The following is a 115,343-nucleotide window of genomic DNA, read 5'->3' on the forward strand; positions in this document are numbered from 1 at the left end:
CCCATACCGCTGCAAGCACCAGGCTAACTGCCGATACGCGTTTCAACAACCGCCTGCGCCTTTGTTTGGGGGATATATAAACAGGCTCGTCTTCCATTTCTTCAGATTGCTTTTTTTTTGCTATCTGAAGAATGCGGGCTACATGCAGGCGGTCTTCCTCGCTTACTTCTTCTTCCGCATGCGGCTGGGTATCCGGCGCCCATAACCGGCTTATAATATCATATTGTTGCTGTAACTGTGGATTTTTACTGAGGTGTTGTACTAATTCAGCATGCTCGTCAGGGGTTATTTCCCTGCTAAGACCCCTGGCCATCAATACCCATAAACTGTTAGAAGGTTCCATTAGCGGCAAGCTGTTCTATTGGCTAAGGACAGGCATTTGTGAAAGTTCTACTAAAGCTTTGTGAAGATTTTTTAAAAATTTTAATGTTAATGCATTCCTGGCAGCTCGTTTCTCTTTTAATTCCATCACCGCCCCGTTCTCTTAACTCATTATCATGTTATCGAACTATTAAGTTTTATGGTTAGCTTTAAAGCTAACTTTTTTGCAAACATGCCCTTTTTCAGGAAAAACCCCATAACCAGCCTGGCAGCTATTGCTGGCTGTATAACGCTCCTGGTTTTGCCCGGACTTTTTGCCCTTAATAAAAGAGAGTCTCACCAGCCTTTTTTTTATAATGCCGCCCAGCTAATCACTTCCTTTTTATTCATGCTGCTGCCGGCTGCCCTGTTTTACCGTAACATTAAGCTTTACCTGTACCTGTTGCTTATACTCATAATACCCTCCACACTATTTATTTTTTCTATCTATTATTTTGATGTGTGGCCCGGGTTTGAAATGGTGGTACTCTCGCTGCAAACCAACCTTACAGAAGTTCGGGAAATTGGCGCAGGTTACGTTAAATGGTACCTGCCGTTAACCATAGTGTATGTGGTGCTGTACCTGTTGTGTGTAAAAGCGCTGCCTTTTAAAAGAATTTCTTTGTTTGCGGCCATCAGCATTTCTGTTTTAAGCTGCCTGGTTATTGGCTGGAAGCTGCGTTTTGAGAAGCATTTATACAAATTCAATAACTACGACCTGCTTAACCGCTATTACCCGGCCAGCGTAGCCAGCGGCATTGCGCAGGCATACAGCATACTTAAGAAAAATAACCTGTCTGCCGCCGGCAACTTTTCTTTTGGCGCTTACAAAAAAGACAGCCTTCCACACAGGCAGATATACCTGTTTATTATTGGGGAAGCTTCCCGCTACGACAGGTGGCAGGTAAACGGTTATGATTCTGTTACATCTCCCAGGCTGGCGGTAAGGGAGGGCCTGCTTTCTTTTCCCGATGTTATCTCGGGCTCTAACCTTACCTGGATGTCGGTTCCGCAAATGATTACCCGTGCCACACCCGATAATATTGACCTGCAGTTTAAAGAAAAAAGCATCATCACCGCTTTTAAAGAAGCCGGATTCAGAACGGCCTGGCTAAGCAACCAATCTGATAAAGAAATATTCTGGGGCGGCACCATTAACCTGCATGCCAAAACCGCTGATGCTGCTGTTTTCTCTCCAACCCAGTCTCCTAACTTTGAACTGGAAGATTACTACGACGAACGGCTGCTGCCCCTGCTGGACAGCATCATCAATATAGACAACCGCGACCTTTTTATTGTACTGCACACCATGGGCAACCATTGGGATTATGCCCGCCGCTACCCGGAAGATTTTGATTATTACCAACCTTCCGGCTACACTACTTCCATTAACCCGCCTGATATGAGCAGCAGGCTGGCCATCAGTAATTCTTACGACAACAGTATTTTATACGCGGATTATGTGATTGACAGTGCTATTGATATTATAAACCGCCACAATGCTTTGTCTTATGTTATGTACCTGTCTGACCACGGAGATGACTTGTTCGATGCAAGTGAAGAGCAAATTGACTTTCATTTAAAGGCTTCTCCCATCACCCTGCATGTTCCCCTGTTTTTATGGACGTCGCCCCTGTATAACCAGGTGCATGGCTTCAAAACAGCCCAGCTTGCTCAAAACCGGGATAAAAAGATTGGCTCAGAAAACACTTTCTTTTCGTTGCTTGACCTTGCCAATATTGATTTTAAAGGAAATGACCTTACCAAAAGCATAGCCTCGCCATCTTTTTCCGGCAGCATCCAGAAGTTTTTTGATAATGATGACAGGAAGGCCTATTACTACAAAGACCTGCTGGAGTAAGCAGGTCTTTGTAACGACTTTGTTTTATTGCAACTAAGTTTTTACCCGGGAATACGCGAAATGTATTTTTCAATTTCCTTAATCTGGTCAACCACCTGTTTGGTTTTGGGGTTAAGCGCCTTGGCCTTTCTGAAAAAGTCTTTGGCAGCACGAAACTCCCGTTTATTCATAAATATCTGGCACATGCTTAAATACGCAACAGCTTCGCTTTCTTTATCGGGAATGCCTGCACGGATAGCTGCACGTATATAACTTTCGCCCTGCTTAAAATCACCTTTCTGCAGGCTCATCATGCCCAGTTGCAGCTTATTGGCGCCTTCGGCCTCCGGCATGGGCGAGCCAAGTTCAGAGCTTTTCTTTAAATGCTTTTCCGCCGTCTCAAAATCCTGTTCCATCATGGCCAGGTTACCCTTAATGGTAAAATAGGTAGAGCGTATAGGTTTGTACAGCAGGTTAGGAAACCAAATGGTATCCAGAATTTTTTTTACTTCCTCCACATTGCCTTGCTCCATGGGTTCCTGTATCAGGCGCAGCGGGCCAATAAAAAAATGGCTGAAAAGGCCTATCACGCCCAAAAAGTACAGCGGAAATGCCGGCCAGAAACCGGCGGTACCGGTAACATTCAATAGAATAGCCGCCACCAACGCAACAATACTTAACCAGAAACGATACTTGATAACAAGGTTGTAAAACTTCATACCCACGTTTTAAGAGCGGCAAAAATAGGGAAGTTTAAGGGTGTTTTGGTTAACACGCTTTCTTATAGTATTCAACATAGCGCAGATAACATAAACTGGAGAGTTTTTGTTTTTGCAAAACAAAAAGGCAGCGAAAGGTTTTTTGGGCCCGGCAGGAGGGATTACTATGAAGCATCGTTGCGTCGCACTCTTGTACGCCTTGTTCGCTATGCGGCAACGTGCAAAAGGCGCTGACTGTTCGATGTTTTTCTGTTCAAAGTTCTATTTGCCGAATATTACAATCTATGCTTCAATAGCGTTCTAACACGTTGCCGGCAACGTTTCTGGCGCCGGAGGCGGCAGAAACCGCTCCAATACCCGGTGCGTGTCTCTCGTTTTCCTGGTGCGTGTCTCCACGCACCAGCGCTACCCGGGTTTGAAAAGCCGCCCAATGAACCAAACGATGAAAGGATTGCGACGCAACAGGCGATACCATGAAATACCGTAGCTGGTATCCAAAAAATTGTACTGGTAAAGCTGTTAGTCTTTGGCGTCGTTAATTTCCAGCCAGTAACCATCGGGGTCCCGCAGCCATATTTGCTTAACGCCGTCAATACGTTTGCTGTACACCATCTGGTTGCCGCTTACATCCTCGAAAGGGATGGAGTGTTTCTTCAGGGTCTCAATAAAATCCGTTACAGATTCTACGCTGAAGCAGGTGTGGTTATTTTTGTAATACTCTTTAGGAACATCGGCGCCCTGTATAATGTGCATGGACGCACCGGGCCCGATGCGCAACCAGATATGCTTGTTATCATGAAAGGGTTCGGGAATGGTATCCAGCCCCAGTATGTTCATGTAAAAATTGCCGGATTTCTGTAAATCAACCACATAAATGGCTACGTGGTTAATACGGGCTTTGGCCTGTGCCTGGCCATAAAGAGAACAAGCCGAAAAAAAAGCGGTAAAAAGGGCAATTCGCAGTGTCATGTAGCAACAATATTAGGGCATGAATGTAGGTAAATAAGCAGTTAATTGTTTTTATCCTCGGCAGAAACTATTATTTTTGCGCCCTGCATAACGGCAATGGCCCTGTAGTTCAATGGATAGAATAGAAGTTTCCTAAACTTTAGATACAAGTTCGATTCTTGTCGGGGCTACCAAACCGGGAATAGTACTCCCGGTTTTTTATTTTCATGCGCAAGCGATTTACTATCCAGAATTTGTTTTTTGCTATTTACTTTTTGCCTTTATATTTGCAGCCCTTTTACAGGGATTTTAGCCGGTGAGGTGGATGAGTGGCTGAAATCAGTAGTTTGCTAAACTGCCGTACGGGTTAAACTGTACCGCGGGTTCGAATCCCGCCCTCACCGCAGTAGTTTAAAGCCCGCAACAGAAATGTTTGCGGGTTTTTTGTTGCGTATACCCAACCCTCCTTACCACGCATCCCTTGTTTCTCCAATAAAAAAACCGGCAATAAATTGCCGGCTTCCGGTGGGTTATGTGCTTATATAAAGTAACCAGGGTTTTATCGTACCTGGCTGTTAAAATCTAACTTACACTTCGGCCCCGCTGCCCTGCAGGTGCAGGTTTATCAGCTCTATAAGGTCTTTGCTTAAAAAGGGTTTCGATATAAAATCATCAGCGCCATACTGTTTAAAATCATGTTCCGTATCGTGATGGGCCGAGTAGAGAATTATTTTTATACCGGCTGTTACGGGGTTTTCTTTTAACTGTAAACAGACATCCCGGCCATCTTCGCCGGCCATCATTACATCCAGTATGATAAGGTCTGGATGATAGCTGCTGATAGTATCAAATATATTGTTGGGGTTATTGAGCGTTTGTATCTCGAAGTTGTTTTTCTTAAGCAATTGGGTTAAAGCTGTAAGCAGGCTGCTGTCATCGTCAACAAGTAAAAGCTTAGCCATAATTATCAGAATTAAGGATGATGGAAAAATTGCTGTAATATTAAAACAGAATTTTTCTAAGGGGCTTAAGGGGGTATTAATTAAACCCTTATTTCATTAAAGACATATTAAAACAAAAACAGTTGTTTAGTTTTTTTAACCTTTTTACTTTGTACAAAATACACAAAGCACCGACTTTCTTACCGAAAAAAACCGGTAGCCTTATAGCCTGCATTAACTAAAACATTAGCTTCACCATATCTAAAACACTAACATCTATGAAAAGAATTATCTGTGGCTGTATGGCCGTTATGCTGGTGGCAACCGCATTCAGGCAGCCGCTTCAAAGTGACTGGATTTCGCTGTTTGACGGTAAAAGCCTGAACAATTGGAAAGTGGGTGAAAACGCATCTACTTTTTCAATAGAAGATGGCGCCATAGTTGCCCACGGCCCGGTAGCCCACCTGTTTTATGAAGGCGATGTACAGCAGCACAATTTTAAAAACTTTGAGTTTAAGGCAGATGTTATGACAACGCCGGGCTCTAATGGTGGCATTTACTTTCATACCGTTTACCAGGAAGGTAGCTGGCCCAAAAAAGGATATGAAGTTCAGGTGAACAATTCTCATACAGACTGGCGCAGAACAGGCAGCCTTTATGGCATTGATGATGTAAAAGAGGTTTACGTAAAAGACAATGAATGGTACACAGAGTACATTAAAGTGGAAGGTAAAAGGGTAATTATTAAAATAAACGACAAAACCGTTGTTGATTATACGGAGCCGGATAATGTGCAGCGCCAGGATGCGGGCCGCGTTATATCCAGCGGCACTTTTGCCCTGCAGGGCCACGACCCCAAAAGCAAAGTGTATTTTAAAAATATTATGGTTAAGCCATTAGCAGACTAACACTGCAAGCTATATGTAATAAGCCCTGCAACCACCTGTTGGCAGGGCTTTTTGCTGTGCTTTAGTTGATGTACTTTTTATAAACCGCCCTTTTACCTGCCAGTAATGCAAAAGGTGTAAGCAGGGCAAACACTATGCGCTGGATAGCGTACGAAGGCTTAAACAACCTGAATTCTTTGCTGTACTTTTTTGCCAGCAACGCTACCTGTAACAGGCAGGGGTTGCCATCAGCCTTAGTTTTGTTATCACTGACCAGGCCCATAGTGGTTTCAAAAAAGAATTCTGTTGAAAGTGCCGGCGCCACTTTCCATTTTAGCACTGTTTTAGCAGAGCCATTGTTCCACATACTGTGCGTGGTGTTTTTGGGTATCTCTATGCTCATGCCCCTGGTAAGGGTTATTATTTTTCCGTTCTTTTTAATGGTAAGGGCGCCTTCCAGTACGGTAAAATATTCATGCTGCAAAGGGTGATAGTGGGCCACGGGTTCTTTGGAGTGTGGGGCATAAGAAGTAACCATTTCCAAAAAAGCCCCATCACTGTCTTCTGCCGTTGTTACAAATTCTATTGTTTGCCCCGTTTTGGGGTTACGGATTATTTTTCCTTTGTATGCCATTGGTATATATGCTGTTGAAAAAACAAAATTATTACGCTATTGGCTGGCCGTAAAACGGCGCCTGTATGAATTGAGGAAAGCGGGCAATATACTGCATTGACTAAGCAGGATGAACTGTTACATAAAGGCCCAGGCCCTGTGCCCGTATGCAGAAGTAACAGCCTGTTGCACTTTCGGGTGAGGGATTGAAGCGGATACCCCGGTGAGGCCATCGCAGCATAGCTTTTGTGCCGGAGTATGAGCGAAAAGCCCGACCCCTTGCGATAGCTTGGGGGCACCCCGTGAAAATCGCTTCAAGATTTTAATTTCACAATGCTAACAGCATCGCCCGTGGCAATAAACCCTTCGCCGCTGTGCAGCAGGTTTTGGCCAAAGTAAATACGGTTGTTGCGCATACGGTAACCAGACAGTGTTTTTAAAGGTTCTTTGGCTTTGGCAGCGGTTTGCTGGTTAATGGTCGTTATAACGCAGCGGGCACAAAGTTTTACGCCAAAGAAGCTGATGCCGTTAATGGTAAAATGCTCCATTACATCTTCCTGGTAAGGTTGCCCACCGGTAAACACAATGTTGGGCCGGAAGCGGCTGAAGGGCAACGGTTCGGCAAGGCGGCTGTTCAGGTCATCCAGCGAAGCCTGGCCAAGCAGCAGAAAAGGAAAACCATCTGAAAAGCTGGTAATTTCTTTGTTAAACGCGTACCTTGTATCAACACGCCGCTTGCTGTTATCGGGCATATACACCAGCCTGCACCGCGTGGAAAGCATGTCAGAAAACCATTCATCCGCCTCTGCACTAACCGGCAGGGCTTTGCAGCTATCGCCCCATACCTGCACTGTAACGGGCGGGCCGCCCTGCGGCTCAAAAGGTACTGCTACTGTTGATTGGTTTTGTTTATGGGTAACCAGCAAACCGCTCTGCAGCAGCGATACCTGCAGCAAAGCCATGGCGGCAATTTCCCGCTGGCTTATAAACTGGTTGTTGGCATCAACTAGCATCCACCGGCGGTCATGCTCAAGCCCGGTAGCGGTAACCTGGCCGCGGTCAACTTCAAAACCACCCAGACTTTTTACCGGGTATATGTACAAACCGCTTACAGTTAGCATGCTATTGTTATTTTATCCTGCAATTTAAGCGGCTAATAAATAGCCGTGGCGTTATGGCTAAAGCCATAAAGAAATTTTGCTTACGGACGGCATATCCGTGTGGCATCGCCTGTTGCGTCGCATTACGTTCATCTGCAACAATTCTATTTGGCTTTTATCTAAGCGAAAACTTGGAATGCATCCCTGAACATTGCGGAATATTGACAAGTTGCACAAAAACAACCTTTCATCTGAAAGGTTTTTAACACATAAGCTTCCAGGGTCATTATTTTTCAACCAGGTTTTCCGCAATAGCATACAAAGCCACATGGCTGATTAATGCTTTTGCTTTGGTTTCTTTTATAACAATGTCAACCGCATCCGCCACCGTGGATGGGAAAGTAAGGATGCGTTTGCGGCCAATGGTTGTAGCTTCTACTTCTCTTACCGTTTCGCCGTTTTTCTTTAGCAGTATGGTAAAAGAAATAACGCGTTGGCCGTACTGCACAGGCTCCTGCAGAACAATACAGTTAACAGCCGAAGTGGTGGGCAGTTTTAAGGTTGTCTTGTTATTGGTTACAGGCACATTCTTTTTAGCCAGCAGCGGCGTTTTAAAGTTTTCGTCCCGCAGTTTTTTAAAGCCAACCAACGCGGCACTGTCATGCTCGTTGAATAAGCCCCTTCTGTCCGGCGGAATATTTAGCAGCAAAGCAGAACCGCGGCCAACAGATTTAAGGTACAGGTCAAACAACTCTTCAGGTGTTTTTACCTGGTCGTCTTCTTTTGCATGGTAAAACCAACCCGGCCTTATGCTTACATCGCACTCTGACTGCAGCCATACTTTACCATACACGTTGCCCTGGTTTAGCGTATCGTTTGGCGGAGAGCCTAAACCTCTTGCAAAGCCCGCGGTATCCAGCAGGTTCCAGTTGGTTTTGCCGGCAATGCCTTTTTCGTTGCCTACCCAGCGTATATCGGGGCCAATATCGCTAAACACCGGTGTGTTGGGCGCAATGGTACGCAGGGTTTTCTCAAACCGGTGCCAATCATACACTTGTTTTTTGCCGTTAGGCCCCTCGCCATTGGCTCCATCCCACCAAAACTCAAACAAGGGCCCATACCGGGCAACTACTTCTTTCATCATGTTTACAAATACGTCATTGTATTCGTCTGTGCCGTATTTGGGGTGGTTGCGGTCCCACGGAGAAAGATAAATACCCATTTTAAGCCCGTATTCTTTACAGGCATCGCTCAGTTCTTTCAGTACATCGCCTTTTCCATTGCGCCAGGTGCTCTGCGCTACCGTGTGGGTTGAATATTTGCTGGGCCACAAACAAAAGCCGTCATGGTGTTTGGCAGTAATGATAATGCCTTTGGCCCCGGCAGCTTTGGCAATGCGGCACCACTGGCGGCAATCCAGGCTGGTAGGGTTAAAAACTTCTTCATGCTCGGTGCCATGGCCCCACTCAAGATCTGTAAAGGTGTTTGGCCCAAAATGAGCGAAAAAATAGTATTCAAGCCCGCTCCATTGTAGCTGTCTTGCGGATGGGGTTGGCCCCACAGGCTTAACATTCTGGCAAAAGCTTACACAAACAAAGCAAAGCCCGGTAAGCAGCAAATGCAATCTTTTCATAACAGGTTATGTTTTTCTGTAAGGCCAAAGTACACAAACCCCGGCCCGCAAAAAAGCAGTGGTAAAAAAGTAAGCAGGTAGGATAAAATAAAAACAGTGCTGGCTACATTTTTACCAGCAACCCCACGCCAACAAGTGATTTTAATTGCATACCCGGAGAATCATCGTTTTTACCGAAAAGCTTAACATCATCATCATAAATAAGGTCAAGGCTCCATGTAGCAGAAAGCACCCTTGATAATTTTGCCGCGAAAAGGTTAGTCATGAAAAGGTCAACATTCTGCGGATTTTTACGGTAGTTGCTAAACAGGTCCATCCTGCCTTTATAGGTAACTGTTTTATTAAGGTTAGCTGTGTAATTAATGGATGCAAAAGCACCGTATTCCATTTTACTGGTTTTACCTGTATCCACGCCATAGGCGCCCTGCGCCGATAAAATATCATCTTTTACAATTACCCATCTTGCGGTAATAGGCGATACAAATATGGAAAGGTTTTTAACCGGCTTCCAGTCTAAACCCGGGCTTAACAGCAGGTAGGCAGGGGCCAGCAGGTCAGATACAAAAACTTTGGTATCTGCGTTGGGATAATTATAGCCTTTAAAAAATTGTGTACGAAAATCCAGCAGGCCGCTAAGGTTTAGTTTGGGGTTTAAAGCATAGCCATACTTGGAAGTATAGTTAACACGGTCGTCGTTTTTACGGCTGCCCAGGCTGGTAGTGTTTACATAACCCAGGTAAATATCCAGGTTGTTATCCCAGGAATGTTTGCCTTTTTTATAAAAAGCAAACATGTTTACATAGGTATTCAGTGATAATGAAAAATTATCGCCGCCCGCTGCCCAGTTGCTAAGGCTGCCCTGTGCCACATTTAAACTAAATATGCCGCCTTTTTTCCAGACTTTATTCGTGGTGTCGTTGGGGTCTTTTTTAATGGTTTTGCCAGATTCATTTTGCAGTCCTTTAATTGTTTCATCCTGCGCCATAAGTTGAGAGGTAATGAGCAGAGAAAGGATGATCAGTGCTTTTTTCATAACAATTGTTTGGTGATAGAATGATTTACCAGTTTGCAAAAGGGCTGCCGGATTTTTTGTAAACATAAAAAAAACTGGTTTGTTCGCCGGCTTAAAGCAAAAAACCCTGCATAAAAATGCAGGGCCTAAAAGTGCTTTCAACACTTTTATGAGAAAAAAACTGATTAAAATTAGGTGTGCAGCAAATATTTGGCTCACCGCTTATGTAATAATCGGTAGAACAGCTTTGTTGTGGCGTGTACGCATGATAAAATTGCTTTACTATAAGGTAAATATGGGGAAGTATAAAAGCCCGGTTGAGCAGATATTTATTGAACATTTAATGCTAACGAAAACTTGTCATTACCACGCAAACACCCCGGCTAAAACAGGCCGGAAAAACGCTTTCTACGCATTGCATTAACCAAACAAAATATACCAACGCATGCCAAAAAATTTATACCTCAGCCTATTGCTCTGTCTTGCAGGCCTTACTTCATTGCCTGCCCAAAAGAAATTAGGCAACGAAACACCTGAACAGAAACAGCAACGAATGGCCTGGTGGACACATGACCGATTCGGCATGTTTATCCATTGGGGCCTGTATGCACTGCCCGCAAGGCATGAATGGGTAAGAAACTATGAGCGCATTACCAACGAGGATTATGAAAAGTACTTTAACCTGTTTAACCCAGACTTATTTGACCCCAAGGCCTGGGCAAAAAAGGCCAAAGCCGCCGGCATGCAATATGCAGTGTTAACCAGCAAGCACCATGAAGGCTTTACACTGTTTGACAGCAAATACACCGACTATAAAGCCACCAACTCTCCCGCCAAAAGAGACCTGATTAAAGAATATGTGGAAGCCTTTAGGGCGGAAGGCATTAAGGTTGGGTTCTATTATTCCCTGATTGACTGGCACCACCCTGATTATACTATTGACCGTGTACACCCACAACGGCCGCTTAAAGACAGCGATACGGCTTATGAGCGCCTAAACAAAGGACGGGATATGGCCAAATACCGGGAATACCTGTACAACCAGGTGACTGAAATACTTACCAGGTATGGCAAAATTGATATTCTGTGGCTTGACTTTTCTTTTCCCGGTAAATACGGAAAGGGCAGGGATGACTGGGGCTCTGTAAAGCTGCTGGAACAGATAAGAAAATTACAACCCGGCATTATAGTTGACAACAGGCTGGACCTGAACGATTATGAAGACGGCGTGGACTTTGAAACACCGGAACAGGTATCTCCCAAAGAACTGGAAAAATACAAAGGCAAAACCTGGGAAACCTGCCAGACATTCTCCGGCTCCTGGGGTTACCACCGCGATGAAAATACCTGGAAAACACACCGCCAGTTGCTGGATTTACTGATAACTTCTGTTGCCAATGGGGGCAACCTGTTGCTGAATGTTGGCCCTACCGCCCGAGGGGAGTTTGATGCCCGTGCCAACAAAGCCCTGGATAGCCTGGGCTACTGGATGCATGCCAACAGTAAATCTATTTACGGATGTACCTATGCCCCTGATGGTTTTAAAGCGCCTGAGGGCACCCGGCTTACTTATAATGCGGCTGCCAAAAGATTGTACCTGCACCTGTTTGACTATCCTGCGGGCACACTTACCTTAAGCGGATATGCAGGTAAAATAAAGTACGCACAGTTTTTACATGATAACTCAGAGTTACAGCTAAAAACCGGCAATGCGGGTGATGTGCTCTTAACCTTACCGGCTAAACCAGCCTATGATATTCCGGTGGTGGAGCTGGTGGTAGATTAGCAAAGCCATTACTATAATTTTATGTATTGCCCACCTGCCGAAAGCAGGTGGGTATTTTTTTGATACCGGTTTTGGCTTCCCATGGCAACTTTTCTTACGTTGAAAACGACTGGCAAGATTCGCCAGCGATAAAATAACAAGGATGGCTGGCCATCACTTTATCGTTTGGTTCGATGACTATTTTTTGACGGGGGTAGCTAAAATTGAAAACAATGGAAAAAACAATGTTTTAACAGCTAGACTTCTAATAACCATTCACCAGCCAATTTTTACCGTTTGTAAAATGTAGAAAAATATGTATTTACATAACTGATTAATAATCAACTGATTTATTATATCAAGAATACCTTCCTGCGCCAATTACTAAAAAAAACTTGGTACTATGTGTTGCATAGTACTTATAAATCCCCCATCTTTGTGTGGTCAAAGAGAATACGGTGAGCTGAGGGCTGAAACAAAAAGTTGCTTGCGGAGCGGAAAGTGGTGAATAGAGAACAGAACGTACAAGTGTTCCAATCTTGCTGCTTTGCCACGCAAGATTGCTCAACGAAAGCTCAACAATGATTCTACAGACGGTCAACAAATTCATTAAAACTTTCAACCCCGCAAGGGGGTGGGAGGACTTTAAAAAACTCCATGTATGGATATTCAAAACACACAAAGCCAGATGCGGAAAGGGGTATTGGAGTTTTGCATACTGTCAATAATACGCAAGGGGGAAGCTTACCCCAGTGATATTGTTGAGAGCATGAAAGCAGCCAACCTTCATATACTGGAAGGTACCCTTTATCCTTTACTAACCCGCCTTAAAAACGCCGGCTTGCTCACCTATCGCTGGGTGGAAAGCAACAGCGGCCCCCCGCGCAAATATTTTGTAATGACTGACAAGGGCCTTGAGTTTTACCATGAACTTGAAGTAACCTGGAAAGAACTGGCAGATGCCGTGGAAGCCATTACAAAAAGCAATCACCAACAAGAAATTCCCAGCGACAACCAATAAACGAACAAAACATGAAAAAGGTAATTAACATAAACTTCCAGGGCAGGGTAATTCCGATTGAGGAATACGCCTACGACATACTTAAGCAGTATGTTGAGAGCTTGCGCCGGTACTTTGCCAATGAAGAAGGAAGGGATGAAATTATTAACGATATAGAGAGCCGCATAGCTGAATTGTTTGGCGAAACCCTTAAAAAAGGCAATACCTGCATTACTGAAGACGATGTAAACGCTATTATAGCCAGCATGGGCCGCCCCGAAGACTTTGATGATGATGAGGCCAGTGTAAAAAGCCAGTTAGGCGGCGAAAGCACCGGCAGCCAGTTTCACAACACAGAAAGCGGCGCCGGCCAAAATACCCGTTACTACCGCGATGAAAACAATAAGATAATAGCCGGTGTATGTAGCGGCCTGGCCAACTATTTTAATATAGACCCGCTGGTAATACGCATTTTGTTCGTGATTTTCTCCTTTGGTTTTGGTTTTGGTTTTCTGGCCTACCTGGTATTGTGGGTGGCTGTGCCCAGCACCGCATCCCGTGTTATAGGCTCTGCCAAAAAAAGGTTGCTGAGAGATTCTGAGAATAAGATCATCGCCGGTGTGTGCAGCGGCCTATCCCACTACTTTGGCGTTAACCCCTGGATACCAAGGGTGCTTTTCCTTATACCCTTTATGTCGTTTATTTTCAGGTGGTCTCATTGGGGAATGTTCGACTTTCCACACTTTTTAAGCATCACTTTCAGCCCCGGCGCTACACTAATATACATTATCCTGTGGCTGGTACTTCCAGAAGCAAAAACGGTTAGTGAAAAACTGGAAATGAAGGGAGAAAAAGTAGACCTGAACTCCATAAAAAAAAACGTAGCTGAAGAATTGAAGGGTGTACAGGAACGTGTAACCAAATTTGGGAAAGAAGCTGCCGAAACAGCCGAAGAAAAAACAAGAAACATGCGCAGTGAAATGTCTGGTGCAGCCCGCAGCGCCTCAAGGGGTATAGGTGATGTGCTTACACTATTGATAAAGATCTTTGCCTACTTTATTGTGGCAGTGGTGCTTTTGTTTTTAATTGGTTTGCTGTTCTTCCTTGGCGTTGGGGCTACTGGTTTAATGCCTTTGAAACCTTACCTTATAAGAGAAGGCACACAAAGTATGCTTTTTTGGGGTACGCTAATACTCTTTATATGGGTACCGATAATTGGCATCATCACCTTCATTATACGCCGCATAGCCAAAATGAAGAACAACAGCCAGTTGATACGTTATGGCTTCCTGGCACTGTGGATTATTGGTTTGTTTTGCTTCATTAACCTGTTTATTTCTGTTACAAGCGATTTCAAAAGGCACAGTACGCCAACAGAAAGCTCTGTTTACTTAAGTAACCCCGGTGCGGCCAAGCTTGAATTAAGGGCCCAGCCTTTTGGCAAGTATTACAGCACCGGTAACTGGCTGCGCCTGGAACCCTTTGCCGATATTGATGAAGACACCGCTAACGTAAGAAATGTGCAGATACGCATTATAAAATCTGCTACAGACAGCTTCCAGGTTACCATGCTTAAAATGGCCAACGGCCGCGACAGGCAGGCTGCTGATGAACTGGCCAGGAAAATAAACTATCATATAGAACAAAAAGATTCGGTGCTGCTGCTGGATAAAGGCATAGCCATTACGCCCAACGAAAAATTCCGCAACCAGATGGTGTATGTTACCATAGCGGTGCCCGTAGGCAAGCGCATTGAAATTGATAACAAGGCCGGTGGCTGGGGCCGCGATGCACACTTTGGATGGGATGACGACTGGAACTGGAGGGATAATTATTTTGAAAATGCCTTTAACTGGAACCACGATGTGGAATACATAATGACCAACGACGGCCTGAAAAGAGTAGATGGCAAAGACAATGATGACCAGCATAACGACGACTACAACAACAAACTGGATGACTACAAAAAGAGCCGTGAAGAATTAGAGCGGGAACTGGAGCAGAAGCAGCAGGAGTTTGACGAGAAAAAGAAAGAAATGGAAGAAATGAAAAAGGAACTGGAAAAGCAGGTAGACAGCACCCGCTACCGCTACCAGCCATCCACACCAGACAGTGTTAAAAAAACAACCGTACAAACAGTTACACCTAACACCTCCGGCATAGGTTCCATAGCACCAGCGCAAAACTTACTGGCGAGATTCGCTATTTAAACTCGGTTAAAGTTGGGAACCACAAAGAGAACCTTGTCTTCATTGGTAAGGCAGGGTTCTTCTTTTTAAAACCGGCCGCTTACTTCCTATCCACCTACATCAGCAGGCACACGTTAACAGGCAGGCAAATTTTTATGGGCCCGGCAGAAGAACACCTATGAGGCTTTACTTGCGTCGCACTCTTCAGGGCTTTGTCCGCTAACCGGGCAGCATAGCGTAACCGGCATCAGCGTAAATAACAGTAACACACGTAAACTTAATTTTATGAACCGCATTACCATCACACCGCTAAAACGCCTTCTTATACTTATACTGGTGCTTTTGCTGGTAAGCCAGGCAAAAAGCAAAGCCCAGAAAACAGAGGTAGCCCCTTACACACAGGAGCTTGTTAACCGGTTTATTGCAAAAGACAGCAGCCTGTTCAATGCCGTTTTTAATACCTGCGATACCAAAGAGATAGAAGCCATATTGGCAAGGGACTTTGTGTACTACCAGGATAAAGGCTATTATGAGCACACTGCCATACAATCCCTGGATCAGTTTATTGCCAACATTAAAAAGAATTTTTGCGACAAAGCCACCGCTAAACCCAAAATGCGCAGGGAGCTGGTTAAAGAAAGCATAGAAGTTTTTACTGAAAACAAAACCACTGCTACACAAACAGGTACGCAGCGCTTTTATGTGGTGGCAGATGGGCAACCGGACAGGCTGGTGGAAGAATCCAAATTCTCCCGTGTATGGCAATTGCAAAACGGAGATTGGAAGATGAAGAAGGAAGTAGATTACCTGGTAACCACCCCGGCTGCAAAGCCGGCTGTGCGGCAACTGCCACATTATGTTCCGGAAGCCTATACGCCCGATGATGAAGCGCTGTACAACGAAATACTGATAATGGACAGCCTGTACTTTGACACTTACAATACCTGCAACCTTGAAAAAATGAACAGCCTGATGAGCGACAGCCTGGAGTTTTACCATGATAAAGGCGGGCTCTCTACTTCAAAAAGCGGTGTTATAGAAGCCATCAAAAACAATATTTGCGGCAAAGTATCCAGGATACTCGTTCCCGGCAGCATAGAAGTATATCCCATCAACAATTACGGCGCTGTGGAAATTGGTTACCACCGTTTTCAAAACCATGCAGAAGGTGGCTCTGTTTCCCGGCCCGGCAAGTTCATTATCATTTGGCAAAAAACCGCCGGCCAGTGGCAAATTACCCGTGTGGTAAGCCTGCATTAGTTACCGCCATTAGTTTACCCTTTAAATAAACGAAAAATGAAAAAGCCCATTTATATTATAATCGCCTTTGCAATGGTTGCCTTGCTTACCCAATGCCGCAGCCACACCCGCAACTGGCAAGCCTATTTTTGGACAAGCACAAAAACCGGCATTGCACAATACCTGTACATAAACAACGTTATGAAAGGGCAATTGCCCTACCTGTCATCCGGCCCGGATTGCGATGATGCTGCTGCAAAAAGCCGCACACTGCACCTTAAACTTAAATCCGGCACGTACGACATTACCGTTAAAGACCACGATGGTAACATTTCCTTCAATGAAACGTTAACCATACGGCTGAGCAACGGTAATAAAACCATCAGCACCACGCAGGAAGATAAAACGAATGGCAGCAGGAATGTGGTGGAAGACAACTGCCTGGTACACGAGATATATTTTTAAGCAATTATACCAACCGGTTTGCCATTGAAAGAGCGCAGAAAGATTCATCAACATTAAAATCTTTTGTATGCATTCATCAAGAGTTTTTTCTTACGAAAAAAATTTCCAGGGTTTTAGCCTTATCGCGGCGCCATTGCTTATGGGCTTATCCACTTTTTTCTGGAAAAACGGGGAGTACAGCGTACCCTCGGCAACCATGCTCATCCTGTCATTATTTTTTTGGATACCCGCGTTAACAGGTTTATTTGCCCTGCTTAATGATAAAATGCCGCGTTATTCAGTATATGGTTTGTGGGTAGCTGTATTTGGTTGTATCAGCGGTGTATGTTTTGCTTTTCTGGGTTATCTTACCAGTGTATTGAATATATCGCACGAAGCTTATATAAAAGAGCTGGCCAATTATCCCATCACATCCCAGTTACTGCTGTTTGCCACGGGGCCATTGTTTCCGTTAAGCTTAATGTTTTTAGGCATTAACCTTATACGCACCACCTCCGGCGTATGGATAGGTTTGCTGATCTTCCTGGGCGGCATAGCTTTCCCTGCCAGCCGCATCATGCGGGAGCCATTGTTGGCCCACCTGGCCGATGCACTGCTGCTGGCGCCTTGTTTAATGGTAAGTTTCAGGTTAATAACAGCGCCAAATATCAGGTCGTTTTTGCTGTAAAAAATACTATCAAAGTATGCGTTATAAAATACGAAGTGCGTTGGCATAGTCCGCTTTATTCTACCTTCCTTGTTCCTTGCTCGATATTTTACTTCTACCCGGGTCTGAAAAGCCGCCATAAAAATCCTCAGTACAAGTGAGTGACACAACGAAGATGCCATGAAATACCAAGGCCCGTCCCCCACAAAAAGAAAAGCAACTATTTAAGCGTGTAGTAATATTACATTGGTGCTTCGCCTATTTTTGCGCAAAATTTAGTTACAGAAATGAAAACAACTCCATTTACACAAAAGCACATTGCACTGGGCGCAAAAATGGCTGAATTCGCAGGTTATAACATGCCGATAAGTTATAGCGGTATTAATGATGAGCATGCAGCCGTACGCAGCAACGCAGGTGTTTTTGATGTTAGCCACATGGGGGAGTTTATACTGAAGGGCGAAAATGCACTGGACCTGATACAGCGTGTTACCAGCAACGATGCGTCTAAACTTACCAATGGCAAGGCGCAATACAGCACTTTGCCCAACAATAACGGTGGCCTGGTAGATGACCTGATTGTGTACTGCCTGGAGGAGAACAAAGTGTATATGCTGGTGGTTAACGCGTCTAACATTGAAAAAGACTGGAACTGGATAAGCAGCCATAACACCGGCAATGCAGAAATGCACAACATTAGTGATAAAACCTGCCTGCTGGCCATACAGGGGCCTGACGCCTGCAAAATATTGCAACCGCTTACAGAAGTAGATATACTTAACCTAAAATATTACACGTTTGCCAAAGGCAGGTTTGCCGGTGTTGATAATGTGCTTATAAGCGCTACCGGTTATACCGGCAGCGGCGGTATTGAAATTTACTTTGAGGATAAAGATGACAATGCTACTGTAATATGGGATGCTATATTTGAAGCGGGCAAAGCATCAGGCATAAAACCCATTGGCCTGGGCGCCCGGGATACATTGCGGCTGGAGATGGGGTATTGCCTGTATGGTAATGATATTGATGACAGCACATCTCCGCTGGAAGCTGGGTTAGGCTGGGTTACCAAACTTAATAAAGAAACAGCTTTTAGCTCTAAAGACATTTTTGCAAAGCAAAAAGCCGAAGGCATTAAAAGAAAGCTGGTGGGTTTTGTAATGATTGACCGCGGTATACCCCGCCATCATTATAAAATAAAAGACGCTGCCGGCAACGAGATTGGTTATGTTACCAGTGGCACACAGGCTCCTTCTTTAAACAAGGCTATCGGGCTGGGTTATGTAACCGTTGAAAACGCCAGCATAGACAGTGAAATTTTTATTGATATCCGTAATAATCCGGTTAAGGCTAAAGTGGTAAAGTTTCCGTTTAGTTAAGTTTTGTAAATTTGGGTATGGCTGAAATTTATACAATAGAAGTAGAAGGCGAAGAAGAGCTTGAAAAGCTTACAGCTTTTGCAAGCATACATGGCATTCATTTTTCAGTTAGAAAAAAATTGTCGGTTGACCTATTGCAGAATAGCGGTCAAAAACTTGCCAAAGCGCTGGAAGAGATTGCGGGCAAGGGAGGGCTGGAGAGTTTTGGAGACGCTTCAGAATGGCAACGCGAAGTACGTAAAGACAGGCCGTTACCCGGCAGATAACACATGGTTATTGACAGTAATATAATTATATATGCAGCAAAGCCTGCCAATCATGCCCTTAGAAAATATATTTCTACCCGTTTTGCTATTATTAGTTCCGTTACAATTCTTGAAACACTTGGTTACCATCTTTTAAAAAAAGATGAAGCAGATGCGCTAAACTATATTATTGAGAATGCCGTTGTAGCTGATATAGACAGGCATATCATTACCATCGCCACATCAGTAAGGCAAAAAGTAAATGTTTCTGTAGCGGATGCAATCGTTGCCGCCACAGCTTTGTATTATGAGTTTGAACTGGCTACAAATAATGAATCTGACTTTAAAAACATAACCGGTTTAAAATTGGTAAACCCGTTAAAGATTATCTAAACCCCTAATGCCTACCATTCGCCTTTCTACCAGCATTAATGCACCTGTAGAGCGGGTGTTTAACCTAGCCCGCAGCATTAACCTGCACACTGCCAGCATGCAACACACAAAGGAACTCGCTATAGCCGGCAAAACAAGTGGCTTAATTGAGGAAGGAGAATCCGTTACCTGGCAGGCAAAGCACCTGTTTAAAACAAGAACGCTCACTACAAAAATTACCGCCATGGCACCCTACCGTTTCTTTACTGATGAAATGACGGAAGGTGACTTTATAATGATGAAACATGAACATCATTTTATACAACAGGGTAACCACACCTTAATGACAGATGTGTTTACTTTTCAATCTCCGTATGGTATTTTGGGTAAAGCTGTCAACGGATTATTCTTAACCGGCTACATGACGCGGTTGCTTAACAAAAGAAACAGCGTTATAAAAACAACGGCCGAAGGCACTGGCTGGCAAAAGCTTTTGTTGCAACCTTAAAGTAGTTTACCGGCTTGCTTTTTTTGCTGCATCAAATATTTTTCTCTCCTTCCATTCATACCATTTTACGGGTATTGTTCTTTTAAAGAGTGTGTCAATGCCACGCATGCCCACCAGGTTCCAGGCGCCCTTTAATTTACCGGTTACCGAGTTGTTAAGAGCACGCAGGCTCATGGCAAAACCACTGTCAAGATATTCCATGTGGTGCCAGTAGCCGCCCGGCATAAATAAGGTATCGCCATGCTCCAGCGTAATATCAAAGCCATGCGCAAATTGTACGGCCGGAAAACGGGATGTGTCCAGCTTGCTTTTATCCGGGTCGTAGTAATTGCTGAAATCTGCAATGCTCAACACTTCAAAAGGTTTGCGGTAAAGCTTGTGCTGCTCTTTGTACGGAAAAAGCAACACCCTTTTGCGGCCTATAAACTGAGTGTGAATAATATGGCTTAAGTCAATATCAAAATGCATGTGCGTAATAGAGCCCTGCCCGCCCGTAAACAGCATGGGCACCCGTTTTACAAATCCTTTCATTAAGTGGTCAGGCCATGTAAAATCCTCAATAAGCTGCGGCGCATGGCTGAATATGTTAAAGAGAAATATACGCCACTCGGCAGGCCCATGCGTAATCATATCAATATACTGCCCAAATGTAGTGTAGCTATCCGCTTTATTTACAGGTGTGTAGGCATCGCTTTTGGTATTGTTATAAATGCCAACCTTTTTGTCTCCAACAATAGATTTAAAGTATTCCCAGGTCCATTTGGTATAAGCCGGCCACTGTTTGCTAAGGTCACGGATTACTAAAGGCCTTTGCTGGTCGTAATAGTGGCGTTTAAATTCTTCAGCGCTTATACTGTTAACAACATCTACAGGTAGCAACTGCATGTTGACTTGTTTTAAGCTGCAAAAATAACTGGAACTGTATGTTAACGCAAAGTTGATTTTGCAACGGTGGCCTGTTACATTATCAAAGCATTTATGCCAAACGGCATGTCATGCGGGCATTAACGCTTACCTTTGAAGCATGCTATTATACATACATCCTGATAACCCGCAGCCGCGCCACATTAAAGCGGTTACTGAGTGCCTGAGGGATGGAGGCGTAATTATTTACCCCACAGATACTATTTACGGGCTGGGTTGCGATATTTACCAGCACAAAGCCATCGAACGCATCAGCCGCATTAAAAGAATAGATTATCATAAAGCGCAGTTTAGTTTTGTTTGTCACGACTTAAGCGACATGAGCAAATACACAAAAAGCATTTCAACGCCTTTATACCGTATGCTAAAAAGCTACCTGCCCGGCGCATATACTTTTATTTTGCCTGCCAGTAAAGAAGTGCCAAAAATTTTACAAAGCCGCAAAAACACCATCGGCCTTCGTGTGCCCGATAACAACATTGCCAGAACAATAGTAAAAGAACTCGGGCATCCTATTTTGTCAGCAACCTTGCCAGGCGAAACAGTGGAAGAATATACAGACCCCGAATTAATCTATGAGAACTTCAGGGGCCTGGTTGATATTGTAATACATGGCGGCATTGGCGGCACCATTCCATCTACGGTTGTTGATTGTACTAAAGATGAATATGAAGTGATAAGGATGGGCGCCGGCGAATGGGTGGAAGAATAGGTGATCATTTAAAAAAGCAGCCCGGTTTGTATAATTAACAACAGCAATAAAGTTTTGGGGGGGTCCCTCGTACCTCGGGCCGGGCTTTCCGCTCATACTCCGCCGCAAAGCCACCGCACAAAGCCTTCAGCGGGGTATCCGCTTCAATCCCTCACCCGAAAGACGGTTGCCGGTTACCGGTCACAGGTTACCAGTCTATTGATAGGTAAGTGGCTGGCAATTTGTTTAGTCAATAGAGCACAGCAGAAATTCAATAATTGCTGCTAACAGTATACGTTGAACATGCGAACATTGAACTGTTAAAGCTAATTAGCTGCCATGGCCCCGCATGTTTATATCATCATTTACTGCAGGCTTTGCCTGGGCTCCTGGGCTATAGTAATGTTTGTTTCAAATAATTCCATCTGGCCACCGGCAATATCAAAGCTTCTGCGATGGTATTTGCAAAGGCCATGCTGCTCTATGGCCTTGCGGTGTTCTTCCGTACCATAGCCCTTGTTGCGCTGCCAGTTATAGTGCGGAAACTCATGGTGCAGTTGCGACATGTAGGCATCCCTGCCGGTTTTGGCCAAAATGCTGGCCGCTGCAATACTTGCATAAATGCCATCGCCTTTAATAACACATTGGTGGGGTATGCCTGTATAACGTGTAAACCTGTTGCCATCTATCAGCAGGTACTCTGGTTGTACCATAAGCCTGCTTATGGCCAGGTGCATGGCTTTAAAAGAAGCTTTTAGAATATTAATGCAGTCTATCTCATCGTTGTCAACCATAGCCACCGCGTAGCTAATGGCATTTTGCTCTATAAAAAGCCTCAGCTCTTCCCGCAGGGCAGGGTTAACCTGTTTGCTGTCGTTTAATGCGGGGTGATAAAAATCTTTGGGCAGTACAACAGCCGCTGCAAATACAGGCCCGGCATAGCAGCCACGGCCGGCTTCATCGCAACCGGCTTCAATCAGCACATCCTGGTGAAAAGCTTTTAACACCCGGCAAAATTGTGTAAATAGAAAAGAAAAGGCAAATTAAAACACGGCATTTTATACACATGCATTAGCACACACCCGGCTTTGCCAGACATAGATTGACCAGGGATGGTACGTTAAGCTGCCGCATAAAGATTTGCAGTACACGAGTGCGACGCAAGCAAAGCCCAATAGCAGTCCCACCGCCGGGCTCATAAAAAAGCAGGCCGAAGGCCAATTTACCTATTTGACAAGGGTAATGTTTACAGGGCTAATGTTTAGCCCGGATTTTGTGCTGTTGTGTTGTTAATTAAACATCCGCTAAATTTAGTTTATGCGCATTTTATGGACCTACCTGCACCCACACCGCTGGCTGATTGTGTTTTCTTTGCTGCTTGCCGCGGCCAGCCAGGTATTAACAATGGTTGACCCTATTATTTTCGGTAAAATAATTGACGACTATGCGGGCAACCCTGGAAACCGTCCACAGCAGCAATTGATTAATGGCGTACTCATGTGGCTGGGCATTGCGGTGGCTATTGCACTGCTGGCAAGGCTGGCAAAATCTTTCCAGGAATACCTGATGAGGCTGGTGGTGCAAAAATTTGGTATGCAGGTGTTTAATGACGGCTTAAAACAAACGCTGCGGTTATCTTTCCAGGAATATGAAGAACAACGAAGCGGCGAAACGCTGGCCATTTTGCAAAAAGTACGTACAGATACGGAACGGTTTATCAATGCCTTCATCAACATACTGTTTACATCTCTTACCGGCATGGCGTTTTTAATATGGTACGCCGTTACCAAACACTGGGCGTTGATACCAATTTTTATCATCGGCATTTTATTACTGGGCGGGTTAACCGGGCTGCTAAGCAAAAGAATGAAAACAGTGCAACGCTCTATTAACCGGGAAACGCTCCAGCTTTCCGGCGCCATTACTGAATCGCTGCGCAATATTGAACTGGTAAAAAGCCTTGGGCTTACGTTTCCCGAAATAAGAAGGCTGCGGCAGTTTACGCAGAAAATATTTGACCTGGAGATGCAAAAGACAAGGCAGGTGCGTACCCTTTCTTTTTTACAAGGCACCACGCTTAACCTGCTTAAGCAATCTATTCTGTTTGCCTTGCTGTGGCTTATATTCCGCAACGTGCTAACCACCGGTGAGCTTATCAGCATGCAGTTTATAACAACGGCCATCTTTGTACCGCTACAGGACCTTGGTAATATTATTCTTCAATACCGCGAAGCAGAAGCTTCGTTGCAGCTTTTTCACAAGCTTATGCAGCAACTGGTAGAAGAGCGGCCACCCGAGCCCATTGAAACAGGTGACCTGGAAAACCTGCGATTCGATAACGTGGTATTCCGCCATAAAACAGCATCGCAAAATGCTATTGATGGCATTTCGTTTTCTGCGGCCAAAGGTGATACACTGGCTTTTGTGGGGCCATCAGGCTCTGGTAAATCCACACTCATTAAATTATTGGTAGGCCTGTACAAGCCTGTGGAGGGAGAAATTTATTTTAACGAAGTGCCTTCAGCGGATATTCGTTACAACGCTTTGCGGCGCCAGATTGGGTTTGTAACGCAAGACACGCAATTGTTTGCCGGCACCATAAAAGATAACCTGCTGTTTGTTAAACCAGATGCTACAGACGAAGAAATTACCGACGCTCTTGAAAAAGCATCCTGTGCTGGTTTATTGTCCCGCAGCGAAAAAGGTATTTATACCAGGCTGGGCGAAGGCGGCCTTAAACTGTCTGGTGGGGAGCGCCAGCGCATTTCTATTGCCAGGGCCTTGATACGCAATCCACGGTTGCTGATATTTGATGAAGCCACTTCAGCGCTGGATTCACTAACGGAGGAGATAATCAGCGATACCATTCGCAGCATTTCTGCCCGCAGGGAGCAGATTAATATCCTTATTGCACACCGGCTATCCACAGTGATGCACGCCGATACCATCATTGTACTGGAAAAAGGTAAAATAACTGAAACAGGTACCCATGCTTCTTTACTGGAAAGCAAGGGGCTTTACTACGCCATGTGGCGCCAGCAGGTAGGCGAAAGAAGAACCATTTCAGCGGAATAATTGGTTAACGGTTTATAATACCGTAATTTTTACTGCTACGGGTAATCCGTGGACGAATATGCAAGGCTTTTGCCCATACGCTTGCCTGAACAGCACAACTGTTTCCTGTATTTGCAGCCACAATCAGTAAAGTTTACGATGCGCCACATTTTAATTACCCGAATAATCTTTTAAATAAGATGTTTCAGGAAATTTGTAAGCACTGCAAACACCGGCAGCTAACCATTTAAAACATTAACCCCCAGGTTACTTACTTATTTTGAAGAAACTGTTTACAATATTTCTTCTGTGTGTGTTTTCTTTTTATATGGCCGGATGGTATTCCATATTTGCTATTTGCAAGTGGGAAATAAAAAAGAGCATCAAAAGCCAGGTAAAAAAAAGGATCCCCGATTCAAAGCTTACTGTTATACGAATAAGCAAGGCATCTGCATGCAGCTTAAATTGGATAGAGCAGGGAAAGGAATTTGAATACGGGCACAGGATGTATGATATTGTAAGAATGGAAACCTGCGCCGGTGGCATTAACTATTATTGCATTGATGACGAGGAAGAAAAGCAGCTATTCCGTTTTCTTGATAAAATGGTGCAGGACTTTATGGCGCATTCAAAAAGGGCAAACAGTCTTAAAGCACTCGAAAAAACATGGCTGGCTGTAAATTCTGTTCCCTTAGAAGATTTTCATTCCTCAAAACACAACGGCGTTTCATACACGCAATACAAGCATCTTTTTTATAAACCCGTTTACCTGGATATAATTTTACCGCCTCCCAAATAAGCGCATAGCGTTTCATAAAAAAACCAATCAATTAAAATTCTCATCCTTCCTTGCTGGGCTGCAGTCGGTTTTAAGTTATGCTGCATGCTGTTGTTAGCGTTTGCACTTGTGTAATCTGCTGTATGCAATGGCATGGGCAAAGCTTAACCATGCCGGTAAATACCGGTTCAGATTTTTTTTAATTTTTGTAACACTCGTTCTATGGGTAGCGCTATGCCTGAAGGCTGGCAATGCTATCGCACCATACCACGTATGTGGTATATGTTTTCTTGCCTGCCACTTTTTCTAAAACTTCAAATTATGAGAAAACATATCCTAGTACTTTTTTGTACTTTTTATTGCCTCACCGCTTTTTCACAATCTACTTATATAAAGGGCCGCGTTTTTGATGCCTACAGCCATAACCCGCTTGAAGGTGCCACCGTAAGTGTAGCAGGTAAACAGGCAGCTATTACAGGCAAAGACGGCGTTTTTTCTGTATTGTACAGCGATCCCTTAGCCGAAATAACAATCGAATACATCGGGTATGATGTATACAGCGCTGTACCAAAAAATACCGGTTTGGTTTTGCAGATCGGTCTCATCGCATCCAATACCAGCCTAAACAATGTTGAAATAAGCGCCAATATTAAAACGCATAGTTCCGTGCTTAAAAACCCGCAAGCCATCGGCATTTTAAGCCGTAGGGAACTAACCCGCAACGATGGCGTATTTCTTGAGAATAGCCTAAACCTGGTGCCCGGCGTAAGAATGGAAAAACGAACAGCCAACGGTGGCCAACGCATAGTAATACGAGGGTATGGCAATGCCAGCAATTTTAATGGCAGCGGCATAAAGGCATACCTTAACGGCATTCCTGTAACAGATGCGGAAGGCACTACTATTTTTGACGATATTGATTTTTCTACACTCGGTAAAGTAGAGGTAATTAAAGGCCCTGCTTCCGCGCTGTATGGCAATGGCATTGGTGGCGTAGTTAAATTGTTTACGCTTAAGCCATCGCCCCAGGCATCAAAAGTTACACAGGAATTTACCGGCGGCAGTTATGGTTTATGGTCAAGTAATACCCGGCTTGAATCTGCCGGGGACAAATCTTCTGTACTCGTAAACTATGGCCACCAGAACTATGATGGGTACAGGGTGCACAGCAGCGCCAGGAAAGACTTTGTAAACCTGCTGGCAGATTTTACTTCCGGCGAAAAATCGCTTTTCTCCATATATGCCGCTTACAATAATTCCTACAACGGGCTGGCCGGCCAGCTTGACAGCGCTTCTTTCTTTAATAAAGAAAATAAGGGAGAAGACCGCTACCTGGGCAACGATGGCCACTCTGCCTATGAAAGTTACCGTACAGGTTTGTCTCATAAATACAATTTCTCCAACACGGTAAGCAATACCACCAGTACCTATTTTACCAACTACAAATTAAACCAAACGGCGGCGCCCAGCCTGTCAAGCAATATGGTAAGCAATGTGGGTGGCAGAACAGAATTTAATTTCAACTTTCCCGGGCAGGTAGTAAGCATTACAGGTACGGCGGGCGCTGAATACCAAAAAACAAGTGCGTTTAAAAAAACCAATGCTATGTCTAACAGTGTATTGGGGGCATTAACAACTGATCTTGAAGTGGCATCTTTTCAATACTCATTTTTTACAGAGTGGAATGTAATATTGCCGGCAGGCGTTACTGCAATTGCAGGTGCTGGCCGTAACACTGTCAGGTATAACATAACAGATAAGCTTACCAATACGGCTAATCCCACACATCTTGACCAGTCTGGCAGCAAAACTTTCAAAGCTGTTATAACACCACACTTTGCCATTCAAAAAATGTTTGCGCAAAACATAACGCTGTATGCCTCGCTCAGCAAAGGGTACTCGCCTCCGGCTACCGGGAATGTGGTTATACCTGTAACCGGCGAAGTGGTTAAAGACCTTAAGCCCGAAAGCGCAACACAGTATGAAATAGGCAGCAAAGGAAGCCTGTTGAACAAAAAACTGTCCTATCAACTGGCGCTGTTTAGTATGAAAATAAAAGACAAACTAAATACACAGGCTGCGGTGGATGAAGATGGCACTGTACTTTATAGCTACAGTGTTAACGCGGGTATTCAGCAAAACAAGGGTATTGAGCTGTCTGTAAACTATGCAATTATAGATGACCGCTTTAAGACCATTTCACTGGTAAGGCCTTTTATCAATTACAGCTACTCACATTTTCGCTACACCAATTTTAAAAGCGATAACAATAACAACGAAAAAACGGTTGACTACAGCGGCAACAAAACCGTAGGTGTGCCTCCCCATAACCTTAGCGCCGGGGTTGATATTGGTTTCCGTAACGGGCTTTACCTGTTTTCAACTTTTCAGCACATAGATAAAATGCCCATCTCGTACGATAACATGCACAACGCCCCAGCCTATTCCCTGCTTAATTTCAAAGCAGGCTACAAGCGCAATATCGGCAAGCGCATACAGTTAGACCTGTTTGCCGGCAGCAATAATGTTACCGGTAAACTGTATTATAACATGGTCTTCCTTAACTCATATACCGCTGCGGCAGCCAATCCGAATATTTACCTGCCAGGCCCATACAAGGCAACAGTTTATGGCGGTTTCAACTTTAGCTATATTCTATAATTTTTTGCAGGGCAGCCAAGGCTGCCCTGCAGTTTTAAGCTCTACTATCATGAGAATACTCGTATTTATTTTACTGGTAATTGCCACTACTTCCTGTGGCCGTTTTGCCAACAAAGAACAAGACAATAGTGGCGGCGGGGAAAGAATAGTTTCTGTATCAAAGCAGTACACGGAAATAATGTATGCCCTTGGCGCCGAAAAAAACCTGGTAGCAGTAGATGTGTCCAGTGTTTATCCCCCGCAGGTAAAAAAGCTGCCCACTGTTGGTTATCACCGTGCCCTTAGCCTTGAAAGCCTGCTGGCTGCAAAGCCTTCGGTTATTCTGGAAGATGGCCCGGAAAGTATGGGTCCGGAGCATGTGGTTACCCAGCTAAAAAGTCTTCAAATTCCTATGAAGGAGTTTAGCACAAAAGCAACCAATATAGACAGTACAAAACTGCTCATCCGCGAAATGGCAACCTACTTTAAAAAAGAAAATAATGCGGATGGCCTTTGTAAAAAGCTGGATGCCGATATGCAGGCAGCCTTAGATTCAGCTTCAAAATATACCGACAAACCTAAAACGCTCATCATTCATTTCGGCCGTGCCATGAACGTTTATATGGTTATGAAAGACGGAAGTACGGCCGGTAAAATGGTGGAGTGGGCCGGGGGCAAAATGGCCATCAGTTCCAGCGACGCAAAAAGCATGAGACAGATATCCGCCGAGCTGGTGGCAGCATCAGATCCCGATATCATCATACTTACAGATTTCGGGTACGACCGCCTGGGCACAAAAGATAAAATAAAAGAGCTGCCCGGCGTTGCCAGTACAAAAGCTTTCAAAAACAACCGTATTTACCGGTTTGAGGAAAACGACCTTGTTTACCTGGGGCCACGTACCGGCGAAAATGTTTTAAAACTTCAACAGCTTATACACCCGCCTCATGCAACAGTTCAGTAAACATTATACGGCCATCTATCCTGTATTGGTGGCGCTGCTTATTATTACAACCTTATTTTCCATTCGGTATGGCGCGGTTAATATACCTGTACAAACCATGTATACCGCCTTGGGCAAGGCTTTTAGTAATGCCGGCAATGCCACTTTGTACGAAAGGATTTTTATGGAAATAAGGTTGCCCCGGGCTTTACTTACTGTACTGGTAGGTGCAAGCCTGGCCGCCGGGGGCGTATTAATGCAGGCGCTGTTCCGCAACCCTATTGTTGAGCCGGGGCTTGTGGGTACTTCCAGCGGCGCTGCTTTTGGCGCCGCCCTATACTTCGTCCTGGGCGCAACTTTTCACTTTACCGCCGGCGAGTGGACGCTGCCACTGGCTGCCTGTGCCGGCGCTGTCATAGCAACCGGTCTTGTATTTATCCTTTCCGAATCCGGCGCCCAAAAAAATTCTGTAACAGGCTTACTGCTTACGGGTATCGCCATCAATGCGCTTTTCATCAGCGGCGTTGGGTTTATGTCTTACATAGCCCGCGATCCGCAGGCCCGGTCAATTACGTTCTGGACGCTCGGTACGTTATCCGGTGGTAGCTGGCACGCTGTAGCTATTGTATTCGTTAGCTCGCTAACCTGTATCGGAATTGCTCTGCGCTACAGCAAGCAGCTTAACCTTTTAATGATTGGTGAAGATGAGGCGCAATACATGGGCGTTAACACCAAAAACATGCGCCGGGCAATTCTGTTGGTTAACGTAATTATGGTAGCAACAGCAACGGCCTTTACCGGCGTCATTAGTTTTGTTGGCCTCATTGTACCGCACCTGTTGCGTATGCTGAAAGGGTCAGATAACCGGTTTCTTCTTATTGCCGGTTCGCTGTGCGGCGGCTTGTTGTTATCCCTTGCGGATATAGCCGCACGTATGCTCGTGCAACCAGCCGAACTGCCAATTGGTATCGTTACTTCAGTGGTGGGCGTACCGGTATTCATCCTTTTGCTAAAAAGAAAAAGCAGGCAGTATCAATAATATACATGAGACAGTATTGGGGGCGTGCCCCCAAGCTATCGCAAGGGGTCGGGCTTTCCGCTACTACTCCGCCACAAAAGCCAGGCACAGGGCCATCAGCGGGGTAGCCGCTTCAATCCCTCACGCAAATCCGTTTCACCCCTTTATTATCGGTACCGCATCAACAAATGACAGTTAAATCAAAAGGTAATGCTTTCAGTACAAAATGTTTCTTACAGTATAAACGGCAGGCGGTTGTTACATGGTGTAACAACTGCTTTTTCTCCGGGCCAGCTAAGCCTTATCATCGGCCCTAACGGCGCGGGCAAATCAACCTTTATAAAATTGTTGTGCCGGCAGCTTCCGCCTCTGCATGGGCAAATTTTAATGGATGGCAAAAGCCTGGATGAGTACAGCAGCAGGCAGCTTGGCATAAAACGGGCCGTGCTTTCCCAATCAATAGAAGTAAATTTTCCCCTGAAAGTATGGGAAGTTGTAATGATGGGCAGGTACCCGCACTACCAGTTAAAACCCTCGGCAAAAGACAACCAGGCTGTTGAAGCTGCTATGCGTTATTTTGATGTATGGGATATGGCCGAAAGGGATTTTACCACCTTAAGCGGGGGCGAGAAACAAAGGGTACACTTTGCCAGGGTATTGTGCCAGGTGTGGTATGCCCCTAAAGAGGGTTGCCGCTATTTAATAATGGACGAACCACTTACCTTTTTGGATGTGTATTACCAGTTTCAGTTTATGCATAAAATAAAGGATCTGCTAAACAACAGCGATATGGTGGTAATAGGCGTAGTGCATGATTTAAACCTGGCAGCCCGTTTTGCTGATAAGGTTATACTCATTAACAGCGGTACAATAGTGGCGCAAGGCAAAAGCAGTGAAGTATTAACGGAAAGTAACATACAGGCAGCATATCAATTAAAACCGGTTGTTATGCATGATAAGGCAAGAGATACGGTAAATCTTTTTTTTGAATGAACAACAGATCGCTGTTATACAGGTTGCTGTTAGCGTAAGCTATAGTAAGCGCTAACGGTATGCCCTAAAACAACATCCTGATTATCCTTTAGGTAAATACTGTAATTTGCCTGTACTAAACAGCTTCCAGTTCATTTAATAAAACCAAAGACACTTATGAAAAAATGCATGGTATTGCTTTGCCTTTGTTTTGCATTAAACAGCCTGTACGCCCAACAAAATAGCGCTGTGGCCATCATACCCCAACCGGTAAAAATCACAGAGAGTGGCGGTGTTTTTAAATTACCTGAAACAATAACAATACAGGCGCCGGAAGATGCTGAACTAAAACATACATTAAGCTTTTTACAGGAGCGTTTTTCTACTACCACGGGCAAAGCGGTAAACGTTGCAGCCAATGCTGAACTGGCTGCTATAAAACTGCAATTGCTATCCACGCCCGATGGTATAATTGGCAACGAGGGCTACCATTTATCCGTTACGCCGGCCGGAGCGGTTATAACAGCCAACAAAGCGGCTGGAATATTTTATGGCGTGCAAACCTTGCTGCAGTTGTTACCCAAAGAAATTGAAGGCAAGGAAAAAGCTGGCGATATTAACTGGCAAGCCCCTTGTGTGGAGGTTACAGATTATCCACGGTTTGGTTGGAGGGGGCTGATGTTCGATGTTTCCCGACACTTTTTTACCAAGGACGAAGTGAAGAGCTATATTGACAAAATGGCCCGCTATAAGTTCAACCTGCTCCACTGGCACCTTACCGATGATGAAGGCTGGCGTATTGAAATAAAAAGCTTACCCAAACTGACAGAAGTAGGGGCCTGGAATGTTAAGAAAACCGGCTACTTTGGAACTTTCTCCGCACCCACACCTGACGAGCCGCGAACTTATGGTGGGTTTTACACGCAGGATGATATTAAAGAAGTGATCGCCTATGCCAAAGAACGGTTTGTAAACATCCTTCCCGAAGTAGATGTTCCGGGACATAGCCTGGCTGCCGTAGCTTCTTACCCAGAGCTTTCCTGCACACCCGGGGCTGACAAATACAAGGTTGGTTCCGGCAATCCCTTTATTGACTGGACTGATCACGGCATGGTGGCGCATCTTGACAATACGCTTTGCCCGGCCAATGAAAAAGTATATGGATTTTTAGACAAGGTGTTTACCGAGGTGGCTGCCCTCTTTCCCTTTGATTACATACATGTTGGCGGCGATGAATGTGCCAAAACCTTCTGGCATAAGAGTGCGGCTATAAAAGCACTGATGAAAAAGGAAAACCTGAAAACGATGGAAGAAGTGCAAAGCTATTTTGAAAAAAGGGTATTGAAAATAGTAGAGGCCAAGGGCAAAAAACTGATAGGGTGGGATGAAATACTGGAAGGTGGCCTTGCACCCGGCGCCGCTGTAATGAGCTGGCGTGGAGAAAAGGGGGGTATAGAAGCGGCTAAAATGCAGCACGAGGTAGTAATGAGCCCCACCACATTTGTTTATATTGATTACATGCAGGGAGACGCTGCCATAGAACCACGTGTGTATGCCTCGCTGCGGCTAAACAAGGCTTACCAGTTTGAGCCTGTGCCCGAAGGTGTGGATGCCAAATACATAAAAGGGGGCCAGGCCAATCTTTGGACAGAGCAGGTTTACAATATGCGCCATGCAGAGTACATGACTTGGCCCCGGGCGTTTGCTACGGCGGAAAGTGTATGGTCTGCAAAAGAGGCAAAAAACTGGAACAATTTTACCAGACGGGTAGAGCAGCATTTTAAACGGTTTGATGCTGCGGAAACTAATTATGCACCCAGTATGTATGACCCTATATTCACTTCGTCGTTTGATGGCAAGGGGCAGTTACAGATAACCCTGGCTACGGAAATTGAAGGCCTTGATATTTACTACAGTTTCGACAACTCTTTTCCGGACAGGTTTTACCCCAAATACACGGAAACAGTTACCGCCCCCAAAGACGCGGTAATGATGAAGGTGATTACCTACCGCGGCAAAGAACCTATTGGACGCCTGATTTATATGCCCCTGGATGAAATGAAAAAAAGGGCAAAAGCGAAGAAATAATACCGGGCGGCAGGCAAATGTTGCCAAAGGCGGCAAACGCAAGTCTGCACGGTGGGCAAAGCTCCATAGCGTATCAACAGTACAAGAGTGCGACGCAAGTAAAGCCTCCTGCTTATTCTTCTGCCGGGCCCATAAATGTATTTTGTTATTAATGCAAAGCATTAATAAACAAAGCCGCCAGTTTGGTGGCTTTGTTTTTATACGCCCTGTTGAGTAGTTATTTTCCCTGCAATTTCTGTGGTATTTCACATAGTTCCGGCCTCAAACCATTTATAACTTTAATCCGTAAATCTTAATAAATGTTGCAGCGGTTAGTCATACCCGTTTAACCCGGCACTACAGTTAACATATAAGTTTTGCTGACCGGTTTTAACGCAATTTTTTATTACAAACAGGTAACAATTTCACATTAGCGGCATCTTATTGTTATACCAGTTTAAAGCAGAGATCATGAAAAAGCAAACTACACACCAGGAAGTATTTTTAATGACCAACACCACTTTTGCCCAGCGGCAGTGGATTGAAACAGGTAACGACCAAAACCAACATTATCACTCTAAAAACGAACAGTTGGAAGACGCCTGCTGGAATGGCATGCTGTACGATATGTTGCCGGGCATTATCGCAAAGTCTCCTACAGGTAAACAGCTTTTTCTGTGGCAGATGAAGCAAAAAAGCCTGGGCCTGGAAATGGAATTGGGGGAGTTTCCACCAACGATAGAGCGCTACTTTTCCATTGACCCACTGTATTTTTTGCCTGAAAAAAGCTACAATTAAATGTTGTAATGGTTTCTTTGTACTACACCAATTTACTACAGCCTTGTTTTAAAACTCGAAAAAGAAGACAAAACATAGCCTCCCTTATCCGGGTATCGGACCTACCATAATTGGTGATATCCAACCTAAATTCAGTGAAAGGTTGCACCTAACTGCAACATACATATCCTGTGGCGCAACTTATTGATTTATAATAGTAACCTAACACTGGTCACTTTTTCGCCATCAAACTACCTATTTTTCCATCACCCTGACCTCCTTCAAATCAATGTTTCTAATCAATGAGTTAATGATTTACCTGAAACTAAACCACTCTTAATTTTGTTATGCGTGTAGTACTTATACTACGTGGTTACCAAAAAAATTCTTACTTCCTTTCTATTAATCCAACTATTTTTTACGGCCTGCGCTTAAAGTTACTTTGTGTTATCAAACTGAATAAACGCCCCGGTTTAAAAGTTTAATAAACAGCAGTTCATTGACAAAATCCAGTATCCTACAATATTAAGCATATCGCTAATGATCCAGGTATATCAACAGCCATATGCACAAGGTTAGTTTCACCCATAAACAAACCTTTGTCGTTTTTTCCGTACCCTAATGGAAACTCTTAAAAGGTAACAGCTTCAAAATAAGCCTGCCCCATTTATGTCTTTAAGTTTTTTCCGTGCCTTATGAAATCTTGCTACTGTATTTTGACAATAAAGAACTGTTTAAAAGGCTAACGCATCCTCCGTATTCTTTTCAGGTAGTTAAAGGTTCACAATCTAAAACCATAAGATTCAATATTATGCAAATACTGATTTATACCAGCAGCAGTACTACCATTAAATGGGTAGAAGACCAGGTTGTTAAAACCGGCAATTGCTCTTTTGCGGTTGATACCTGCAGCATAGCTGAAGCAGGCATGTTGCTTAAATCAATACAGTTCGATGCGATTGTACTTGACGTAAGTGACACTGAAAAACAATCTAAGCAGGTAGTTAAGGCGCTTCTTGAGTTAAGGGCACAAATACCCGTTGTTGTAGTAACCGGCGTATTAACGCTTCCCGCGGCAGTTGAGGCTGTTAAGCTGGGCGCGGAAACATACCTGCTGAACGAAAAAGCCGAGCCTGGTATTTTAGCGGAGTACATTAAAGTGGTGATAACAAAAAAGGCTGAGGTTGCCAGGCGTTATGCACTTGCAGAACCTTCTCCGGATATTGTTTACTTTTTAAACCAGCCAGCTATTCAATAAGCCTTTATGCAACACGTATTTACACAACAGGAAATACTGCTGATGACTGATACGAGCTATAGCCAGCAGCAGTGGTGCAAAAATCCACCTGCGGGTAAAAAACAATCCCATGCCATAGCAGATAAACTTGAAGAGGCATGCTGGAACGGGCTGTTAAAAGAGATGTTGCCCGGCATACTGGACGAAAATGCCAATGCCAGTAAACTTTTTCTGTGGCAGATGAAGCTTAACGAATGCTGCCTTGAAATTGAACTTGGCGAATACCCGGCTGAAATTGAATTTTTTTATTCAATTACGCCAAAAAGCTTTTTGAAAGAAAAACCGCTTAGTTAATAGTACCCCTGTTTAGTTTCGGCAAAGCCGAAATAAGGCATAGGTAAATTAATCCGTTCTTTTTACAATCCAATATCCTGTGTAGCTGCTAAATTCTGGCAGCATAGAAATACAATAATCCGTACCCGGGAAAACAACCATAACCTTACTTTATTAAACATTTAATCTTTAAACCCCATGCAATTACCAAATTTTCGTAGCAACGCCAATGTGAGCGGTTTTGTTACGAAAGAACAAACAGAAACAACCCCGGCCTTGTATGAACTTGAATACCTTACAGAAGCAGTAATGTTAATAAAAGCAGACTTTCTATCGTTACTGAAAAATATTCCTGAGCTGAGGGAGAAGATAAAAAGGGATAATTAACCCCTCTTTTAAAAATACAGCCGCGTATGGTAAGAACATGCTTGCCGGAACCTTAGTAAATGTCCGTTTTTGATCTACCGTATGCGGCTTAACTAAATGTTTATTCTAAAGTTCACAATCTCTCTGTAACCATCCGTATCCTTCCGTACCCCCTTTTTTCAATTACAGCACTAAATAATTACAAACAAAAACCGTGTTTTTATATCTCCGGAACAGTTTTTCCTGGTTCGTCAGTATGGTCAATGTCTTCTACAGGCACTTCTGCAATATTCGAAAAAACTGATTTAAACTGGCCACCCAAAACATCAGAAACGGCCTTAAACGTTTGATCAAACAACTTTTTACCGGCAGGGGTATTAAAAAACCACACACCTACACCGGCAACTGCGCCGGCTAAAAGAAATGTTCCTATATTTTTCATGCTATAGTTTATTATACATGTTCAAAGATGCTGCCAGTTTATTTCAGCTCGTACATTTCTATGGCTGATGGATATTTTCTGCTGTGGTATAGCCTTACCTTTATTTTCTTAAAGTCTTTTTCTTCTGCTTCGCTGATATTCATAAACTGCTGTGGGTTTCTGTCAACCAGCGGAAACCAGGTGCTTTGTACCTGCACCATAATTTTATGCCCTTTTAAAAAGGTATGTGCAACATCATTTAGCTGAAGTTTTACCTCCGTAACCTTTTCGGCGGTAAAAGCTTCCGGTTTCTCGAAACTGTTACGAAATTTTCCCCGTAAAACTTCTGCCCTTACCAATTGTTGGGTTTGGTCGCCATCTGGCTCAACATCAATAAGTTTTACAATAAAATCGGCATCGCTACCCTCAATGCTTACATACAGGTTGGCCGTTAGGGTACCTGCTATGGTAAAGTTTTGCTGCAATGCCTGGCCGGTATAGCTTAGCACGTCTGGCCGCCGGGAGGCAAATGTTTGATCTGCTGCCATATACTCGTCTAACCTCCCCGGCGCCCGGTCTTTTATGTAAGGTACCGGGTCTGCCGGGTCGGAAGTATATTCATCAAAACCAGTTAAGTGCTGAGTTGACGATTGCAGGCTTTTATCATTACCCAGGAATAAAGTTGTTTTAGTTGTTTTCGGCGCTGGCCATTGACTAAAGCTTTTCCACTCATTAGAACCGGTGAAAAAAATGCTGGCTTCCGCAGCGGTAAAACTTCCTTTGCCTTTCAGATAATAAGTAAAGAAGTTAAACTCAAGTTGCTGAAAAAAAGTATTTGTGTTGCCGCCAAAATCATAATTTACAAAACTTGTCCAGCTATTAGCGGCCCAGGCGCCGTGCGTCCATGGGCCCATTATCAAATGGTTGTTGTTTACAGGCGTTTGTTGCTCAATGGCTTTGTATGTATTAAGTGCGCCAAACAAATCCTCTGCATCAAACCAGCCACCCACAACAAGCACGGCAGGTTGCACATCCTTTAAACTGGTACGTATATTCCTGGCCTGCCAATAACTATCTTTTGTATTATGCGCCAGGTATTCATTCCATATTTTACTGCGGTTATTAAAGTATAAATCATTCGCATTTTTGATTGGGCCAAGTTTTAAAAAAAACTCATAGGCATCTTTTATTTCTATGTTGTTATTAATGGATGGGTATTTTTTCCAAGGTTCTTTGCGCGGATGATCAAAATAGTTAAGAAAGCCAAAGTTATCCATCAAAAAAAAGGCGCCACGGTGGTAGGCATCATCTCCCTCAAATTCATCTGTTACCGGCGCCTGGGGCGATACAGCTTTTATTGCCGGATGAGCATTAGGCAACGCTGCGGCAGCATAAAAACCAGGATAAGAGATTCCGTATAGACCGGCATTTCCGTTATTGTTCGCAATGTTTTTAAGCAACCAGTCAACCGTATCATAGGCATCTGTGCTTTCATCGGTTTTTTTACCTGCCTGGCTGGCATTTATGGCCGGCGTCATTTCTTCAAAATTTCCCTCGCTCATATAACGGCCCCGAACATCCTGGTAAACAAAAATGAATTTTTCCTCTGCAAAGCGCCTGTTAGGCCCAAGCCTGCGTGTGTTGTAATTATCTTCCCCATAAGGCGCACAGGAATAGGGTGTACGCATTATAAGAAACGGGTATTTCTCAGAGGTATCCCTGGGCATGTAAATAGCGGTAAACAGTTTAATCCCGTCCCGCATTGGTATCATGCGTTCTATTTTAAGGTATGTGTCTTTAACCGAAGCAGTGGAAGGGCTGCTTTGTGCATTACAGGAAATGGTTATAACCAGCACAGCCAGCAGTAATACATTTTTCACCTTCAAAAATTTTTCTTTAAAATCAAATTTCATAAGCATGAATTTAAACAGAAAAATTCTTGCTAATCAAGCGTTTGGTGATATTCGGGAAAACCATAGTGCGGTCTTGCTGCCCAACAAGGCCTTTTCTGGGCTATTGCTAAAGGTTTTTGGGGGGTGTCCCTCGTACCTCGGGCCGGACAGAACTGCGTTCGCAACCTTCGTTAAAGCAACGTTTAGTTGCTTTTCCTCGCTTGTGCTATTACTCCGCCGCACAAAGCCTTCAGCGGGGTAACCGCTTCAATCCCTCACCCAAAGTGCAGCCTGTTGCTTCTTTTGCAGGCGGTCCTTATGCGTAAAACAAGAATACAATAGTACTGTAATCCTGATCGTAAGTTAAAAATTGGGGAGCTTCCCGGAATAAAAAATAATACCTGTAATGTTTGGGGTGCGCTGTAAATTGTTGAATAAAGCTTTGGACGTACAAGTGAGTGACACAAGGGACGCCTCATAGTAGCAATGCGGTTTGTCCCATAGCAAAAAAATAGCCCGCCAGGAATAACGGGCTCTTACCAAAACTAACTGCTTATTATGAAATATTAATGATTTGATGTACATCCGTATATTACGGTTAACACTGTGAATTTTGGCAATAAACGCTGAACAGAAAACTTATTTCGGTTAAACCGGCCAAAATATATGGTGAAAAAGATAAATTTAAAGCTGGATGAGACGCAGTTATAGCGGAAAATGCGGGTTGCTGTTGTATTGTTGAATGTAAAATTGATTATTCTAAAAAGAAAATGTATGCCATATCAGTTATTGTTAACCAGCCTTGAAAATGGAGTTTTTACTATTACCATTAACAGGCCGGATAAGCTGAATGCCTTAAATACCCGGGTAATTGAGGAACTAAGCACCGCGGTAGAAGAAGTTTATCATAACCCTGAAATTAAATCTGCAATTATTACCGGGGCCGGCAGTAAAAGTTTTGTTGCCGGTGCAGATATCAGCGAATTTTTGCAACTGGATGCGCTGCAGGGTGAGGAACTGGCCAGAAGGGGCCAGCAGATGGTTTTTGACAAAATTGAAAATGCCCCCAAACCTGTTATAGCCGCCGTTAATGGTTTTGCACTGGGCGGCGGTTGCGAGCTGGCGCTGGCCTGTCATTTTATAATAGCTTCTGAAACGGCCAGGTTTGGGCAGCCGGAGGTTAACCTGGGGCTTATACCCGGCTATGGTGGTACTCAGAGATTAGTGCAGGTTGCAGGCAAAGGCAGGGCGATGCAGTTGATAATGACAGGAGAATTAATTAATGCAGCAGATGCAATGCAATATGGCATTGTAAACAGTGTGGTAAAACCGGAAGAGTTGTTGGATAAGGCCAAAGAAATTTTATCTGTTATTAACAGTAAAGCCCCTCTTGCCATAAGCCGGGTTATTGCATCTATCAACGCTTTTGACCATACCCAGGCAGGTTACGATTACGAAATAAAAAAATTTGGCGAATGCTTTGGCACCGAAGATTTGAAAGAAGGCGCTACAGCTTTCCTGGAAAAGAGAAAACCCAATTTTAAGGGGAAATAAGCGGTATAATAACTTTAAGAAAAACAGGCCGTATCACCTTCGTGAACAGCCTGTACGGAAACCATAGTGGGGGGCTATCTATGAACCAAAGAGGTAAGTATTCCTGGAATTTGATCGAAGTCGCTTGATTTGTCAACAAAGTTATCGGCGCCCAGTTTTTTACATAATTGCCGGTAATGCTGGCTTGACTGGTTGGTAACCATAACAACCTGGGTTTGAGGGTAGTTGGTTTTCACCAGCCTTAGTAAATCAATGCCGCTTGCATCAGGCAGGTTAATGTCAAGCAACAGGCAATCAACAGGCATTTCCTGCAAAATTGTTTTAGCCTCCTTGCAGCTAAAAGCATATTTAATTGAATGAGCGTTTTTTACAGTATCCAAATCCTGCAGCATTTCAATTAAACGTTCAATAATTAAATACGAATCATCTACAATAAGTATAGTCCTGCTCCTGTGTTCCACCATTCTCGTAATTTCAAAGTAAACATACAACAGAGACAAGCGTATTGGCAATAGAGGATGCCAGCAGTTTAATGTAGTATTTGTACTACACAAAGGCAGGTAATGATAGAAGGCATTTCTGCCAGGGAAGTAAGAAATGGTAAATTAATAATCTATAAAAGCTTGTTTTCTATGGAGTAAATGGTTAGCTGCGCATTGGTTTTCATATTCATCTTTTCCAGTATCCTGGCCCGGTAGGTACTAACGGTGGTAACGCTTAAAGACATTTGAGTGGCAATATCCGAAACGGATTTTCCAGAAGAGATAAGTTTAAACACTTCAAATTCCCTGTCAGACAGGTATTCGTGCGGCAATTTTTCGTTGTCTTTATCAAGCCCAAGAATCAATTGATCTGCGATGGATGGAGTTATATATTTCTTACCCAGCAGTACCCGATGTACAGCTTTTACCAGCTCTTCGGGGGCAGATTCTTTATTAAGGTAGCCGGAAGCGCCTGCCTTTAGTACCCGTATAGCATATTGCTCTTCAGGGTGCCCGCTCAATACAAGTACCGGCAATTTAGGGTAATGAAGTTTTATTTGCTGAAGCGCCTCCATTCCAGACCTTCCCGGCATTGACAAATCTGTAATTATTACATCCCACTCTTCTTTCATTACTTTTTTAAGTAATATTTCTGCATCGGCGCCTTCTTCTATGTGAGCAGAAGGAAATTCTTCAAGCAATATCTGTTTGAGGCCTCTCCTGACTACCATGTGATCATCAGCTATAAAAATCCTGATCATACAATAAGATTTATTGATCTTTTAATATCAACATGGATGTTTTTCCGTTAGCAACAATCTATGCATCATCAGCATAACTGAATTAGTATGCTGCTTAAGCATGCGTACGGTTTATTAGAATAAGTTAACACAGGTAATACAATGCAGCTTCGGGTGCATGATATAAACTGTGCAATAGCTTTATAGCCGATATACGCAGTAATATCAAGTTCCCTACAAGTAAACTTCCATCTTATGTGGCTATGCCGGGATTAAAAATTATAGCATTACCGGAAAATAACAACCCATTATTTAGGTTTTGTTTCTTGACAAGCCGTCAATTCCGGTAAAACGTACAGATAAGATTTCAAAGGGTTGACACTATTTATAAGACAGGGATTATATGCTATGCTGAAACATTTGTTATTTGTTTAAACAATAACGAACATAAAGTTAAGCAAAAGCGCATACTTGCCTAATTTTTTTCAACCCTAAGGCAGTGATAATCTATTTAATGGTAACAACTCCTGCGTTTTAAACTTTTTTGCAACATATATTTCATCATTTGAATATTGCGCTTATATTTGCAGCCCAATTAAACAGGGGCAACAATTTTTGCTGCTCTTTTTAATAAGGATGGTGCGGTAGCTCAGTCGGTAGAGCAAAGGACTGAAAATCCTTGTGTCGCCGGTTCGATCCCGGCCCACACCACATAAACGCCTTGTAACACAATTACAGGGCGTTTTTATTTCCACAACTAACTGCTGCTTTTTATACCGGTTTAACTGGGTTTGTCTTCCGCCCGGCACTTTCAATTCCGAAAGTAATCCCCCCAATATCTTAACCCAGGTCTTTTTTCTGCAAATTTGGGTTAAATACCTAAGTTTAGGCGGCTATATCGCCAGTGCTTTGTAATATTATCCGCCAAAAAAATTGTTCTTGAAAAAAATATACGCTGTTCCTGTTTTATTGTTTTGCTTCTTGTTTGCGGGTTTTTCCGCTATTGCGCAATCGTACAATTTACAGGGCAGGGTGGTAGATTTTTCAAGCCGTAACCCTGTAGAAGCTGTTTCTGTGTTTAGTTCATCTGGCCGTGTACGCATTACAGACAGCCTGGGCCGCTTTACCATACCAGTTACCGGCAAAGATTCTGTTTGGTTTTCCTTTCTCAATAAAAACACACAGAAATACTCCATTGATACTATTGCCAACCTGTCAAATTTTGAAATAGCGCTGCATATAGAGGCCACCTGGCTGCCTTCTGTTAAAGTAAAAAGTTCCGACTATAAGCTGGATTCCATTTTAAACCGCCGCAATTATGCCAAAATATTCGACTACAAAAAACCCGGCCTGGCATTAAGCAGCAACCCGCCATCTTCCTATGTTCCGGGCAGCTTAACGGTTGGGCTGGACCTTGACCAGCTTATCAACATGTTCCGGTTCAGAAAGCAACGGCAAATGCTCAGTTTCCAGGAAAGATTGCTGATTCAGGAACAGGACAAATACATAGACCACCGCTTCAATAAAAGGCTTATCAGGCAAATTACCGGCATAGACAGTGGTAAAACGCTAACAAAATTTATTACCATTTACAAGCCTGCGTACGAAATACTGCTGCAAATGAATGATATAGAGCTTGGCTATTACATACAACAGTGCTACAAGCAATTTACGGGTAAAGGGCGGCAGGAACTTTTTTTGAAAAAACCAGAGGAGCTTGAGGAAAACCCGCCTTTACGATAAACGAAATTTGAGCCACTTCACGCAATCTTACATTTTCCCAAACAGCCATTACCGGCTATTTTACTATATTTGTTTCGCTAAAAAGTTGAAGTATGATTAAGACAGGAAACCCGGTTATCAGTATATATACCGAAATGACACCAAACCCGGAGACCATGAAGTTTGTTGCCAACAAATTACTATACCCCGGTAAAAGCATTGATTTTCCTGACGAAACCACCGCAGGGCCATCTCCGCTTGCAAAAGAATTATTTAGTTTTCCCTTTATAAAAAGCGTGTTTATTGCCAGCAATTTTGTTACGCTTACAAAAACGCCGGAAACGGATGAATGGCAGGACGTAATTCCCGCCGTAAAGCAATTTTTAAAAGATTACCTGGAAGGCGGCGGTATTGTGATAAACGAAGATGAGGTGGCCAAAACAAGGCAGGAAGCCAGCAATACTGTTTCCGCGGATGATGATGATGTGGTTAAACGCATAAAAGAACTGCTGGACAACTATGTAAAGCCGGCGGTTGAAATGGATGGCGGCGCCATACAGTTTAAAAGCTACGATGCCGGTGTGGTAAACCTCATGCTGCAGGGTAGCTGCAGTGGTTGCCCGTCATCTATGATTACCCTCAAGGCAGGTATTGAAGGTATGATGAAACGCATGATACCCGAAGTAAAAGAGGTTGTGGCCGAGGCTGAATAAGCAGATTTTTTTTGAGTGAATAAATACGGTGCCTGTGCAGATTAATGTACAGGCATTTTTATTTTGGATTAGTTGGGGCTTTCGCCTTTTAGTTCTTTAGCAACAGTCGTCCCGGCTTTTCACTGCAACTCCGCCGCCAGATCATCCGCACAAGGCCTCAGCGGGGTTTCCGTTGCAATCCGGCAGCCATTCAGCTTTTCCAATCCTGACCCGGCAAGGCATCCCTCTCTGAATTATCCCACGTATAAGAGCGGGCCGAGGTACGAGGTACACCCCCGAAGCTTACCAAAGCATAACACAACAGCCCGCCGTCTTTACAACATAAAGTTTCGTGCTATTTGTTAACGAAATAAGCAACAACATTCAAAGCACTCTTATTGTAAATTTAACGGGTGAACCTAACCGAATTTCTTCAACAGTTTTACGAAGGCATCAGAAACACTTCTGCCCCTGAATATATTGCCGTACTTACAGGAATAGCAAGCGTATGGTACAGCAAAAAAGAAAACATTATTCTTTATCCTATCGGTATCATCAGTACGGTTATTTATATCTGGCTTTCACTTAAGGCGCACCTGTTTGGCGAAGCAAGCGTTAACCTTTATTACAACAAGCATTTCTTTTCATGAAAAAAATAGTGATCATAGGGCCGGAATCAACAGGCAAAAGCACATTAAGTGAGCAGCTTGCCGCCCACTTCAACACACTTTGGTGCGCGGAATATGCAAGGGAATACCTGCTGTGCCATGGTAAAGAATACAATTTTGCAACCCTGCTGGATATAGCTAAAGGCCAACTAGCACTTGAAGAAAAATACGCTGCTGAAGTTGAAAAAAAGTTTTACCCGGATGCAGGCCTTTTCAGCGCCCCATTGCTGTTTATTGATACCGATATGTATGTGATGAAAGTGTGGTGCGAATATGTTTTTGGCAAGTGCCATCACTATATTCTTGAAAAAATAGCAGAAAGAAAATATGACCTGTACCTGCTCTGTGATACGGATTTACCCTGGACAAAAGATGAACTGAGGGAATACCCGGACGAGCAGCCCCGCAAAGAATTGTACAATATGTACAAAGACATTCTTGTTAACCAGCAGGTACCGTGGATTAATATAAGTGGGGATTACCAACACCGTTTTAAAACAGCGCTTAATGCTGTGCTGAAGATTTTATAAATGCCTGAGGAAAAGATGCAGACTAATTTATACGCGGTGGTAAAAGCCGAATAGCGGACAAGGCGTACAAGTGAGTGACACAACCAAAGCCTCATAGTAGTTCCTCCTGCCCGGCCCATAAAATTTCCTGACGTTAATAAAATCTCATTAACTCAATAATCTGTTTTTACTTTCTTATCAAACGGAACGGTAAGTTGTTCCGTCAGGCTGCCATCGTTTCTGCCCTCCAGTACATCTAACCCATACCGCAGTTCACTGGCCGGCGTAAAACGGTAAGTGCCAAACAACCTGTCCCACAACGAAAAAATATTTCCGTAGTTACTGTCTGTTTCCGGCCTTACATAATGATGATGTACCCGGTGCATGCCTGGCGTTACAATAAGCCAGCCAAGCGGTTTTTCAACCCATGACGGAAGCCTGATGTTTGCGTGGTTAAACTGGGATAATACAACGGATAAAGTCTGGTACATCATTACCAGCCAAATAGGGGCGCCGCTTACAAAAACAGCCAACACTGTAAATACCGCCCTGAATACGCTTTCACCCGGGTGGTGGCGGTTAGCCGTGGTAGTATCAACAAAAGTATCCGCATGGTGCACCAGGTGAAACTTCCACATCCACTTTATTTTATGCTGTATTAAGTGTACCAGGTAAGCACCTACCAGGTCAAGCACCAGCAGGCCGGCCAGCATTTGTGCCCACAGGGGCAGGCTTACCCATTGCAGCAGGCCAAAATTATTTTGCCTGCACCACTGGCTGCCAAAAACAATCAACAGCACAAAACCAAGATTAATAATAACGGTGGTAAAGGTGAAAAAGATATTTACTGAAGCATGTTTCCATTTATTGTACCTAAACCTGAATACAGGAATAACTGATTCCAGCATCCAGAATAAAGTAATGCCGCCGGCTATGATTAATGCACGGTGCAGAGATGGGATACTTTCAAAATATGCTGCAATACTTTCCATGGCGACCCTTAGTTACTTCTAAGTTATACAATCTGCCGGTTCGCCAACTTTCAGGCGCATTAAAAAACCGCTGCATTCAGCGGTTCTTAACTATTGTTTTGTAATTATACTGTAGTGTTTAATTGTTCAGCATCAGGGGCATCACCAGCATCAGCACATCCTCATCATCGCTTTGTTCTGTTGGTTTTATAATTCCGGCCTTGGTAGGTGTAGATAGTTCAACCTTTACTTCTTCCGTATCTGCGGAGTTAAGCATTTCAATTAAAAATTTGGCGTTAAAAGCAATCTGCAGGTCTTCGCCATCGTACTGGCAACTCATGCGTTCGTTGCCTTCAAAGCTAAAGTCTACGTCCTGCGCGGCCAGTTGCAGTTCGCTGCCGCTTATGCTAAGCGCTACCTGGTTGGTGCTTTTATTACTAAACACACTTACACGGCGCAATGCACTCTGAAAGTCGGATGTATTTACTACCAGCTTATACGGGTTATCTGTTGGTATTACCACTTTGTAATCAGGAAAGCGGGCATCTATTAACCGGCATATTAACTGGGTAGATCCATGTTTTACAAAAAGGTGGTTGCTGTTGTAGCTAACCGTAAGCTGGTCTGCATTATCCGGCAATGCGTTCTTTAACAGGTTTAATGGTTTTTTGGGTACAATAAAGCTGTCTGTTTTAGGACAGGCAACATCCTTACGTTTATAGCGCACTAACCTGTGGGCATCTGTAGCCACAAATTGGAGAGAATCTTTATTCAGCTCAAAAAACACACCGGTCATAGCTGGCCTTAAGTCATCACTGCTTACGGCAAACAAAGTTTTATTAATCGCATTTACAAAAGCGCTGCTGGCTATGGTGAAGTTATTCGTGTCGTCTGAAGAGGGTTCTTTGGGAAAATTATCCGGGTTTTCGCCCATTACTTTATACTTGCCATTGTCGCTGGTTATTTCAATGGCAAAGTTGCGTTCTATGGTAAAGCTTAAGGGTTGGTCGGGAATGTTTTTGAGAGAGTCCATCAAAATCTTGGCCGGTATGCACACCTTGCCATTTTCCTTACTTTCCACATCCATTTCAACCCGCATTACGGTTTCAAGGTCTGTGGCTACAACACTCAGCTTTTTATCCTGTATCTCAAACAAAAAATCTTCCAGTATGGGCAATACGGTATTGGCATTAATAACGCCATTAATCTGCTGCAAATGTTTTAACAAAGCCGAAGAAGACACAATAAATTTCATAAGAGAGCTAATCTGTTATTTACTAATGCAACAAACCTACTGTAAAATGTTAACATTCCACAATCTGTGTTACTGCGGTAAACTTATTAACACCGGGATGTGAATTTGTTGTGCGCTAAGGAGGGACTGTCAGGGCGTTACTGACGAAAGAAGCTCGCTGAATTTTTCCTTGTTTACCGGCTTCAGAATGTATTCCGAAACCGCCTGGAACTCTTTGGAACGGTTAATATCATACTCATCTATAGAAGAGCTGACCATGTACACGATTACATTTTTTTTAAGGCCCTCACTCACAGGCTGGTATTCTTCCAAAAACTGCCAGCCGTTCATCACGGGCATATTTATATCCAGGAAAATAACATCAGGCAGTTGCGAAACATCTTCAAGGTGAGATTTCAGGTAATCCAATGCTTCCAGGCCATTTGAAAACACCATTACACTTCCGGCCATACCGGTTGCCTCTATGGTCTTTCTGGCGGCAAATTGATAAATCCGGTCATCATCTATCAGGCATATACTTAGCTTGCCGGGTTGCATTGGGTTATATAGTTTTACTATAAAAATAAGCATTCGCACCATAAGATGCTATTATTTGCAGCTAATTTTAAAAGTTTTGATGTGCCAGAACAACGTTATATATCAAAAGATAAGGCCCTGCAGAAAATAAAACATTTCTGCGCCTGGCAGGAGAGAAGCCATAAAGAGGTGAAAGAAAAACTGTACTCTTTTGGGCTTAGAAAAACAGAAACGGAGGATCTGCTTGCCCTTTTAATTGAAGAAAATTACCTTAATGAAGAGCGCTTTGCCCGTGAGTTTGCCGGGGGTAAATTTCGCCTTAAGCATTGGGGCCGTATAAAAATTCAATATGAGCTAAAGCAAAAACAGGTTAGTAACTACAACATTAATAATGCGCTTAAAACTATTGACGAAACGGATTACACAGCCACTCTAAAAAAACTTGCGGCTGTTAAATATGCTTCTTTACAAGGCGAAAACCATTTTATGCGCCGCTCTAAAACTGCGGCGTACCTGCAACAAAAAGGGTTTGAAAAAAACCTTGTAGATGAAGTATTGAAAGATATTTCTACCGGCGGTTAATAGCTGCAGGGCGCCTGCCCACGCTAAGGCGATGGGCACCGGGAGGAACTGCGTTCGCAACCTTCGTCAAAGCAACACTCAGTTGCTTTTTCTCAGTTGTGCTCATACTCCGGCGCAAAGGCCCTGCTGCAATGCCCTCACCGGGGTATCCGCTGCAATCCCTGGCGCGGTGGTGACACAGCAAAACAGCCCGTAAAGCCTACACAGTCAATCAACGGCATTATCAACTGTATTTAAATAACTTTACGCCCTAAAATTTTCCTATGGCACAGTTCCGCAACTTTAAAATGGTAAGCTATGTAGTATATGGCAGGGGCAGCTTTAACCAGTTAGATGAAATACTTGCACCACAAAGAAAAAACGGTGCGCCCATGATTTTTTTGCTTGACCATTTTTTTGACGGCAAGTCTTTAATGGGCCGTATTCCTTTACGCGGTAACGATAAAATAATAACCGTAGATGTTACTCATGAACCAAAGACATCTTATGTAGATAAGCTCGCCAGCGACCTTAAAGAAGAATTCGGAACAGTAAGCGGCATCATTGGCATTGGTGGCGGCTCTGCCATGGACCTTGCCAAAGCTGTTTCTTTAATGATGAACAACCCGGGCTCTTCCGCAGATTACCAGGGTTGGGACCTAGTAAAAAATCCCGGTGTTTATAAAGCCGGCATACCTACTTTAAGCGGCACCGGTGCGGAGGTTAGCCGTACCACTGTATTAACAGGGCCCACCAAAAAGCTGGGTATGAACTCTGACTTTACGCCCTTTGACCAGATTGTGCTTGACCCGGAACTTACTGCCAATGCACCCGTTAACCAGCGTTTTTATACCGGTATGGATTGTTACATACATTGCATTGAAAGCCTGCAGGGCACCTATCTTAACGAGTTTAGCAAAAGCTACGGCGAAAAAGCTTTACAGCTTTGCCAGGATGTATTCCTGAAAACAGGGTGGGACGATGCGAGTGATGATAAATTAATGATGGCATCTTACGCCGGGGGCATGAGCATAGCCTACAGCCAGGTGGGTGTTGCACACGCCGTTAGCTATGGCCTTAGCTACTTGCTGGGCACCAAACATGGCATTGGCAACTGCATTGTAATGAACCAACTGGAAGAGTATTATCCTGAAGGTGTTGCTGAGTTTAAACGCATGGTGGAGTTGAACAACATTGAAATTCCGCAAGGTATTTGCAAAGGTTTATCAGATGACCAGTTTGATGCAATGATAAACGTGTCTCTTGGTATGAAGCCCTTGTGGGAGAACGCCTTGGGAAAAAACTGGGAAAGCATCATGACAAGGGAAAAGCTAAAAGCGTTGTACCAAAAATTATAAACCTTACGGCGTAGCCTGTGGTTGCCTTGTTGGCATGGAACTTGAATAGATTAAGGGTTTAATACTAACTTTATTTAAATGTTAAACAAAAACAACCCGGTTATGAAAAGATTTACAAGGGGCTTGATGGTACTCGCCATTGCAGTGTGTGGTTTATTTGCTTTTACAACATTTCAAACCGGGGGTTCTATAAAAGGTACTGTTTCACCTGCTGACGGCGCTAAGTATGTTTGGGCTGTATCTGCCACAGATACACTTAAAACATTAATTGCAAAAGGAGCTTTTCAAATAACAAATGCTAAAGCGGGCACCTACAAGATTATGGTTGATGCAACAGTACCCTATAAAGATGTAATAAAAGATGGAGTACAGGTGGCAGATGGCCAACTTACAGATGTAGGGGAAATAAAGCTGGAAAAGTAACGTAATATTCGTTGTCGTCTCATCAAAATAGAAAAAGCAGTTGATCATTTTCAACTGCTTTTTTGTTTGTTACTACCTGCTGATATTACCATTAATTATCAACTCGCTTCATCAGCAGATGGGCCATACAAGCCTGGTACCTTAAGGTTTAGCAACCGCATATAAACTATCAGTTGCCCGCGGTGATGGATAATGTGATTGAATACCATGCTTCTCATGGCAACAACTTTGGGCAACTCAAAAAGCGTGAAATCTCCTTTACGCAGTAACCATTTGGCGGTAAGGTCTGCGTCCGTTGCGTTTTGCAGAGCAGTTGTTGCTTCAGCAAAACGGGCTTCAAACCTTGCAAGTACTTCTGCAAAATTGCTGTCTTTTCCTCTTACCATTTTATCACCGGCAAGGTCTAGCTCACCGGCAGATAACATAAGGGTTATAAAGTTTGGCAATTGTGCAATATGCGTGGCAAGGTAGCCCAGGCTGTAAGATTTTTCGTGTGGTTTCCAGTTAAAATGCTCATCGGGCAGCAGTTGCAAAACCTTCCGGGTATTGGATGCTTCATGCTTAAACTCGGGTAATAAAGATTGGGCGATACTCATATTGTGCTGATTAAATTGCGTTGAATGTTATATGGTTTTGTGATGCCCATTGCTGAATAGAATTGTTGCAGCAGAAGAGTGCGACGCAAGTAAAGCCTCATAATAGTTCCTGCTGCCGGGCCCATAAAAATTCTGCTGCCTTACCACGTACAACCAACAAAAGCAATTTAGGCTACTCCACTTTTTTTACTTCTGTTTTTTGGCTTACCCCGTTTTCGTTAATGGCTTCAATGGTAAAATAATACGTGGTATTCTTGTCCATTGATTTAAGGTAGTATTCAGCCGCATCGTACACCATAATATTATTGTACAACTTGTCAGGCGCAATGCCATAATAAATATTGTATGCATACGCATCGTTTGACGGGTACCATTTTAGCCAGGCATTGCGTTTATCATTCTCAGGGCGTAGCACCATAAAGTTATTAACCGGCGCCGGCGCAGCGCCATTGCCTTTACCGAATACACGCAAGCCACTGACAGCGAATTTTCCGTTGGCCATGTGCACGTTTTCCATTTTAATAAACCGTGTTTTTACGGGTTGTTCAAATTCTATATAGTCGTGGGGTACATCTGTTTTATTGCTGCTTTTGTCCATAAGAATTTTCCAGCTCTTTCCATCGTTGGATTGCCACAGTCGGTATTGGTGGTATATATCAGTACGCTTTCCTAAAATATCAGCATCCTGGTCGGCATAATTTAACTGAATGGCATTAACGGTGGCAACTTCTCCCAAATCTGTTTGTATCCATTCTCCCGCATTGGCGGTAGCAGCGCACCAGTAGGTTTTAATACTTTCATCTACCGCGTTATTGGCATAATAACTACCATAAGTGCTGGAAACTGTTACCGGCTTTTTATAGTTCAGCAACATCCAACCGGTAAACCGGCTTTTTAAATGGTCAACCGGGCCTGTGGGCAGCCAATGCGGGTAATCTCCAAAGGCGGTATTGCAATACATGATATCGTCTTTATCAAAACCGGCGGGCCATATACCAATCCTTCTTTCAAAATTATTTTTTACGTTAATAACCATGGTAGATACATGCCACCAGTTGCTATATCTATCCTGGTAGGTAGCTCCATGACCAGCTCCCCGGGCAAAACCACCCGGCTTGTAACTAAAAGGGTTGTGTTCCTGGTAAGTAAAAGGCCCAAGAGGTTTATCACTAATATATACCCCATCCGCATAGCCACTGAACTCCGTACCCGGGGCTCCGTATTGCAGGTAATACTTCCCATTGTGTTTATTTACAAAAGCGCCTTCTACAAAGGGGTTCATAAAATTATTGTCGTTGTATTCGCCAAAACGTTCCCAACCGTGCTGGTCGTCGTGCAGCTTCATTAAATCAACCCGCTTGCCAACGGGCTGTAAGGTTTTACGGTCAACCTCCTGGCCGTACAGGGGGTAGGTATTGCTGGAGCCGTGGTAGAGATAAAGCCGGTTATCATCATCCAGGAAAAAGGAGGGATCCCAAGCGCCGGCCTGGAAAGAATCAACAGCCTCTTTCCAGTCATCAACCCGGGGGTTGGTACTCATCCAGATAGGGAAATTCTTTTGGTAGGTAGAGCCGATTACCAGCAGCGTATCGCCCAATACAAATACGGCAGGGGCGCAAAGCTCATCATACACTTTATGCCAGGGTTTTAAAAATTTGCGAGGTACAAAGTTCCATTTAGCCATATCGCTGCTCCACCAGTAACCCCATTGGTTGGTAGAGAAAAGGTAATAGTCGCCCTTAAAAAAAGTAATTACCGGGTCCGCTGTGGCACGGTGACGGCCGGCTTCAGAAAAATTTGGAATTGGCGTAAACCCATAATCTATGTTGATAGGGTTGCAATAAGTTTTTTGTTGTGTATAGCTTGCAAGGGAAACAGTGATAAACAAAAAAAACGCAATGCATTGGCAAACAGGTTTCTTCATAATACACGTATTATACTCAAATTAAAACTAACGAATCGGGGAAAAAAATACTGAATTGATTGGAATAATAAGTTCTTAATTTGTTGCGCAAAGGCAAATAAATATTCTAAAATATTTAGTATTTACATGATAAATATATTAGTTTTGCAAAACCCATTTACTAAAAAGAAAACTTTGATGCAATGTCAAACGCAGAAAAACTAAAAGCGCTGAAGCTTACCATTGATAAGATAGACAAGGATTTTGGCAAAGGAAGCGTGATGATGATGAACGAGCGTGCCGAAAAACAACTGGAAGTTATTTCCACCGGCTCCATAGGCCTGGATACGGCACTGGGCGTAGGTGGTTTACCAAAAGGCAGGGTTATTGAAATTTATGGGCCGGAATCGTCCGGTAAAACAACTGTTGCCATACATGTTATAGCCGAAGCGCAGAAAAAAGGCGGCATTTGCGCTATTATTGACGCGGAACATGCATTTGACAGTTCTTATGCCAAGAAACTGGGGGTTGACGTGGATAACCTGCTGATTTCTCAACCGGATTATGGTGAACAGGCCCTTGAAATTGCCGACCGGTTAATTCTCTCCGGTGCTTTGGATGTGGTGGTAATAGATTCCGTTGCCGCGCTGGTACCCAAAGGAGAGCTGGAAGGCGAAATGGGCGACAGCAAAATGGGCCTGCAGGCCAGGTTAATGAGCCAGGCGCTGCGAAAGCTTACAGCCACCATTAGCAAAACCAATACTGTTTGCATATTCATTAACCAGTTGCGTGATAAAATTGGGGTTATGTTTGGCAACCCGGAAACTACCACCGGCGGTAATGCATTAAAGTTTTATTCTTCCGTTCGTTTAGACATACGCCGCATTTCTCAAATTAAAGATGGTGATGAGGCTGTTGGTAACAAGGTTAAAGTAAAAGTGGTTAAAAACAAGGTCGCACCTCCTTTCAGGGCTGCGGAATTCGATATAATTTTTGGGGAAGGCATCAGCAAAATAGGAGAAATTCTGGATATTGGGGTAGAGTTGGGCATAGTGCAGAAAAGCGGGAGCTGGTTTAGTTACGATGGCAATAAACTTGGCCAGGGTAGGGAAGCCGTAAAACAATTATTGTTGGATAATCCCGAGCTGTCTAACGAAATAGAAGTAAAAATCAGGACAAAACTGATTGATGTTCCCGTTGCTGAAGTTATAGGAACGGATGAAGATTAATAAGCCATTATAGGTTTACAAATAAGTAGATGGGTTAGTAAGTACAAAAGGCCATCCCTTAGTGGATGGCTTTTTTGTTGGTTGCTGCCACAAAATTTAATAACATGTGCAGCGAAAATTTTAGTTTTTCTCTCTTTCTTTTCTGCAACCAAACCCATCCTTTATGCCAAACGATGCACTTATTATTTTTTCCAGGAACCCGCTTCCGGGCAAAGTAAAGTCCCGGCTGGCAGAAGCTATTGGCGAGAAAGAAGCCCTTTCTGTTTACAGGCAATTACTGCACCACACTTATTACATTACCCACAACCTGCCTGTTGATAAATACGTGTACTACTCAGACTTTATTAACAACGATGATCTTTGGGAAAGCAACAGCTATTTCAAAGAATTACAAACCGGCAGAACATTAGGCGACAAATTGCTGGCTGCTTTTGAAAACATGTTTTTCTCCGGCTACCGCAAGTGTGTTATTATAGGCAGTGAAAGCATTGAAATAGAAGCCACACATATAGAGCAGGCTTTTTCGTTGTTAGATAACCATGATGTGGTAATAGGCCCGGCCCAAACCGGCGGTTATTACCTGGTTGGCCTCAACAAATTATTTGAACCCATGTTTACCGATAAACCCTGGGGAACCAACAAACTGGTACTTAGCACCATACAGGAACTTGACAGCTATAACATGAGCTATCACCTGTTGCCGCTGCTCAGTGATATTGATGAAGAAAAAGAGCTGTACTTGTTACACCACAGGCAGTAATTTTATACATCAAAAGGTTCTTTTTTAAAATTACCCTTCCCTTTAAACCTGCAGATATCTGTTCAACATTTCATACCTTACTTTTACCAATTAGTCCCGCTAAAAGATGATTAATGCCAAATAATCAACAACCCGTTACAGGTATGTTTGATTTCCCCGTTTTAATTTCCATTTTTGTACAACGCTTTAACACTCATCTCCTTTAAAACAACCAAAATGAAAAAAACACCGCTCCTCGTGCTTACTGCCCTTTCCATTATTCTTTTATCCTGTGGCGAACAAAAGCCCGCCTCCGGAACAGGTGTGCCCATTACTCAGGACAGCCTGGTAAAACGTGGACAATACCTGGTAACCGTTTTAGGCTGCAGCGATTGCCATACCCCGAAGAAAATGGGGCCACAGGGCCCTTTTCCTGACCCGGAACTGGAACTTTCCGGCCATCCTGCCGCAATGCCCTTAGGCAAAATAGATACAGCCGTACTTAAAGACTGGGTGTTGTTTAATATGACCAATACAGCCACCGTAGGCCCCTGGGGTATCTCCTTCAGTGCAAACCTTACACCTGATGAATCCGGCATTGGTTCGTGGACGGAAGCTCAATTCATTAAAGCCATCAGGGAGGGGAAATCAAAAGGCCTTGATGGTACCAGGCCTATTTTACCGCCTATGCCCTGGCCTTCTTACGCCAAAGCTACAGATGAAGATTTAAAGGCCGTTTTTGCTTATTTAAAATCCATCAAACCGGTTAAAAATGTAGTCCCACAACCGGTGCCTCCTACCCAGTTATCACAGCTTTAGTGATTTTAAAAAGAATACATGTCTATAACAAAAGCGGGATGCAATGTTGCACCCCGCTTTTGTTAGTAGCTATCATAAAATTTCCGCCCATTCAAGCCCCGGCGGCAGCATTGTATTCGTAAACTCAATATGAATAACCCTGCGTTTACGGTTGCCTGTTGTTTTACCGGAAGCGTGCAGCAATAATGGTTTCATTATCATTACGCCGCCCTTTGGCACTACACAGGTAATTTCCTGTTCTGCTGCCCAGTCAATATTCTCCGGGCGGTAAATGCCTTTCACATGGGAGCCAGGTATCACTTTTAAAGCGCCGTTATCTTCATCGGTATCGTCCAGGTGTATGCGCAGGGTAAAGTTATTTTCGAGTATTTCCAGGGGCGGTTGTACAGCAACAGCATCCTGTTTTACAGTCCAGTTAATAAATCCCGGTGTTTCCTTTTTCCTGCGCAGGGCTATCGTTAAGTCCTGGTGATAGCTAACAAACCAGTTGGATAATGCAGGTTTATCAAAATAAATAGACTTCACCACAAAATAATCGTGTCCAAAAAGATCGTGTATTAAACTTTCCAGGGGTTTATTAAAGACTAATTCTTTTACAGCAGGAACTTCATGTAAAAACCGGCGGATGGCAAACAAGTCTGCCGTTTTGCGAAAAGCCTGGCCCGAATTATCCGCTGCAGATATTTTGTATAGTATTGCGTCTATTTCTTCCGTTGAATATATTCCTTCGGCTATTGCAAAGCCGTTTCTTTCAAATTGTTCCTTGAGTTGGTTAATCACGGGTAATAATTCAGCATGTGTTTTCATATTGATTTTTTGCAGGGTACCAGCGACATATCCCTGTGGCATCTTCGTTGCGTCGCAATCCGTTCATCGTCCGGTTCGGTGGGCGGCTTTTCAGACCCTGGTAGAAGCCTTATACACTTTTTATCGCCGGCTTCTTATACACCGGTACCGTGCTGCAAGGCTCACCGTACATGATGCTTTTAGCGTAAGGGCGTAATTTTTTCGTTATTTCAAAATAAGCAGCTTCGGGTATGGCAATGTCGCCGCAACCCTTTACTACAACCCGTTTATCCAGGTACTCTTCTCCACTAAGGGCCGCTAGTTTTTTAATAAACAAGGTGTTGACCAGGGTTTTTTCATCTCCGTTTACCGAATCCAATGCGTAGGGCTGCAGGTAGCTGGCCACCAGCATATAAGCCCATACCGGTATAATGGCATCGGCTGAACAGGTTACGGCAACATAAGCGCCATTGTATTCTTCCCAGTTTACTGACTGCAAAGCCGCACGAAAGTCTTTTTCTTTCAGTATAAGGCCCATAAAAAGGTAATCTTTCAGGTCAAAAACCTTTATTGGCGCATGGGGATAATATGTTTCAAGGTCAAGGGTTATTAAACCGCTTTCTGCCACTTTGTTCACAATAGTTTGTTCCATAGTATGTTTTTTAAACAGCCTGCCTCCAAAATTACTCAACAATTGTGCAATACATTGGTAAAGTAGTTTCTTATGAATAAATGGCAGCAGGTTTTCCATAAAACGAAAGGATTCCTCAGCTAATCTACCAGGGCTAAAAAGCTGCCCATCGAACCGGACGATGAAGTGCTTGCGACGCAACCGGGCCGCCATGAAATACAAAAGCTGGTATCATAATTCCATAAAACAAAATACCCGCCTGCAGGCGGGTATTTTTTATCTAATGTTTTAGCTTCTACTACTAATAAAATTCAGAACGGTAATCTTTCACCACAGCGGCTTCTCTAACAGCCTGAAGCGCCCGGTAGCCAATCATATTGCGCAGGTTGCTTTCCATAGATGTTCTTACGGTTTGAGCGTTACCGTCTAAGGAAGCTCTTGCACCTATGGTTTCCCCTTTAATTGCAAATACACCACTTGTGCCTGCAATGGGTTGGCTTACTTTACCCTGTAAAGATTTATTAAAGGCGGCGCCTGCCATTTTAGGCTCGTTGCCAACAGCGGAAATATAAGGAGACTGAAAAGAAATGCTGTCAGCACGCTGTACCGTAGTTTTTGTGCTTTGTGCCAGCGCTTCCAGCGTATTGCCTTTCATGGTGGTATTTATAATTTGCTGTGCCTTCTTTTCATTGCGAAGGATGTTTTCCACTACCGGCCTGGCACTGGCAGCATTTTGAAGACCCGGTTCGTTAACGTTGGTTATAATGGCAACAACATATTTACTGTTAATCTTTACCGGTTCAGAAACCGTACCTACTTTGTTCTCATAAATCCATTTTACAAAAGTGCGGTTATCGCCAAGGGTGCCAATGGAAAAATCATTTTCTTTAATTCCATCGGCAGGCAGCATAGGTTTGTTTTGTTTTGCCGAAGCTTCCTGGAACTTTTTGTAATCCCTTGCAGCAGCGGCAAACTGGTTTGCGGCGTTGTTTGCGGTAACATCTGTTTCAGCACTAACAGAGATGGGTTTTGAAACATACGCTATTTTATAAGCTGGCTCTATTTTACGCTGGGCCAGTACTTCTATGTAGTGATAACCCGCATATTGTGCGTTGGCAACTTTTACCGTTTTTTTCTCTCCTACGTTGCCATAAAAAATTGTTTCCGCAAATTCTTTGCTGATGCCTGAAAACTGTGCCGCGGTAAAGTCATACTCACCTTTGGTAGCCTTGCTGCCCGGGTCGTCGCTGTATTTCTGCACCATTGAATCAAAGCTTACGCCATTGCGTATGGCGGTTACAATGCTGTCAATCCTTTTTTTGGCTATACTGTCAGCCAACACCGGTTGCTGCCTGTCTTCTGTTTTTATTAATATATGGCGGCATTTAACGGAGTCCGGCATCATGCGGCTGCCTACCATTTTAGCGATGGTATAGTTGCTGTTATCCAGGTAAGGGCCAAAAACCTGTCCGTTGGCCAGCCTGGTAATGCTGTCTGCATTGGGTACCTGTAAAGTAGACCTAGTTACATAACCATCAAAGAAAGGGGTTGTGCTTGCTTTTGATGAAACAAACGCCTTATCATCCGCAGCAGCGGCAAAATCCGCTTTTATGCCTTGCAACTGGTTAAACACAGCGGCGCTGTCCTGTGCGCTTGGGTTGGCATCAAAAGAAACATAAGATATAGACCTTGTTTCTTCCTCCTGCTTAAACTGGTTGCTGTGTTTGCTGATGTAAGATTTAATGTCATCATCACTTACTTTAATAGCGCTGTCGCTAATGGAATTGTAAGGAACAAATACATAAGATATATTGGCAATAGCGTTATTATCAGCGTTCATTTTTTCAGACATCCATTTGGGAATGTACACAGCACCGGTAACCAGCAACTGGTATTTCTTCTGTAATGCCTGGTCAACTGTTGGTTGCAGGTAAGCCTGCGTAATAGCTATAGCCTGGGCGTCATTAGGTTTCTTTTTCATTTGGGCAAACTGCTGCCTGGCCTGTTCTTTATTAAACTGGCCCGTGTTAGGGTCAGTAAAACCCTGCACCAGCCATTGCGGTGGGTTATCACCAAACAAAATGTCGCCTAATTCTTTTGATGAAACCTGCAGGCCCAGTTTGTTGTACTCCTGGTTCATGGCTTCCTCGTTTACTACCACATTCCAAACACCAGCCACCAGTTCTTCCTGGCGCATGCTGGCAGCCTGCTGGTTGGTTTGCTGTATCAGCGCAAGTTTTTTATCAAAATCATCTTTTTTAATAGGCGTACCGTTAACTTTTCCCAGGGTAGAAGTGTTGGTAAAAAGGCTCCCTTTACGGTACAAACCGTCCTGTAGGATAAAAGCAATCAAGGCAAGGGCGATAATACCGAAGATAATCCACGCACCTTTATCACGAATTCGTTGAATAACTGACATATTAGTTAATATGGTTTAAAATAAAAGGATGGCAAAAATAGGGTATTAAAACATTTGAACAAATTGTGGATAACGCATGTAATATTTGACGGCAGTGGGTTACAGCACACGGTTAGCCATAAAAAGCCCGGCCTGCTGTTTTTTTGTGGAACATCAATTAACAGGCGGCTGTTAATAAGCGGTTTTAACGGTTAATAAACCGCGGGTTTTATAATCCACGCCGGGGAAATTATGCTGATAAAAAGGCCGCTTTCTTCAAGTTTGGCGGAAGGGCTAAGGTTTACCACTTTTTACCCTGCCTTAGTTAACAGTTAAAATGTTGTGGACAGCAGGCTGGGTATAAACCCCCTCCCTGTTATACACAACTGTTAAAAAAGGCCGGCTTTTTGTATTTCACGTACGTTTCACGGTGTGGGTAAAATGGGGATAGGTGTGAATAGCCACCCACTCATTAACTTTGCGCATTGGGGATAAGTAAGTTATCCCGATATCCACAGCCGTAATAGTAGTAGCTGGATATATAAATATGTATTATTAAATACTAATACAGTTGATATTCACAATTATAAAAAGGTTGTTTATAAAACGCTTCTCAAAAAAAATTAAACGATAACCATGAGCACAACAACAGTGGAAAAAGCGAGGATGGAAGTTAACCGCCGCGGTTTCCTGGATATTGATATAGACCCGGAGCTGGATTTGTTTCACGAAATAGAAAGGCTGAAGAAGGAAAAGAATGCTGTGCTGCTGGCGCACTATTACCAGGAGCCGGATATACAGGATGTGGCCGACTATATTGGCGACAGCCTGGGCTTGGCACAACAGGCGGCTAAAACACAGGCTGACATTATCGTTTTTGCCGGCGTGCATTTTATGGCAGAGACCGCCAAAATTTTAAACCCCAACAAAAAAGTACTGCTGCCAGATCTTAAGGCAGGCTGCTCCCTTGCAGACAGTGCCCCGGCTCCCCTCTTTAAACAGTTTAAGGCCAAATACCCCGACCATATTGTTATCAGCTATATTAACTGCAGTGCCGAAATAAAAGCGCTTAGCGATATTATCTGCACCTCTTCCAATGCGGAAAAGATTATTGAAAGTGTTCCACCGGAGCAACCTATTATTTTTGCGCCCGATAAAAACCTGGGCGCCTACCTGAGCAAGAAAACAGGACGTGATATGGTATTGTGGAATGGCGCCTGCATGGTACACGAGATATTTAGCCTTGAAAAAATTACCAAACTTAAAATAAGGCACCCGCAGGCTAAGTTTATTGCCCATCCCGAATGCGAGGATGCTGTATTGCAAATAGCCGATTATATAGGCAGCACCACGCAGCTTTTAAAGTATGCTGTTAACAACGAAGCGCAGGAGTTTATTGTGGCTACCGAAACGGGCATACTGCACCAGATGCAGAAAGATGCACCGCATAAAACATTCATTCCCGCCCCACCCAATAATAGCTGTGCCTGTAATGATTGTCCGCACATGAAGCTGAACACCTTGGAAAAGCTGTATCTGTGCATGGAGTACGAAACCCCTGAGATAACCATGCCGGAAGAACTGCGGCTGGCGGCTTTAAAGCCTATGCAAAGAATGATGGAGATTAGTAAGGCAGCCGGGTTAATAGGGTAGTACCCCCCATCCCCCAGAAGGGGGGGTGTAAGAGCGTAGTAATTATGGGCCCGGCAGGAGGTGCTGCTATGAGGCATCGTTGCGTCGCACTCTTGTACGGTTGAATTCGCTATGCAGCTTTTCCCGCAGGGTAGGGAAATTAATTGTTTAATGTTCTTTTGTTCCATGTTTAATGTTGGTTGTTGTATGGAGAATGCTGCAAGCCTAATAGTTAGCGCCGTAGGTGCGATATGTTAGTAGCTGATAAATAATCCAATTTTGTTATAAAGCCTTGTAGAGGCGGCATGTTGTTAAGGTTGTATCACCAGTTGTTAATTATTCAATCCTGTTTTTGTTTGTCATGCTGCTAAACATATCGCACCTACGGCGCTCAATTCATCATCTGTTTGTCTAGCTACTAATATGCCGCCCCGATGGGGCTTTGTTTGTTTAATGTTGGCTGTTGTATGGAGAGTGCCGGCCAGGAAAAGGCTTCTATAAAAGCCTGAAAGGCTTTACTATGAATAGCCCCGGTTGCAAACCGGGGCTACCGTATTTTAGACAGCCAACCCTGCAGGGGTTGAACCTCCAGAGTATTCAACTCTTACAGGGTTGCCGGGTGATTGATTCTTTAACCCCGGGTAAAACCCGGGGCTATTGTTATTTATGCCCTTCGGGCAATGATGAAAGTTGCTGACTTTTTTGATTTAATAAAATTGTGCCGCTATTAGCATGCCGCCCCGATGGGTCTTTGTCTGTTTAACATTCTTTTCTTCTATGTTTAATGTTGGGCTGTAATGCTAAATGTTTATCCAGCCTAACAGTAATCGCCGTAGAGGCGATATGTTGCTAAGGTTGTATCACCAGTTGTTGTTTGCTGTATCTTTTTCGTTAGCCCCTATCCGGGTCTGAAAAGATGCCATGAAAAACCAGCCGTACAAGTGAGTGACACAACGAAGCCTCCACAAAGAACCAACAGCCCGTTACCAAAATAAATACTTCTGAAAATGGCGAAGCCATTAAAAGGCTCTGCGTGTTTCTGGAACTATTTACTTCCTGGTCATTCTTAAGAAGCGGATAATTAGAAAGATGGAGTTAAACGTTAGCCCGGTAATCAACCCCAGCCACATGCCGGCGGCGCCCATGTTAAAATGAAAGGCCAGTACATAACCCACCGGCAGGCCGATGCCCCAATAGGCGATGGCTACCAGGGTAGTGGGTATTTTAACGTCTTTTATGCCCCGTAGCAGGCCTGAACCAATGGCTTGTGTACTATCTGATATCTGGAAAATAGCGGCGAATAAAAGCAGCAGGGATGCCATTTGAAGCACTTGTGCATTATCATTGAATAAATGGGGTAACTTGTTACGGAATACGGTAAAGCATATGGCACAGAAAAGGCCATATAGCAATGATGTTAACAATGTGCTTTTACCAATAACTGCAATCTTTGGCCAGTCAAGCCGGCCATAAGCGTTGCTAACCCGTATGGAGCCTGCCTGCGATAAACCCATGGACACCATGAATGTAAAAGCGGCGCAGCTTAAAGCTATCTGGTGAGCTGCCTGTGCAACGGCGCCCAACGTGCCGATGATGATACCGGATACGGCAAAGGCCCCTGCTTCCATACCTATCTGCAGGCTGCTGGGAACGCCGATATGCAGCAGCTCCCGCATGGTTTTGCGGTGAATGAACCATTGTTTTTTACTTACAGCAACATATCGGCGAAAAGTTTTGTGCTTTAAAATAATAACACCGAGTACAAGAAATAACAAAGTACGGGTGATGAGGGTGCTCCACCCGGCGCCTGCCAGCTCCAGCCGGGGGAACCCCCAGTTGCCGTATATAAGCAACCAGTTAAGCAATATATTGATGGGCATACCGCAAAGGCTAAGCAGCATGGCGGTTTTGGTGTATTCAAGCCCGTCTGCAAATTGTTTAAGCGTCATAAACAAGAGCATAGGTATAATGGAAAGGCTCATAAGTTGCATAAAAGGCATGGCAAGGGTTACTACTTCAGCGTCTTGCCCCAGGTGGTATAACAGATTTTTACCCAGCAGGAGATTGAGCGAAATAATTACGGCCGTTGCAGTACACAACCAAAAACCATTGAAAAAGTAGTGGGAAACCAATTGCCCATCCCGCCGGCCATGGGCCATAGATACCATTTGGGAAACAGAGATTGTCATGCCAATGCCCAGCACAAAGGGAATGTTCATGGCATTAATAACCAGTGCGGCTGCGGCCAGTTGTTTGTAGCTGATGGCGCCCACCATAGCGGTATCAATAATGTGGAGGGCCATTTGGGCCAGTTCCCCAATGATAATGGGTAATGCCAGCCTGATGGTTTTAAAAGCTTCTGTACGCATAGACAATCTTGAAGACGGCGGCGAAATTAGGGGATAAATTTCTGGCAGGGCCCCGTTATGAATCGAATGGGTTGTATTGCTGTTGGGTGGCAGAAAAAAGTTTTGGGTAAAGCTGCAATGCGTGTAGCAAATGGCGAAGGCTTTTCGGGAGCTACTTTTCCAGGGTAGAGTTAGTGGCAGACGAGCAGGAAAGTATAGCTGATAGGTGGTGGGATTTTTTTGCTGAATAGAGAACAGAACGTACAAGTGAGTGACACAAGGGACGCCTCATAGCAGTAATGCAGTCCGTGCCATAAATTTTTCACATCTTCTCGGTTACTTCTACATCGCCCTCTTCATCTTTTGTTTTGTGGTAATCCTGGTTGGCTTCCTTTTCAAATGTCTTTTCGTCTTTCATGTTTCTTTTTATAAGAAAACAGATAAGCAATATGGCAGCTATACCCGCGGGGATGATGATATACCAGTTCATAGCAGGATGTGTTTGTGTTTAAAGTTACCACCTATTAGCAGGGCGGTATATTAAGTTTGCGTTGCAGCAGGGTGCAGAAACCAGGAACAAAATTTTCTGCAACGTTTTGTGCAGTTATACAGTCAAGGTAAAAAAATGTAATCTTAATGAACAAGCTTTTGACGTACACAATAGGTGTAAGCCTTATGATAACTACGATAACCGGGTGCAAAAAAAGTTCAGATAGGTTGGCTACATCTGATTCTATAGAGGGTACCTGGGAGTTGCGAAAAACATCCGCAGCCATGATGCCCGGCGCTGTTATGCACGAACCGGGTAACGGCAACAAACTTAAGTTTACCGGTAATAAATTTGAAATGTACATAAATGGTGTGCTTACCGAAAGCGGCACATACCAGGTGGTTGCAGATGCTACAGTTGAAGAAAGTGTATGCCTTGTTTTTGCGGATGGCCAGTTTGAAAACAGGATTGTGTATGATGTGATTAATAATGACAGTAAGATATTCTTCCAGGTAGAGAATAACAAGCTAACCTTTCAATCGGGTTGTTATGCTTATGATGCCGGGCATAGTGAGGTATATGAAAGGATAGAACTGGGGGCTAAGCGTAATTAGGTTTAGGTTGATAAACGCAAAGGCTTCTTTATTGTTTAAAGATTATTGGCCTATTAAAAACTTTACAGTAAAAGTGGCTTCAATTGTATAAAAATTGTTTAATAAATTATCTGAAGAATAAGCTGTACTGAAGAATTCAGGCAGCTTCCTTGAATCAACGCCAGGATAAGGGGGATAAGCTGTCCATCCGCCTGACTTGTTTTCTTTTTTAGCTTCTGTTATTGATTGTATCCCAGAGATATTTAAACCCGCAAGTGATGCTATTGACTTAGCCTTATCAGTAGCTTTAGTAATTAATTTTTTGTGAAGGTGTTCATAGTACGGGTTTTCATTCATTGCCCAGTATGAAATTAAACTACCACTCATAAAAGGGATAGTTTTGATGATTTTGTAAAGCTCTCTTAGCGAATCTGATGAACATGTTTTAATATCACCTGAATAAAACGATACATCGTCTTTTTGTATGTCAAATTCTTCTGTAAAAGAGTCTTGTGTTATATGAAAGCCCCTGGCTTTTAAAAGGTTGATAACTGAGTCGAATGTTGTTTTCAGTTTGGTGTTTTGTATTTCCTGTCTTTTTCTGAAACTGGCTGGTTTTTTATATCGCTCTTCGTTGTATACCTCATCCTCCAGGTTTGCCATGCAATTTATTCTGTAAACATAGCAATCTGGTGGTACCAAAAGGGTGTCATATACGGTAACCTCTATAAATCTATCTTGGCTGTATGAATCGGCAAAGATTAAAATGAGAAGCAAAGTAATTATCGTTTTCATTTCAAGAGACTATTTGTATGAAAATATGAAAAGAATAAATGGCTTTGCATAACAGTTCTTATTAATGGTATTCTTTTACCTTTAAGCATGTTTGAGGCTATCAACGCATACAGCAGAAAATTCATTAACCCCACTGCGGAAGAACTAACCCTTTTCAATTCTTTATTAGAACATAAAACCGTAACTAAAAAAACTTTCCTGTTACAGGAGGGTGAGTTGTGCCGGTTTGAAGCCTACATTAATAAAGGCTGCATAAGAACCTATTACATTAACGAAACCGGCGCCGAAGTAACCCTGCAGTTTGCCATTGAAGACTGGTGGGTTAGCGATATTACCAGCTTTCACGAACAAAAGCCCAGCCGCATGTTTATTGAAACGCTGGAAGATTGTGAGTTGCTGCTGCTAACACCCGCCACCAAAGAAACGCTGCTGCGGCAGGCGCCGTGCTTTGAAAGAATGTTCCGGATTATGGTACAGCGCAATTTGTCAAGGTTGCAGGAAAGGCTTTTCCAAACCATTGTAACTACGGCTGTTGACAAATACCTGGATTTTCTGGACAGGTATCCCACCATTCCACAACGTGTTGCCCAACATTACATTGCATCTTACCTGGGCTTTTCTCCGGAGTTTTTAAGTAAGGTGCGGACGAAACTGTCTAAAAAATAAACTTTTTCTTTTTCTTGTCTTAGTTCAATGTTTTCGCTGCTGCGGTATCCGAATTTTACACCCATAAAAAACAAACATTATGGAAAACAGGATACAAGGCATACACCACATTACGGCGATAGCCGGAGATGCCAAACGCAATTTTGATTTTTACACAAAAACAATGGGCCTGCGGTTTATAAAAAGAACCGTAAATTTTGATGACCCGCAAACCTATCACTTCTACTTTGGAGATGAGCAGGGTACACCGGGCAGTATATTAACTTTCTTTCCCTGGGGCAGTGCTGTTAGGCAGGGGCGGCGTGGGGCCGGAATGGCAACCGAAATTGGTTATTCTGTTCCGGAAGGCAGCCTCGATTTTTGGGTAAAACGTTTTGAAGATCATAACGTTATATACAACAAGCCTGCTGAAAAATTCGGCGAAAAATACCTTACTTTTCTTGACCCCGATGGGCTTAAGCTGGAATTGATTGTACCTTCTTCCACAGACGAGAGAAAGCCTTTCGAAAGCGGCGACGTTACTGCCGGTGTTGCTACCCGTGGTTTTTATAACAGCACGCTTACATTAAACAATATAGAAGGTACAGCCCGTGTACTAACAGATATTTTCGGGTATAAGCAAATAGCTAAAGAAGGCAACCGCTTCAGGTATGCTACAGATGCTATAGGTACAGCTAATATTATAGACCTTGTTGAATTGCCCACGGAGCAGCGCGGTTTAGGTGCTAACGGTACTATTCACCACGTAGCTTTCAGGGTTAAGGATGATGCGGCACAAATGGATATCCGTAAGAAGATTGTTGAGGCTGGTTTAAATATCACGCCGCAGATTGACCGTAATTATTTTCATTCCTTATACTTCAGGGAACCCGGCGGTGTGTTATTTGAAATAGCTACCGATAACCCTGGTTTTACGGTTGATGAACCATTGGAAGAATTGGGCAAAAACCTTAAGCTTCCTGCACAGTACGAGCCTATGCGTAAAAAGATTGAAGCTCATCTTGCTCCGCTGGACTAAGAAATGAATTTTGTACTTAGCTGGGTTACTACTATGAGGCTTTGGTTGTGTCACTCACTTGTACGCTTTGTCCGCTACTCCACATTGTGTAGCGGGCTTAGTATTTACCTAACTTAAAAATTATAAAATAATGAACTACCAGGATTTAAAATACATATACAAACCGTCTGGAAAAAACGGAGCATACACGCTGTTGTTGTTGCACGGCACCGGTGGAGATGAAACCGATTTGTTACCGCTTGCAGAAAAGTTTGGAAGCGATTTGAATGTATTGAGCCTTCGCGGCAATGTGCTGGAATCAGGAATGCCGCGTTTTTTCAAGCGGCTGGGTATGGGCATCTTTGATGAACAGGACTTGGCTTTCCGTACGCATGAGATGGTGGCCTTTATTAGAAAACTTGCCACTAAAGAAAATTTTGATGCACATAAAGTAATTGCACTTGGTTACTCCAACGGGGCTAATATTGCCGGCAGCACATTGGTGATGTACCCTGATTTTTTTGCAGGAGCAGTTTTGTACAGGCCTATGCAGCCGTTCAAAAAGATGCCTGAAGTTAGCAGTCAATCACATGCGCCGGTTTTTATGAGCAACGGCTCTATGGACCCAACCATACAGCCTGGCGCAACAGAAAAATATATTGAATGGGTAAAGCAATCTGGGTATGATGTGGAAGCGTATGAAGTGCGTACCGGGCACGGACTTACGCAACAGGATCTTCAGTTATCGGTACAATGGTTTCAGAAGAATTTTAATACAGTTAAAGCCGCTGGTTAGCGGCATTTTCTTTTATACTTAGATCAGATACAGGGGGATAAATTAGTGATGTGGATGATTAGCTGAGTAATGAACAAAGCGTAAAAGAGTGCGACGCAACAATGCTTCATAGTACCTATGTAGCTGGGCTAAAAAAAATTCAGGCCTTTTTATCCGTTGCTTACTATACAATATCGTTTACCGTCCCATATAAACCATTAGTATTTGTACATCACTTGGGTTAACGCCGCTTATCCTGCTTGCCTGGCCAAGTGTTCTTGGTTTAATGCGTTTAAATTTTTGCAAGGCTTCATTGCTTAGGGCGGCAATACCATCATAATTAAAACTGTCAGGAATTACCAGGTTTTCCATTTGCGCCATTCGTTCAACCAGTTCCTGCTCTTTTTCTATGTAGCGTTCATATTTTACCTGTATTTCTGTTTGCTCCAGGTCGTCATTACTGTACTGCTGTAAGACAGAATTTAATGAAGCAACAGATGCGGACAAATCTTTGAGGTTAAGGTTAGGGCGCAGCAAAATCTTGGCAGCCTTTTGTTTCTCGGAAATGGCTGAAGAGCCGATACTTTCAAGGAATGGGTTTACTTCGGCCGGCTCCAGGAACAGGCTATTCAATTTCTGCCTGATTATTTCTACGTTTTTCCTTTTGTCAATTACCTGCTGCATCCTTTGCTGGCTGGCCAATCCAAGACGGAAGCTTAGCTCAGTAAGCCGCAGGTCTGCATTATCCTGGCGAAGTAGTGTTCTGTATTCTGCACGGCTGGTAAACATCCGGTAAGGTTCATCCGTACCCTTGCTGATGAGGTCGTCTATCAGTACGCCTATATATGCGTCGTTACGTTTCAGAACAAAAGGTTCAAGATTCCAGGCTTTTTGGTGAGCGTTAATGCCCGCCATCAAACCCTGGCAGGCAGCTTCTTCGTAACCGGTAGTTCCATTTATCTGCCCGGCAAAAAACAGGTTGCCCAGCAACTTAGTTTCCAGGGAATATGTAAGCTGTGTTGGTGGAAAGTAATCATATTCAATAGCGTAGCCCGGTCTGAACATCCTGGCATTCTCAAAACCCGGAATTTTACGAAGTGCTTCGTATTGAGTGTCTTCAGGCAAAGAAGTTGAGAAACCATTTACATATATCTCCACTGTATTGAATCCCTCCGGTTCCACAAAAATCTGGTGCCTATCCCTTTCGGCAAAGCGGTTTATTTTATCTTCTATGCTGGGGCAATATCTTGGGCCAACGCCTTCAATGCGCCCGGTAAACATGGGGCTTCTGTCAAAGCCGGTTTTTAAAATATCGTGTACCTGTTGGTTTGTATAGGTGATAAAACAGCTTCTTTGTTGTGCGGCGGTAATCTTTGGTACGTCCAGGTAAGAAAAGCCGGTTATTTCCTCATCTCCTTTTTGCTCTTCCATTTTGCTGTAGTCAAGGCTTCTGCCATCAACCCTTGGGGGAGTACCCGTTTTCAACCGGTCACTTTCAAAGCCCAGCTCAACCAGTTGTTCTGTAATACCAGTGGCCGCAGTTTCCGCAACACGCCCACCACCAAATCTCTTCTCGCCAATATGTATGATTCCGTTTAAAAAAGTGCCACTGGTAATTACCACAGATTTGCTTTTTATTTCATGCCCCAGTCCCGTAACTACACCACAAACGCGGTTGTCTTTAACGATAAGGGATTTAACCATGTCCTGGTAAAAATCAACATTGGGTGTTTGCTCCAACATTTCCCGCCAGGTGGAGGCAAAGAGCATGCGGTCGTTTTGAGAGCGGGGGCTCCACATAGCCGGTCCCTTACTGCGGTTAAGCATCCTGAACTGTATCATGCTTTTGTCTGATACAATTCCGCTATAACCACCCATCGCATCTATCTCACGAACAATCTGGCCTTTGGCAATGCCACCCATGGCCGGGTTACAACTCATTTGGCCGATTGTCTGCATATTCATGGTAATAAGTAAAACCTTACTGCCCATGTTAGCTGCCGCTGCTGCTGCTTCAGACCCTGCATGGCCTGCACCTGCTACTATTACATCGTATTCCGGAAACATAGCTGCAAAGATAGTTTTAAGGTTGTTGAAAAAGAGTTGAAGTTTGGATCGTGTAAGAAGTAGTAATAATAAGTCAGAATCAACCAGAGGTTAACGTGGAATTTATGCGTTTTTGTAGTCCTAAGATAGCAAGGTGTTATATTAGGCCTTGAGGTGCTCAACCTCCAAACCTTTTGAAAAGCGCTTTTTCAGCCAGTACTTCATTCAGGGATACGCCTTCATTTAGTTTGGAAAATTCATAGGGCGTGAAATCCTGTGTTGCATCCAGGTATGTTTTATTGTTCAGCAAAAATTGTTCAAGTCTGTTACTGCTGGATAATTGGGCCGCTTCAACTTCTTCAATTTTCTTCACCATCTTAAGACAAACGTAAAAGCCGGTGCTGTTATATACTTTCATAAAGTACGCTTTGGCGCTGATGGCATCAACCTGCTGGAGAGGGTTTTTGTTTTCCTCCAGCTTCTCCACTCGGATATTTATGAAATTCCAGCATAACTGGAGGTCATCATTGTTGCTGAAGTCGAAATAGTTTAACGGGACAACGTGTTCAAACTGCCAGGCAGTTGAGAAATTATCCCATGTAAGTGTTTCGTCAAATTGGGAGGAGATCCAGTTTCGCATGGTATCCACATCCAGGCCAAAGTAAACCGCATAGGAAGACGCTTTATTTTTCTCCAATACATAGCGCCTCAAGGCTATCTGCCACTTTCGCTTTTCCCTGAATTTGATAAGTGTTTCTGTTACTTCTGTTTTAGCTGTCCAACGTTTTCGCATTACCAAAAATACTGTTTCTTAAAGAAACTGTGTTTCGTGGAACCTGAATAGGAAGTTGAGATTAAACGAGGTGATGGAGCCTTAAAACGAAATTTAATGCTGCATTTCATAGCTTACTGCTTACCGTTTCAAACAAATTACCTCTGTGTTTGGGAGCGAGTGTTAATTGGAAAGTGGTATATCAAAGTCGTTTAGTTACGAGAGTAATGGAGGTTGCAGCCTGCCGAAACCGTTATTTATCACTAGGTTTTCACACATCCGCCTTTGACAAGCTCAGGCTGACATCTTTAACTTATGGACATTGACTGTAGGTAAACGCCGCTTGCTAAGAACCATGCTCAGATTTGCCGGGTTGAAGTTATGTTATGACCCGTACAGTTCACGTATATGCCTACATATGCTACGGCTTAACCGTAAGCTTAAAAGAGGAAGAACAATACGTATTAAGCAAATATTGTTCGGAAGCTTGCGGACACCCTTAATTGTTAGAATGGAGAACATTTTCCTTGCTTTTGGTTTACACAGTTTACCATTGATATACACCGGGGAGCATGGTAAGAGGTAAGGCTTTTTGTGAAACTACAATGTTTCTCAAAGAAACTGTGATACGTGAAACCTGTTAGCTGTTCTTTTTTAGATAAGTTGAAATATAATATTCTTCCTTGGCCCTCATAACTGTAGTTTGTTGTTTGGTTTTGTCTTTATAACCACATAAGTGTAGTGCCCCATGGAATATTACCCTTAACATCTCTTCTTTAAAGGGTATGTTCAATTGTTTGGCATTGTCCCATACCCTATCTACACTTATATATATTTCAGCGTTTATTTCCCGCTTTTTTGGTTCGGATAGGTCAAAAGTGATGATATCAGTGTAATAATCATGCTGTAAAAAAGATTGATTTATGCCTAACAGGTAGTTATCAGAGCAAAAGATATAAGTTAATTGGTCTAAAGGTTTGCCTTCATTCTCGAAAAGCCATTCTATATGGGTCTTGATACCCTGCTTACCTGTTACCCTTAGTGTCCTGTCTGCGTAGTTAAACCTTACAAGTTTTGACATGTTATTCGCTTTTCGCTTCCAAAATTCGTAACAAAATACTAACGAGGCTGTTTACATTTGCTGATAATTGTGGTTTATGAAAAAACTATCAGATTTAGGCATTGGCAGAAAGGCGATTATCAGGGAGTTTCAGAAAGACGACATTTTTATAAAACTGATGGAAATGGGGTGTATCCCAGGAGAAGTTATCCGGATTGACCAGGTAGCCCCGCTTGGCGACCCTATCTGTATTTCTGTTGCAGGCTACAGCCTTAGCCTTAGAGTGAATGAAGCTGAGCAAATACTGGTAGAAGAATTAGCATAATGCTGCTTATGAAAATAGGTTTATACTTTGGCTCTTTTAACCCTGTACACATTGGTCACCTGATCATTGCTAACCATATTGCCAGTAATTGCGATATTCAGCAGGTTTGGTTCGTGGTTTCGCCTCAAAATCCTTTCAAACATTCATCCTCACTCCTTAATGAATACCAGCGCCTGCACCTGGTAAACCTGGCCATAGGAGACAATACCCAGCTAAAAGCCTCTGATATCGAGTTCCGCCTGCCTAAGCCTTCCTATACTATTGACACGCTGGCCCATTTAAAGGAAAAATACCCTTCTCACCAGTTCAGTATTGTGATGGGCTCAGACAGTTTTCAAAATCTCGACAAATGGAAAAATGCTGATGCTCTTAAACGGGAATATGATTTTATCATTTACCAGCGTCCATCTTTTAAAATAATTATTGACCCTTCTGTAAGGGCCTCGGTAGTAGATGCGCCTTTACTGGAGATATCGGCTACTAAAATCAGAGAGCTGATTAAGCAAAAAAAGTCAATTCAGTATCTTGTACCGGACATGGTGAGAAAGGAAATAGAAAGCAACAATTACTATCGGTGATGTGGCGGACGGATGGGCTACCGGTTTGCAACTATTGATCCTGGCTGGTAAGAAAAGCTGAATAGCGAACTCAAAAGTAAAAGAGTGCGACGCAAGGGACGTTTCATAGTAGTTCTCCTGCTGGGCCCATAAAAAATCCATTTATTTTCTGAATCTAAATTAGCCAGCCCAGTAGTAAGCAACCAAAAGGTATCAGCGGAGCTTTCACTTTTGTGAAAGAAAGCAATGCAAAAGTGGCCACTATTACTGCTACGTTCATGATGTGAATAGTAGAACCATCGGTAATATCCAGGGAAATATCTTTCATCAAATACAGGCAGGCGCCGGCCATAATGCCCACAACCGCGGCGTTGATACCTTCCAGCGAACGAAAGATAACTGCGTACTTTTTGAGGTTATGCCAAACCGGGAAGAAAAATAACACGAGCAAGGCACTGGGTAAAAAAATGGCAATTGAGCCAATAACACAACCAAGTAACTGTACGGATGCAGACTTATCTTTCATTGCCATTCCACCCACAAAAGAGCCAATGGAAAATACCGGGCCGGGAATAGCCCTAACCATACCAGAACCGGTGAGAAACTCCTGTTTGCTGATTTTCAATACATTTACGTTGGTTTGTTTTTCCTGGCGTACCTGGGGCCTAACTACATATTGTTCATACATCATCGGCATCAGCACATCACCGCCGCCAAATACGAGGCTGCCAAAACGATAAAAGTTTTCGAAAAGATTATAAGCGCCCCTGTTTTTCCATTCCTGTTTGCGGGCAGTTTCACTGAGAAAACCAGTAATGAGAAACAATGCAAAAAACAAAACAATGTTTCCCCATTTAATCTTTTTGGGGGGCACCCCCTTTTGCGGAATGCGTTTATTACTGAAGTTGGTAACTATGCCTGCAGCAACAATAAGGCTTGGAAAAATCCACGGCGTTTTAAAAAGAAACAGCGTTAATAGCCCACAGGCTACCATAATAATACGCGTTACAATATTTTTTACTGAAAGCCTGAAAAGCCGGAATGCCGAAAAAGCAATAAAACCAACCGCCATCGGCTGTATATACTTAAAGATGCCGGTATTGATGGAGTTTTCGTTGATATAATCCAATAAAAAAGAAAGACTGCCCATAAGGGTACATGCGGGAAGTATCCAGATTATCAATGTAAGGATAGCCAGTGGCAACCCCCCCCTTTTATAGCCTATAAGGGTAAGTGTTTGGGTGGAAGATGCACCCGGCAGCATTTGGCAAAAGGCGTTAAAGTCAAGCAGTTCTTGTTCCGTTACGTCTTTTCTTCTGTGTACAAATGTCTCGAACATCATGGCCAAATGTCCTTGGGGGCCGCCAAAAGCGGTTACACTATGTAAGAGAACCGCTTTTAAAAAAGGTATATGACGGAGAATATGCAGGGAAAACTATTTTATAAGTTATGTTGCAGAACGCAATCTTGTCGAGTATTAATTCCGGCGCTATTTTTTAAGACCTATTTCCCTCAGCCTTTCATCCAGGTAATCGCCTGCGGTAATATCATCATACTGTTTAGGATGAGAGCTATCTACACAGTTATCCAGGCATGCCAGGCTCATCTCACTTTTTGGGTGTAAAAAGAAGGGCATGGAAAAACGGCTGGTATGCCACAAATCCCGGGCTGGGTTTATCACCCTGTGTGTAGTGCTTTTTAATCTGTTGTTGGTAAGTCGTTGCAGCATGTCGCCCACATTTACTACAATTTGCTCCGGCAGGGATGTTACGTTTACCCACTCACCCTGCTTGGTAAGTATCTGCAAGCCATCGGCAGAAGCGCCTACCAACAGGGTAATCAGGTTAATGTCTTCGTGTTGTTCTGCCCTTATAGCGCTTTTGGGTTCCGTAGTTATTGGCGGGTAATGTATGCAACGCAATATTGAATTGCCATTCTTAATATGCTCATCAAAATAATGCTCATCCAGCCCCAGGTATAGGGCTATTGCCTGCAGTAAGGCTTTACCACTTTTTTCAAAGGCGCGGTAAGCATTAAAAATAGTTTCATTAAATTCCGGAACTTCATTTACAACAACATTATCCGGGTAATCTTCTTTTGTAAAGACCTCTCCCTCTATAGTTTGTCCGTACTGAAAGAATTCCTTAAGGTCCGGCGCCTCGCTGCCTTTTGCATGTTCTTTTCCAAAACTGGTATACCCACGTTGCCCGGCCAGCCCTTCTATTTCATAAGTTCTTTTTTTATCCAGCGGCAACGAGAAAAACTGCTGCACATGTTCATACAGGTTTGCTATCAATTCACCGGGGATGCTGTGGTTTTTTACAGCCACAAAACCAACTTCTTCATACGCTTTGCCTAGTTGCTGGATAAAATCATTCTTTGTTTGTGCGCCGCCATTTATAAAATCAGAAAGGTCAACTACAGGTATGGACATAAGTTGAAAATATTTTAAGGTAAACTGTAATAAATTGTACTGCCAGGCAAGCAAAGCCTGTGCCTGCAAACCTAAAATATTTTATACACAACTGCTAAAAACAAAAAGCCATGTAAGAAATTACACGGCCTATTTATATACCCCCAATAAAAGTAATTTTAAGATCAGCAGTTAAAATTACCCTGCTGTCTGTGTAATATCAGATTCCAAATTGCATGCCAACATTCAACAGTTAGCCAATGTACAGCTCATGGTTTCATCAATGCCAGCTCTTCTTTGGATGCATCCATAAGCACATACTTTTTAACGTCGTTAATAGCCATTTCGTCCAGCGCATCAACAATGTTCTGGTATGATGCTTTGTCTGTAGGTTTTATGAGAACCAACGTTTCTGCAGCACTGCCAAACATTTTTTTAACTGCCTGTTGCTTGGCCTGTATTACAGCCCTTATGCCGCCAGCATGATAGCTGGTGGTTTTAAACCCTACCATGTTAACCCCATGATAGTAATCTATCACATTACTGTCTTTTAACACCAGGCTTAGGGTTTTACTTTCCGCGGCGTTAGTTTCAACTCCATCTGCCGGAAGTATTAACTGCATTACTTTTGGCTGGGCCAGCGTTGTGTTGAAGATGAAGAATGTAAGCAGCAGAAAACCCAGGTCAACCATGGGTGTAAGATCTACACGTGTAGATAATTTTTTACCTTTTGTGCCCTTTACTTTTTTAGGGCTTTGCGTGTTAATTTCTGCCATAGCGTTTTTTGCAAATAGGATTCTGCTATTTGTTTATTCCACAAAGCATATTACCTGCAAAAAAAATGTAGGGCGCCTGCCCACGCTAAGGCGATGGGCACCGGGCTTTCCGCTGCTACTCCGCCACAACACCCCTGCTGCAAAGCCTTCAGCGGGGTATCCGCTGCAATCCCTGGCGCGTTGGTGACACAGCGCAATTATGCACATAGTTTTAAACCAAAGAGCAGGTGCTGATGCCTGTTAATGTTATCTATCCGGGCTGAAAAGATGCCATGAAAAACAGAACGATGAACGTAGTGCGACGCAACAGGTGATACCATGAAAAGTTATGGCCAGCCACCAAAAAAACCGCCGCTGAATGAACTTACATCAGCGGCGGTCAGTTATTCGTATCAATTGCTTAGTTGCCGTATTCGCAAAGAAATTTAATGCGCATTATTTTCAGTTGCTCCCAGTTATAATTACTGTCTGCCATCTCTTCCTGTGCCACCTGCAGCGATGAGGTTTCACAGCTTTTAAAGTAATCCAATATTTCATCCTGATCGTCATCATCCAGCATATCCCCTATCGCGTAATCAAGGTTAAGCTTGGTACCGCTTGCAACAATGGTTTCCATTTCTTCCAGCAGCGCATCCAAACGCAGGTCTTTATTTTTGGCAATGGTTTCAAGCGGTATTTTCTTATCTACGTTCTGTATAATGTAAATCTTGTTGTTGCTTTTGTTGATAACGCTTTTCATCACGAAATCATCAGGTCTTTCTATGTTGTTTTCTTCAACATATTTGGCAATCATTTCAATAAAAGGCTTGCCGTAGCGCAGGGCTTTGCCTTTGCTTACCCCCTGGCATTTTTCAAGCTCCTGCAAAGTGGTAGGGTACATGGTAGCCATATCCTGCAGGGAGTTTTCGAGGAATATAACAAAAGGCGGCAGGCTCTTTTTCTTTGCTTCTTTTTGCCTTAGCTCTTTCAGCATTTCAAACAGCCTGGTGTCCGTAGCGCCACCGGTGGCGCCGGTTTCAGCACCATCATCATCATCTTCATTGGCTTCTTCAAACAGGTTGTTCAATACTATTTTAAACGATGCCGGTTTCTTTAAAAACCTGGCCCCTTCTGCGGTTACCTTTAAAAGCCCGTATTCTTCTATATCTTTTCTCAAAAGGTTTTCCAGCAACAGTTGCCTGATAAGGCTGTTCCAGAAATGCTCGTCCCGTTCCTTGCCCTTGCCAAACACGTCCAGCTTCTCGTGGCGGAACATGGTTATTTGTGGCGTAAGTTTCCCAATAAGAATATTTACAACATATTCTGTGGGGAAATTTTCCTCCAAAGCTCCTACAGTTTTCAGCACTTTAACGGCTTCATCTTTTGCTTCAACCTTTTCTTTCGGGTTAAGGCAGTTATCGCAATTACCGCAATTTTGGGTTTCCCATTCTTCACCAAAATAATGAAGTAAGATTTTTCTGCGGCACACAGAGCTTTCAGCAAAGGCAACAGTTTCATTTATCAGTTGGGCGCCAATTTCCCGTTCGCTTAATGGCTTGTCACGCATCAGGTGCTCCAGTTTGGCAACGTCTTTATGCGAATAATACAAAATGCATTTACCCTCCAGCCCATCACGGCCTGCACGGCCGGTTTCCTGGTAGTAATTTTCTATTGATTTAGGAATGTTGAAGTGTATTACAAAACGTATATCCGGTTTGTCAATGCCCATACCGAAAGCTATGGTAGCCACTATTACCTGCACATCTTCATTTAGAAATTGGTCCTGCCTGTCGGCCCGCAATTTAGAATCCAGGCCGGCATGGTAAGCTACCGCTTTAATATTGTTAGCAACCAGCAATTCTGCCAGTTCTTCTGTGGTTTTGCGATTAAGCGTATATATAATTCCGCTCTTGCCTTTGTTTTGAGAAATAAAGCGCACAATGCTCTTTACAGTTTGCTCTTTTTTTATTTTGGGTTGAATCTCGTAGTAAAGGTTGCCCCGGTTAAAGGAGGAAATGAAAATATTCGGGTTTCTTAAGCCGAGGTTTTTAACTATATCGCTTTGTACCTTGGGTGTGGCGGTAGCGGTTAAGGCTACAACGGGAATATTGGGATTGATGATATCCATCATTTCCCGCAAGCGCCGGTACTCAGGCCTGAAGTCGTGGCCCCATTCTGAAATACAATGGGCTTCATCAACTGCAAAAAAAGATAAGGTAAGGTCGCTGAAGAAATCGAGGTTTTCCTGTTTGGTAAGTGTTTCTGGGGCCACATACAGCAGTTTGGTTTTACCGCTGGTAAGGTCGTCTTTTACCTCTTTTATCTGGCCCTTGTTTAGTGATGAATTTAAGAAGTGTGCAACATCGTCTTTTTCACTGTAACTCCTTACAAGGTCAACCTGGTTTTTCATTAATGCTATCAATGGGCTTACAATAATAGCACAACCTTCCATTATCATAGCAGGTAACTGGTAACAAAGGCTTTTGCCGCCACCCGTGGGCATAATTACAAATGTATCATGGCCATTCAGCAGGCTGTGTATGGCTTCTTCCTGCCTGCCTTTAAATTGCTCAAAGCCAAAATTTTCAGAAAGGCCACTGTGGATATCAAAACTGTGCAGCTTACCATTAACCGATGGGTTTGTTTTACCTGCTGTTTTCTTCACGCTCTTTGCTTGCTTTTCTACAGCAGCTTTAACGGGCCGTGCCCCGGTTTTTTTTGTACTTGTTGCCATTGTAATTGAGGGTTCCTCCCGCACGTTTATGTGACTTCTTAAGTTACTTTATTTCTTCCGGATATACCAAAATAATTACCATATACCGGATAGTGAAAAACTCACAATTGGTTTGGTTGGTCGAACTTTGAAAGGGTAGCGAAGTTAACAATAAAGAAAGATTAAGAATCAGCTTGGTTGTTAAAGTTTAATTTTGCGCCTCATGAACCAGAGCATAATACAGGCAGGCAAACGAACAGTAGCTTTGGAAGCTGCTTCCATAGCCGGCCTGGAAACATTCATCAACGATAGTTTTGAAAAAGCCGTACATGCCGTTCAGCATTGTAAAGGCAGGCTGGTAATAAGCGGTGTTGGCAAGAGCGCCATAGTGGGGCAGAAAATTGTGGCAACACTTAATTCCACCGGAACACCTGCGTTGTTTATGCATGCTGCTGACGCTATTCACGGAGACCTGGGAATGATACAGAAAGACGATGTGGTAATGCTCATCAGCAAAAGCGGCAGCAGCCCCGAAATTAAAGTGCTGGTGCCCCTTATAAAAAACTTCGGTAATACACTTATAGGCATGGTTGGCAGTTTAGAAACCTACCTGGCCAGGCAGGCAGATATTATTTTAAACACAACCGTTAGCCAGGAGGCCTGCCCCAATAACCTGGCACCCACCAGCAGCACAACTGCCCAAATGGTAATGGGCGATGCACTGGCCGTTTGCTTAATGGAGTTAAATGGTTTTACAGGCAAGGATTTTGCAAAATACCACCCGGGCGGTAACCTGGGTAAACGCATGTACCTGCGTGTGGAAGATTTGTATGCTGATAACAGCAAGCCAAAAGTATTGGCCGGGGCTTTTTTAAAGGAAGTAATCCTCGAAATATCAAAAGGCCGGCTTGGCGCTACAGCGGTTGTTGATGAGGGGGATAATGTATTGGGCATAATAACAGATGGCGATGTGCGTAAGATGCTGGAAACAATAGATGACTTGCATGCGGTTAAGGCTGCGGATATTTTAACGGAACATCCTAAAACCATTGCGGTTGATGCCCTGGCGGTACATGCGCTTGAAAAGTTAAGGGCCCATGATATCAGCCAGTTGATCGTGGTAAATGAAGATGGTAAATTCCTGGGTATGCTTCACTTGCATGAACTGGTAAAAGAAGGAATTATTTAGAAACTTTATGCGCTTGTAAAAACAATAAAGTATTTTGCCCACTAATTTTTTTCTATGAACCAACATCACTATGTAGCCATAATGGCCGGGGGTATAGGCAGCCGCTTCTGGCCCATGAGCAGAACCGCTTTCCCCAAGCAATTTCTGGATATACTTAACCTGGGTAAAACCCTTATACAATCCACATTCGAACGTTATGCGTCCTTTATTCCCGTAGAGAATATTTACATCGTAACCTCCCAGGAATATGTGCATATTGTAGAGGAACAATTGCCCAGCATAAAAAAAGATAATATACTGGCAGAGCCCAGCCGCAAAAACACGGCGCCCTGTGTGGCTTATATTTCTTTTAAACTTTTGCAAAAAGACCCCGAAGCTTCTTTAATCGTCGCTCCCAGCGATCATATCGTTTTAGATACAGAAACATTTGAACAGGTTTCCTTGAAGGCGCTTGATTTTGCTGCGCACCTAAAAGCATTCGTAACATTGGGTATAAAACCAACTTATCCTAATACCGGTTATGGCTACATCCAGCACGATACGCTAAGTGTTGCAGAAGAAGTGTATAAAGTAAAAACGTTTACAGAAAAGCCCAATTTAGAACTGGCCAAAACCTTTATTTCCAGTGGCGACTTCTTGTGGAACGCAGGCATATTTATTTGGCAGGTTAAAAAAATAGTACAGGCTTTTGAGCAGTTTCAGCCGGAAATGTATGAGCTATTTGCTACAGAAAAAGAGCTGTTCAACACACCCAGGGAAAAAGAGGCAATTAACCGTATATACCCTTTGTGTACCAATGTTTCCATTGACTATGCTATCATGGAAAAAGCGGATAATGTGTATGTAATTCCGGCTTCTTTTGGCTGGAGCGATCTGGGCACCTGGAACAGCGCCTACGAAAACATGGAAAAAGATTACCTGGGTAATGCTGTTACCGGCGATAAGGTTTTAATTATTGATGCCGCCAAATGCATGGTGTCCTCTCCTGAAGGAAAGCTTTTGGTATTACAGGGGCTGGAAGATTTTATTGTAGTAGATACCAAAGATGCCCTGCTTATCTGCAAAAAAGAAAAGGAGCAGGAGATCAAAGAATACGTTGCCGAAGTAAAGCGGAACATCGGCGATATGTATTCGTGACAGTTTTTGCTTATTAGGGCGCCTGCCAAAGGCACCCGGCTTTCCGCTCATACTCCGGCACAAAAGCTATGCTGCGATGGCTTCACCGGGGTATCCGCCATAGCCGTCAGGTTAAGGTCAAAAGGGTTCATATTATGAAAATAAAAACACCATGCCGTTGAGGCATGGCTCAATTTTATTATTCATGTCAGATAATTTTTGAAAGCCGGATGAAACATCGTCAACAGATTTGTCCGGCTTGTTCCTGAGTAGATATTTACTGTGCATAAAGTTAAGTGAATCATTGCTTACAGGGATATTTGCATTAATAAAATTTCTTCTGTGCCCACATGATTTTTTTTCGCCGGGCGTTCGGCACTTTGTGGAGGCATCGTTGCGTCGCACTACGTTCATCGTCCGGTTCTTTGGGCATCTTTTAAGCCCGTATAGATAGAAAGCAAAGGGCTGTAATATTACTCCGTAACGTTCCACCAGTTACCGTTGCCTTGTTGCGGGGTTGTACTTTCCGGCGAAGGCATTGCAGATTTTTCCACCGGCTTCACCGCAGCCCTGGCAGCAGCCTGCTCTTTTAATAACTGATGAAAAGATGGCTGCTGGAAAAGCTGGTTTACCTGCTGTTGAAATTGCAATGCTTTTACAGGGTCAATCATTTTTATGTAATTGAGATAACCCAGGATAACGGCAGCTATATCTTTATTGCCGGTTTTTATGTCCGCGTATCCCTTTGTTTTCAAGTTGTGCAGCATAGCCCTGAAATTGCGCAGCTTCTGCCGGCTAAGGCTTAGCTTTTTGTTTACCACTACCCCGGTAACCTCCTGCCTTGTGCCCTTATGCATAATGCGTATTTTATCGGGATGTATGTTAAACCCTTCTTCCTTCAATATTTTTTTAACCCGCCATAGTAAAGCTTCTTCTTTAAGCTGCTGCCCCGTTGCGGAAAAAGTAATGTCATCAGCATATCGTGTATAAGTATACTGGTGTTTAGATGCTACTCCCTGAAGCCTTTTATCCAGGTGATAGCAGATAATATTCGTAAGGGCCGGGCTTGTAGGGGCGCCTTGCGGCAAAACCCTTTCGCCTTTTTGAATAAAATAATTTTTGCCATCAATCATTACTTCTTCAGTAACCGGTTCTGTACAAACCAGCGCCAGTATAGTAGCTGTTTTTTCCGAATACCCCAGCGCTTTAAAAATCCCTTTCACCCGTTTAATATGTATGGAGGGAAAAAAGTCTTTTACGTCTGCATTTATCACCACATCTTTTGCAATATGCTGCTGTGCATTGGTTACAATAGACCTTTTGCCTGTAAAGCCATGAACGGCAGTGTGCAATGTTACTTTCTGCAATACGTTATGCAATATCCAATACTGTAGTTTTTTAAGCCGGGGCATTGGTGCTGAAATAAGCCTTTTGCCGCCACTTTTTTTGGGGAGGTAAAATTTACGGTAATGGTTAACAGTTGATACACTGCGGGAAAAAGAAAGGAATTTTAGTTCTTTAAGTTCAATGCCGGCTGCACTGGCAAGCTCCTGCTCATCATAAAACACCGGCAATCCTTTTTGTTGCAGCAATACAACATTATTTTCAGTATGGTTTAACCCGCCGGATACCCCCTGGCCGAGATAAAAAATTTCTGTTTCTTTTTTCTGCCGCCAGGCTTCCGCCTTATTAAAACGTTGCTCTTCTCTTTTCTTTTTATTGTCTGCCCTTTTTTGTTTTGCCTCAGCCATGCGCTTCATGCGCATTTCCTTAAGTACAGCTTGTTTATTATCGTACTTTCTTTGTTCTGCTAATAGCTTATCCAGTTCTTTACCAAGCTCAACTTCTTTTTTAATAAGTAGTTCAGAAACAGATGGATCATCCTGGCCGCGGCCCCAGAAACCAAGGCGTTTCATCTCTTCCAGGATAAAGTCATCTCTAGAGGTTTCCCTGATACGGTCGTAAATCTGTTGACGGGTTAATCTGTTGTCGGCCATGATAGTAGGTAAGGGGTTCATGTTTTTACAGATGGATGGCTGCTGCCTTCGTGCCTGCCCGGGACCAGATTAATCAACGCCAGGCCACAGGGTGCTATATCATTATTTAGGCACACGGGGCCTTCACTGTAAATAGTGATATAGCACCCTGTGGCCATAGTAAAGATTACATTTGGTGATGCATGAGAAACTCATTTTGCATGAGCGACGAAACATCGCTCTTTCCTTTCGGAAGCAAGGTGCATTACACAAGCATTGCTGCTTATACTTTACCATCCATCTGTAAAAGAACATGAAATGCAGTTAACAAATATAATTTCCTGTTTTTAATTAACTCAATAAATTTTACACAAAATCATTCGCGTTAATCCTTGTTTTATTATAAGCCTGCCGCATAGCCAGCATGTGCTCGCAAGGGCCTTTGTAAAGCTTGTTTTCTGTATAATAGCTGCAATCGCAATGGCCGCTCACAATTTTCTCATCGGCGTCAATATTCAGCAGCGGGTTAAAGGTTTTTTTGTTTGTTTTTACGGTGCCCTTTAACTGCAGGCCATCGCCGGACGTATGCTGCACATTGTATTTTATTTCATGTTTTTCCAGCAGGTTAGCCGCCAGTTCTTCCCTGGGGTTATCAAAGCGCAATTTGTCAAAAGGCAGTGGTTCACGGCTTAACTCCCGCAGGCGGTAAACCTTGCTGTTTAAGTCATAAATTACCCGGCCGGCCTGTGTGTAAGCGCTTAAGGCGCCGGAAGCGCTTGCCGTGGAAATATCCAGCTTATCTGCCACTTGCTGTGCTGTAGCAAGCCAACTTTGTTTAAGCGCATGAAATACCTTTTGTTTGATGCTATCATCAACAGCCAGCCTTGGGGCCAGCAAGTCAAAGTTGCCTGCATGGCTCCAGTCGTTGGTTGTCCAGCCGCTCAGGCCCAGCGTAAAATTCATATCGCCCAGGTCGGCAACGTAAAAAGTGGGTAGCCCTGTGCCAAGCAAATGCACTGTAAATTTTCTGGCAACAGGTATCAGCCGCTCCAGCGTTAGCAATCTTCTGCGGCCCCAGGTTCTTATCTCATGTTTCTGGTTGCCTGTATAAATGCTCCTGCCGCAAATTATTTCTTTGCCCCATGGCTCTAAAACAAGTTTAACGGGATGGCCAGGCTCCAGCAGGTAACGTAAAGAGCGTGGGCCCCGTTTTTCTTTAAAGCGGCGTAATAACAGGCAAAGGCTGTATATGTCCATGGGGTGAAGCTCAAATTGTATGGCAGGCAGCGTCATTGCGCTGCTTACCTGCAAAAAGCCACGCACCCAGCTTTCCGGCAAATCAACCTTTACTTCTTTATAGTTTTCTCCGCCTGTAGTTTGTACGTTAAAGCCAGAAGGGTCAATCTTTAGTTCCGTTTCTTTATAATCCCTTATTTTTTGAAATTCTCCGTATAATTCTGCTGAATAATCAACATTGGTAGTACCGCATTTAAAATCATCTAACTGTGTAAAAACATTGTAATTACAGCCGAGCTTTGCATAGGTGGATTCATCCTGGCTAAAGCACTCGAAAAACAGTTCATCCGGGTGTATGGTAATAACCGGGTCAAGCACTATCCATGCCTCCCGGTGTTTTAAATAGAGGTAGTTAAAATATTTTGCGCGGGCCTTATAAAACGGGCCCATTAACCTTTCTTTTTCCGCACGTATGCCGGTAAGCTCAGCTTTAATGCGCTCTATTTTTTCGTTGGCAATACCGGCATCATAGCCTGCCATAAAATCTGCAAGAAAAGCCGCCTCATTTTGCGCTGCCCACTCCTTGTAAGCTGTTTTATCTTTGGGCTTAAACCTAAGATCGCTTACCACTACATCGTGCAGCGCTGAAATAGCTTCCCTAAAAGCTATTTTTCTGTGCAGCTTTCCTGCAAACCAGGCGCTTTCCCGCAAGGTATCCGGCGCAAAAGACATACCTGTCATGTGCGCATTGCTGGTTACGGTGGAAGATCCGGCAAACCTGTAATTAAATATCATATACTGTTTTTACGCTTTCAAATTTTGCACCCCTACGCAGGATTCAATGGTTTACAGGTTATTCTTTACCTTGTTTGCTATAAGAATATCTTTTAATGCTGCAATTTCCCCATCCCAGGTGTCCCTCAAGGGTATGCCGTAAGCCAGTTGGCTATGTTGCCAAACCAATAACCATTTTTTTGTTTTGGTAACCTTGTAAATTTTATCCCAGCTAAACCGTGCGTTAAATAGCTCCCCGGAAATGCCGAAGGAATCTGCTTCTATTATATAATCATAAGGCTTTGTAACAAGTTTGTTTGAACGGAGCATTTTTTTGGAATTGTACCAGGTAAACAATGGCGGCATAGCCAAGATAAGTACCGGTAAAATAAAATTGGAAATTGTAACACTGCCCGGTTCGGCAATTAACCCAAACAATGCAACAATAAATACTGCCAGCGCTATGCCTATAAATAATTTTATGGCCGGTTTTTGATATAAAACCACCAGGGAGAGTTGTATGTAATCCTTGTCGCTCAATCGTGTTTTAATGGTCATTGAAAATACGGTTGCATTTGCTGAATAAAGTTTAGAACGTACAAGAGTGCGACGCAAGGAACGCCCAATAGAAGTTCCTGCTGCCGGGCCCCAAAAACTATCTCATTTCAGTTTCTTTTATGTGAAGTGGCGTAGCCACGTTGTACAATGATTTAAGCTGCAGCAAAATTTCAATACATTTAGCCTTATCGCCAATGGCAGCCGTGGCAGAAATATCGGACAGAATGTTGCTTACTGCAACAGCGGCGCTTTCTGTTTTTCTGCCTTCGGTAAGCAAAAAGTGATATATCCTGTTTTTGGCTACACGGCTTTTGTTAACACGGGTAAGCACAGAACGGAAATAAAATTCAAGCTGCTGTATTTTATCAATATCACCGGCAGCAAACCGCTCCACGTAGTTGCTGGCAAACAATTGCATTTTTTCACCAGGGTGCTGGCTGAGCCGCAGTAAATAAAAGAGGCCATTATCATCGGTAAAATACCGGGTAATAAGCTCTCTGCCAAACGCTTCAACATCTGGCTTAATGGAATCAGCCAGCGCTACCAACGTTTCCGGATTCCAATCGGTTTCTGAAAAATTGCTCCTGAAATACTGCATGGCGAAAACCCTTGTATCGTGCCACCTGCTATCCAGTAACTGTATGGCCGCCTCTTTTTCGTATTTTATCCTTGCTTCCTGTTGCTCATAAAACCGCCAGCACCATTCGCGGACAGTAAGGTTTTCATGATTGCCCAACGCTATTACCTGCGGTATGGTAAGCTGGCCCGGCTGCGTATATTTTTCAAGTATAGTTACGCCAACATTTTGGGCGGCGGCAAAAGTTGAATACACCAGGTTAAGCGCTGTTGTTTTATTGGCATTTTGCAAATGGTTGCTAAGCTGGTTGCAAAGAAGGCTGCTTACATCCGCATGCAAACCTTCGCTGGTTTCTTTACGCAAAAGATAAGGCAACAAAAGTTCGGCGGCTTTATCACCAAAGACTTTATGGTGCTGTGCCAGGCGTTCTACTAGTGGTGGCAGGGCTTTGCGTACATCCAGGTGCACAGACAGGCAAGCTTGTATCAGCACATCCGAATGTTGCAATGCGGCCTGTTCTTGCATGCTATCAAGCAATATTATGCCTGCATGCCTTACCCGCTGATGGGCATGGTTAAGTAACCCGGATATAAAGCTGGAAGGCAGCTCATTTAAATTAATAAATTGCTGGTTAGCGGTAAGCAACTGCAGGCCGAATAACAAAACGCCTGGAACGGGATGTTGCAAAAGATCGGCAATAACCATGGTATTAACTTCCTGCAACTCGTTGCCCAATAGTGCAAATGCAGCCGCTGCGCCATCCTCTAATATCTCGCTGCCAGGGGCCTGGCTTGCAGACAAACCAAGCAGCCAGGCAATTGTTTTTCCTGCCACAGCCTGTTTTGTAGTAGTACTAATGCCAGCGTTGGGCAACCATGTTTTAACCCTTTGCCGTACGATGGCGTGCCGGGCAAATAACAGGCCCAGGATAAATTCCGGCTGTTGTAAGTAAGTGGCCGTGTTGGCATCAACCCACTTCCATCCTGTTAACTGGGCAGGCTCATGAATACTGTTGAGCATTGCCATGGCGAGGCTGGCAGAAGGGGTTGCGTTATCATATTTTTCAAGGGTGATGGAATAACCCATTTCAGCAGGTATGGCAAAAGCGGAAAGCAGCAAGCTGATGCAGGCATTATCATCCAGCTTTTCTTTTATAGCTGCATATTGCGGGTGAACGGTAAGGTTTTCTTTTGCAAACTGGTGTATCTCACTCATCTCAGCCTGCATCAGCAACTGAACATAAGCCTCGGGCATACTGTTCCACAAATGAAGATAAGGTGTGCCGTTTTTATCAGGCTGCGGCTTATCTGCTACCGGTTGCTGCTGTGATTTTTCAGGTGTATTCTTTTTTGCAAAAAAGCTTTTTATTCTATTCAACAAGCCGCCAGCCGTCTTTATGGTAGCCGAAACTGCCGGGTGTTTTACCTGTTCAATACGCATGTGCCAGCTCCTGCCGGATAACTGTATGCCAGGGTGCCAGGCACTTAAAAGCTGGTGGAGGTACAATGCGTGGGCATTCTGTAAATACCGGGTTTCTGTATTTTCGTAGTTTCTCCCATTCCAGTTATACTGGTTAGTGCTGTAATGGGGTTTGAAATCCTTATTAAACCTGTAGGCAATTAGAATGCCTGTAGCAAGACGCACATAGTCTGTATTACCAGCTTTTCCCATCATTTCCAGGCGGCGGCGGGTGCGGCCATGAAAATACCATCTTGTTTTATTGGAATATGCTATGCGGCTTTCCTGCTTTTTAAACTCCTTTACCAGGTTAATAAAATCATCGGTTTCAGGAACATGCGTTTTTTTATTGGCTGCTTGTTTGGCTGTAAGAAAATGCGTAAACATTTCTGTTTCTCGTTCCATACGACAGGAAAGCAAGCCTATGGTCTCAAAATCATCAACAAGCTCTGCCAATTTAAAAATATGGCGTATATGTTTAAAATAACCGGGTTTTAATGGCAACTCTTCCAGCGCACTTTTTAAAAAAGGCCTCATCCATTTTTTATCAATAGATAATACAAAAAGCGTTTCCAGCCATTTATACGATACCTGCTGCTGTGCAAGCCGTCCTGTTAACAAGCTATGAAAGTCAGTAACACTTTGGTTAAGCACTGTAGCCTTAAAATCTTCAGGTAATGAATTGGTGTATTTGTTAACCAGCTTTTCTTTCTCGGCCCCATCTAAAACCAGCAGTAACCCTACCCCGGCAATTCCTGACAGCATGGGTACATTACTGTTATCGTAAATAGAAGTTAACACCGGTATGGCTTGTTGCTGCCGGCAGCGGGCCAATGCCCATACACAACAGTAACGTTGCATGGCATCGCCCGTATTAAAAAGCCTGGCGATATAAGGGATGGCTTCTTTTATTTGATATTCCCCGGCCTTCCATATAATTCGTGATAACTTCCAGGCTTTTTTTGAAGGGTTAGAACCCCCGTTAACAGCATGGTTCAGGCGTAACAGTATAGCTTTCTCCCTACTTGGGGGCATTGCAGCCCATTCTGCAGTATCGGGCATTTGAATGTGGTCAAGCTCAAAACCTTTGGGTGTCACCACTTGGGAACGGCCGCTTTCATCTGTAGTGTACCCTTTGGTAAGTTTTTCGGTTTCTACCGCGTCATATATTTTTTCTGCCTCCGCAAGTAACACCGGCACGGCCGTTTTGGTGCCTTCTTTTAAAACGGAGCCCCTTCTTCCATACCTGAAGTTTACAACATAGCGGCCTGCGCCTGCATCGCAAAGGCTTAATTCGTAAACTTTATCAGCATTCCCTTCCCTGAAAAAAAGTACGGCCTGCTTTATCAATCGCATAACTAAATGGGTTGAAAAGGGAAGATAAAGAATAACGGGCAAAATACGATGAGGGTCAGTAACATTAAAACCTATACCTCCGTCCTCTTTCCAACTTTTCTGTAGCTTCATCGCCATGAACCAGTTTTCGCCGCTGCAAGCCTACCAGCAGAATATAACAACTTTTGAAAACCAGCTTGTTTCTCTTAAAGGCAAAAGCAGCCGCATTGCCTGGCTAAGGCTGGTTGTTTTTGTGGCAACCATTGTTGCCATTAGGCTTACCTGGGGCAGCGATACCTGGATTGTTATTGGCACAACTATAGCGGGCATAGCCATTTTTTTAAAACTGGTTGCAGCCGATGCGGATAACAAAGAAGAGATACTTAACCAAGAACGGTTGCTGGCCATCAGCAAAGCAGAAGTGGATATACTTCATCACAATTTTGCTGCCCGGGATGCCGGCACTGAATTTATGCCGCCGCACCACCTTTATGCCAAAGACCTTGATATCTTCGGGCCTGCATCTTTATACCAATACATTAACCGCTGCAGCTCTCAGCAAGGCAAACAATTGCTGGCCGGCCACCTGTTGCAACCTCAACCTGCCGGGCATATAGAAATGCAGCAGGAAGCAGTTAAAGACCTCTCCCAACGCCCTGCATGGTGCCAGCAGTTGCTATCTTACGGCATGGCCGGGGCTATTACAGCCGCTACGGAAAAAAAACTTATCCAATGGCTGCAACAGCCCCCGGTTATGGCACAGCTCTACTGGAAATGGCTGGCTTACATTTATCCTGTTATATCCATCGGTACTATTATTTTATTTGCCGCAGATGTAATTTCCACACCGGCGTTCAATTTTATTCTTGTGCTGTTTTTTGCTTTCTCTTTTTCGCTGGTTCGCTACACACACCCTGTGTATGTATTGCTGTCAAAAGCGGTGGACGAGGTAAATACCCTGCAACGCCAGTTACAGCACCTGGAAAATGAGCAGTTCAACAACAGGCTTATTGACGGCATTAAGCAGCAAATAAAAAGCAACAGGGCAAAAACTGCGTCGCAGGAAATCCTGGAGCTAAAAAACATACTCAACCGGTTCGACCTGCGGCTTAATATTTTTGCCTTCGCCGTATTAAACACCCTGCTGCTGTGGGACCTCCGGCAAATGCTGGCCCTGAATAAATGGAAACAAAAAAACGGCCAGGCATTACCCCATTATTTTGATGCCATAGCAAAGCTGGAAGTAACCGCAAGCCTTGCCACGCTGGCGTTTAATCAGCCTGGCTGGTGCTACCCATCGGTTACGGGAGAACACTTAACTTTTAGTGGAACGGGTATTGGCCACCCTCTTATCCAGGAAAATAAAAGGGTTTATAACAACTTTGCCATGCAGGGCGCCGGTAAGGTAGTATTGGTAACCGGCAGTAATATGGGCGGCAAAAGCACTTTTTTGCGCAGCGTTGGCATTAATACCGTGCTGGCATTAGCGGGCTCTCCGGTTTGTGCGGAAAGCTTTACTGTCTCCCATACGCAGCTTATGACCAGCATGCGCATAGAAGATAACCTGGCCGAAAGCACTTCTACTTTTTATGCTGAGTTAAAGAAACTGGAAACCATCATAAAAGCGGTAAACCGCGGAGAAAAAGTTTTTATACTGCTGGACGAGATACTGCGTGGCACCAACTCGCTTGACCGGCATACCGGTTCCAAAGCACTTATTCAGCAACTCATACAGCACAATGCTACGGCCATTATTGCCACCCATGATATTGAGCTGGCCAAACTGCAGCAAAATTTTCCCGCCGCTATTACCAATTATCATTTTGATGTACAGGTTGCTAACGGAGAACTCTATTTTGACTACAAGCTAAAGGAAGGCATTTGCCAAAGCCTCAATGCATCCATCCTTATGAAAAAGATAGGGATAGAAATGTAGCGCTTACACGGCTAACCTAAACTGTTACTAATATTGTTAACTTCGCTGCAGGCAGGCAACAAGTCAACCCGGTAAGGCGGATATTTGTTTTATCAGGGCGTGTCCCCAAGCTATCGCAAGGGGCCGGGCTATCCGCTGCTACTCCGCCACAAAGCAGCGCACAAGGCCTTCAGCGGGGTATCCGCTTCTATCCCTCACGCTGGGCTCCGGTTGATGTTTGCGTTCCTTTTTTGATCATTAAAATTCTTTGGGAGATACCTGTGGCATGTTTACCACCAAAAACCTTTCACCTGTTCAGCTATCGGCATTAACAGCACTTTTTTTATCAGTGCCCATCAGCCTGGGTTTTTACGTTATACATGGCAAAATATGGATAGCGGCCACTGCACTTATCATCATCTTTCTTGGCAGTTACCTGCTTATACGGTTTGTACTGGAGTGGTTTATCTACCGGAAAATAAAACTCATCTACAAATTCATTTACCAAACAAAGGCAAGTAAAAAAGAAGAAATGTATTACAAGTACATACTTCCCAAAAAGAGTATTGACGAAGTGCGGGAAGATGTAGAAAAATGGGCTGAACAACGTAAGGAAGAAATTGAGTTGCTCCGCAACAATGAAGCCTACCGGAAAGAATTTCTGCAAAACCTGGCGCATGAGTTTAAGACACCCATTTTTGCCATACAAGGCTACGTGGATACATTGCTGGGCGGCGCTATGGAAAACGCCGCTGTAAACAAGCGCTTCCTGGAAAATACGTACCGTAATGTGGAACGCATGGTAAACCTGGTGAACGACCTTGACGAAATATCGCGCCTTGAAAGTGGCGAACAGCCCCTCTACAAACAAAACTTTGTAATACAGGATTTAATAAGGGAAGTGGTTGAATCGCTTTCCATTAAAATTGCCGAACGCAAAATGAAGTTCAGCATAAAAAAGGGTTGTGAAGCGCCGGTAAGTGTTTTTGCCGATAAGGAAAAGATAAGGCAGGTGCTGATTAACCTGGTGGAAAACGCCACCAAATATGGCAAATACGAAGGCAATATTGTAGCCAGCATTTATAAAACAGATGAAAAGCACGTGCTGGTTGAACTGAGCGACGATGGCATGGGCATTGCCGAAGAACATCTGCCCCGCATATTTGAGCGCTTTTACCGTACTGACCGTGGCCGCAGCCGCGATGTGGGGGGCACCGGCCTTGGCCTGGCCATTTGCAAGCATATTATTGAAGTACATGGCCAAAGCATGCACGTACGCAGCAAGCTGGATGTTGGCACAACCATCGGGTTTACACTGGAAGCCAAACGGGATTAGCAGTTTACTGTTTGTTAAAACAGGCACTGGTTATACCCGCTTAACTGCAGCCATAAAAAACCGAACGATGAACGTATTGCGACGCAACCTGGCTGCCATGAAATACCGACAGCCGGTCACCAAAAAATTAATGCTGGGCAAAGCCCGGTATTCAGTTGGCACTAACAGGGTTAGCCGCCGCTACCGGTGCAAACTTTCTTTCGCCAATTTGCTGGCGCCACATGGCATAATACAAACCTTTTTCAGCCAGCAACTCCTGGTGGGTGCCGGTTTCAACCACCTGGCCGCGTTCCAGCACATAAATTTTATCGGCATGCATAATGGTGCTTAGCCGGTGTGCAATCAACACGGTAATCTGTTCTTTATCGGCAGATATGGTTTTAATGGTAGAAGTAATTTCTTCTTCGGTAATAGAATCCAGTGCGGAAGTAGCTTCATCAAAAATCAACAGCCGTGGTTTGCGCAGCAGGCTGCGGGCAATGCTCAGGCGTTGTTTTTCTCCACCGCTTAATTTAAGGCCGCCTTCACCAATCATGGTATCCATGCCTTTTTCCGCACGGGAAAGAAGGTTTTGGCAACTTGCCTTATACAATGCATCTTTCACATCTTCATCAGTGGCTGCCGGGTTAACAAACAGCAGGTTCTCTTTAATGGTACCGGCAAACAACTGCGTATCCTGCGTAACAAAACCAATCTGCGTACGCAGCTCATCAAAATCTATATCCGCGCCATGTGTCTTGTTATAAAGTATCTCGCCATCCTGCGGGCGGTAAAGGCCCACCAGCAATTTAACCAATGTGCTTTTACCAGAACCCGATGGGCCTACAAACGCAATGGTTTCCCCCTTGTTTACATCAAAGCTTATGTTTTCTATGGCTTTGTATTGGGCTGTATTATGCTTAAAGCTAACCTTGTCAAAAGTAAGTTCTCTTATATCTCCGATATGCAAGGGGCTGGAAGGTTTGGGCTCTACTGACCGTTGCATGAGGTTATGGAAATTTTGCAGCGAAGCTTCTGCCTCTCGATAAGACATTATAATGTTTCCAATCTCCTGTAATGGCCCAAAGATGAAAAAAGAATAAAAAGTAAGAGTCATTACCTCTCCTGCTGTTAGCTGGCCTTTAAAAACAAGCCACAATAAAGTAAACATAATAACCTGCCGCAGAAAATTAACGAATGTTCCCTGTATGAAACTTAAAGCACGAATTCCCTTTACTTTCTTTAACTCAAGCCCCAAAATTTTATATGTGTTACTATTTAACCTTGTAATCTCTTGCTGGCTAAGTCCCAGGCTTTTTACCAGTTCAATATTTCTTAGCGATTCAGTTGTAGTACCGGCAAGCGCATTGGTTTCTGTTACTATTTTCTTCTGGATGATCTTTATTTTCTTACTAAGCAAGCTGGTTAGTACTGACAGGAATACTATTCCAACTGCATAAATTGGCATGATTGACCAATGCAGGCGGAAGGAATATATGCTTATAAAAACAATACCAACAATAATTGTAAAAAGAACATTGATAAAAGCAATAATAAATTTTTCTGTATCAGTTCGCACCTTTGAAAGCGTAGAGAGAGTTTCGCCACTTCTTTGATCTTCAAAATCGGAAAACGGCAGTTTCATTGAATGCTTGAGCCCATCAGTAAAAATGCTGGCTCCGAACTTTTGAACTATCACATTGCTGAAGTAATCCTGAAAAGCTTTAGCAATTCTTGAAACCATAGCAACACTAATCAAAATTCCTAGAAAACCAAGCACTCCCCAAATGTATTGGTGCTGTGTTCTTATCCCTGTAGCGATAAATTTTTTATCGTCGTCAAAATATCCAGTCTCATGCGGATGCGTTAAATATTTGTCGAACAGCTTTCCAAAAAAATATGGATCAAGCATTGAAAAACTTTGGTTTATCGCAGCCATTAAAAGAGCCAGCACTACTAGCCCTCTAAATGGTTTTAAGTATTGCAGTAAAATCTTCATAATCGTTTGTTGGAGAACTAAATCTGTACTGAAAATAAATTGAATTATTCCAGTACACAAAACTTAATCCACGGGTGGTTAAAGCCGGCCGGGTGGACTTTATGTCAGGCCAAACAACGTGAACTGGCGTAAAACAGGGCTGCATGCAATGCCATTACGTTATTACTCCGGCACGGGCAGCGCTGGCCCCCTTAAAAAAAGTTAGCCAACCAACCTGCAAAATCCGCCTCCCCGTTTCAATACATACATTATTGCTACCTTACATTTTTAAAAAATTGTTCATGTATTTTGACCGTAAGTCACTAACCAGCGAAGAACTGGTTGATATATACAAAAAACTGCTGTACCCGCGGATGATTGAAGAGAAGATGCTCGTATTGTTGCGCCAGGGCAAAATAAGCAAATGGTTTAGCGGCATAGGGCAGGAAGCCATTGCCGTGGGCGCCGCTTACGCCCTGCAGCAGGATGAATGGATAATGCCCCTGCACCGTAACCTGGGCGTATTTACTTCCCGGGGTATGCCGCTTAGCAAACTGTTTATGCAATGGCAGGGCAGTAAAGAGGGCTACAGCAAAGGGCGTGAACGCAGTTTTCATTTCGGTACAAAAGAGCACCATATCTGTGGTATGATCTCCCACCTGGGCCCGCAACTGGCCATAGCGGATGGTGTGGCGCTGGCCCATAAACTTAAAAAAGAAAACAAGGTATCGCTGGCATTTACCGGCGATGGCGGTACCAGCGAAGGTGATTTTCATGAAGCGCTGAATGTGGCTGCCGTGTGGGATTTGCCGGTTATTTTTCTTATTGAAAACAATGGCTATGGCTTGAGTACCCCCGTTTCAGAACAGTATCGTTGTGAAAGCCTGGTTGACCGTGCCAAAGGCTATGGCATGGGGGGCGTACGCATTGATGGTAACAACATTCTTACCGTTATTGATACACTAAAGGGGGTAAGGGATTACTGCATACGCGAACAAAAGCCCTACCTGGTGGAATGTATGACGTTCCGGATGAGGGGGCATGAAGAAGCCAGCGGTACCAAATACATTCCGGCGGAACTTTTTGACGAGTGGGGCAAAAAAGATCCTGTTACCAATTTTGAGCACTACCTGCAGCAACAATCGGTTTTAACTGTACAGGATGCAGAACTGATAAAGTCATCATTAAAACAGCAGATAGAAGCAGAATTGGCTGTGGCTTACGCGGCAGCGCCGGTTATAGCGGATACGGAAGAGGAAGTTAAAGATGTATATGCACCGCAGCAGCCCGTTGAAGGATTAACGGTAGTTGACAATACAATGCCGGGCTATCAGGCTGCGGGAAATAACAAGCGTTTTATAGATGCCATCAGCGAGGCGCTGCGGCAGGCCATGGAGCGCCAGCCAGGCCTTGTGCTGATGGGCCAGGACATTGCCGGTTACGGCGGCGCCTTTAAAATAACGGAAGGTTTTGTGCAACAGTTTGGTAAAGAGCGGGTACGCAACACTCCTTTATGCGAAAGCGCTATTATTGGCGCAGCGCTGGGCCTTAGCCTGCAGGGGTTTGGCAGCATGGTAGAAATGCAGTTTGCAGATTTTGTAACCGCCGGCTTTAACCAAATTGTAAATAACCTGGCCAAACTACATTACCGCTGGGGACAAAACGCCAATGTGGTAATACGCATGCCAACAGGCGGTGGCATGGGCGCCGGGCCTTTTCACAGCCAAAGCAACGAAGCCTGGTTTACGCATGTGCCCGGCTTGAAAGTAGTGTACCCATCATCGGCCATAGATGCCAAAGGGTTGCTCGTAGCTGCGCTGAACGACCCCAATCCCGTGCTTTATTTTGAACACAAAGCCCTATACCGCAGTGTGCAGGGCCCGGTTCCGGAAGAATATTATGCCGTTGAAATTGGTAGAGCCAAATGGGTGCAGCAAGGGGAAGACATTAGCGTCATCACTTATGGCAGTGGCGTGTACTGGGCGCTGGAATATGCAGCCCAACACCCCGGCTTAAGCATAGACATTCTTGACCTTCGCACACTGCAGCCACTGGATTACGAAGCCATACGCAAGGCGGTGGCCAGAACAGGCAAGGTGCTGCTATTGCATGAGGACACATTAACCGGCGGCATTGGCGGTGAAATAAGCGCCTGGATTGGTGAACATTGCTTTGAGCTGCTGGATGCGCCTGTTATACGCTGCGCAAGCCTGGATACCCCCATACCTTTTAATACTGAACTTGAAAAAAACTTTATGGCCAAAGCCCGGCTGGCGCAAGCGGTGGAAAAGCTGGTGGCTTATTAGCCCTCTGTTAACTTGTTTTCTCTAAAATAAAAATGCAGAAATATTTGGTGCGCCACATTTTCTGTGGCGGTGCGTATAGTATCCGCAATTTTTTTTGGGCCCAACTGCATTACTACTATGAAACCCGGTTGCGTCGCACTCTTCAGGGCTTTGTTCGCTCTTCGGCATAGTGCAGTTAGTATTATTTAGCAGATAATGTTGTATTAACTACTGCAATAGTGGATTCATCAGGCAACAACATCAGCAACCTTGCCTTTTAACGCCTTCCTTACCTCCGGCGCTACTTTGGTTCCAAACAATTCTATAGAGCGCATCATTTGTTTATGCGGCATGCTCGCAACACTCATTTGCGCCAGGAACCGGGTATGCCCGAACAGCTCATGCTCATAGAGAATTTTATCAACAACCTGTTGCGGGCTGCCAACCAATAGCGAGCCTTTGGGGCTTCGCATATACTCGTATTGTTCGCGGGTGGTTGGAGGCCAGCCACGTTCTGCCCCAATTTTAGACATAGCCCTGGCATAAGAAGGATAAAATTCATCCGCGGCCTGTTGCGAGTTGTCGGAAATATAGGTGTGGGAGTTGATACCCAATTGCAGTGTTGCCGTGTTGTGGCCAGCCTTGGCAAAACTGTCTTTGTAAAGCCTGGTGTAAGGGGCAAACCTCTCCGGCGTGCCGCCTATAATTGCCAGTGCCATCGGCAGACCAAGGTTTGCCGCCCGTACAACAGATTCCGGCGTGCCGCCCACGGCAACCCAAATGGGCAATTGCTGTTGGGTGGGCCTTGGATACACACCCAGGTTGTTAATGGCAGGCCTGTGCCGGCCATTCCAGCTAATTTTTTCCTGCTGGTTTATCTTAACCAGCAAGTCAAGTTTTTCAGAAAACAAGGTGTCGTATTCATGCAGGTCGTAACCAAACAGGGGGAAAGATTCAATAAACGAACCACGTCCCGCCATTATCTCTGCCCTGCCGTTAGAAAGCAGGTCAACCGTGGCGAATTGCTGAAACACCCGCACAGGATCGTCTGAACTTAAAACAGTTACAGCACTGGACAGCTTTATCCTTGAAGTTTTTTCTGCCGCCGCGGCAAGCACTACCGCGGGTGACGAAACAAGGTATTCCGGCCGGTGGTGTTCGCCTATGGCAAATACATCCAGCCCAACCTGTTCTGTAAGTGTTATCTCTTCCATAAGGTTGAGCATGCGCTGTTGTGCGGTAATGGTTTCTCCGGTAACCGCGTCGGGTGTCAGCTCAACAAAAGTATAAATGCCTAGTTCCATATTATGCTCCTTTAAGTTATCGTCCTTAAGTATTACGTTGTACTGCCATTGCAAAAGCAGCGTTGTATGTTAAGCCTGCAAAGCTATGTACCTTTGGTATCTAAAAGATACTGCTATCCTTCCGGATACTGCTACCATAACATTTGTTTAAGCCAACGATATGTTTAAAAAGCAACAACTTACCAAAACTGAATGCAGCCAAAGCATGCAGGCTATTAAAGATGCGCTGCAGGTATTAAGCGGCAAATGGAAACTGCCTATCATATTGGCCTTGTCTGACGGGCCGCTGCGCTTTAAAGAACTGCAGCGGGCGGTAAATAACATAACTCCCAAAATACTTTCCAAAGAATTAAAGGAGCTTGAATTAAATGAATTTGTAGAGCGTACCGTACATGCCACATCTCCCGTTACGGTTGAATACAACCTAACCCCTTATAGCGGCACATTGGAAAAGCTGATAGCTGAGTTGCAAAGCTGGGGTCTGCAGCACCGGCAGTATATATTTTCAAAGTCTAAAATGCGGAAAGCTGTAGAAGCTTGACTTGGTGTGGAGACCGATGTAAAAAAGTAGGTTCAACGTAATAATGCGCCCTACCCGGTTAAACAATTAAGAAACACTACATCAGGTGGCGAACGTAAAGCCATAAACCGGGTAACGCGGTGAAGCCTGATTGGCTGCCGGATTGAAGCGGAAAGCCCGCAGCCACGAGGTACGAGTGGCGAGGACTTGCAGCGGAAAGCCGGGACTGCAGTTATATTGAAATACTGTAACCGAAAGCCCCATATTTTTCCGCATAATTTTACGGGATGCCAGTTCGCATTTTTTAGATGAGCAAAAGCGCAAAATAAATTTTGCAAATTAGACCGAACGGTTTATTTTTGTTCTGTAAATGAAAAAAGCAGAAAAAACCAGGCAGTTTATTATTGAAAAGGCGGCGCCGATAATTAACCGTAAAGGGATGGCCGGCACCTCTATCAGTGATATTATGCAGGCCACTCAACTGGCCAAAGGTGGTGTATATGGCAACTTTGAAAGCAAAGAAGAAATTTGCGCCGCAGCCCTGGACTACCTGCTGAGTAAAACCTACAGCCAAATTTGCGCAAAGGTTGATGCAAAGGCCAGCTACAAAGAAAAGCTGTTTGCATTCCTGGATTTTTATAAAACCAGCGCAGGCCAGCAGGATAATTATGGCTGCCCCATGCTAAACTTTGGCGCAGAGGCAGACGATACCAACCCCGATATAAAGCTGCGGGTAAGCAAGGCCATCAGCGATACCGAGAACCTTGTTGCTACATTAGTGAACGAGGGCATAAAGGCCGGCGAATTTTTAACCGGCTTTAACGCGGCCCTTTTTTCCGTTAAAGCGCTTACTATGATAGAAGGCGGCTTGTGGGCCTCCAGGGTGCAGGCCAATAGCCATCATATAAAGCTTGTTACTGATTTACTAAAAAAAGAAATAGAGGATAACACAAAGTAATTTTTTTTGCCCAATAAAAGACCAATCGGTCTATTTTTTACAACATACAATTTCATAAAAACTAAACATCACAAAGTCATGAAAACGCAAAACAAAACAATTCTGATTACAGGCGGCGGTTCGGGTATTGGTTACTCTATTGCCAAAGCTTTTTCAGGAAAGGGAAACCAGCTTATACTGGTAGGCAGGAACGAAGAAAAGTTAAAAGAAGCTACAGCCCAAATAGCTGATGCCGCTTACATTGTGGCAGATGTTGCCAGCGAAAAAAATGTGCGGCAACTGGTGCAGCAGGTAACTTCAATTTACGGCGGGCTGGATATACTGGTTAACAACGCAGGTGTGGCTAAACAGCAATCACTGGTTGATAATGACAGCCTTTACAACAATGCGGTGTACGAAATAAATATTAACTACTTGTCAGTAGTGCGCCTTACAGACTTATTGCTGCCGTTGCTTAAAAACAGTAAAGAGGCGGCCATCGTAAACATTCAATCTATACTTTCCTATGCGCCCAATGCAACGCTGCCTACATACAGTGCTACGAAAGCTGCTTTACATTCCTATTCGCAGGCATTAAGGCTTACGCTGCAAAAAACAAACCCACAGGTAAAAGTGTTTGAAGTGTTTCCCCCGCTGGTTGATACACCGCTTACAAAAGATTATACTGCCAGCAAACTATCGCCAGACGAAGTTGCCAACGATATTATTGATGGCCTGGAAAACAACACGTATGCCATACGTAATGGCAGCACGAAAAACCTTTACCAGTTGTTCCTGCAATCGCCCGAAGCTGCATTAAACCTATTGAATGGCATAGAAGCGTAAACTTGCAGGTGCTGCACCGGTTATTTTTAATTTTTCGTCCGCGGCCTTCTGCAAAGCAGCACCCGTTAGTAAAGCAGGGTTGTGCTTCAGTCCACCAACCGTTAACGCAGCAAGGCCGCACCATTAAAAATGTACAAGGCGCAAATAAGGCCTTCACCAATCATAAGCGGTACAATAAACTGAATAAAGCGCATACGTAAAGAGCCTGCTGCATAACAAACCAGGTCAGTAGGTGTAAATGGCGTAAAAGACCACAGCAGTACAAACCACCACCCCAGCGGGCTATTCAGTTTCTGCTTTATACTCCCCGTTTTATTCGGGTATAATTTTTCAAAATAACCACAAAAACCAAGATACCCGGATGCATAAAATAAAAACGCTGACACAATAAAAATACTCGACAGGAAAACAATGAACAGCAGCAACGGTGTATGCTGAAAAAGATAAATACCGGCCAGCAAAAATGGAGTGGCAGGCACCAGGGTAAGCCCACGCAATACACATACAACAAAGTAAACGGCAAGTACATACCCGTTATAACGGGATACAAATGTGGCTATATTTTCTTTTGTAAGTATAGGTGCATACCACACGTACAATACAATGCAGGGTAACAAAAAAACAACCCAGGCAATGCGCAGGTTTCTTCTGCCTGTTTCAGAAATTGAAAAGCTATTTTTTGGCATAATAAACAAACGCGGGTGGAAAATTAAGCAGGGCAAAACCACAGCTTACTGAAAGGAATTTTTGCTTTAACAGCTTAATATCATTCAGAGAGTATTGAAACTGTATGTAATAACCTCCTGGCTTAAGCACTTTTTTGCAGGCGTTTAAAATTTTCATTTTCTGTTCAGCACAAATATTGGCCAGCGGCAGGCCGGATATAATGTAATCCGCCGATTGTTCCGCAGCATAATCCTGCAACTGCAATACGTTATCGTTAACACCGGTAAAGCGTTTATCCTGTACCTGCTGCAATCTTTCAAAAAGAGATTCATTTATTTCGAAAGACATGAGCGACGAACCGTACCCCATTTGTGCGAGGATATGCTTTGTAATACTACCTGTACCCGCTCCCAGCTCTACAATATGCACTGGTTTTTTAAAGTTGATGATACGCGTCATACGGCGGGAAAGCTGCGGTGAGCTTTCCATAACAGAGCCTGTTTGTTTAAGGTTGCCAAAAGCGGCTTTTAAGAATGTCAGCATAGTGTATAATTTATAGGGCAAAGAAATTTTTACAAGGTTACCCGGAGAAATAAAACCGACAGGCATGGCTTCACCGGCAACAGAAATTTCTTTGCGGCTACAAAACCACTGTTAAGCCGGCTTTAAAGCCCGTTGCCGCAAACAGGCCTCTTGTTGCCGGGAAGTTTATATTCGTCGTTAAAATTTTTCATTCGCCACCTGATGGCGATTTTTACAGCATGAATATTTTAGCCCTTGATTATTCTACAACAGACGGTAAAAAAAGAAGGGTGGTTTTACACCTGCTCTTCTGGCTGTTATTCTTTGCTGCGCAATATTATATCGGGCAGGTATCGTTTAACGACCTAAAGTTTACACAGGCAGCATATTTAAACCCTATAAGGGTAACCGTATGCCTTTTACTTATTTATTACCCGCTTGTGTACCTGGTTGTGCCACGCTTTTTTTTGCGTAAAAAATACCTTGCAGCCACTATTGCCAGCATAGTTCTTTTTGTAGTTTATGGCTGCATGGATGCCGCATGGGAGCTTGCCATACTGGAAGACTGCAGCCAATGCATGGATATACTGCAGCAAAAACAACCGGCGTACTATAGTTACCTGCAGCGAGGGTTTGAGAATGTAGCACTATCCCGCATTTTAAGCCTGGGCATTCTGTACCAGCTATTCATACTCCTTTCCTTGCCTGTTGGCTTAAAACTGGCCCTGGAATACTTCCGGCAAAGGCTGGCATCGCTACAACTTGAAAAAGAAAACAAAGAGCTGGAGTTTAATTTTCTAAAGGCCCAGGTTAACCCACATTTTTTGTTTAACACACTTAATAATATTTACGCCCTTATACTAAACGACCGCAAAGACGAATCCGCTGAAACTGTTGCAAGGCTTGCGAGCTTTATGCGCTATTCCCTTTACCAGGATGAAAATGGCAATACCATTGGTAAGGAAATACAGCTAATGAAAGATTATATTGAGCTGGAAAAAATAAGGCTGAACCAAACCATCATTAACTTTAATTACGAAGTAGATGATCCATCCCAGCCTTTTCCATCATTGCTGTTGATGCCTGTTCTTGAAAACGCATTTAAGTTTTGTATGGAGGAAGCGGGTAAGGATAGCTGGATACTGATACAGCTAAACCTTAAGCAAAAAAATTTGTACTGCCGTATATCCAACACCTGCATGCCCGGCAAGGTAAATGAGCCCGGGGGCATTGGGTTGCTAAATATTCAAAAACGGCTGAAGCATTATTATAACGGCGATTATACATTTGAAGCAAAAAAAGAGCATAGCAGCTTTACTGTTAATATGCACATAAAAACGGGCAGGCATGATTAACTGCATTATTGTGGATGATGAACCGCTGGCAAGGCAGGTGATAAAGCAGCACCTGCAACATTTTCCGGAGTGGGTGGCTGTTAAGGAATGCATCAATGCTGCCGAGGCATGGCAGGCCCTGCACGAATCTAATGTACAGGTTATGTTCCTTGATATACAGATGCAGGGCGTTAGCGGTGTGGAGTTTTTAAAGTCTCTTAAAAACCCGCCGGTAGTTGTGTTTACCACCGCTTATACGCATTATGCCGTTGAAGGCTTTAATCTGATGGCGGCAGATTACCTGCTTAAACCCATAACTTTCGACCGCTTTAAACAGGCCATCATTAAAGCACAGGAAAAGATAGCCGCACCGGTGGTAACCATACAGCAAAAGCTGCCGGATACAAAAACAGAAGCCCTCTCATCAGACCATATTTTTCTTAAGCTGGATAACAAATTGCTGCGCCTTAATTTCACAGAGCTGCTTTTCTTTGAAGCCCAGCGTGACTTTACCAAAGTTTTCCTGCAGGAAAAAAACATGCTCGTAAGCTTTCATCTTAAAATGCTGGAGGCCATGCTGCCACAGGAAAAGTTTATGCGCATACACCGTTCTTACATTATCAACAAAGCCAAAATATCCAGCATAGAAGGTAACCGGGTGTTTATTCAAAAACATGAAATACCCATTGGCAGCAATTACAAAGAAGAATTTTTTAAAAGCCTCGGCATATAAAGTTTACTGTGCTTTTGCGTGAAGACACGCATTAGGGAGAGAGTGTGTGCCAGTAAAATTTAGATACCGGCGTTCGGTTTTTCATGGGAGCTTCGTTGCGTCGCAATCACTTCATGGTCCCGTTCTTTGGGCGGCTTTTCAGACCCGTATATAATTGCTGCATGAAGACACCCACCAGGGAGGGATAATGATACTGTCAAAGCCGTCTTTCTCTTTCTAATGACAACTTACTACCTGCCGCTGCGGCCCGGGCAACATTGGGCTTACGTAAGGAATGTTAAGCCCCATGCCACGCAAAACAAACAATACGCCCACCAGGCCAATAACAAAAGGCAGTGTTTTACGTATGCGTTCACGGTAAGAAAGCCGTATCCTGTAACCATAATACGATAACAAAATCATGGCCGGCGCGGTGCCCACGCCAAACAACAGCATAAAAGCCACGGCACTCTTTACATTACCTGTTGACAATGCGCCAGCTACAGCAAAATAAACCATGCCACAGGGTAGGAGGCCATTGGCAACTCCAATAAGGAAGAAATGGAATGGGCCCGTTTTATGTATATGCCTGCTGATTATTTTTTGTACAGCTACATGCATTGTTCCAACAAACCGGTTGCCTGTAAAAACCCTGCCCACCGCCAGGTAAACAACAAAGCCCAACATGCCAATACCTGCCGCCACAGATAGCCAGCTTTGCAAACCGGCCAGGTAAAGCTGGCGGCCAGCCAACCCGAACAACAAACCCAACAGGCTGTAAGTGGTTATTCTGCCAGCATTGTACAACAATATTCCCGGCAATTTACGGGAAGGGTTTATGGCCTGCAATGGCAGCGTAAACGCTATGGCGCCGCACATGCCTACGCAGTGAAAACTACTTAACAACCCCAGCATTAATGCAGGTATCGTTTGTGCCCAGCTCATTGGGTACTTATTGTTATGCTCTGTTCGTAATAGTATGGGGTTTCCGCCTGGTACAAAGAAATTTTTACCAGGTAGCGAACCGGCGTTAGCTGAGATTTATTTATCTGCATATCTCCGTCGTTATTAAAGTCAGGTGGCAGTTTAACATCGTTGGCAGCATTTGCAGGGCAGTAAAAATGTACCTGGCCCTGCAGCGCCAAACCTTTTAAAGTTCCAGGCAAGCGAAGGTGTATAACGCCGGCACTTTCCTCAATTGTTACTGCGCCTGCTGTGCCGGCATTACGCAGGCCATTTATTCGTTCCTGGTAGCGCAGTTCTTCGTTATAATAGTCTTTAGACACCAGTTGAAAATCCTGGTGCATGCATTTGTAAACCAGCGTGCTCATAAGGGCGGCGAAACCCACAAATACTATTATTAATTTATTTCCCCAGTTCATGATGTTTTATTTTAAGTACATAATGATTGCCAATAAGTTTATCTTTTTAATAATCTCAGATGCAGATGGCAACCCTTTAATGTTGAAGCAAAAGTTTCCGGCGCCGAAGGCGGCAGGAACAACACTATATTGCGGGAAAAGCTGCGTAGCGAACTCAACAGTACAAGAGTGCGACGCAAGTAAAGCCCAACGATAGTTCCTGCTGCCGGGCCCATAAACCTTATTGCACCGGACCAAGAAAGTTCGTTTTTACGACAGACAACAGCTTATTCCCTTCGTATAACTCCAGTTGTATATTGGTCTTTCTTGCATGTATGGTATTTTTTGGAAGTACCACGAAAAATGAGCCGCTGCCCTGTGCCTCTTTAGCTATGCTGATTACCGGCTTGCCAATCATTTGCACCCTGCCCGGCCCGCGGAGCCTGATACTAAGCGGCAGGTGTTTTAATGTTTTGTTGGCAAATTTTATGTTGTAAAGGTTAGAGATGCTGTCCTGCCCCCGCTCCTGGAACAGCATGCCCGGTGTGCGGAAAACGGTGGCATCAATGTCTTTTCTTGTAATAATGAGCGTTGCCAGCAACCCTGCCGCTACAGTACACAGCAAGGTGTAAAACTTCATCCTGCTGCTATAGCGCAGTGGTTTACCCGTGGCAATGCTGTTCTCACTTGCATAACGCACCAGGCCTTTGGGCTTGCCTGTTTTTTCCATCACGGCATCGCAGGCATCTATGCAGGCCGTACAGCCAATACATTCCATTTGTACGCCATTGCGTATATCAATGCCCGTTGGGCAAACCCTTATGCACTGAGAGCAGTCAACGCAATCGCCAAAAACATTCTGCTCTTTTTTCTTTTTTATGCCACGTGGTTCGCCACGCTGGTAGTCGTAGGCTACTATCATGGAATTTTTATCCAGCAATACACTTTGCAGCCTGCCATAAGGGCAAACAGCGGTACATACCTGCTCTCTAAACAATGCGTACACGCCATAAAAAATGCCGCTGAAAATGAGTATGGCCATAAAACCTCCCACATGGCTGGAAACAGGCGCTGTGATAATTTTCTCCAGCTCCTGCATGCCAATGATATACGATAGAAAAAAGTTGGCGATGATAAAAGACAACACAAAAAATGCAATGTGCTTGGCTGTTTTTCGTAAAAACTTTTCCGTATTCCAGGGGGCTTTGTTGAGCATTTTTTGCTGGGCCGCGGTACCTTCTATCCAGTATTCCACCTTACGGAACATCATTTCCATAAAGTTGGTTTGCGGGCATGCCCACCCACAAAACAACCTGCCGAAAGCCGCAGTGAACAATACGATGAAGAGCACAAATGTTATCATGCCTACGCCGATGATAAAAAAATCCTGCGGAAGAAACAGTTTTCCAAAAATTACAAACCGGGCATGCGGAATATCGAACATAAAAAGTGGCCTGCCGTTAACATAAATAAACGGTAACCCGAAAAAGAGCAGGAAGTATAGAACACTCAGGTACGTTCTTACACGGTAAAACCGGCCTTTGGGCTGCCAGGCATATACCCAGTTGCGCTTACCGCTTTTGTCAACGCTGGCCAGCGTATCACGAAAAGCAGCGGCATCAATGCTTTCCTGGTATTTGTAAGTAGTGTTGGGCATGGTTAGCGTTTACTGATATCCACAGGTTTAACAGCAGGAGCGGCAGTGGTATCCGCAGCAGCATTCTCTTCTATGTACAGGTCTCCCTGGGGTTCTTTGGCTCCCGGCGGATGGGTGCCTTTGAGTGTGATGATGTAGTTGCTGATTTTTGCTATCTGCGCAGGGGAAAAATCATCCTGCCAGGCTTTCATCCCTTTCTCAGGATAGCCGTATTTGATGGTTTTAAATATGTCTTTTACGCCGCCCTTGTGCAGCCAGTAATCATCCGTAAGGTTGGGGCCTACAACGCCCTGGCCTTTATCTCCATGGCAGGGGGCGCAGTTACCAGTGAAAAGCTTATGGCCTTCTTCAACGTAAGCAGGGTCGGCATTAAGCGCAACGGTGTTTTCATCCACCTTATCCGCACTCTTTTTAAGAAAGGCTTCTTTTTGTTCGGCTGCTTTGGTTAAAGCAACCTGTAATTCTTCCGCCGGTAACTGGCCTGTGTGCGAAATATGAAAACGGTACACATACACCACGCCGAACAATATGGTAAGATAAAAACCATATACCCACCAGCGGGGCAAGCTGTTATCCAGTTCCTTTATGCCGTCATAATTATGGTTTAGCACCAGCGCTTCTTCTTCCCTGGCAGATTTAAAGTTGTTCATTTTTTGCCAGAGCTTTTTCCAGTCGAATTTCTTTTCAACCGCTGTTTCAGGCGTTGTTATCGCTTTTTCTTTTTTGACAAATAGGTTGATGTAATAAATCATTACCAGTATTACAACCAGTTCTGTTGCTATAACCCCTGCCAGTGCATAAAATGAAAAAACTGAAAGCCCGCCGATAGAAGTTACCGCCTGCGGAGCTGCTTCTGTTACTGTATTATCCTGGGCAAAAGCTGTTACAGATAAACCGCAGAAAAGCAGCAGGCTGAGTATTTTGGCAGCGCCGGCGGCTTTCTTTTTTTCTTCTTTCAGGCGTTGCATATACACTTCCGCCACGCCGGTAAGCACATGCGCCAGCGTAACAATGGCTATCAGCAACACGCCAGCAATAACCACCATTACAATAGCCAGCGTATTGTTCATTTCAGATGGCTTGCGGGGCCCTTCCGCAAAAACGTAAGAGCTGCCGAAGAGTAAGAAAACCACGATGACTGCCCTGTAAATTATTTTAGCAAAATATTTCATGATTATTGAACATGTTTAGGTTAACTGTTTCCGGTGTCGTTAAGCGGTATGTTGCTAAGGGTTTCTATCAGCTTTTTATCTGCTTTCCACGCCCACAAGGCCATTATGGTAAAAAAGAAGAAGAAGATTAAAAAGGCGCTCATGGCATATACATCCACACTGGTTATTTTCTCCAGGTAATTAATAAATTTCATAGCTGTTGTGTATTAAGGTTTACTTACGGTTTCGGGTACTTTAATATCTGTGCCCATTCTCTGCATGTAAGCTATCAGGGCTATAATTTCGCTATTGGCCGCTACGGGCAGCTTTTCTTTTTTAAGGCCTGCCTGTATTGCCTGCGCCTGAATTTTCATATCCCTGGTGGCCAGCTTATCATAGCCTTCAGGATAGGGCACACCCAGCTTCATCATAGCCCTTATTTTGGCGGGTGTAACAGCGCTGTCAACCACATCATCAAAAAGCCAGGGATAGGAAGGCATGATGGAACCCGGCGACATAATGCGGGGATCGAGCATGTGGTTATAATGCCAGCTATCCGGGTATTTGCCGCCTATGCGGGCAAGGTCTGGCCCGGTTCTTTTACTGCCCCACTGAAAAGGATGGTCATATACAAACTCACCTGCTTTGCTGTATTCGCCATAGCGTGCCACTTCATCCCTGAAGGGGCGTATCATTTGCGAGTGACAGGTATAGCAACCTTCCCGTACATAAATATCACGGCCCTCCAGTTCAAGGGGCGTGTAGGGTTTAACCGCCTCAATGGTGGGTACGTTGCTTTTTATTAAGAAAGTAGGAACCATTTCCAGTATGCCACCTATGGCAACGGCTATAAGGCTGAAGACCAGCATTTGCACAGGCCGCTTTTCAATCCAGCGGTGCCAGTGTTCTTTACCATGCGTTGCTACCACTTTGGGCAGGGGCGCTGCTTCGGCCGCTTCGTTGGCTACAAAGCTGCCGGCTTTTACAGTTTTATACAGGTTGTACACCATAATAAACACACCCACCAGGTAAATGCTTCCGCCTAGGCCACGCAGAGCGTAAAAAGGTTTCAGGTATTGCACTGTTTCCAAAAACTGGTATTTCAACTGGCCTTCTTCAGTAAAGGTTTTCCACATGGTGCTTTGTGTAAAGCCGGCCCAGTACATAGGCAGGGCGTACAGCAGTATGCCGATGGTTCCAATCCAGAAATGATTATTGGCCAGTTTTTTAGAATATAGCTGTGTATTAAAAATGCGCGGTATAATCCAGTACAAAACGCCAAAGGTTAAAAAGCCATTCCAGCCAAGGGCGCCAACGTGTACGTGTGCAATGGTCCAGTCAGTAAAGTGGGATATGGCGTTTACGTTTTTAAGGCTAAGCAGGGGGCCTTCAAAAGTGGCCATGCCATAAGCGGTAATAGCCACTACCATAAATTTAAGCACCGGGTTCTCCCGCACTTTATCCCATGCACCGCGCAGGGTAAAAAGGCCGTTAAGCATACCGCCCCAGCTTGGTGCAATCAGCATAACGCTGAATACAACGCCCAGGCTTTGCGCCCAGTCTGGCAGGGCTGTGTACAACAGGTGGTGCGGCCCGGCCCAGATGTAAATAAATATCAGCGACCAAAAGTGGATTATAGATAACCGGTAGCTGTAAACTGGCCTGTTGGCCGCTTTGGGTAAAAAGTAATACATTAACCCCAGGTAGGGGGTAGTTAAAAAGAAGGCCACCGCATTGTGGCCATACCACCATTGCACCAGCGCATCCTGCACACCCGCGTACCAGCTATAACTTTTTAAAAAGGTAACCGGCATTTCAAAAGAGTTTACTATGTGCAGCATGGCAACAGTAACCCAGGTGGCTATGTAAAACCAAATGGCCACATACAAATGGCTCTCCCGGCGCTTAATAATGGTGGCAAACATGTTGTACCCAAATACCAGCCAAACAAGGGTAATGGCAATGTCTATGGGCCATTCCAACTCCGCGTATTCCTTGCCTGTTGTAGCGCCCATCAGCAGGGTTATTGCTGCCGTTACAATAATCAGTTGCCAGCCCCAGAAATGCACACGGCTTAATATGTCGCTGTACATTCTTGTTTTGCACAACCGTTGCAGGCTGTAGTACACGCCCATAAAAATGCCGTTGCCCACAAAAGCAAAAATTACAGCATTGGTATGCACTGGCCGTACCCTGCCGAAAGTGGTAGGCGCATAATCAAAATTCAATGCGGGAAAATACAATTGAAGGGCTGCCAGCAAGCCGGCCAGCATACCTACAGCGCCCCAAAAAATGGTGGCATAAGCAAACAGTTGCACGGTTTTGTTATCGTAATAAAACCGTTGCGGCGCTATCGCTTTAAGCTGCTCTTCCTCGCTGATAAGTGTTTCGTTGGAATCCTGCGTTAACATTGGTTATTCTTTGTTTGTAGATGTAGGGGATGGTTTGTCGTCAAAAAGCATTCGCAGGGGCGGACTATCCTCATCATCATACTGGCCATGTTTTACGCTCCACAAGAATGCGCCAAGGAATAAGGCTGCTACGGTTATGCTTGCGGTAAGTAAGAGAAATACAACGCTCATGGTTATGGTAATGAGGTGTTAAAAGTATCGTTGGCTCCGGTGCTGTTTACTGACGCGGCTCAATGCCGGACATGATTATTATCATACTGTTACATCTATACAATACACTTGTTCGCTATTGATTATTTATTCTGAAATACAGGAAGATCATGGTACCAGCGAAATTTTTTCATGGCATCATCGTTGCGTCGCAATCCGTTTGTCGTTCTGTTCTTTGGGCGGCTTTTCAGACCCGTGTAGTACCGGAGTGATGAGACACGCACCAGGGAATGAGATAACATTAAACATAGGATTATTTGAAAAAGAGCAGGCTCTTACTATGTTCCTGAGGGACATGTTGTGGGTAGAAGAACCATCCACGTTCTATTATGTTCCGGAAGAACATTTTGTGCCCATCCCACAGATACAGGCACAAAGCGTTCCTCTGGAACGCAGGGTAACACACTGTAATGTTCTACCCACAAAGTGTTCCGCGGGAACACAGGATGCGCAATTCGCTTATTCTACCCAATCCTGGATTAAACAACCCCGAACAAGGACGCATAGCAGAGAAGCCTGCATTAGCCCAGGGCAGGCTGCTACAGCAACTGGTGAATAGAATTGTTGCAGTACAAGTGAGTGATCCCTAATCGTTCCTCTCGGGACATACGCAACCAAAGCCAAATAGCAGTACTGCAGCTAAGTACATCATACCGCCTCACAAGCTGCGAAGCAGGTTACCTGAGCTTTAATGCTTTGGCGGCCAACTGGCTTAAGCCAAAGGTTACCAGTAAAATACTAAGGCTGCTGGCTGGCATAAGTATGGCCGCTATTACCGGCGAAAGGTTGCCCTGCACCGCATAACTTATACCAACAATGTTATACAGTATAGAAACAACAAAACTGGCCAGAACAATACGTTGGTTTATTTTACAAAGCGTAATGAATTTTTGCAGCAATGGCAGCTTACCCGCTTCCAGTATGGCATCGCTGGCAGGGGTAAAATTGTTGCTGTTATCGGTAATGGCAATACCGGCGTTGGCCTGCTGCAAAGCACCGGCATCGTTAAGGCCGTCACCCGCCATTAGCACTTTTTTGCCCTGTTCCTGCAATAGTTCTATGGCAAGCAGTTTATCTGCCGGTTGCTGGTTAAAACGCAATACCGCATCGCTGCCCAGCAACTGGCGCAGGTATTGTTTTTCGCCTTCGTTATCGCCACTTAATATGGTTACCGGGTATTTATTTTTTAACAACGATAACAATTGCGGCACCTGTTGCCTATACTGGTTGCGAAACCTGAACAACCCCACCTGCCGGCCCTCAACAGCCAGGTAAACGGTAGTGGCAGCATCTGGCTGGGCATCATTCAACACAAAAGATTTTGAGCCCAGCATAATAAGGTCGCCATCTACAAAGCCTTCAATGCCTTTGCCTGCGGTTTCTTTAAAAGCCTGCACATTTACTATACTGCTAACACGTAAAAATTTAGCTATCGCTTTACTGGCAGGGTGTACTGACTGGGAGGCAAGCGCCGCTACCTTGTTTTTTAAAGCAGCGGTAAGCGGCTGGCCTTCATATTCTATGCTTTCGCTGCTGCCGGTGGTAAGCGTACCTGTTTTATCGAACACGATATGGTTGATGCCCGCGATAGATTCTATGGTTTGGGCATTGCGCAGGTAAAACCCGTTACGGCTTAGTATGCGCAATATGTTGCCATTGGTAAATGTGTTGCTCAGCAGCAGTGCGCAGGGGCAGGCAACAATCAGCACGGCGGTAACACTGCTCCATACTTTGTGTGTATCACCCTGTATAAACCAGTATAATGCGGCTACGGCCGCGATGGATAAAACTATCCAGGTAAACCACCTGCTTAAAAAATGAACAAAAGAGTTGTTGGCATCCTGTTTATCTTTTTCGGCTGTATCGCGGTTCCACAGGCGGGTTAAATAACTCTGTGCCACTTCCTTTATGACCAGCATTTCAATATTGCCGCCGGTTTGCCTGCCACCGGCGTAAATTATTTCACCCATTTCTTTCAGCACGGGGGTTGTTTCGCCGGTAACAAAACTGTAATCAATTAAAGCAGAGCCGCGGGTTAGAATGCCATCCGCAGGCACCAGTTCGCTGTTATGTATCAGCAGGGTATCATTAAGCTTTATCTCAGGCAGGCTAACCGGTTCTTCCTTACTATTGGCAAGGCGTGTAACCGCTACAGGAAAGTAAGCGGTATAATCCCTGTCAAAATTTAACTGCCCGTAAGTCTTGTCCTGCAATACGCGGCCTGCCAGCATAAAAAATACGATACCCGTCATACTGTCAAAGTAGCCGGCGCCGGCGCCAGTTACCACTTCGTACATGCTGCGTACAAACGTAACCAGTATGGCCAGCACAATAGGCGCATCTATGTTAAGAAAACGGTGCCGCAAGCTTTTATAAGCGCTTATGTAAAATTCTGAAGCGCTGTAAAAAACAACCGGCAGGCTAAGCAATACGTTCATTACACGAAAAAGCCCCGCCAGCGATGCTTCTTTGGCATCGATACCAAAGTATTCGGGAAAGCTAAGCAGCATAATATTGGCGAAGCAAAAACCGGCCACGCCCAGCTTGTATATTTTGGATTTATCAGCAACGGGTTTTTTACCCTTCATATCACCCAGGCTTATGTAGGGTTCGTAACCTATGCCGGCCAGCAGTTCAGCCGTTTTGCGCAATGATACTTTTTGGTGGTTGAATATGATTTCCACCTCTTTCCTGGTAAAGTTTACCTTGCTGCCGAGTATATGTTCGTTTAGTTTGTGCAGGTTTTCCAGCAGCCACAGGCAACTGCTGCAATGTATTTGCGGCAGGTAAAAACATACATGGGTTTGCACCGCATCTTTATAGGTGATAAGCGGCGTGGCAATTTTTTCATCATCCAAAAAAGCGAATTTACCCTCCCTTACCCGGTGTTTTTGCGAAGCGCCGGGATTAGCTGAAAGGTTGTAATACTCGCACAAATCATTTTCAGAAAGTATTTCGTACACCATTTTGCAGCCCTGGCAACAAAAGCTTTTATCATGGGCTTTTACGGGCTGCCTGCCGCAATCTTCACCGCAGTGAAAGCATTGTATGTTACTTGTTACTATTGCTGAAGCCATACTTGTGGTGATTAAGGTTTTGCGACATGCCCCAAGGGCTGTTGTTTTTTCTTTTGCTGTGTACAAAGCTGCCCGCAAAAAGGCAGCGTGCTGCACTGTCGGGTGAGGGATTGAAGCGGTTACCCCGCTGAAGCCATCGCAGCTCTGCCTTGTGGCGGAGTAATAGCGGAAAGCCCGACCCCTTGCGCAGCTTGGGGGCACCCCCAAACTCTTTCCAGACAGGGCAAAGCCCTGCTGAAAAAATGTATCAAACAAAAGCAAAACTATACCGCACCATAAACCATAACATGATAAATAACAATCCGGTATATGATTATCGTCAGCATTTTGACTGTGATGCGAGGTTATTTTCGGAAGATGAACAATAGCCTTTTGCCCGACATGCGGCTGGTAAAAAAATACAACACCCCGGTACCCAGGTACACCAGCTACCCCACTGTACCATATTGGAACGGGCAGGTTGATATTACTGCATGGCAGCAGCGGCTTACAAAGTCATTTTCCGCTTCTAACACGGTTAACGGCATTAGCCTGTATATACACCTGCCTTTTTGCGAGTCTCTCTGCACTTACTGTGGCTGCAATAAAAAAATAACCGCCAACCACCAGGTTGAAAGTGCTTACCTGCATGCTTTGGAAAAAGAGTGGAGCCTTTACCTGCGGTTATTGGGCAGTACGCCGGTGATACGGGAGCTGCACCTGGGCGGGGGCACCCCCACTTTTTTTAGCCCGGAAAACCTGGGCAGGTTAATGGAAATGCTGCTGGAAAAAAGCGCCATTCACCCTATGCATGAGTTTAGTGTGGAAGGGCACCCCAATAACACTACGTTAGCGCACCTGCAGGTATTGTACAAATATGGTTTTCGCCGCATAAGTTATGGCGTGCAGGACCTTGATGAAAAGGTGCAACAGGCTATTAACCGGGTACAGCCTTTCAGCAACGTGCAGCATGGGGTGCAAATTGCCAAAAAAGCTGGTTTTACTTCCGTAAACTTCGATTTGATTTATGGCCTGCCGCTACAAACACAACAAAGCATTGAAAACACTATGCGGCAGGTATTGCAGCTTAAGCCGGAACGCATTGCCTTTTACAGCTACGCACACATACCCTGGAAAAGCAGGGGCCAGCGACTTTTTGATGAAAGCCATTTGCCTGCCGCGGGGGAGAAATTGCAGTTATACTTAACCGGCAGGCAAATGTTGCTGGCCGGGGGTTACACCGATATTGGCATGGACCATTTTGCCCTTGCCGGCGATGCCTTGCATACCGCCTACCTTAACGGCCGTTTGCACCGCAATTTTATGGGCTATACCACCAGCCATACAGAAATGCTTATCGGGCTGGGTGTATCCGCCATCAGCGATTGCGGCATTGGCTATGCCCAAAACGAAAAGCAATTGCAGGATTATTACAGGCAGGTAAACAGCGGGCAGCTTGCCATTAAAAAGGGATACCTGCTTAACAGGGAGGATATTGCTTTGCGGCAATACATACTGGATATCATTTGCAAGGGGCGTACACAGTTTGCAGAAGATGATTTGCCTTTGCTTAATAAATACTGCTTTAACCACCTGGAAGCGCTTGCCGCGGATGGCCTTGTGCAGTATAACCAAACCGGGGCTGCTGTAACTGAGGCCGGGCATTATTTTCTCCGCAACATTTGCCGGGCTTTTGATGTAACGGCGGAACGGAACAGTTTGCAAAGCAATATTTTCAGCAAGGCCATATAGCCTGATGAAACTCATGCGGCATATTGACTGCCGTTGTGAGATGCGCATTAACCGCACACTACATTTGTTATGCTGCCGCTGTTTAGCGGATATAACAGGAACAACTTAAAGGAGTATGAGATGAAATTACTTATCAACGATAACACAACCACAGAAAAAATACAGGAAGTATTCGGCAGCCTGTACCCGTTTTTACGGATTATATTTTATGCCCAGGAAACAGCGCACCCGCAACGAAGGCTGGTAAACGGTAACGTAGCGCATTTGCTGGCACATGCAGAGGAATATTGCTTTGTAGATATAAGTGGCCACCGCACAGTTTCAGAAGTGGAAGCTGATTTTTTATCGCTGGGTTTGCAGGCGCAGATATTGCGCAAAAGCGGCTCCGTATGGATTGAAACCCTGCTTACACGTAACTGGCCGCTGGAAAGGCAAAACCACGAAGGCGAATTGCTGAGCGCCGCCCTGGCGCCGGTTAGCAGCAGAAAGTAATTTTTTACAAAACCTAATTATGTTTTTTTATAAGACTGTTTGAAGAACTTATGAATCTTCAAAATCCTGCAACACGCCGTTGTACAAAGCCTCTTGTTCCCAGGTTATACCATAAGGGGCGCCACCACTGGTATATCCAGCGATAAAAGCAAAGTTTTCATCGCATTCAATCTCTGAATCCGCTGGTTCCACGATGCTTTTTGCTTGCGCTTTCTCCTGTTTCTGCCTACCTCTTGCTGCCAGGCTTTGCCTAACCGCAGTCTCGTATTGTTCGGTTATTTCAATGCCCAGCATACGCAACTCCTTTATGGCACAAATAAGGTCAACACCAAATTTTTTGCTGTAGCCTTTTACAATATTTTTTCCGCTATATGTTGGCATCCATTTCATTGCCAGGTTCAATCTTTCTTTCCGCATACGTAATTTTCATTTTACCAGGCCGATCTGTGAAAAGGGCATACTTTATACTTCACAATCAATCACCCTTTAATACAACAGGTTACGCAGTTTGTTTTCATTAATCAACGTAATGGAGTGGCCATCTATGGCTATCAACTGCTCTGTTTTAAAGTCTGCCAAGGTGCGTATTAAAGATTCAGTTGCTATGCCAATGCTGTTGGCCAGGTTTTCCCTTGATAAGGTGAAGGAAGTTTTTTCCGCCCCGCCCTTCCTGAATTTTTCAGCCGCCTTTACCAGGCCATACGCCACTTTTTTTCTAAGGGAGTTGTAAGCGATATTTAAAAGCATTTCTTCTTTCTCCGCAATATTACGGCTAACCAGCTTAATAAACTGCCTGGCCACCTGGGTGTTGGCCGTAACCAGGTGTAAAAATTCTTCCCTTGGTATCAGCATCAGCCTTGCATCTTCCAGCACCTGGGCATTATCTGTGTAATTGGTTTCTTCCAGTATGGGCAGGTACCCCAAAAAATCGCCCGGGGCGTATATCTGCGTTATCAGCTCTTTGCCATCGGCATGGGTACGGTATCCTTTAATGCGGCCGCTCACTACATAATACACGGCCTTGGGCTTTTGGCCCTCACAGTACAATACTGTCTTTTTTGTATAATCGTACATCTCCCGCTCGTCAGACAGCAAGGGGTTTTTATTGGAAGATGCTTCAGACCTTATGCTTTTTAACTCATCCCCCGCAGAGTGAAAGCTTTGTTTCAATGCTTCTGTTTTCTTAAGCCTTATTTCAACGGCGTTCAGCAGCTCTATGCCATCAAAAGGTTTTGTT

104 protein-coding genes and 3 tRNA genes (2 of these 107 running past the window's edge) are annotated in these 115,343 nt (G+C 44.1%); 57 read left to right on the forward strand and 50 right to left on the reverse strand.

Annotated elements, in window-relative coordinates:
* Positions 1–343 carry the 5' end (the start) of a FecR family protein gene (locus F0364_RS13290; RefSeq protein ID WP_153798271.1) on the reverse strand. It extends 776 nt beyond the left edge of the window, so the window shows 343 of its 1,119 coding nt (coding positions 1–343); its start codon is at positions 341–343; its stop codon lies off the left edge, out of view.
* A gap of 210 nt (positions 344–553) precedes the next feature.
* Here F0364_RS13290 and F0364_RS13295 point away from each other — a divergent pair, with 210 nt between their 5' ends.
* Entirely contained in the window at positions 554–2,221 is a 1,668-nt protein-coding gene (locus F0364_RS13295) for a phosphoethanolamine transferase (protein WP_207632661.1), read from the forward strand.
* Positions 2,222–2,262: 41 nt separating this feature from the next.
* On the opposite strand, the gene F0364_RS13300 is transcribed toward F0364_RS13295, so the two are convergent.
* Positions 2,263–2,919 (reverse strand): tetratricopeptide repeat protein, encoded by a 657-nt coding sequence (locus tag F0364_RS13300; RefSeq protein ID WP_153798273.1) that lies wholly within the window; start codon positions 2,917–2,919, stop codon positions 2,263–2,265.
* 519 nt (positions 2,920–3,438) lie between these two features.
* Positions 3,439–3,888 carry a VOC family protein gene (locus F0364_RS13305; protein WP_153798274.1) on the reverse strand — a complete coding sequence of 150 codons (450 nt, stop codon included), beginning with the start codon at positions 3,886–3,888 and terminating at the stop codon, positions 3,439–3,441.
* 98 nt (positions 3,889–3,986) lie between these two features.
* Between F0364_RS13305 and F0364_RS13310 the strand changes: the two genes are divergently transcribed.
* Together F0364_RS13310 and F0364_RS13315 are read left to right on the forward strand one after the other, a co-directional pair.
* Positions 3,987–4,061 (forward strand) — tRNA-Arg (locus F0364_RS13310).
* A 121-nt stretch (positions 4,062–4,182) separates the two neighbouring features.
* Positions 4,183–4,271: transfer RNA gene (locus F0364_RS13315), tRNA-Ser, on the forward strand.
* A 183-nt stretch (positions 4,272–4,454) separates the two neighbouring features.
* Here F0364_RS13315 and F0364_RS13320 read toward each other — a convergent pair.
* Positions 4,455–4,829, reverse strand: coding sequence for a response regulator (locus F0364_RS13320; protein WP_153798275.1), 375 nt, complete (start codon positions 4,827–4,829; stop codon positions 4,455–4,457).
* A gap of 257 nt (positions 4,830–5,086) precedes the next feature.
* Between F0364_RS13320 and F0364_RS13325 the strand changes: the two genes are divergently transcribed.
* Entirely contained in the window at positions 5,087–5,716 is a 630-nt protein-coding gene (locus tag F0364_RS13325; RefSeq protein ID WP_153798276.1) for a 3-keto-disaccharide hydrolase, read from the forward strand.
* A gap of 61 nt (positions 5,717–5,777) precedes the next feature.
* Here F0364_RS13325 and F0364_RS13330 read toward each other — a convergent pair whose 3' ends face one another.
* The 4 genes from F0364_RS13330 to F0364_RS13345 form a co-directional block, all read right to left on the reverse strand.
* Positions 5,778–6,329 (reverse strand): cupin domain-containing protein, encoded by a 552-nt coding sequence (locus F0364_RS13330; RefSeq protein ID WP_153798277.1) that lies wholly within the window; start codon positions 6,327–6,329, stop codon positions 5,778–5,780.
* Positions 6,330–6,622: 293 nt separating this feature from the next.
* Positions 6,623–7,429, reverse strand: a complete 807-nt coding sequence (locus F0364_RS13335) for an MOSC domain-containing protein (RefSeq protein ID WP_153798278.1) — start codon at positions 7,427–7,429, stop codon at positions 6,623–6,625.
* Positions 7,430–7,694: 265 nt separating this feature from the next.
* The gene (locus F0364_RS13340) at positions 7,695–9,041 is read right to left on the reverse strand and encodes an alpha-L-fucosidase (protein WP_153798279.1); all 1,347 of its coding nucleotides are present in this window, start codon (positions 9,039–9,041) and stop codon (positions 7,695–7,697) included.
* Positions 9,042–9,144: 103 nt separating this feature from the next.
* Positions 9,145–10,074: a DUF3078 domain-containing protein gene (locus tag F0364_RS13345; RefSeq protein WP_153798280.1), complete on the reverse strand. Its 930-nt coding sequence runs from the start codon at positions 10,072–10,074 to the stop codon at positions 9,145–9,147.
* A 424-nt stretch (positions 10,075–10,498) separates the two neighbouring features.
* Here F0364_RS13345 and F0364_RS13355 point away from each other — a divergent pair, with 424 nt between their 5' ends.
* From F0364_RS13355 to F0364_RS13400, 10 genes are all read left to right on the forward strand, one after another.
* Positions 10,499–11,839, forward strand: a complete 1,341-nt coding sequence (locus F0364_RS13355) for an alpha-L-fucosidase (protein ID WP_153798282.1) — start codon at positions 10,499–10,501, stop codon at positions 11,837–11,839.
* Between the two features lie 640 nt (positions 11,840–12,479).
* Complete coding sequence (locus F0364_RS13360; RefSeq protein WP_153798283.1) at positions 12,480–12,839, forward strand: PadR family transcriptional regulator; 360 nt, start codon at positions 12,480–12,482, stop codon at positions 12,837–12,839.
* Positions 12,840–12,850: 11 nt separating this feature from the next.
* Entirely contained in the window at positions 12,851–15,028 is a 2,178-nt protein-coding gene (locus F0364_RS13365) for a PspC domain-containing protein (protein WP_153798284.1), read from the forward strand.
* Between the two features lie 264 nt (positions 15,029–15,292).
* Positions 15,293–16,267, forward strand: coding sequence for a nuclear transport factor 2 family protein (locus tag F0364_RS13370; RefSeq protein WP_153798285.1), 975 nt, complete (start codon positions 15,293–15,295; stop codon positions 16,265–16,267).
* 36 nt (positions 16,268–16,303) lie between these two features.
* Positions 16,304–16,711 carry a hypothetical protein gene (locus F0364_RS13375; RefSeq protein WP_153798286.1) on the forward strand — a complete coding sequence of 136 codons (408 nt, stop codon included), beginning with the start codon at positions 16,304–16,306 and terminating at the stop codon, positions 16,709–16,711.
* Between the two features lie 67 nt (positions 16,712–16,778).
* Positions 16,779–17,378 carry a hypothetical protein gene (locus F0364_RS13380; RefSeq protein WP_153798287.1) on the forward strand — a complete coding sequence of 200 codons (600 nt, stop codon included), beginning with the start codon at positions 16,779–16,781 and terminating at the stop codon, positions 17,376–17,378.
* 266 nt (positions 17,379–17,644) lie between these two features.
* Positions 17,645–18,736 (forward strand): glycine cleavage system aminomethyltransferase GcvT, encoded by a 1,092-nt coding sequence (gene gcvT, locus F0364_RS13385; RefSeq protein ID WP_153798288.1) that lies wholly within the window; start codon positions 17,645–17,647, stop codon positions 18,734–18,736.
* A gap of 17 nt (positions 18,737–18,753) precedes the next feature.
* Positions 18,754–19,002, forward strand: coding sequence for a hypothetical protein (locus F0364_RS13390; protein ID WP_153798289.1), 249 nt, complete (start codon positions 18,754–18,756; stop codon positions 19,000–19,002).
* A 3-nt stretch (positions 19,003–19,005) separates the two neighbouring features.
* The gene (locus F0364_RS13395) at positions 19,006–19,374 is read left to right on the forward strand and encodes a type II toxin-antitoxin system VapC family toxin (RefSeq protein WP_153798290.1); all 369 of its coding nucleotides are present in this window, start codon (positions 19,006–19,008) and stop codon (positions 19,372–19,374) included.
* A gap of 7 nt (positions 19,375–19,381) precedes the next feature.
* Entirely contained in the window at positions 19,382–19,861 is a 480-nt protein-coding gene (locus tag F0364_RS13400; RefSeq protein ID WP_153798291.1) for an SRPBCC family protein, read from the forward strand.
* Positions 19,862–19,867: 6 nt separating this feature from the next.
* Here the strand turns inward: F0364_RS13400 and F0364_RS13405 are convergent, their stop codons facing one another.
* Positions 19,868–20,746 (reverse strand): cupin-like domain-containing protein, encoded by an 879-nt coding sequence (locus tag F0364_RS13405; RefSeq protein ID WP_153798292.1) that lies wholly within the window; start codon positions 20,744–20,746, stop codon positions 19,868–19,870.
* Positions 20,747–20,885: 139 nt separating this feature from the next.
* Here F0364_RS13405 and F0364_RS13410 point away from each other — a divergent pair, with 139 nt between their 5' ends.
* Positions 20,886–21,497, forward strand: coding sequence for an L-threonylcarbamoyladenylate synthase (locus F0364_RS13410; protein ID WP_153798293.1), 612 nt, complete (start codon positions 20,886–20,888; stop codon positions 21,495–21,497).
* A gap of 344 nt (positions 21,498–21,841) precedes the next feature.
* Here the strand turns inward: F0364_RS13410 and rnhB are convergent, their stop codons facing one another.
* Positions 21,842–22,483: a ribonuclease HII gene (gene rnhB, locus F0364_RS13415; RefSeq protein WP_153798294.1), complete on the reverse strand. Its 642-nt coding sequence runs from the start codon at positions 22,481–22,483 to the stop codon at positions 21,842–21,844.
* A gap of 310 nt (positions 22,484–22,793) precedes the next feature.
* Here rnhB and F0364_RS13420 point away from each other — a divergent pair, with 310 nt between their 5' ends.
* From F0364_RS13420 to F0364_RS13470, 11 genes are all read left to right on the forward strand, one after another.
* Entirely contained in the window at positions 22,794–24,551 is a 1,758-nt protein-coding gene (locus F0364_RS13420; RefSeq protein WP_153798295.1) for an ABC transporter ATP-binding protein, read from the forward strand.
* Between the two features lie 259 nt (positions 24,552–24,810).
* On the forward strand, positions 24,811–25,329 hold the full coding sequence (locus tag F0364_RS13425) for a hypothetical protein (protein ID WP_153798296.1): 519 nt from the start codon (positions 24,811–24,813) through the stop codon (positions 25,327–25,329).
* 300 nt (positions 25,330–25,629) lie between these two features.
* The gene (locus tag F0364_RS13430; RefSeq protein WP_207632662.1) at positions 25,630–27,969 is read left to right on the forward strand and encodes a TonB-dependent receptor; all 2,340 of its coding nucleotides are present in this window, start codon (positions 25,630–25,632) and stop codon (positions 27,967–27,969) included.
* A gap of 49 nt (positions 27,970–28,018) precedes the next feature.
* On the forward strand, positions 28,019–28,912 hold the full coding sequence (locus F0364_RS13435) for a heme/hemin ABC transporter substrate-binding protein (protein WP_153798298.1): 894 nt from the start codon (positions 28,019–28,021) through the stop codon (positions 28,910–28,912).
* Positions 28,896–29,930, forward strand: coding sequence for a FecCD family ABC transporter permease (locus F0364_RS13440; RefSeq protein WP_153798299.1), 1,035 nt, complete (start codon positions 28,896–28,898; stop codon positions 29,928–29,930). The genes F0364_RS13435 and F0364_RS13440 overlap by 17 nt, the downstream gene beginning before the upstream one ends.
* A gap of 189 nt (positions 29,931–30,119) precedes the next feature.
* Entirely contained in the window at positions 30,120–30,902 is a 783-nt protein-coding gene (locus tag F0364_RS13445) for a heme ABC transporter ATP-binding protein (RefSeq protein WP_153798300.1), read from the forward strand.
* 156 nt (positions 30,903–31,058) lie between these two features.
* Positions 31,059–32,969, forward strand: coding sequence for a beta-N-acetylhexosaminidase (locus F0364_RS13450; RefSeq protein WP_153798301.1), 1,911 nt, complete (start codon positions 31,059–31,061; stop codon positions 32,967–32,969).
* Positions 32,970–33,419: 450 nt separating this feature from the next.
* Positions 33,420–33,746: a hypothetical protein gene (locus F0364_RS13455; RefSeq protein ID WP_153798302.1), complete on the forward strand. Its 327-nt coding sequence runs from the start codon at positions 33,420–33,422 to the stop codon at positions 33,744–33,746.
* Between the two features lie 790 nt (positions 33,747–34,536).
* Positions 34,537–34,983: a response regulator gene (locus F0364_RS13460; RefSeq protein ID WP_153798303.1), complete on the forward strand. Its 447-nt coding sequence runs from the start codon at positions 34,537–34,539 to the stop codon at positions 34,981–34,983.
* 6 nt (positions 34,984–34,989) lie between these two features.
* Positions 34,990–35,316 carry a hypothetical protein gene (locus tag F0364_RS13465; protein WP_153798304.1) on the forward strand — a complete coding sequence of 109 codons (327 nt, stop codon included), beginning with the start codon at positions 34,990–34,992 and terminating at the stop codon, positions 35,314–35,316.
* 177 nt (positions 35,317–35,493) lie between these two features.
* Complete coding sequence (locus tag F0364_RS13470) at positions 35,494–35,682, forward strand: hypothetical protein (protein WP_153798305.1); 189 nt, start codon at positions 35,494–35,496, stop codon at positions 35,680–35,682.
* Positions 35,683–35,881: 199 nt separating this feature from the next.
* On the opposite strand, the gene F0364_RS13475 is transcribed toward F0364_RS13470, so the two are convergent.
* Complete coding sequence (locus F0364_RS13475) at positions 35,882–36,103, reverse strand: hypothetical protein (protein ID WP_153798306.1); 222 nt, start codon at positions 36,101–36,103, stop codon at positions 35,882–35,884.
* Between the two features lie 38 nt (positions 36,104–36,141).
* Complete coding sequence (locus F0364_RS13480; protein ID WP_153798307.1) at positions 36,142–37,995, reverse strand: CocE/NonD family hydrolase; 1,854 nt, start codon at positions 37,993–37,995, stop codon at positions 36,142–36,144.
* Between the two features lie 753 nt (positions 37,996–38,748).
* On the opposite strand from F0364_RS13480, the gene F0364_RS13485 reads away from it, so the two are divergent.
* Positions 38,749–39,528 (forward strand): enoyl-CoA hydratase/isomerase family protein, encoded by a 780-nt coding sequence (locus F0364_RS13485; protein ID WP_153798308.1) that lies wholly within the window; start codon positions 38,749–38,751, stop codon positions 39,526–39,528.
* 74 nt (positions 39,529–39,602) lie between these two features.
* Here the strand turns inward: F0364_RS13485 and F0364_RS13490 are convergent, their stop codons facing one another.
* Together F0364_RS13490 and F0364_RS13495 are read right to left on the reverse strand one after the other, a co-directional pair.
* Positions 39,603–40,040, reverse strand: coding sequence for a response regulator transcription factor (locus F0364_RS13490; RefSeq protein ID WP_153798309.1), 438 nt, complete (start codon positions 40,038–40,040; stop codon positions 39,603–39,605).
* 101 nt (positions 40,041–40,141) lie between these two features.
* Positions 40,142–40,771 (reverse strand): response regulator, encoded by a 630-nt coding sequence (locus F0364_RS13495; RefSeq protein WP_153798310.1) that lies wholly within the window; start codon positions 40,769–40,771, stop codon positions 40,142–40,144.
* 617 nt (positions 40,772–41,388) lie between these two features.
* Here F0364_RS13495 and F0364_RS13500 point away from each other — a divergent pair.
* The 5 genes from F0364_RS13500 (at position 41,389) to F0364_RS13520 (ending at position 44,362) form a co-directional block, all read left to right on the forward strand.
* A tRNA-Phe gene (locus F0364_RS13500) sits at positions 41,389–41,461 on the forward strand.
* 228 nt (positions 41,462–41,689) lie between these two features.
* Complete coding sequence (locus F0364_RS13505; RefSeq protein ID WP_153798311.1) at positions 41,690–42,493, forward strand: peptidase associated/transthyretin-like domain-containing protein; 804 nt, start codon at positions 41,690–41,692, stop codon at positions 42,491–42,493.
* A 92-nt stretch (positions 42,494–42,585) separates the two neighbouring features.
* The gene (locus F0364_RS13510; protein ID WP_153798312.1) at positions 42,586–43,185 is read left to right on the forward strand and encodes a NifU family protein; all 600 of its coding nucleotides are present in this window, start codon (positions 42,586–42,588) and stop codon (positions 43,183–43,185) included.
* Positions 43,186–43,577: 392 nt separating this feature from the next.
* Positions 43,578–43,814, forward strand: a complete 237-nt coding sequence (locus tag F0364_RS13515; protein WP_153798313.1) for a nicotinamide mononucleotide transporter family protein — start codon at positions 43,578–43,580, stop codon at positions 43,812–43,814.
* Positions 43,811–44,362, forward strand: a complete 552-nt coding sequence (locus F0364_RS13520) for an AAA family ATPase (RefSeq protein ID WP_153798314.1) — start codon at positions 43,811–43,813, stop codon at positions 44,360–44,362. Before F0364_RS13515 ends, F0364_RS13520 begins: the two co-directional genes overlap by 4 nt.
* A gap of 152 nt (positions 44,363–44,514) precedes the next feature.
* On the opposite strand, the gene F0364_RS13525 is transcribed toward F0364_RS13520, so the two are convergent.
* From F0364_RS13525 to F0364_RS13535, 3 genes are all read right to left on the reverse strand, one after another.
* Entirely contained in the window at positions 44,515–45,333 is an 819-nt protein-coding gene (locus F0364_RS13525) for a sterol desaturase family protein (RefSeq protein ID WP_153798315.1), read from the reverse strand.
* 118 nt (positions 45,334–45,451) lie between these two features.
* Positions 45,452–46,567: a DNA polymerase III subunit beta gene (gene dnaN / locus F0364_RS13530; RefSeq protein WP_153798316.1), complete on the reverse strand. Its 1,116-nt coding sequence runs from the start codon at positions 46,565–46,567 to the stop codon at positions 45,452–45,454.
* A gap of 129 nt (positions 46,568–46,696) precedes the next feature.
* The gene (locus F0364_RS13535) at positions 46,697–47,104 is read right to left on the reverse strand and encodes a response regulator (RefSeq protein ID WP_153798317.1); all 408 of its coding nucleotides are present in this window, start codon (positions 47,102–47,104) and stop codon (positions 46,697–46,699) included.
* A gap of 81 nt (positions 47,105–47,185) precedes the next feature.
* On the opposite strand from F0364_RS13535, the gene F0364_RS13540 reads away from it, so the two are divergent.
* The 3 genes from F0364_RS13540 (at position 47,186) to F0364_RS13550 (ending at position 49,425) form a co-directional block, all read left to right on the forward strand.
* Complete coding sequence (locus tag F0364_RS13540) at positions 47,186–47,665, forward strand: regulatory protein RecX (protein WP_235921100.1); 480 nt, start codon at positions 47,186–47,188, stop codon at positions 47,663–47,665.
* A gap of 263 nt (positions 47,666–47,928) precedes the next feature.
* The gene (locus F0364_RS13545; protein ID WP_153798319.1) at positions 47,929–49,002 is read left to right on the forward strand and encodes an iron-containing alcohol dehydrogenase family protein; all 1,074 of its coding nucleotides are present in this window, start codon (positions 47,929–47,931) and stop codon (positions 49,000–49,002) included.
* 102 nt (positions 49,003–49,104) lie between these two features.
* Positions 49,105–49,425 (forward strand): carboxypeptidase regulatory-like domain-containing protein, encoded by a 321-nt coding sequence (locus tag F0364_RS13550; protein ID WP_153798320.1) that lies wholly within the window; start codon positions 49,105–49,107, stop codon positions 49,423–49,425.
* Between the two features lie 98 nt (positions 49,426–49,523).
* On the opposite strand, the gene F0364_RS13555 is transcribed toward F0364_RS13550, so the two are convergent.
* Together F0364_RS13555 and F0364_RS13560 are read right to left on the reverse strand one after the other, a co-directional pair.
* Entirely contained in the window at positions 49,524–50,021 is a 498-nt protein-coding gene (locus tag F0364_RS13555) for a DinB family protein (protein WP_153798321.1), read from the reverse strand.
* 172 nt (positions 50,022–50,193) lie between these two features.
* Positions 50,194–51,945 (reverse strand): family 43 glycosylhydrolase, encoded by a 1,752-nt coding sequence (locus F0364_RS13560; protein WP_153798322.1) that lies wholly within the window; start codon positions 51,943–51,945, stop codon positions 50,194–50,196.
* A gap of 182 nt (positions 51,946–52,127) precedes the next feature.
* Here F0364_RS13560 and recA point away from each other — a divergent pair, with 182 nt between their 5' ends.
* From recA to F0364_RS13575, 3 genes are all read left to right on the forward strand, one after another.
* Entirely contained in the window at positions 52,128–53,153 is a 1,026-nt protein-coding gene (recA, locus tag F0364_RS13565; RefSeq protein WP_153798323.1) for a recombinase RecA, read from the forward strand.
* 163 nt (positions 53,154–53,316) lie between these two features.
* Positions 53,317–53,913, forward strand: a complete 597-nt coding sequence (locus F0364_RS13570; RefSeq protein WP_153798324.1) for a TIGR04282 family arsenosugar biosynthesis glycosyltransferase — start codon at positions 53,317–53,319, stop codon at positions 53,911–53,913.
* A gap of 216 nt (positions 53,914–54,129) precedes the next feature.
* Positions 54,130–54,711: a c-type cytochrome gene (locus F0364_RS13575; protein ID WP_153798325.1), complete on the forward strand. Its 582-nt coding sequence runs from the start codon at positions 54,130–54,132 to the stop codon at positions 54,709–54,711.
* Positions 54,712–54,783: 72 nt separating this feature from the next.
* Here the strand turns inward: F0364_RS13575 and F0364_RS13580 are convergent, their stop codons facing one another.
* The 3 genes from F0364_RS13580 to F0364_RS13590 all read right to left on the reverse strand — a co-directional run bounded on the left by F0364_RS13580 (position 54,784) and on the right by F0364_RS13590 (position 58,547).
* A complete protein-coding gene (locus tag F0364_RS13580; protein WP_153798326.1) occupies positions 54,784–55,518 on the reverse strand; it encodes a phytanoyl-CoA dioxygenase family protein in 735 nt (244 codons plus the stop codon).
* A 109-nt stretch (positions 55,519–55,627) separates the two neighbouring features.
* Entirely contained in the window at positions 55,628–56,149 is a 522-nt protein-coding gene (locus F0364_RS13585) for a DUF2480 family protein (RefSeq protein WP_153798327.1), read from the reverse strand.
* A 280-nt stretch (positions 56,150–56,429) separates the two neighbouring features.
* Positions 56,430–58,547 carry a peptidylprolyl isomerase gene (locus F0364_RS13590; protein WP_153798328.1) on the reverse strand — a complete coding sequence of 706 codons (2,118 nt, stop codon included), beginning with the start codon at positions 58,545–58,547 and terminating at the stop codon, positions 56,430–56,432.
* A gap of 615 nt (positions 58,548–59,162) precedes the next feature.
* Here F0364_RS13590 and nadA point away from each other — a divergent pair.
* Positions 59,163–60,179 (forward strand): quinolinate synthase NadA, encoded by a 1,017-nt coding sequence (nadA, locus tag F0364_RS13595; protein ID WP_153798329.1) that lies wholly within the window; start codon positions 59,163–59,165, stop codon positions 60,177–60,179.
* Positions 60,180–61,207: 1,028 nt separating this feature from the next.
* Here the strand turns inward: nadA and F0364_RS13600 are convergent.
* Both F0364_RS13600 and F0364_RS28935 read right to left on the reverse strand, forming a co-directional pair.
* Positions 61,208–62,527: an MATE family efflux transporter gene (locus F0364_RS13600; RefSeq protein WP_153798330.1), complete on the reverse strand. Its 1,320-nt coding sequence runs from the start codon at positions 62,525–62,527 to the stop codon at positions 61,208–61,210.
* Positions 62,528–62,828: 301 nt separating this feature from the next.
* Complete coding sequence (locus F0364_RS28935; protein WP_207632664.1) at positions 62,829–62,996, reverse strand: hypothetical protein; 168 nt, start codon at positions 62,994–62,996, stop codon at positions 62,829–62,831.
* Between the two features lie 146 nt (positions 62,997–63,142).
* Here F0364_RS28935 and F0364_RS13605 point away from each other — a divergent pair, with 146 nt between their 5' ends.
* Entirely contained in the window at positions 63,143–63,610 is a 468-nt protein-coding gene (locus tag F0364_RS13605; protein WP_153798331.1) for a hypothetical protein, read from the forward strand.
* Between the two features lie 42 nt (positions 63,611–63,652).
* On the opposite strand, the gene F0364_RS13610 is transcribed toward F0364_RS13605, so the two are convergent.
* On the reverse strand, positions 63,653–64,384 hold the full coding sequence (locus F0364_RS13610) for an SIMPL domain-containing protein (protein WP_153798332.1): 732 nt from the start codon (positions 64,382–64,384) through the stop codon (positions 63,653–63,655).
* Between the two features lie 87 nt (positions 64,385–64,471).
* Here F0364_RS13610 and F0364_RS13615 point away from each other — a divergent pair, with 87 nt between their 5' ends.
* The 3 genes from F0364_RS13615 (at position 64,472) to F0364_RS13625 (ending at position 66,843) form a co-directional block, all read left to right on the forward strand.
* Positions 64,472–65,050, forward strand: coding sequence for a Crp/Fnr family transcriptional regulator (locus F0364_RS13615; protein ID WP_153798333.1), 579 nt, complete (start codon positions 64,472–64,474; stop codon positions 65,048–65,050).
* 79 nt (positions 65,051–65,129) lie between these two features.
* The gene (locus tag F0364_RS13620) at positions 65,130–66,068 is read left to right on the forward strand and encodes a ring-cleaving dioxygenase (RefSeq protein WP_153798334.1); all 939 of its coding nucleotides are present in this window, start codon (positions 65,130–65,132) and stop codon (positions 66,066–66,068) included.
* 130 nt (positions 66,069–66,198) lie between these two features.
* The gene (locus tag F0364_RS13625; protein WP_153798335.1) at positions 66,199–66,843 is read left to right on the forward strand and encodes an alpha/beta hydrolase; all 645 of its coding nucleotides are present in this window, start codon (positions 66,199–66,201) and stop codon (positions 66,841–66,843) included.
* A gap of 177 nt (positions 66,844–67,020) precedes the next feature.
* On the opposite strand, the gene mnmG is transcribed toward F0364_RS13625, so the two are convergent.
* The 3 genes from mnmG to ybeY form a co-directional block, all read right to left on the reverse strand.
* Entirely contained in the window at positions 67,021–68,889 is a 1,869-nt protein-coding gene (gene mnmG / locus F0364_RS13630; RefSeq protein ID WP_153798336.1) for a tRNA uridine-5-carboxymethylaminomethyl(34) synthesis enzyme MnmG, read from the reverse strand.
* A gap of 157 nt (positions 68,890–69,046) precedes the next feature.
* On the reverse strand, positions 69,047–69,661 hold the full coding sequence (locus tag F0364_RS13635; protein ID WP_153798337.1) for a hypothetical protein: 615 nt from the start codon (positions 69,659–69,661) through the stop codon (positions 69,047–69,049).
* Between the two features lie 619 nt (positions 69,662–70,280).
* Complete coding sequence (gene ybeY, locus F0364_RS13640; protein WP_153798338.1) at positions 70,281–70,721, reverse strand: rRNA maturation RNase YbeY; 441 nt, start codon at positions 70,719–70,721, stop codon at positions 70,281–70,283.
* 76 nt (positions 70,722–70,797) lie between these two features.
* Here ybeY and F0364_RS13645 point away from each other — a divergent pair, with 76 nt between their 5' ends.
* Positions 70,798–71,025, forward strand: coding sequence for a FeoA family protein (locus tag F0364_RS13645; RefSeq protein ID WP_153798339.1), 228 nt, complete (start codon positions 70,798–70,800; stop codon positions 71,023–71,025).
* Positions 71,026–71,033: 8 nt separating this feature from the next.
* The gene (nadD, locus tag F0364_RS13650; protein ID WP_153798340.1) at positions 71,034–71,603 is read left to right on the forward strand and encodes a nicotinate (nicotinamide) nucleotide adenylyltransferase; all 570 of its coding nucleotides are present in this window, start codon (positions 71,034–71,036) and stop codon (positions 71,601–71,603) included.
* Between the two features lie 154 nt (positions 71,604–71,757).
* Here nadD and F0364_RS13655 read toward each other — a convergent pair whose 3' ends face one another.
* From F0364_RS13655 to recQ, 4 genes are all read right to left on the reverse strand, one after another.
* Positions 71,758–73,011, reverse strand: a complete 1,254-nt coding sequence (locus F0364_RS13655) for a chromate transporter (RefSeq protein ID WP_153798341.1) — start codon at positions 73,009–73,011, stop codon at positions 71,758–71,760.
* Between the two features lie 60 nt (positions 73,012–73,071).
* Positions 73,072–74,016 (reverse strand): isopenicillin N synthase family dioxygenase, encoded by a 945-nt coding sequence (locus F0364_RS13660; RefSeq protein WP_153798342.1) that lies wholly within the window; start codon positions 74,014–74,016, stop codon positions 73,072–73,074.
* A 248-nt stretch (positions 74,017–74,264) separates the two neighbouring features.
* Positions 74,265–74,771: an ExbD/TolR family protein gene (locus F0364_RS13665; protein ID WP_153798343.1), complete on the reverse strand. Its 507-nt coding sequence runs from the start codon at positions 74,769–74,771 to the stop codon at positions 74,265–74,267.
* Between the two features lie 400 nt (positions 74,772–75,171).
* Complete coding sequence (gene recQ / locus F0364_RS13670; protein ID WP_235921103.1) at positions 75,172–77,415, reverse strand: DNA helicase RecQ; 2,244 nt, start codon at positions 77,413–77,415, stop codon at positions 75,172–75,174.
* 271 nt (positions 77,416–77,686) lie between these two features.
* Here recQ and F0364_RS13675 point away from each other — a divergent pair, with 271 nt between their 5' ends.
* Together F0364_RS13675 and F0364_RS13680 are read left to right on the forward strand one after the other, a co-directional pair.
* Positions 77,687–78,652 (forward strand): KpsF/GutQ family sugar-phosphate isomerase, encoded by a 966-nt coding sequence (locus F0364_RS13675; protein ID WP_153798345.1) that lies wholly within the window; start codon positions 77,687–77,689, stop codon positions 78,650–78,652.
* A gap of 54 nt (positions 78,653–78,706) precedes the next feature.
* Positions 78,707–79,789, forward strand: coding sequence for a mannose-1-phosphate guanylyltransferase (locus F0364_RS13680; protein WP_153798346.1), 1,083 nt, complete (start codon positions 78,707–78,709; stop codon positions 79,787–79,789).
* A 452-nt stretch (positions 79,790–80,241) separates the two neighbouring features.
* Here F0364_RS13680 and F0364_RS13685 read toward each other — a convergent pair whose 3' ends face one another.
* From F0364_RS13685 to F0364_RS13700, 4 genes are all read right to left on the reverse strand, one after another.
* The gene (locus F0364_RS13685; RefSeq protein ID WP_153798347.1) at positions 80,242–81,765 is read right to left on the reverse strand and encodes a retron St85 family RNA-directed DNA polymerase; all 1,524 of its coding nucleotides are present in this window, start codon (positions 81,763–81,765) and stop codon (positions 80,242–80,244) included.
* Between the two features lie 345 nt (positions 81,766–82,110).
* Positions 82,111–83,775, reverse strand: a complete 1,665-nt coding sequence (locus F0364_RS13690) for an SWIM zinc finger family protein (protein ID WP_153798348.1) — start codon at positions 83,773–83,775, stop codon at positions 82,111–82,113.
* A 51-nt stretch (positions 83,776–83,826) separates the two neighbouring features.
* Complete coding sequence (locus F0364_RS13695; RefSeq protein WP_153798349.1) at positions 83,827–84,312, reverse strand: YcxB family protein; 486 nt, start codon at positions 84,310–84,312, stop codon at positions 83,827–83,829.
* 97 nt (positions 84,313–84,409) lie between these two features.
* Positions 84,410–87,814, reverse strand: a complete 3,405-nt coding sequence (locus tag F0364_RS13700) for a hypothetical protein (protein WP_153798350.1) — start codon at positions 87,812–87,814, stop codon at positions 84,410–84,412.
* A gap of 4 nt (positions 87,815–87,818) precedes the next feature.
* On the opposite strand from F0364_RS13700, the gene F0364_RS13705 reads away from it, so the two are divergent.
* Together F0364_RS13705 and F0364_RS13710 are read left to right on the forward strand one after the other, a co-directional pair.
* Positions 87,819–89,618 (forward strand): MutS-related protein, encoded by a 1,800-nt coding sequence (locus F0364_RS13705; protein ID WP_153798351.1) that lies wholly within the window; start codon positions 87,819–87,821, stop codon positions 89,616–89,618.
* Between the two features lie 265 nt (positions 89,619–89,883).
* Positions 89,884–90,933: a sensor histidine kinase gene (locus tag F0364_RS13710; protein WP_153798352.1), complete on the forward strand. Its 1,050-nt coding sequence runs from the start codon at positions 89,884–89,886 to the stop codon at positions 90,931–90,933.
* A gap of 151 nt (positions 90,934–91,084) precedes the next feature.
* Here F0364_RS13710 and F0364_RS13715 read toward each other — a convergent pair whose 3' ends face one another.
* Positions 91,085–92,911, reverse strand: coding sequence for an ABC transporter ATP-binding protein (locus F0364_RS13715; protein ID WP_153798353.1), 1,827 nt, complete (start codon positions 92,909–92,911; stop codon positions 91,085–91,087).
* Positions 92,912–93,192: 281 nt separating this feature from the next.
* Here F0364_RS13715 and F0364_RS13720 point away from each other — a divergent pair, with 281 nt between their 5' ends.
* Positions 93,193–95,196 (forward strand): alpha-ketoacid dehydrogenase subunit alpha/beta, encoded by a 2,004-nt coding sequence (locus tag F0364_RS13720; RefSeq protein WP_153798354.1) that lies wholly within the window; start codon positions 93,193–93,195, stop codon positions 95,194–95,196.
* Positions 95,197–95,423: 227 nt separating this feature from the next.
* Here the strand turns inward: F0364_RS13720 and F0364_RS13725 are convergent, their stop codons facing one another.
* Entirely contained in the window at positions 95,424–96,479 is a 1,056-nt protein-coding gene (locus F0364_RS13725; RefSeq protein ID WP_153798355.1) for an LLM class flavin-dependent oxidoreductase, read from the reverse strand.
* 160 nt (positions 96,480–96,639) lie between these two features.
* On the opposite strand from F0364_RS13725, the gene F0364_RS13730 reads away from it, so the two are divergent.
* The 3 genes from F0364_RS13730 to F0364_RS13740 all read left to right on the forward strand — a co-directional run bounded on the left by F0364_RS13730 (position 96,640) and on the right by F0364_RS13740 (position 98,782).
* Positions 96,640–97,020 (forward strand): winged helix-turn-helix transcriptional regulator, encoded by a 381-nt coding sequence (locus F0364_RS13730; RefSeq protein WP_153798356.1) that lies wholly within the window; start codon positions 96,640–96,642, stop codon positions 97,018–97,020.
* 349 nt (positions 97,021–97,369) lie between these two features.
* Positions 97,370–97,957, forward strand: coding sequence for a TetR/AcrR family transcriptional regulator (locus F0364_RS13735; protein ID WP_153798357.1), 588 nt, complete (start codon positions 97,370–97,372; stop codon positions 97,955–97,957).
* Between the two features lie 78 nt (positions 97,958–98,035).
* Positions 98,036–98,782 (forward strand): SDR family oxidoreductase, encoded by a 747-nt coding sequence (locus tag F0364_RS13740; protein ID WP_153798358.1) that lies wholly within the window; start codon positions 98,036–98,038, stop codon positions 98,780–98,782.
* Positions 98,783–98,883: 101 nt separating this feature from the next.
* Here the strand turns inward: F0364_RS13740 and F0364_RS13745 are convergent, their stop codons facing one another.
* The gene (locus tag F0364_RS13745) at positions 98,884–99,468 is read right to left on the reverse strand and encodes a VTT domain-containing protein (protein ID WP_153798359.1); all 585 of its coding nucleotides are present in this window, start codon (positions 99,466–99,468) and stop codon (positions 98,884–98,886) included.
* Positions 99,455–99,991, reverse strand: a complete 537-nt coding sequence (locus tag F0364_RS13750; RefSeq protein ID WP_207632665.1) for a class I SAM-dependent methyltransferase — start codon at positions 99,989–99,991, stop codon at positions 99,455–99,457. The genes F0364_RS13745 and F0364_RS13750 overlap by 14 nt, the downstream gene beginning before the upstream one ends.
* A gap of 218 nt (positions 99,992–100,209) precedes the next feature.
* Between F0364_RS13750 and F0364_RS13755 the strand changes: the two genes are divergently transcribed.
* A complete protein-coding gene (locus tag F0364_RS13755) occupies positions 100,210–101,325 on the forward strand; it encodes a sensor histidine kinase (protein WP_153798361.1) in 1,116 nt (371 codons plus the stop codon).
* A complete protein-coding gene (locus tag F0364_RS13760) occupies positions 101,318–102,037 on the forward strand; it encodes a LytR/AlgR family response regulator transcription factor (protein ID WP_153798362.1) in 720 nt (239 codons plus the stop codon). Before F0364_RS13755 ends, F0364_RS13760 begins: the two co-directional genes overlap by 8 nt.
* 216 nt (positions 102,038–102,253) lie before the next feature.
* Here the strand turns inward: F0364_RS13760 and F0364_RS13765 are convergent, their stop codons facing one another.
* The 8 genes from F0364_RS13765 to F0364_RS13800 form a co-directional block, all read right to left on the reverse strand.
* Positions 102,254–102,961, reverse strand: a complete 708-nt coding sequence (locus F0364_RS13765; RefSeq protein WP_153798363.1) for a sulfite exporter TauE/SafE family protein — start codon at positions 102,959–102,961, stop codon at positions 102,254–102,256.
* On the reverse strand, positions 102,958–103,398 hold the full coding sequence (locus tag F0364_RS13770) for a FixH family protein (RefSeq protein WP_153798364.1): 441 nt from the start codon (positions 103,396–103,398) through the stop codon (positions 102,958–102,960). Before F0364_RS13770 ends, F0364_RS13765 begins: the two co-directional genes overlap by 4 nt.
* A gap of 220 nt (positions 103,399–103,618) precedes the next feature.
* A complete protein-coding gene (ccoG, locus tag F0364_RS13775; RefSeq protein WP_153798365.1) occupies positions 103,619–105,034 on the reverse strand; it encodes a cytochrome c oxidase accessory protein CcoG in 1,416 nt (471 codons plus the stop codon).
* A gap of 2 nt (positions 105,035–105,036) precedes the next feature.
* Positions 105,037–106,206 (reverse strand): cbb3-type cytochrome c oxidase N-terminal domain-containing protein, encoded by a 1,170-nt coding sequence (locus tag F0364_RS13780; protein ID WP_153798366.1) that lies wholly within the window; start codon positions 106,204–106,206, stop codon positions 105,037–105,039.
* 20 nt (positions 106,207–106,226) lie between these two features.
* Positions 106,227–106,400, reverse strand: a complete 174-nt coding sequence (locus tag F0364_RS13785; RefSeq protein WP_153798367.1) for a CcoQ/FixQ family Cbb3-type cytochrome c oxidase assembly chaperone — start codon at positions 106,398–106,400, stop codon at positions 106,227–106,229.
* A gap of 12 nt (positions 106,401–106,412) precedes the next feature.
* Positions 106,413–108,596, reverse strand: coding sequence for a cytochrome-c oxidase, cbb3-type subunit I (gene ccoN / locus F0364_RS13790; RefSeq protein ID WP_207632666.1), 2,184 nt, complete (start codon positions 108,594–108,596; stop codon positions 106,413–106,415).
* A 3-nt stretch (positions 108,597–108,599) separates the two neighbouring features.
* Positions 108,600–108,767 (reverse strand): cbb3-type cytochrome oxidase assembly protein CcoS, encoded by a 168-nt coding sequence (gene ccoS, locus F0364_RS13795; RefSeq protein WP_153798368.1) that lies wholly within the window; start codon positions 108,765–108,767, stop codon positions 108,600–108,602.
* 716 nt (positions 108,768–109,483) lie between these two features.
* Complete coding sequence (locus F0364_RS13800; protein ID WP_153798369.1) at positions 109,484–111,883, reverse strand: heavy metal translocating P-type ATPase; 2,400 nt, start codon at positions 111,881–111,883, stop codon at positions 109,484–109,486.
* Positions 111,884–112,240: 357 nt separating this feature from the next.
* On the opposite strand from F0364_RS13800, the gene hemN reads away from it, so the two are divergent.
* A complete protein-coding gene (gene hemN, locus F0364_RS13805) occupies positions 112,241–113,614 on the forward strand; it encodes an oxygen-independent coproporphyrinogen III oxidase (RefSeq protein ID WP_207632667.1) in 1,374 nt (457 codons plus the stop codon).
* A gap of 120 nt (positions 113,615–113,734) precedes the next feature.
* Positions 113,735–114,106 (forward strand): hypothetical protein, encoded by a 372-nt coding sequence (locus F0364_RS13810; protein ID WP_153798370.1) that lies wholly within the window; start codon positions 113,735–113,737, stop codon positions 114,104–114,106.
* 48 nt (positions 114,107–114,154) lie between these two features.
* On the opposite strand, the gene F0364_RS13815 is transcribed toward F0364_RS13810, so the two are convergent.
* On the reverse strand, positions 114,155–114,523 hold the full coding sequence (locus F0364_RS13815) for a hypothetical protein (RefSeq protein ID WP_153798371.1): 369 nt from the start codon (positions 114,521–114,523) through the stop codon (positions 114,155–114,157).
* A 69-nt stretch (positions 114,524–114,592) separates the two neighbouring features.
* Positions 114,593–115,343, reverse strand: the 3' portion of a protein-coding gene (locus F0364_RS13820) for a response regulator (protein ID WP_153798372.1). The gene runs 305 nt beyond the window's last position; 751 of the gene's 1,056 nt are visible here — the last part of the coding sequence; its start codon lies beyond the right edge, outside the window; the stop codon is at positions 114,593–114,595.

It is taken from the genome of Foetidibacter luteolus, assembly GCF_009650435.1.
Classification (GTDB): Bacteria; Bacteroidota; Bacteroidia; order Chitinophagales; family Chitinophagaceae; genus Foetidibacter; species Foetidibacter luteolus.

Coding starts and splice junctions, on each gene's coding strand:
- F0364_RS13295 (WP_207632661.1), top strand. CDS start 554: ATGCCCTTTTTCAGGAAAAACCCCATAACCAGCCTGGCAGCTATTGCT.
- F0364_RS13300 (WP_153798273.1), bottom strand. CDS start 2,919: ATGAAGTTTTACAACCTTGTTATCAAGTATCGTTTCTGGTTAAGTATT.
- F0364_RS13305 (WP_153798274.1), bottom strand. CDS start 3,888: ATGACACTGCGAATTGCCCTTTTTACCGCTTTTTTTTCGGCTTGTTCT.
- F0364_RS13320 (WP_153798275.1), bottom strand. CDS start 4,829: ATGGCTAAGCTTTTACTTGTTGACGATGACAGCAGCCTGCTTACAGCT.
- F0364_RS13325 (WP_153798276.1), top strand. CDS start 5,087: ATGAAAAGAATTATCTGTGGCTGTATGGCCGTTATGCTGGTGGCAACC.
- F0364_RS13330 (WP_153798277.1), bottom strand. CDS start 6,329: ATGGCATACAAAGGAAAAATAATCCGTAACCCCAAAACGGGGCAAACA.
- F0364_RS13335 (WP_153798278.1), bottom strand. CDS start 7,429: ATGCTAACTGTAAGCGGTTTGTACATATACCCGGTAAAAAGTCTGGGT.
- F0364_RS13340 (WP_153798279.1), bottom strand. CDS start 9,041: ATGAAAAGATTGCATTTGCTGCTTACCGGGCTTTGCTTTGTTTGTGTA.
- F0364_RS13345 (WP_153798280.1), bottom strand. CDS start 10,074: ATGAAAAAAGCACTGATCATCCTTTCTCTGCTCATTACCTCTCAACTT.
- F0364_RS13355 (WP_153798282.1), top strand. CDS start 10,499: ATGCCAAAAAATTTATACCTCAGCCTATTGCTCTGTCTTGCAGGCCTT.
- F0364_RS13360 (WP_153798283.1), top strand. CDS start 12,480: ATGGATATTCAAAACACACAAAGCCAGATGCGGAAAGGGGTATTGGAG.
- F0364_RS13365 (WP_153798284.1), top strand. CDS start 12,851: ATGAAAAAGGTAATTAACATAAACTTCCAGGGCAGGGTAATTCCGATT.
- F0364_RS13370 (WP_153798285.1), top strand. CDS start 15,293: ATGAACCGCATTACCATCACACCGCTAAAACGCCTTCTTATACTTATA.
- F0364_RS13375 (WP_153798286.1), top strand. CDS start 16,304: ATGAAAAAGCCCATTTATATTATAATCGCCTTTGCAATGGTTGCCTTG.
- F0364_RS13380 (WP_153798287.1), top strand. CDS start 16,779: ATGCATTCATCAAGAGTTTTTTCTTACGAAAAAAATTTCCAGGGTTTT.
- gcvT (WP_153798288.1), top strand. CDS start 17,645: ATGAAAACAACTCCATTTACACAAAAGCACATTGCACTGGGCGCAAAA.
- F0364_RS13390 (WP_153798289.1), top strand. CDS start 18,754: ATGGCTGAAATTTATACAATAGAAGTAGAAGGCGAAGAAGAGCTTGAA.
- F0364_RS13395 (WP_153798290.1), top strand. CDS start 19,006: ATGGTTATTGACAGTAATATAATTATATATGCAGCAAAGCCTGCCAAT.
- F0364_RS13400 (WP_153798291.1), top strand. CDS start 19,382: ATGCCTACCATTCGCCTTTCTACCAGCATTAATGCACCTGTAGAGCGG.
- F0364_RS13405 (WP_153798292.1), bottom strand. CDS start 20,746: ATGCAGTTGCTACCTGTAGATGTTGTTAACAGTATAAGCGCTGAAGAA.
- F0364_RS13410 (WP_153798293.1), top strand. CDS start 20,886: ATGCTATTATACATACATCCTGATAACCCGCAGCCGCGCCACATTAAA.
- F0364_RS13420 (WP_153798295.1), top strand. CDS start 22,794: ATGCGCATTTTATGGACCTACCTGCACCCACACCGCTGGCTGATTGTG.
- F0364_RS13430 (WP_207632662.1), top strand. CDS start 25,630: ATGAGAAAACATATCCTAGTACTTTTTTGTACTTTTTATTGCCTCACC.
- F0364_RS13435 (WP_153798298.1), top strand. CDS start 28,019: ATGAGAATACTCGTATTTATTTTACTGGTAATTGCCACTACTTCCTGT.
- F0364_RS13440 (WP_153798299.1), top strand. CDS start 28,896: ATGCAACAGTTCAGTAAACATTATACGGCCATCTATCCTGTATTGGTG.
- F0364_RS13445 (WP_153798300.1), top strand. CDS start 30,120: ATGCTTTCAGTACAAAATGTTTCTTACAGTATAAACGGCAGGCGGTTG.
- F0364_RS13450 (WP_153798301.1), top strand. CDS start 31,059: ATGAAAAAATGCATGGTATTGCTTTGCCTTTGTTTTGCATTAAACAGC.
- F0364_RS13455 (WP_153798302.1), top strand. CDS start 33,420: ATGAAAAAGCAAACTACACACCAGGAAGTATTTTTAATGACCAACACC.
- F0364_RS13460 (WP_153798303.1), top strand. CDS start 34,537: ATGCAAATACTGATTTATACCAGCAGCAGTACTACCATTAAATGGGTA.
- F0364_RS13465 (WP_153798304.1), top strand. CDS start 34,990: ATGCAACACGTATTTACACAACAGGAAATACTGCTGATGACTGATACG.
- F0364_RS13470 (WP_153798305.1), top strand. CDS start 35,494: ATGCAATTACCAAATTTTCGTAGCAACGCCAATGTGAGCGGTTTTGTT.
- F0364_RS13475 (WP_153798306.1), bottom strand. CDS start 36,103: ATGAAAAATATAGGAACATTTCTTTTAGCCGGCGCAGTTGCCGGTGTA.
- F0364_RS13480 (WP_153798307.1), bottom strand. CDS start 37,995: ATGAAATTTGATTTTAAAGAAAAATTTTTGAAGGTGAAAAATGTATTA.
- F0364_RS13485 (WP_153798308.1), top strand. CDS start 38,749: ATGCCATATCAGTTATTGTTAACCAGCCTTGAAAATGGAGTTTTTACT.
- F0364_RS13495 (WP_153798310.1), bottom strand. CDS start 40,771: ATGATCAGGATTTTTATAGCTGATGATCACATGGTAGTCAGGAGAGGC.
- F0364_RS13510 (WP_153798312.1), top strand. CDS start 42,586: ATGATTAAGACAGGAAACCCGGTTATCAGTATATATACCGAAATGACA.
- F0364_RS13520 (WP_153798314.1), top strand. CDS start 43,811: ATGAAAAAAATAGTGATCATAGGGCCGGAATCAACAGGCAAAAGCACA.
- F0364_RS13525 (WP_153798315.1), bottom strand. CDS start 45,333: ATGGAAAGTATTGCAGCATATTTTGAAAGTATCCCATCTCTGCACCGT.
- dnaN (WP_153798316.1), bottom strand. CDS start 46,567: ATGAAATTTATTGTGTCTTCTTCGGCTTTGTTAAAACATTTGCAGCAG.
- F0364_RS13535 (WP_153798317.1), bottom strand. CDS start 47,104: ATGCAACCCGGCAAGCTAAGTATATGCCTGATAGATGATGACCGGATT.
- F0364_RS13545 (WP_153798319.1), top strand. CDS start 47,929: ATGGCACAGTTCCGCAACTTTAAAATGGTAAGCTATGTAGTATATGGC.
- F0364_RS13550 (WP_153798320.1), top strand. CDS start 49,105: ATGAAAAGATTTACAAGGGGCTTGATGGTACTCGCCATTGCAGTGTGT.
- F0364_RS13555 (WP_153798321.1), bottom strand. CDS start 50,021: ATGAGTATCGCCCAATCTTTATTACCCGAGTTTAAGCATGAAGCATCC.
- F0364_RS13560 (WP_153798322.1), bottom strand. CDS start 51,945: ATGAAGAAACCTGTTTGCCAATGCATTGCGTTTTTTTTGTTTATCACT.
- recA (WP_153798323.1), top strand. CDS start 52,128: ATGTCAAACGCAGAAAAACTAAAAGCGCTGAAGCTTACCATTGATAAG.
- F0364_RS13570 (WP_153798324.1), top strand. CDS start 53,317: ATGCCAAACGATGCACTTATTATTTTTTCCAGGAACCCGCTTCCGGGC.
- F0364_RS13575 (WP_153798325.1), top strand. CDS start 54,130: ATGAAAAAAACACCGCTCCTCGTGCTTACTGCCCTTTCCATTATTCTT.
- F0364_RS13580 (WP_153798326.1), bottom strand. CDS start 55,518: ATGAAAACACATGCTGAATTATTACCCGTGATTAACCAACTCAAGGAA.
- F0364_RS13585 (WP_153798327.1), bottom strand. CDS start 56,149: ATGGAACAAACTATTGTGAACAAAGTGGCAGAAAGCGGTTTAATAACC.
- F0364_RS13590 (WP_153798328.1), bottom strand. CDS start 58,547: ATGTCAGTTATTCAACGAATTCGTGATAAAGGTGCGTGGATTATCTTC.
- nadA (WP_153798329.1), top strand. CDS start 59,163: ATGAGCACAACAACAGTGGAAAAAGCGAGGATGGAAGTTAACCGCCGC.
- F0364_RS13600 (WP_153798330.1), bottom strand. CDS start 62,527: ATGCGTACAGAAGCTTTTAAAACCATCAGGCTGGCATTACCCATTATC.
- F0364_RS28935 (WP_207632664.1), bottom strand. CDS start 62,996: ATGAACTGGTATATCATCATCCCCGCGGGTATAGCTGCCATATTGCTT.
- F0364_RS13605 (WP_153798331.1), top strand. CDS start 63,143: ATGAACAAGCTTTTGACGTACACAATAGGTGTAAGCCTTATGATAACT.
- F0364_RS13610 (WP_153798332.1), bottom strand. CDS start 64,384: ATGAAAACGATAATTACTTTGCTTCTCATTTTAATCTTTGCCGATTCA.
- F0364_RS13615 (WP_153798333.1), top strand. CDS start 64,472: ATGTTTGAGGCTATCAACGCATACAGCAGAAAATTCATTAACCCCACT.
- F0364_RS13620 (WP_153798334.1), top strand. CDS start 65,130: ATGGAAAACAGGATACAAGGCATACACCACATTACGGCGATAGCCGGA.
- F0364_RS13625 (WP_153798335.1), top strand. CDS start 66,199: ATGAACTACCAGGATTTAAAATACATATACAAACCGTCTGGAAAAAAC.
- mnmG (WP_153798336.1), bottom strand. CDS start 68,889: ATGTTTCCGGAATACGATGTAATAGTAGCAGGTGCAGGCCATGCAGGG.
- F0364_RS13635 (WP_153798337.1), bottom strand. CDS start 69,661: ATGCGAAAACGTTGGACAGCTAAAACAGAAGTAACAGAAACACTTATC.
- ybeY (WP_153798338.1), bottom strand. CDS start 70,721: ATGTCAAAACTTGTAAGGTTTAACTACGCAGACAGGACACTAAGGGTA.
- F0364_RS13645 (WP_153798339.1), top strand. CDS start 70,798: ATGAAAAAACTATCAGATTTAGGCATTGGCAGAAAGGCGATTATCAGG.
- nadD (WP_153798340.1), top strand. CDS start 71,034: ATGAAAATAGGTTTATACTTTGGCTCTTTTAACCCTGTACACATTGGT.
- F0364_RS13660 (WP_153798342.1), bottom strand. CDS start 74,016: ATGTCCATACCTGTAGTTGACCTTTCTGATTTTATAAATGGCGGCGCA.
- F0364_RS13665 (WP_153798343.1), bottom strand. CDS start 74,771: ATGGCAGAAATTAACACGCAAAGCCCTAAAAAAGTAAAGGGCACAAAA.
- F0364_RS13675 (WP_153798345.1), top strand. CDS start 77,687: ATGAACCAGAGCATAATACAGGCAGGCAAACGAACAGTAGCTTTGGAA.
- F0364_RS13680 (WP_153798346.1), top strand. CDS start 78,707: ATGAACCAACATCACTATGTAGCCATAATGGCCGGGGGTATAGGCAGC.
- F0364_RS13685 (WP_153798347.1), bottom strand. CDS start 81,765: ATGGCCGACAACAGATTAACCCGTCAACAGATTTACGACCGTATCAGG.
- F0364_RS13690 (WP_153798348.1), bottom strand. CDS start 83,775: ATGATATTTAATTACAGGTTTGCCGGATCTTCCACCGTAACCAGCAAT.
- F0364_RS13695 (WP_153798349.1), bottom strand. CDS start 84,312: ATGACCATTAAAACACGATTGAGCGACAAGGATTACATACAACTCTCC.
- F0364_RS13700 (WP_153798350.1), bottom strand. CDS start 87,814: ATGAAGCTACAGAAAAGTTGGAAAGAGGACGGAGGTATAGGTTTTAAT.
- F0364_RS13705 (WP_153798351.1), top strand. CDS start 87,819: ATGAACCAGTTTTCGCCGCTGCAAGCCTACCAGCAGAATATAACAACT.
- F0364_RS13710 (WP_153798352.1), top strand. CDS start 89,884: ATGTTTACCACCAAAAACCTTTCACCTGTTCAGCTATCGGCATTAACA.
- F0364_RS13715 (WP_153798353.1), bottom strand. CDS start 92,911: ATGAAGATTTTACTGCAATACTTAAAACCATTTAGAGGGCTAGTAGTG.
- F0364_RS13720 (WP_153798354.1), top strand. CDS start 93,193: ATGTATTTTGACCGTAAGTCACTAACCAGCGAAGAACTGGTTGATATA.
- F0364_RS13725 (WP_153798355.1), bottom strand. CDS start 96,479: ATGGAACTAGGCATTTATACTTTTGTTGAGCTGACACCCGACGCGGTT.
- F0364_RS13730 (WP_153798356.1), top strand. CDS start 96,640: ATGTTTAAAAAGCAACAACTTACCAAAACTGAATGCAGCCAAAGCATG.
- F0364_RS13735 (WP_153798357.1), top strand. CDS start 97,370: ATGAAAAAAGCAGAAAAAACCAGGCAGTTTATTATTGAAAAGGCGGCG.
- F0364_RS13740 (WP_153798358.1), top strand. CDS start 98,036: ATGAAAACGCAAAACAAAACAATTCTGATTACAGGCGGCGGTTCGGGT.
- F0364_RS13745 (WP_153798359.1), bottom strand. CDS start 99,468: ATGCCAAAAAATAGCTTTTCAATTTCTGAAACAGGCAGAAGAAACCTG.
- F0364_RS13750 (WP_207632665.1), bottom strand. CDS start 99,991: ATGCTGACATTCTTAAAAGCCGCTTTTGGCAACCTTAAACAAACAGGC.
- F0364_RS13755 (WP_153798361.1), top strand. CDS start 100,210: ATGAATATTTTAGCCCTTGATTATTCTACAACAGACGGTAAAAAAAGA.
- F0364_RS13760 (WP_153798362.1), top strand. CDS start 101,318: ATGATTAACTGCATTATTGTGGATGATGAACCGCTGGCAAGGCAGGTG.
- F0364_RS13765 (WP_153798363.1), bottom strand. CDS start 102,961: ATGAGCTGGGCACAAACGATACCTGCATTAATGCTGGGGTTGTTAAGT.
- F0364_RS13770 (WP_153798364.1), bottom strand. CDS start 103,398: ATGAACTGGGGAAATAAATTAATAATAGTATTTGTGGGTTTCGCCGCC.
- ccoG (WP_153798365.1), bottom strand. CDS start 105,034: ATGCCCAACACTACTTACAAATACCAGGAAAGCATTGATGCCGCTGCT.
- F0364_RS13780 (WP_153798366.1), bottom strand. CDS start 106,206: ATGAAATATTTTGCTAAAATAATTTACAGGGCAGTCATCGTGGTTTTC.
- F0364_RS13785 (WP_153798367.1), bottom strand. CDS start 106,400: ATGAAATTTATTAATTACCTGGAGAAAATAACCAGTGTGGATGTATAT.
- ccoN (WP_207632666.1), bottom strand. CDS start 108,596: ATGTTAACGCAGGATTCCAACGAAACACTTATCAGCGAGGAAGAGCAG.
- ccoS (WP_153798368.1), bottom strand. CDS start 108,767: ATGAGCGTTGTATTTCTCTTACTTACCGCAAGCATAACCGTAGCAGCC.
- F0364_RS13800 (WP_153798369.1), bottom strand. CDS start 111,883: ATGGCTTCAGCAATAGTAACAAGTAACATACAATGCTTTCACTGCGGT.
- hemN (WP_207632667.1), top strand. CDS start 112,241: ATGAACAATAGCCTTTTGCCCGACATGCGGCTGGTAAAAAAATACAAC.
- F0364_RS13810 (WP_153798370.1), top strand. CDS start 113,735: ATGAAATTACTTATCAACGATAACACAACCACAGAAAAAATACAGGAA.
- F0364_RS13815 (WP_153798371.1), bottom strand. CDS start 114,523: ATGCGGAAAGAAAGATTGAACCTGGCAATGAAATGGATGCCAACATAT.